Raw genomic sequence first — 112,151 nt, 5'->3', positions numbered from 1 at the left:
TCAGTACTCAGGGGTGTCAGGCGTGCAACCCAAAGTATTGGTGCGCGATTGTGCCGCTGCCGTCGATCGCTTGACTCATCGGAGTTCTACACACTTGGTGAAAGCCTTCCGTGCTGATGAGTATCCGGAACTCGCGACCAACGAATTTTTCTGTATGTGTGCTGCGCAATACTGCGGTCTCGAGGTGCCGAAGTTTGAGCTCAGTGCTCATGGCAAGTTTTTGGTAGTTGAGCGATTTGATTTGAGTGATACGGGCTATTTAGGTTTCGAGGATTTCTGTGTGCTCAACGGCTGGCCATCAAGAGCCAAGTACGACGGTTCTTACGAAGGTGCTGCTCGACAGATCAAGGCATTTGTATCACCAAAGCTGCTCGGCCAGGCGCTGGAAGCTTTTTTCAAGATTGTGGCGTTGTCAGCAGGATTGAAAAACGGCGACGCCCATCTGAAAAATTTCGGCGTGCTTTATGAAAATTGCGGCGAACAGTCCTCAATCAGGCTGGCACCGGCCTACGACATCATCACCACTTCGGTTTATATCAAGAACGACAGCATGGCGTTGCTGCTAGGCGGCTCGAAGGCTTGGCCAAAGTACAAAGTGCTGATGCGTTTCGGTCGTACAGCATGCAATTTGACGGAGGCCCGTTGTAATGAATTGCTGCAACAAGTTGCTCAAGGCATGCAGGCGGCGATGGTCGACATGTCAGAGTACATCCAACACCATCCCGAGTTTGGAGAGGTAGCTGCTGCAATGATCGAGCAGTGGTCGTCAGGAATAGAGCGCAGCTTGATAAAAGGTTGAAACTCAACGCAACTGATCCCGAAACTGCCCCGGCGTCATTCCCGTCCAGCGCTTGAACGCGCGGCTGAAGCTGCTCGTATCGGCAAACCCCAACAGATAACTGACCTCACTCAGCGAGCATTGCGGATCGCGCAGGTGCAGCAGCGCGAGGTTCTCGCGGCTTTCATTCAACAGTGTGTCGAAGCGACAACCCTCGTCGGCCAAATGCCGTTGCAGGCTGCGCAGGCTCAGGTGCAGGGCCTGGGCGATGCGTTCGGCGCTGGGTTCGCCTTCGGGCAATTGCTCTTCGATGGCGTCGCGTACCTTGCGCTCCCAGGTCAGCGGCTTGAGCTGGGCGAGGGTGCGTTTGAGCACGGCTTCGTTGTGTTCGGCCAGTTCCGGGTTGGCGTCGTCGAGGTGGCTGTCGAAGTCGGTGAGGGCGAATTCGATGCGGTCTTCTTCGGCGGAAAAATGCACCGGCGAGCGGAACACCTTGTGCCATTGATGCGCATCGGCAGGTTCCGGGCGACGCAGGTACACAGCCAGCGGCGCGTAGTCGCGGCCCAGGCGATTGCGGCACGTGCGCACGTAGATTGCGGCAAAGGCGTCGATGGCCTCGAAGGCCGGGGCCGGGTTGTCGGCCGGGATTTTCAGGCGAAACCGGTAGCGATCTTCGCTGCGGGTCAGCTCCAGCTCCAGCGCGTCGCTGACCACCTGGTGATAACGCACGATCCGCTCGAACACCTCCCGCAGGCTGCCGCTGGCCACCAACGCATAGCCCAACGCGTGAAATGTCGTGGGGCTGACGAATCGCGACACCCGCAAGCCGATTGCCGGATCACCGCTGACCTGCACCGCGATTTCCCACAGGCGAGTGGTTGCGGACAACGGGTAACGGGCGTTCGGGTCGTCCATCAGTTGTGGATCGAGCCCGGCCTGCTGGCACAGGGCAGTGCTGTCCAGCCCCAGCGCGTCGAGTTGCTTGCGCAGGGCACGGGTCCAGCTGGCGAGAGAAGTCGGTTCCTTCATGCTGATTGGCGCTTCCGGTCAACAGGTTGGCGTTCTCGGCTACCGCGTCCGGACCCTGCGCGGGGCAGGATGCGAACATCAATAACCAGAGGATGGAAGCATGGACCGTACTTCTGCAAGTCCCCAGCGACACAATGCTGCCCAGCGATCAGCGCATATTCGTGAAGTGGTGCTCGCCAAAGGCGTCGAGCTGCGCGAGCGCTACCCGATTCTCAACCATCAGGACGCCCTCGGTGCTGGGATTCTGGCCTTCGCTCTGGCCGGGATGATCGGTTCGGCGGCGCTCTATATCACTGGGCACATGGCGTGGTGGGTGTGTCTGTTGCTCAATGCGTTTTTCGCTTCGCTGACCCATGAGCTCGAACACGACCTGATCCACAGCATGTATTTCCGCAAGCAGCGCGTACCGCACAACCTGATGATGGGGCTGGTGTGGCTGGCGCGGCCGAGCACGATCAACCCGTGGATCCGCCGGCATCTGCACCTCAATCATCACAAGGTCTCCGGCACTGAAACCGACATGGAAGAACGGGCGATCACCAACGGCGAACCCTGGGGTTTTGCGCGGTTGCTGATGGTCGGCGACAACGTAATGTCGGCGTTCATCCGCATGCTGCGGGCCAGGACCTGGACGCACAAGTTCAGCATCATCAAGCGTTCGCTGAAGGTCTACGCGCCGCTGGCGCTGGTGCATTGGGGCGCTTGGTACGTATTTCTCGGCTTCCATGTGGCCAACGGCATCGCTTACTTGATGGGCTCGCCGATCGAGTGGTCAGCGACCACGTTGTCGGTGATGCAAGTGATCGACATAGCCGCTGTGGTCATCATCGGGCCGAACGTGCTGCGCACCTTTTGCCTGCACTTCATCAGCTCGAACATGCATTACTACGGCGACATCGAGCCGGGCAATGTGCTTCAGCAGTGCCAGGTGTTGAATCCATGGTGGTTGTGGCCGTTGCAGGCGTTCTGTTTCAACTTCGGCAGCAGTCACGGGATTCATCATTTTGTGGTGAAGGAGCCGTTCTACATTCGCCAGCTGACGGTGCCGGTGGCGCACAAGGTGATGCGGGAGATGGGGGTTCGGTTCAACGATTTCGGGACGTTTGGGCGGGCGAACCGGTTTGTTCGCAAGGAAACGGTAGTACGGAAAGAAGTGCAGACGGCTCAGGTTTGAAGGTATTCGAAGCTATCGCCGGCCAACCGGCGATAGCGTTGTATCCGTCATCGTCAATCCGGCTGAAACGGCGACTCACTCAAAATCACCCCGGTCTCCTCCACATACCGCTGCCAATGCTCGATCAGCGCTTCAAGCTTCTGCGGCTGGCTCGACGCCAGGTCGTGAATCTCCCCCGGATCACTCCCTAGATCGTAAAGCTGCCAGGTCGCCGGCCCCACTGGCCCGGGGATCCACACCGCCTTCCACTGCCCCTGTCGAATCGCCCGACGCCCGAATAATTCCCAGCCGGTGACGGTGTGTTCGTCATGCACCTGCGCTGTCTCGCCGGACAAGAACCCCAGCCATGATTTACCGCGCAACGGCGCCACCGGTTTGCCGTGCCACTGCTTGCCCGGATGCCGCACGCCGGCCAGATCGAGAATGGTCGGCGTGATGTCCATCACCGTGCCGAAACCATGGCTGATCTGCCCTTTCAGCGGCAGCTGCGGATAGTGCAACAGTGCCGGAACGCGAATCCCGCCCTCGGTGGTGAACGCCTTGAACAGGCGTGACGGTGCGGTCGCCACCTGCGCCCAGTTCGGCCCGTACCAGACGTAGGAATTGGCGCGGCCGATATTGTCGAGGCTGTTGTCGTAATGCTGGTTCAGATAGGTCAGCAATTCCGGGCCGAACTTGGGGAAGGCCTCCAGCAGTGCGCCTTCGGCACCGTTGTCGGACATGAACAGGATGAAGGTGTTATCGAGCTGGCCCTGCTGGCGCAGGTAATCGACGACGCGACCGATGTTCCAGTCCATGCGCTCGACCATCGCCGCGTAGACCTCCATCGCCCGGGCGGAAATCCGTTTTTGTTCATCGCTCAGCGCTTCCCATTGCGCGGTCAGCTGGATCAGTGGATGCGGCTCGACATCCGGCTCGATCAATCCCAGCGACTTGAGTTTTTCCAGTCGCTCGAGGCGCAGCACTTCCGGCCCCGCGTCGTAGCGGCCACGGTATTTTTCGACGATATCGGCGGGCGCCTGCAACGGCCAGTGCGGCGCGGAAAACGGCAGGTACGCGAAGAACGGCCGGCTCTGATCGCGCTCCTTGAGGTACTGCAACAGCTTGTCGCCGAAAGCGTCGGAGGAATAGAAATCCTTGGGCAACTCGTCGATGAAAGTGTCGTCTTCGATGTACAGCGCCGGGGTGGATTTCAGCAATCCCGGCGTGTGTTCATCGTAGGTCGGTTCGAATCCGTAGTGGTTCGCGGCGCCGGGCAGCAGCGAGAACGAGCGCTCGAAGCCACGGGCGTGGGGCGCCAGTTCGGCGGTCAGGCCCAGGTGCCATTTACCGCTCATCAAGGTCTGGTAGCCGGCCTCGCGCAGCAACTCCGGCAGCGCGACGACACGGTCGTTGAGGTAACCCTCGTAACCCGGTTTGCCGATCAGCTCCGGGGTCAGCGCTTCGGCCATGGTGCCGATGCCGGCGATGTGGTGGTCGGTGCCGGTAAGCAGCATCGAGCGGGTCGGTGAGCAGGTCGGTGCGGTATGAAAGTCGGTCAGGCGCAGGCCGTTATTGGCCAGGGCATCGAGGTTCGGCGTGGCGATTTCGCCGCCGAAGGCACCGATGTCGGAGAAGCCGAGATCATCGGCCAGAATCACCAGAAAATTGGGACGTTGCGGCATCAACAGGCTCCTGTTCAGCAGGCAATGAACGACAGCGGCAGATCACGGATCTGTACCGGCACGCTCGGTTGGTAATGGTCATCACTGGTCAGTTCGTGCAGCAGTTCTTCGCGCAATTGGTGGAAGTCGAAACTGCTGCGCTGGCGCGGATGGGGCAGGGCGATGTCCACCACCTGTTTGATCCGGCCGGGACGCGGTTCCATCACCACCACGCGGTCGGCGAGGAAAATCGCTTCCTCGACATCGTGGGTGACCAGGATTGTGGTGATCTTTGCCCGCTCGCGGATCGCCAGCAGTTCGTCCTGCATCTGCTGGCGGGTCAGTGCGTCGAGGGCGCCGAAAGGTTCGTCGAGCAGCAGAATGCGTGGGCTCGCCACCAGTCCGCGAGCAATCGCCACGCGCTGGGCCATACCGCCGGAGAGTTGATGCGGGTAGGCGCGGGTGAAGTCACGCAGGCCCACCAGGTCGATGAAATCGTTGACGCGTTGCTGCTTTTCGGAGGCAGCCAGCGGCTCGTTGACCAGGCCCAGGCCGATGTTGTCGGCCACCGTCAGCCACGGGAACAAACGGTGTTCCTGAAACACGATGCCGCGCTCGCCGCCAATGCCGCTGACGGCTTTGCCATCGACTGTTATCTGCCCGCGAAACTGGGTGTCGAGGCCCACCAGCAAGCGAAGCAAGGTAGATTTGCCGCAGCCGCTGGAACCGACGATGGCGACGAACTCGCCCTCGGCGATGTCGAGGTTGAATTCGCGAATCGCTTCCAGTTCGAAACCGTCGACGTCGAAGGACTTGCCTACATGGTTGAAGCTGACAATCGGTGCGTTCATGCGTGTCTCCAGCGGGTGGCGCGGATTTCCAGGCGTTGGCCAATGAGGTTGAGCAGGGCGCCGGTGAGGCCGACCAGCAGCATCCCGGCCATGATCAGATCCATGCGCAGCAGTTGTTGGGCGCCGATCATCTGGCTGCCAATGCCGCCGTTGGACGGCATGAAATATTCGGCGCCGATGGTGCCGAGCCAGGCGTAGATCAGGCTCAGGCGCAGGCCGGCGAAAATCCCCGGTGCGGCGCCCGGCAGCACCAGTCGCCGAAGGCGTTGAGCGAGGTTCAGGCGCAGCACCTGCGCGGCTTCGTTGAGTTGCGGCGAAAGATTGGCGACGCTGCGTTGAGTCGCGACAAACAACGGAAAGAAAGCGGCCAGGGCGACGAACACCCATTTCGCCAGTTCGCCGAGACCGAACCATGCGGTGAGCAGCGGCACCCAGGCGAAAATCGCAATCTGCCGCAGGGCGGCGAGGGTCGGGCCGAGCACGCGTTCGCTGGTGCGTGAAAGACCCAGCAGCAAGCCCAGCACGAGGCCGAGGCCGCCGCCAATCAACAAGCCGCCGAGTGTGCGGCCGAGGCTCAGGGCCATGCCCGAGATCAACGTGCCGTCGAGCAATCCGTTTTTCGTTGCCTCGAGCACCACCCACGGACTGACCAGAATGTTGGCGTCGATCCATTGCTGATCGACCGCCAGTTGCCACAACGCAAACAGCGCCAGCGGCAACAGCCACGGCTGCACGCGTTGCCAGCCTTCATATCGTGGGCCGCGACGAATTTCTGCCGTGGCGGGATGCGGCCAGTGCACCAGTTTCCTGTCAAGCAGACCGATGCCGCGATCCATCGCCACACCGATCAGGCCGATCACCACGATGCACACGAAGACGATGTCGAGCATGAACAACTGACGCGCCCAGACCATCAGGTAACCGATGCCTTCGCTGGAGGCCAGCAGCTCGACGGCAAGTAATGAAGTCCAGCCAGCGGCGAGCGCCAGTCGCACGCCGGCCATGAATGCGGGGAGGGCGGCGGGCAGCACCAGTCGGCGAATCAGCAGGCGTGGCGGCAGGCGTAACACGGCGGCGGCTTCGCGCAGTTTCGGTTGCGCATCACGCACGCCGACCAGCGTGTGCAGGGTGACCGGCACCACGATGGCCTTGACCAGCACCACCAGTTTCAGCGTTTCGCCGATGCCGAAAAACACCATGAACAACGGAATCCACGCCAGCGTTGGCACTTGGGCCAGACCGGCGAAGGTCGGGAAGATGAGGCGTTCGAGGCGACGGCTGAAGCCCAACGCTGCGCCGAGTACCGCGCCGGCGGAAACGCCCGCCAGCAAGCCCCAGAACAACCGTTGCAGGCTGATCCACAGGTGGCTCCACAACTCGCCCTGGGACAGCTCGATCGCACTGTTCCACACCAGTGACGGCGCCGGCAGAATCTGTTCGCTCATCCACTGATTGCGCGCCGCCAGCCACCACAAGGCGAACAGTCCGAGCGGCAATATCCAGGGTAAGACGCGGTGGCTCAGGCTTGGCCAGGTGCGCCGGTTTTTCAACGGCGGTGCGGCCAGTGGCAGGCTGAGCAGGGATTCACGGGCCATGGGTGACCTCCGTTGTCGGGTTGGATCGTGTCAGCGGAATTAGCTGTAAACTAATCGTTATAAGTAAATTGAAAATTAAGTATTTTGGAGATAAGCAGCGCCATTTAAGGCCTCCAGCCCTGCGCGCATCCAATGCATTCGAAGAATATTTTCGATGCTCTCTCTGCATACCGCTCTGCATGTCCCGACTTTGCTGGTTTAGCTTGAATAGCTATAAAAATGTGCTTTTTAAGTATTTAAGTGCTGATACGTATTGCGCCTACTTTCGGCTCCTCAATGCCCGCCGTGATCAGGAGCCGCGCCCATGAACTTTCCTTTCAAACGTGTCATCAGTCTGTTTGCCGCGCCGGCCCTGGCGGGTCTGCTGGCGTTCTCTGCCCAGGCCGACGAGCTCAAGGAAATCAGGATTGCCGTGCCTGATCTGAGCGCGGGTACTCAACACAGTGGCGGGGGCATCGTGGACGTGCTGCGCGATCAGCAGATCTTCGAAAAGGCCTTCGCCGATCAGGGCATCAAGATTCAGTGGAGCTTCTTCAAGGGCGCCGGACCTGTGATCAACGAGGCATTCGCCAACGGTCAGGTGGACCTGGCCTATCTGGGGGATCTTGCGGCCATCATCGGCAAGTCCAACGGGCTGGATACGCGCCTGCTCAGCGCCAGCGCCCGGGGTGTGAAGCAATACCTCGGCGTGGTGCCGGGTTCGGGGATCAAGACGTTGCAGGATCTCAAGGGCAAGCGCGTAGCGATCTTCCGGGGCACCGCGACCCAGTTGTCGTTCGATGCGGCGCTGGCCAGCGTGGGCCTGAGCGAAAAGGACGTGAAAGTGATCAACCTCGATTTCAATGCAGCGGTTGCCGCGCTGGCGGCGAAACAGATCGATGCGTCGTGGGGCAGCTCCGGGCTGACTGCATTGCAGGCCAAGGGCTTGGCCGAGTTGCCTCTGAACACCAAGGATCTCGGCGGTGCCGGCAGTGTGCAGTCGGTGCTGGTGGGTACCGGCAAGTTTGTCGACGGCCATCCGGACGCCGTGGCGAAGCTGCTCAAGGCGCAGCAACAGGCAGTGGAGTGGCTGACTCAGGACAGCAACAAGGACGCTTACGTGCAGCTTGTGTCGGGGCTCGCAAGCTACCCGCCGGTGATCCTGAGCCAGGATCTGAAGGATCAGAATCTGAGCGAAGTATTCCCGTCGACACTGGACCCGCTGTTCCTCGAAAACCTGCAGGGTAAAGTGGATCTGGCGGCGCAGCAGAAGCTGATCCGCAAGCCGTTCAAGGTGAGCGAGTGGGTGGCGCCTGAGCTGGCGGCTGCGAAGCTCTGAGTCATGCGGTCATTCCCGCGCAGAGCGTGGGAATGACCCTCAAACCGCGACGCTGATTTCCTGCTTGTCCACCGCCACCAACGTCTCGATCATCGCTCGCGCTGCCGGTGAAAGCCGGAATCCCGTGCGGCTCACAATCCCGCACCGCGCATTCATGCTCTCCAGATTCTGCGGCAGGTTGCGCCAGTGCAGCAGCGCCAGCGAGCCCTGGGCGATGTCCTCGACAAACGCCTCTTCAGTGCCCACGCCAATTGCATTGGATTGCAGCACCACTTTCACCAGCGCGGGGAAGTGCTCGGTCTCGATGGTCGGGGAAAAATCGATCCGGCCGCTGAGATTCGCCAGCAGTTTGCGAATCCCCGGCGGGATCAGCGTGGTCGCCAGCGGGTAGTCGAACATGTCGTTGGTCGACAGGCTTTCCTTGGCCAGCAACGGATGCCCCGGCCGGCAGAAAAATACCCCGCGCTTGGGTGTCAGCGGCTGGGTCTGGAAGTTCGGGTCGGACTCGAAATGACGGATGTCGGCGATGAAGAATTCGATCTCTTCGCGGCTCAGGGCACGGCTGAGTTTTTCCCAGTTATCCACCTGAAAGCAGGTACGCACTTTCGGGTGCGCATTAATGAATTGCGCCACCGCGTCCGGCACCAGTTTTACCGCCGGCGCCGGGCCGCAACCGAAGTGCAGTTCACCGGCATCGAGCTTGGTCATCTGCGTCACTTCGGCGCTGAGCAATGCGGCGCCCTGCACCAGGGTCAGGGCGTGCTGCAGCACCACTTGGCCTTCGGGTGTCGGGCGCAGATCCTTGTTGCCGCGGTCCACCAGCACGCAGCCGAACTCCTGCTCCAGCCCTTGAATGCTGCGGCTGAACGCCGGTTGAGTGATGCCCATGGCGTCGGCCGCGCGGACAAAACTGCGGTGTTCATTGAGGGCGATGAAGTAGCGCAACTGGCGAAGATCCATATGCTTTTCCGGCATCCTAAAAATAGCTCGAAGGCATTTGCGACGAGGGTTGCTTGAGGTTTTAAATGCAAGCTCTTATTCCGTCAACGAAGCATGTGAATATCTATTAGATGTAAATGGAATATAGATAGAGCGTTGTTTCGCTGCCGTCCAACCGCAAGCAGTCGATGAGGGTCTACCCATGAGCAATGCCGCACTCGCTGTAAAACCCGCTGTCCACGCGCTGGACATTCATCCGGTGGCCGGCCGTATCGGCGCCGAAATCCGTGGCGTGCACCTGTCCGGTGAGCTGGATGCCGCGACGGTTGAAGCCATTCAACAGGCACTGGTGCAGTACAAGGTCGTGTTCTTCCGCGAGCAGACTCAGCTCGACGATCAGCGTCAGGAAGCCTTTGCACATCTGCTTGGCGAGCCAGTGGCGCACCCAACCGTGCCGTCCCGCGAGGGCACCCGTTACCTGCTGGAACTGGACGGCGCCGAAGGGCAGCGCGCCAACTCCTGGCACACCGACGTGACCTTCGTCGATGCCTACCCGAAAGCCTCGATCCTGCGCTCGGTGGTGGCCCCGGCATTCGGTGGCGACACGCTGTGGGCGAACACCGCGACCGCGTACAACGAACTGCCGACCGAATTGCGCGAGCTGGCGGACAAACTGGTGGCCGTGCACAGCAACGAATACGACTACGCCGGGGCGAAGCCGGATGTCTCGGCAGAGAAGCTCGAGCGCTATCGCAAGATCTTCACCTCGACCGTGTATGAAACCGAACACCCGGTGGTGCGTGTACACCCGATCAGCGGCGAAAAGAGCTTGTTGTTGGGGCATTTCGTCAAACGCATCAAGGGTTATTCCCAGGCCGATTCTGCACATCTGTTCGGGCTGTTGCAGAGCCATGTGATTCGTCAGGAAAACACCGTGCGCTGGCGCTGGAAAGCGGGTGATGTGGCGATTTGGGATAACCGTTCGACGCAGCATTATGCGATTGATGATTACGGAACCCAGGATCGGGTGGTGCGTCGGGTAACGCTCAAGGGTGAAGTGCCGGTCGGGGCTTCGGGGCAGCGTAGTCTGACTATCAAAGGCGCTGAGATCGTCGGCGTCTGATCTACCCCTTCACGGGCAAGCCGGCCATCCGGCTTGCCCGCAGTACTTTCACCAGACGCCGATCTGAACGAGCTTTTCGGTCTCCGGCTCTCCATAACGAAACCGCTGCCCCCGCAAATCAATCTCCTGATGACTGATGGTCGTGCGGCGCTTCAACCCGCGTACCCACTCGAACAGATACCCCGCATGCTCCTCGCGCACCGCCGCATACGCCGGATCCGCGCCCAGATCCTGAAGCTCCTGCGGATCATTCAACAGATCGAAAAGCTGCGGCCGGAAGCCGTCGTACGCCAGGTATTTCCAGCGTTCGCTGCGCACCATGGTCATGCGGCAACGGTCGATCGGCTGGCCCAGTCGCTCCCGCGCCGGGGCCTGGAAGGCGTAGTCGTACTCGCTGATCGCGTAGCGGCGCCAGTCCGGGTTTTCACCATGCAGCAGCGGAATCAACGAGCGACCTTCCAGTCGATGCTCGGCGCCCGTCACTCCCAGCGATTCGAGAAAGGTCGGCACGCCGTCGATGGTTTCCGCCAGTCGATCCTCCACAGTGCCCCGCGTGACATCCGCCGCAGCACGCGGGTCGCGCACGATCAATGGCACGCCCACCGCTTGCTCCAGCAAAAACTCCTTCTCGCCCAGCCAGTGATCGCCCAGGAAGTCGCCGTGATCGCTGGTGAACACGATCAGCGTGTCCTCCCAGCGTCCGTTGCTCTGCAGGAAATCGAACAGCCGCCCCAGCTGATCATCGACCTGTTTGACCAGGCCCATGTACGTCGGGATCACCTTCAGTCGTACCGGATCTTTGGAGAAATTCAGGCTTTCCTCATGCTGGCGAAAGGCCTGATAGACGGGGTGGTCGCTTGGAGAGGCATTACGTACCGGTTCGAGAATCGATTTCGTACTGTACAATGTGTGGTACGGAGCCGGTACGATGTAGGGCCAGTGGGGTTTGATATAGGACAGGTGTAAAAACCACGGTTTTTCACCTTGCTCACCGATGAAGTCGATGGCTCGATTTGTAGTGTAGACAGTCTCTGAATGTTGCTCGGGAATTCGCGCCGGCAAATGGGCGTTGCGCATTTTCCAGCCGCTGAGGATCTCGCCATTGTCGCCTTCGGCCGCGTTGGCCCAGTCGTGCCAGGGGTTACGCCCTTCGAAACCTTGCTCGCGCAGGTAATGGGTGTACGGCGCGGATTCGCGTTTGTCATCGAATAACGGGTCGTCGGGGAAGATGCCGTCGTGGCGAAAGTAGGGCTCGAAGCCGACTTCATTCAGCACTTCGGCCTGGGCGCTTTCAGGGTTGATCGCCAGCCGCTGCAAGGCATCCACGTTGGCCGTGGCGTGGGTCTTGCCGACCAGCGCAGTACGAATGCCGTGGGGGCGCAGGTAATCGCCGATGGTCAGCTCTTCCAGCGGCAGCGGCACGGCGTTCCATGCCACCTGATGGCTGCTGACATAACGCCCGGTGTAGGCCGACATCCGCGACGGCCCGCAAATCGTGCCCTGGGTGTAGGCGCGGCTGAAGCGCACGCCGGCGGCGGCCAGGCGATCGATGTTCGGGGTGTGCAGATGCGGGTGGCCGTAGCAGGACAGGTAATCGCGGCGCAGCTGATCGCACATGATGTACAGCACGTTGCGCACGGGGTTTTGCGGGTTGGACATGGGGTTCACCGGTCAGAAAGACAGGTGAGGTTTTTCGCTTTCGGCAAGGGTGTTCGGCAAGTGCATTCGGGGAATGCTTGCCATGCATGAAACGCATGGGCTCAGATGGCCAGGTTCGCCAGTGAACACACCTCTTCTTCCACCGCATCGATCGCTTTGATCTGCTCGATCATCGCCTCGGCCAACGGCGACAGCCGATACCCGGCGCGGCTGACAATTCCGTAACGGGTGTAAAGCTCCTCCAGATCATCCGGCAACCCTTCGACCTTCAAACACACCAATTCGCCACGAGCCTGATGCAGCGCATCCGAATAGGCGCCGACGATGCCGATCGCGTCGGAGCGCAGCACCACGCCGAGCAGGCTGGCGCTGTTTTCGCACTCCACGTTCGGGACAAAATCCGGCCGGCCACTGAGGTCGACGATGACTTTGCGCAGATTCGGCGGGCGAATGCTCACGGCCAGCGGATAACTCATCAATTGCTCGGCCGAGACCCGATCAAAAGCGGCCAGCGGATGGCCGGCGCGGCAGCAGAAATGCCATTTTCGCGGCCGCAATCGGTGGGTCAAGTAATCCGGATCCGCCTCAAAATGCCGGGTGTCGGCGACGAAGAATTCAAACTCTTCGCTTAGCAGCCGCTTGCTCAGGCTCTGCCAGTCATCGACCTGGTAATGCACCCGCGCTTTCGGGTAGCGGCCGATGAAGCTGCCGATCGCTCTCGGGATCAATCCTGCCGCTGGCGCCGGGCCACAACCGAAGCGCAATTCCCCCGCCTCCAGCCCGTTGAACTGACTGATCTCGTTGGCCATTTGCTGTGCACCACTGACCAGTCGCCGAGCATGTTCGAGCAGCACCTGCCCCTGTTTGGTCGGCGGTAACTCCTTGCGCCCACGATCCACCAACTGGCAACCGACGCTGTGTTCCAGCGCCTGAATGCTTCGGCTGAACGCCGACTGCGACAGGTTCACCGCCTGCGCGCCCGCAACGAAGCTGCGTTGTTCGGCGAGGGCGATGAAGTGTCTGAGCTGGCGCAAGTCGATATGCATTTTTCACATAAAAAATATCCGGGAAATGCATTGGATATGCATTAGGTCGACTCCTTATAAAGGCAATCTCTTATGCAGTAAATCTTTGTAAAAACATAAATAAATAACTCAAAAGAATATGTGGCACGGAAGATGTCTGCGTGTTTTTTGACCAGGAGCAGCCCCATGAGTCCGTTGAACCTCGCTTCACCGCCGCCGCCACGACGGCTCAAACGTCTGCCCCTGGCCCTGTTGCTGGCGGGGAGTGCCAGTTGGAATCAGGGTTACGCCGATGATGCCCAAACCCCTGTCTCGGCACCCGCAGGCAAAACCGAGACCGCGACTTCGCAACTGGAAACCGTGACCGTCACCACCCGCCGTCGCGAAGAAAGTTCTCAGGATGTGCCGACGCCGATGAGTGTGGTCAGCGGCCAGACTCTGGAAACGCAACGGGTCTATCGCATCCAGGATCTGCAGCAACTGGTGCCCAGCGTCAACGTCGCCTACATGCATGCGCGCCAGTCCAGCGTTTCGATTCGCGGCCTGGGCAACAACCCGGCCAGCGACGGCCTGGAAGGCAGTGTCGGCCTGTACATCGACAACGTTTATCTGGGCCGTCCGGGGATGGCGGTTTTCGACCTGATGGACATCGAACAGCTTGAAGTCCTGCGGGGGCCGCAGGGGACGCTGTTCGGCAAGAACACCACCGCCGGGGTGATCAACATCAGTACTCGCGCACCGAGTTTCACCCCGGAGCGCAGCATCGAAACCTCGGTCGGCGAGGACGGTTACTTCCAGACCAAGGGCACGCTGTCCGGGCCGCTCAACGATGAGCTGGCGGGACGCATTTCCGCCTATCGCACCCGTAGCGACGGCGACATCAAGAACGAATTCAACGGCCATGATCTGAACGGTGGTTCCCGCGACGGTTTCCGGGCGCAGTTGCTGTTCAAGCCCAACGAAAACTTCAATCTGCGCTGGATCGGTGATTACAACGAAGAGGATTCCAGTGCCGGCACCCGCGTGTTGTACAACACCGGGCCGACCATCAATGGCGTCAACCTCTATCAGTCCCGGGCCAATGCTGCCGGCGCGACGCTGGTCAACGGCTCGCACCGCAAGGTCAATCTGGACAACGACCAGCACGTCACGGTGCATCAGGGCGGCACGTCGGTGGAGGCCAATTGGACGTTGCCGAGCGACTTCACCCTGACCTCGATCAGCTCCTATCGCTACTGGAATTTCACCCCGGCCAACGACGATGGCCTCAACGTCGCAGCGACCTATAACGCCGGCGTGTCGGTGGAGGACAAGCAGTACTCGCAGGAATTTCGCCTCGCATCGCCCAAGGGCGAGTTCTTTGATTACGTGCTAGGCGCGTACTACTTCGGTTCGGATCTGGACAACAAATCCTTCGCTTATTACGGCCCCCAGGCCGACATCTGGAATGGCACGCCACGGGGGGCATTGGCCAACGTTGGCAGCGTCGGTCGCGGCCACATCCAGACCGACAGTTTTGCGCTGTTCGCCCAAGGCACCTGGCACCTGACTCCGCGTCTGGATTTCACTGCCGGGGTGCGAGGCACCTATGAAGAGAAGAACGCCTGGGTCAATCGTGATGCGCCGGTGGGTGGCGCAGCGGTGACCGGCGCCGCTGCCACTGCGCGACGCGGCCGGACCGGCGCCTACGATTCCGGCGATCTGAATCAGTACAGCTCCAGCCCGTCCGGCTTGCTCAACCTCAGCTATCGCATCACCGATGATCTGCTCGGCTACGCCACGTTGTCCCACGGCGAGAAATCCGGCGGGATTAACCTCGTGGTCGGCTCGGCTCCGACCGCTGGCGCCGACTCGCTGTTGATCGGCACCGAACGCGCCAACAACGCCGAACTCGGCTTCAAGAGCACCCTGTGGGACCGCCGCCTGCAGCTCAACGCCAACCTGTTCTGGACCCAGGTCAACGCTTACCAGACCAACGCCTACGACGACGTCAACCGCGTGCAATATCTGACCAACGCCGGTTCTGTGCGCTCGCGTGGTGTGGAGTTCGAAAGCACCGTGATTCCGCTGCGTGGCCTGACGCTGAACTTCAACGGCTCGTTCAACGACGTTAGTTACCTCTCGTACAAGGATGCGCCGTGCCCGCCGGAAGTCAGTCTCGCACCGCGTGCCCCGGCCTCTTGCGACCTCACTGGTCACCAAGTGGTGGGGGCCTCGAAATGGATCGGCAACGCCAACGGCAAATACGAATGGAATCTGGCCAACGGGCTGCAACCTTACGTCACCGGCAGCTACGCATTCCGCTCCAAAGCGGTGGGCACGGTCGAGGATTCCGACTACGGCCAGATCCCGAGCTACGCGGTGGTCAATCTCTCCACCGGCCTGCGCGGCGATTTCAATCAGGGTCAGTGGGACGTCTCGCTGTGGCTGAAAAACGCCTTCGACAAAACCTACTACACGACCCTGTGGACTGGCGGCAACGGCGGCTATGAAGGCTTGCTCGGTACGCCGCGCACCCTCGGCGTCACCGGTCGCTACGACTTCTGATCGATCCCTCAAGGAGCTGCATCATGTTGCGCATCAAAACCGCATTACCGGTGTTGTTGTCCGGCGCAGTGCTCAGTGCCGGGGCGCTCGCCGCGCCCAGTGTTTACCCCACCGGAGTCACCCGTTACGACCCGGCCAAGGCCTTCAATCAATATGTGATCTTCAGCGGTGCCGACAAGCAGACACACCTGATCGACATGAACGGCAACGAGGTCAAGAACTGGTCTCAAGCCGGATTCCCGTCGGCAATCATCGACCCGAAACTGGTCGGTGGCGAGCGTGGCCATGTGTTGCTGCAACTGAGCGACAAGGATCCCGGCAAGTTGGGCTCTGCCGGCAACGGCCTCGGTAATCAGAGCGTCGGCGAGCTGGACTGGAATGGCAAAGTCGTCTGGCAGTGGGGCGATCAGGCACCCGGCGGCGCCGCGCAACAGCATCACGACCTACGTCGTCTGAGCAACGGCAACACCGTGGTGCTGGCGAACAAGGTGCACAAGGTCAAAGGCTTCAAAGTACCCGAGGTGATCGACGATGCGATCTACGAAGTCAGCCCCACGGGCGAGGTGAAATGGCAGTGGCTGGCGTCGGATCACTTGAACAAGTTCGGCTTCACCGCCGAGCAATTGAAGCTGGTGCGTGCCAGTGAAAATCCGGATTACCTGCACATCAACAACCTCAGCCTGGTCGGGCCGAACAAATGGTTCGATGCTGGCGACAAACGCTTCAATCCGGACAACCTGCTGCTCGATTCTCGCAACGCCAACTTCATTGCAATCATCGACAAGCACAGCGGCAAAGTGGTGTGGCGCCTGGGGCCGAACCTGCCGCTGGCCAACCCGAAAACCGCGCAGCAGATTCCGCGTCCGGTGGACCAGTTCGTCGGTCAGCATGATGCGCACATCATCCCGGCTGGGCTGCCCGGTGCGGGCAATCTGCTGGTGTTCGACAATCAGGGTTCGGCGGGTTATCCGAACGTTACGCTGGGGCTGATTTCCGGCTCGCGGGTGCTGGAAATCGACCCGGTGAAAAACGAAATCGTCTGGCAGTACAGCGCCGCCAATTCGAAGCAGCCGGGGTGGGCGTTCTACAGCTCGTTCATCAGCAGCGCGCGGCGCTTGCCCAACGGCAACACGTTGATCGACGAGGGTATGAACGGACGGTTTTTCCAGGTAACGGCCAGCGGCGAGAACGTCTGGGAATACGTCAGTCCCTATCTGGGCAAGGCACCGGGCAGCGACGCGATCAGCAACTGGGTCTACCGGGCTCTGCCTGTGAGTTATGACTGGGTGCCGGCAGGGACGCCGCGTTCGGAGACGGCAGTGATTGCGCCGGCCATAGGTGTGCAACAGACCCATGCCAGTCGTTAGTTATTAGGGCTCTTCCGAATCGAAATAAGTTATGAGCGACATGAATAGTACATATAGCAATATCGTTGAAAAGTCGCGTGGACAATAAATGAATGTCCAACCATCCTGAGTGTCGTGAGTTTCCAGGAGGAAACTTGCTCTCATCGGAAGACACTTATCCAACGATAAAGGAAATCTCGTTATGTCGAGCATTAATGGCAACTATGTAAACGCTAACGCTGGCGCCAAACTGACGATTACCGATGGCAACGACTCCAACGGCACCTTCAGCGGAAAGTTCAGCCAGAACGGCGTGAACTACGACATCGCGTACGGTCATTACCACTTCCAGAACAGCACCGGGCAGCCTACGATCATTACTTTCGCGGCTCTGAATGACGGCACTGGCTATCAGTCCTGGACCCTGTTCTCGCCGGATCACAACTACTCGAAAGTTCGCGCGGTGGGTTCGCGCACAAACTTTGACGGTGATGTAGTCGGTCTGGCCGGAGAGTTTGTGAAGCAATAAGAAATTCTGCAAGTCGAAGGCCGATGCATTAAAAATGCATCGGCCTTTTTATTTGTCTCTTGAAAAAATTCGTCAACTATCACCTTGGAATTAGTTGTCACTGAATCCCGGGTCATCGATAACCCGATGCCTTGGATGAATACTTTTTATGCCGGGAATGCATGCCGATTCTGGCGCAACGCTGGAAGCCTTGCGGGCCGTGGCTTTGGTGGAAATGACCGTTTTATATATTCCATAAACGTCTATTCATAACATGAAAGATTACTTTCGGAGATAAGCCTTAAGACCCAATGATTGACCCATCGATCACGCCGTGGGGGATTCAACAAGCGGCGAATCGGCTACGCGAAAAAACGCAAAGAGACCGCAGGGAGTAAATCAATGGGCAATGTCCAGACCGCCGCCAGTGCACAGGAGGTGCTGTGGCGCCAGGCGCCGAGCGGCGAGTTGGTCGATCTCGGCCGGCCCCATCGTGTGCCGTTGGGGCAGCTGCGCTTGCAGCGTGCACCCAAGGGCATTCTGAGCCGCCGCGAAACGATTCTGCTCGGCGTTCTGGCGCTGGTGGTGCATGGCGCGGTGATCTACTGGATCAACCAGCATCCGACGCCGGCACTGCCGATCGTGCCGCCGGAAATTCCACCGATGACCATCGAATTTTCGCGCCCGGCACCCCCGGCGCCGCCTGTGGTTGTACCGCCGCCACCGGCACCTGTGGTCGAGCCACCACCGCCGGTGGAAGACGAACTGGCAACCAAGCCGCCACCAAAACCGAAGCCGGTTCCCAAGCCGAAACCGGTCGCCAAACCGGTACCGAAGCCGGCGCCCAAAGCCATTGAGCAGCCACCGGCTCCGCCACAACCGGCCGCTCCGGTCGCCGCGCCTGCGCCACCTGCACCGCCGGCGCCTGCTCCGGTGACACCGGCCTCGGCCAATGCCGCGTACCTGAAGAACCCGGCGCCGGAATATCCGTCACTGGCCCAGCGTCGCGGTTGGGAAGGCACGGTGTTGCTGCGGGTGCACGTGCTGGCCAGCGGCAAACCGGGCGAGATCCAGATTCAGAAAAGCAGTGGCCGGCAACAGCTCGACGACGCGGCGCTGGACGCCGTGAAGCGCTGGAGCTTCGTGCCGGCCAAGCAGGGTGATGTCGCCCAGGACGGCTGGGTCAGCGTGCCCATCGATTTCAAGATTCACTAAACCGAAACCAAATTCGCGCGAAATGTTTACACGAGGGAACACATCATGACGTTACTGGCATCTCCACTGGAATCCATCGAAAGCGCGGTGATCTGGCTGCTGGTGGTCTTCTCTGTCGTCACCTGGGGCCTGGCATTGCTCAAGGCTGTGCAGTTCGGCCGGTTGAAGGCGCAGGATCGCAAATTTCACAAGCGCTTCTGGGCGGCGTCGAGTCTGGACTCCGCCGCCGAGTTGAGCGAAACCCAACCCGGCGCGGCAGCGCGGGTGGCACAGGCCGGTTATGCGGCGATTCAAGTGGGCGAAGCGCCGCAGGCCAATGACCTGAGCCAGGCGATCAACCATCAGGACCGCCTCGAACGCGCCTTGCGCCAGCAGATCGTCCGCGAGCGTCGTTCGCTGGAGACCGGTCTGGCGGTGGTCGCGAGTATTGGCAGCACCTCGCCGTTCATTGGCCTGTTCGGCACGGTGTGGGGAATCATGGAAGCGTTGAAAGGCATCAGCGCGGCGGGCTCGGCGAGCCTGGAAACGGTTGCCGGCCCGATCGGTGCGGCACTGGTCGCCACCGGCGTGGGGATCGCGGTCGCCGTGCCGGCGGTGCTGGTTTACAACTACTTTTTGCGTCGTCTGAAACTGACGGCGGCGGACCTGGACGACTTTGCCCACGACTTCTACAGCCTGGCGCAAAAGAGTTCGTTCCGCGTGTTGATCCACCCGACCGCGCACAAGGCTGCGGCCCAGGGCAACGCAACAAAAGTGAAGGAGGCGTCCTGATATGGCCTTCTCCACGCAAGACAGCGACGAGGTGTTGAGCGAGATCAATGTGACACCGCTGGTTGATGTGATGCTGGTGTTGCTGGTGGTGTTCATTGTTACTGCGCCGCTGCTGACCAACGCGATACCGATCAACCTGCCGAAGACCGAGGCGGTGGCGCCGGTCGAGCAGAAGGACCCGTTGGTGGTGAGCATCGACGGTGCAGGAAAACTGTTTATCAACAAGGACGAAATCCAGCCGGATCTGCTGGAGTTCAACCTCAAGTCGGCCAAGGCCAAGGACCCGGAAGTGCGCGTGCAGTTGCAGGCGGACGACGGGGTGAATTACGGCGAAGTGGCGCGAGCCATGGCTTCGATTGAGCGGGCGGGCATCACGAAACTGTCGGTGATCACTGCACGATAAGGGTTTCACGTTTTTCCGGGGCCGTCTCCTTGGCAGGGTGCGGCCCCTTTTTTGTCTGAAACTAGATATTCTTTTCAGGTCTTAATAAATAGCTTCTTATTCCTTAACGAATATAAATCCCGTCCCTATACTCGATCAGGAACAGACACGACGCAGGAGAGCTCCCCCATGCGCAACGAATCAATCCGCTATCTGATTGTGCCGGGCTGGCAAGGATCGCCAGAAGATCATTGGCAAAGCCATTGGCAGAATAGCCTGCCCAACAGCGCGCGGGTGGAGCAGGCCGACTGGCTGACGCCGCGTCGTGAAGACTGGGTCGCGGCGCTGGCCGAGGCGATTGCCGCCGACAGCTCGCCGGTGATTCTCATCGCTCACAGCCTGGGCTGCATCACCGTGGCGCACTGGGCGGCCACCGCACCGTTGCAGCACCTGCGTCAGGTACGCGGTGCGCTGCTGGTCGCGCCGGCGGATGTGGAGCGTCCGGCCTGTGTGCCGGCGCTGCGCAACTTTGCACCGATTCCGACCGACCTGCTGCCGTTCCCGAGCCAGGTCGTCAGTTCCGACAATGACGCTGCCGTCAGCGCGCCGCGCGCGCTGGAACTGGCGCGCAACTGGGGCGCCGAGGCAGGGATTCTCGCGGGCGCCGGCCACATCAATGTGAAGTCCGGGCATCAACGCTGGGAGCAGGGATTCGCGTATCTGTATCGCCTGCAAAACCGCATGGAACACCACGCCCGGCGTCGTGCCTGACCAATTTTGTTTTTTCAACGCCCCCGTCTCCCGGCGATTTGGGGCGGGAGTCTGCCATGAGTTTCGAAACCTTCGGCCAGCCGTTGCTGACCTTTCCCGATGCGGAAAAAAGTCCCCTGAGCATTCGCGCCAAGGCGCTGGTGTTCGTTGATCCACGCTCGCGCCAGTTGCGTGAAGAAATGGCCCAGCTCGCACCGCGCTCGACGTCGGTGCTGATTCGCGGCGAGACCGGCACCGGCAAGGAACTGCTTGCCCGCCATATCCACCGCGCCAGTGATCGCAGCGGATTGTTCGTCTCGGTCAACTGCGGGGCGATCAGCCCGACTTACGCCGATGCCGAATTGTTTGGCTACGCCGCCGGCAGCTACAGCGGCTCGGCCAGCAGCCGCGCCGGCTGGTTCGGTTCGGCCAACGGCGGCACCTTGTACCTGGACGAGATCGGTGACCTGCCGCTGCCGATCCAGATCAAGTTGCTCGCCGCGCTGGAAAACCACGAAGTCACCCGCGTCGGTGCCCATCAACCGAGCCCTGTGGATGTGCGGCTGGTGGCGGCGACCAGTATCGATCTGGGGCAGGCGGTGGCGGCGGGGAAATTTCACGAACGGCTCTATCACTATCTCGGCGAGGGACACCTGGAGCTGCCAGCATTGCGCGAGCGGGTGGGCGACATTCTGTCGTTGGCCGAGTACTTCCTCGGCATTTACAGCCAGCGCCTGGATCTTCCTGTGCCGCTGATCAGCGAAGCGGCGCAGCAGGTTCTGGAACAACACAGCTGGCCGGGCAATACCCGGGAGCTGGAAAACGTCATTCATTTTGCGCTGCTGGTGAGCACCGGCGACGAAATCCTGCCGGAGCACCTGAACCTGCACGAGGTGTCTGGACCGCTGGTTCAGATCGAACGTCAGGTGGCGAGCCTCAGCCTCAACGGCACTGCCGATGAACGTAAGGCATTGAAAGAATTGCTGTTGAACCTGAGCGAAGCGTTGTAACCATTTTGTTCAATATGAACAAAATGGAATATGAAGCTGAATAAACGTTATTGTCCGGGAATAAAAAATCCCGGTATTGTCCGCTTCACGTCAGCAGTAGCACATCGCTGGCACTCGTATTAACGCCGTCGTCGATGACGACCGATTTTCGATAAGGACACTGCATGAAAAAGGTTCTGTTGTTTTCCGCATTGGCGGCTGCTCTGACTGCTTCCCTGGCCCAGGCCGGCGAGAAACTGGTAGTCGCGGCCACCCCTGTACCGCACGCCGAGATCCTCGAACTGATCAAGCCGACCCTCGCCAAAGAAGGCGTGGATCTGGAAGTCAAAGTCTTCACCGATTACGTGCAGCCGAACGTGCAGGTTGGCGAGAAGCGGCTGGACGCCAACTACTTCCAGACCAAGCCTTACCTGGACAGCTTCAACGCCGGTAAATACAAGGATGACAAGGCCAAGTACCTGGTGACCGTGCAGGGTGTTCACGTTGAACCGTTCGGTGGCTACTCCAGCAAGTACAAGACCCTGGCCGAACTGCCTGATGGCGCAACCATCGCTATCCCTAACGAAGGCAGCAACAGCGGCCGCGCACTGATCCTGCTGCAGAAGGCTGGTCTGATCGAACTGAAAGATCCGAAAAACGCTCTGGCCACGCCGAAAGACATCGCCAAGAACCCGCACAACTTCAAGTTCAAGGAACTGGAGTCGGCCTTGCTGCCGCGTGTTCTGAAAGAAGTCGACCTGGACATGATCAACACCAACTACGCGCTGGAAGCCAAGCTGAATCCGACCAAGGACGCTCTGGTGATCGAAGGCGCGGATTCGCCTTATGTGAACTTCCTGGTGGCCCGTGAGGACAACAAGAACAGCGACGCCATCAAGAAACTGGCCGCTGCCTTGACCAGCCCGGAAGTCAAAGCGTTCATCGAGAAGAAGTACAACGGCGCGGTACTCCCGGCGTTCTGACCTGACGCGACAACAACTCCCTTCAAGGTTGAAAAAAACGCCGATGACCAGCGATGGTCATCGGCGTTTTTGTGTATGCGGGTGAGGGGGTCTAAAGCTCAGGCTATCCCGGCTTTCAACGCCCGGCGCAACGCCACCAACAATTTCACGATTTCCTGCGGATCCAGTCGCTGCGGCACTTTTACGTCCATGTTCTCTTCCTTGTTATGGGGTCGGCCGGGGGAGTCTGGCCAAAAGCTGTTCGTCCTTGGAGGGCTTTTATGCAAAAAAGATCCGTCCTACAGCGCTGGGGACAATAGCCTTCCTCCTTCTTCCCGGCAAACCCGTCGATTAGTTTTTTGCGTGATATCAATATGCTTTAACGGTATTTAAATTCTTCTTTTTATGCCTTTAAAGTCGGTGCCTGCAGGACAGCTACCCGCTGTCCATGGACTGCACCACCGTCGCTTACCGAGCGACGTCAGGATGTTTCATGACCTTCGATTACGCATTTATCCTCAGCACCCTGCCGGCGTTTTTAAAAGCCGTGGGCGTGACGCTGCAGGTCGGTTTGATCGCCATCGGCACCTCGCTGCTGGTAGCGCTGCTGAACGCGACGATTCTGGTGTTTCGCACGCCTTACCTGCAAAAACTGGTCGGACTGTATGTCGAGTTGGCGCGCAACACGCCACTGCTGATCCAGCTGTTCTTCGTCTACTTCGCGTTGCCAGCCCTGGGGATCAAGGTTTCCGGATTCACCGCCGCGATCATCACCATGACGTTCCTCGGCGGCGCCTACCTCACCGAAGTGCTGCGCGCCGGCGTCGATGCGGTGCCTCAGGCGCAGCTTGAGTCTGGCCGTTCCATCGGCCTGTCCCATGGGCAGTTGCTGCGTTACGTGATCCTGCCGCAAGCGGGAATACTCAGCCTGCCGTCGCTGTTCGCCAATTTCATTTTCCTGCTCAAGGAGACCACCGTGGTCTCGGCCGTGGCGGTGCCGGAGATTCTCTACACCACCAAAAGCTACATCGCGCTTTACTACAAAACCTACGAAATGCTCGCCGTGCTGACGCTGATCTGCGTGCTGTTGTTCCTGCCACTGTCGCTGCTGTTGAGCCGTCTGGAAAGGAGGCTCCAGCATGGCCAGTTCGGGTCTTGAACTGCTCTGGGTGTCGTTGCCGCAATTGGCCAAAGGCGCCGGGCAAACCCTGTCGATCTCGTTCCTGAGCATTGCCATCAGCACCGTCGGCGGCGTGCTCTACGGCGTACTTCGCACGCTCAACGTGAAGTGGCTGAACGCGCTGCTGCGAATTTATCTGGAGCTGTTCCGGGCGATCCCGGTGCTGGTCTGGTTGTACCTGCTGTTTTTCGGCCTGCCGATTTTCTTCGGCCTGAGCCTGCCGAGCTTCTGGTGCGCGGTGCTGGTGCTGTCGCTGTGGGGCGCAAGCGAGGTCGGCGAAGTGGCGCGCGGTGCACTGCATTCGTTGCCGCGCGGGCAGCGTGAAGCGGGGCTGTCGATCGGTCTGAATGCGACGCAGCTCTACGGCTACGTGCTGTTGCCTCAGGCGCTGAAACGCATGACGCCACCGACCATCAACGTCTACACGCGGATCATCAAGACCAGTTCGCTGGCGGTGCTGATCGGCGTGGTGGATGTGATCAAGGTCGGTCAGCAGATCATCGAGCGCACCTACGAATCGGTGCTGATCTACGGCGCGCTGTTTCTGTTTTTCTTTTTCATCTGCTATCCGCTGTCGGCCGCTTCGCGCGTGCTGGAGCGGCGCTGGACGCAAGCATGAATGCATTGATCGAGTTTCAGGGTTTCAACAAATTCTTTGGCGAACAGCAGGTGCTCAAGGGCATCGACCTGCAAGTGAAGTCCGGCGAAGTCATCGTCATCCTCGGCCCCAGCGGCTGCGGAAAAAGCACCCTGCTGCGTTGCCTCAACGGTCTGGAAGTTGCCCACGGCGGCAGTCTGAAATTCGCCGGCCGCGAGCTGCTGGACAAGGCCACCGACTGGCGTGAAGTGCGTCAGCAGATCGGCATGGTGTTCCAGAGTTATCACTTGTTCCCGCACATGAGCGTGCTCGATAACTTGCTGCTCGGCCCACTCAAGGTGCAGAAACGCGAACGCCGCGAAGCCCGGCAGCAAGCCGAAGCATTGCTCGAACGCGTCGGCCTGGCGGACAAGCGCGATGCCTTCCCGCGCCAGCTCTCCGGTGGCCAGCAGCAACGCATCGCCATCGTCCGCTCGTTGTGCATGAACCCGCGAGTCATGCTCTTCGACGAAGTCACCGCCGCCCTTGATCCGGAGATGGTCAAGGAAGTGCTGGAGGTGATTCAGGGCCTGGCCCGCGAAGGCATGACCCTGTTGATCGTCACTCACGAAATGGCCTTCGCCCGCGCGGTGGCCGATCGTATCGTGTTCATGGATGGCGGGCGCATCCTTGAACAGAACCCGCCCGAGCTTTTCTTTACGAACCCGCAAACCGCACGCGCGCAGCAGTTCCTGGAGAAGTTCTCCTACGTCGAAGCACTGACTTCAACGACTTCGCCCACAACGTCTCAAACCAAGGAACTGGAACTGCCATGAAAACTGCCAAAGCCCTATTCGCACTCCCGCTGATCAGCCTTGCGCTGCTGGCCGGCTGCAACAAGACCGAAGAACCGGCCAAGCCGAAAGTCGCCAGCGAAAGCACCGCGCCGGCCGGTTATCTGGACAAGATCAAGGCCCGCGACAAACTGATCGTCGGCGTGTTCACCGATAAACCGCCGTTCGGTTTCGTCAATGAAGCAGGACGCTATGTCGGCTTCGATACCGACATCGGCCGCCAGTTTGCCAAGGATCTGCTGGGCGATGAAAACAAGGTCGAGTTCGTGGCCGTGGAACCGGCGAGTCGCATTCCGTTCCTGCAAAGCGACAAGGTCGACCTGATCCTCGCCAACATGACCGTGACCCCGGAGCGCAAGGAAGCGGTGGAATTCACCAATCCGAATCTCAAGGTCGCGGTACAGGCGCTGGTGCCGCAGGGCAGCGACGTGAAGAAGCTGGATGACCTGGCGACCCGCACCACCATCGTCACCACCGGCACCACCGCCGATATCTGGCTGACCAAGAACCACCCGGACTGGAAACTGCTGAAGTTCGAGAAGAACTCCGAGTCCCTGCAAGCCTTGGCCAACGGCCGTGGCGATGCCTACGCCCAGGACAACCTGGTGTTGTTCAGCTGGGCCAAGCAGAACCCGGGCTACCGCGTGCTGGATGAAAAACTTGGCGCCGAAGCCCCGATTGCTCCGGCGGTGAAGAAGGGCAACATTGAATTGCGCGACTGGGTGAATGCGGAGCTGGCCAAGCTTGGGGAAGAGAAATATCTGCTCAAGCTGTATGACCAATATGTGCGTAAAGAGCTGAGCGATGACACCAAGCCTGAGAGCGTGATTGTCGAAGGCGGGAAATGGCAGGGCTGAACCGATGCTCGTTCCCGCGCATGCGTGGGAACGATCGATCAACAAGCTAATCCGGCCAGTTCCACGCCGGCTCATCCAGAACCCTCTGCCCGACGATCCCGGTCTGGCCGAGGGTTTTTTCCAGCACGATGCAATTGCATTCCTCATCTTCCTGTAACGCCGAAATCAATCGCCGTGCGTGTGAAACCACCCACACCTGACATTCCTGCGATGCGCGAATGATCAACCGCGCCAGCGCCGGCAACAGATCCGGATGCAGACTGGTTTCCGGTTCGTTCAATACCATCAGCGACGGCGGACGTGGCGTCAGTAGCGCTGCGACCAGCAGCAGATAACGCAGCGTGCCGTCCGACAACTCAGCCGCCGACAATGGCCGCAACAATCCTTCCTGAAAAAACTCGATGGCAAAGCGTCCGCCGGCCAGCGGTGCGATGTTCAACCGTGCGCCAGGAAACGCGTCGCTGATCGCAGTCTGCAGCGCCTCGGGATCGCCGATTTCGCGGATGGTCTGCAAGGCTGCCGCCAGATCGCGGCCGTCGTGATGCAGCACCGGCGTGCGTGTGCCGAGTTGTGGCTGGCGCACCGGGGCGTCGGCGTCGCTGCGAAAGTGATCGTAGAAGCGCCAACGGCGGATGAACTCGCGCATCTGAAACACTTCCGGCGAGGTGCGCAGGCTGCCGACTTGATCGAACAGGCTGTCGAAGTTCGGCGTGTGCTGCGCCAACACGTCCCAGCCGCGACCGTCACGGGTGCGGATCATTGGCCCGTCGCGATCCACCAGCAGACTGGCCGGGCGATAGAGTGGCCCCGCCCAGATGCATTCCTTTTTGATTTCCGGGTCGAGGGAAAAGAACGAAAGGGTCGGCTCGGGCAATCCCAGGGCAATCGAATAACTGAAATCCTCTCCGGCAAACCCCAGCCGCAGACGTTTCACACCCTGGCGGACTGTCGATTGAATCGGCACTTCGCCATTGCGCATGCGCCGGCTGATGGTTTCCGGCCCGGCCCAGAACGTCGAGTCCAGCCCGCCCTCACGGGCCAGCGCATTGACCACGCCGCCCTGAGCGGTTTCCGCCAGCAGTCGCAGCGCCCGGTAAAGGTTGGACTTGCCACTGCCGTTGGGGCCGGTGATCAGGTTTAGCCTTCCCAGCGGGATCACCAATTTATTGATCGAGCGGTAATTGGCTACCGCGAGGGTCTTGAGCATGAAAGTCCTTCCTGGATGCCCTGAAATCCGGGTCAGGATACCCGTTGCACAGAATTGCATAGATCGCCCGGACGAAGGTTGAACCCTGTTCTAAGCTCACAGTCGTATCGTCACTTGCACGTTCGTACACAGGAAGGAGTCTGCATGGCGAGTCCCGGATTGAAAACAGCGGTCATGCTGAGCCTGCTTGCTTTGCTCGCGGCCTGCAGCGAAAAGAAGCCGCCCCAGGAATACCTGCCACGGGTCTTTGTGCAAGAGGTCAAACCCGCGGACTTCGCGGCATCCGTGACCCTCACCGGCGATGTTCAGGCCAGGGTGCAGACCGAATTGTCGTTCCGGGTCGGCGGCAAGATTATCCAGCGCATGGTCGATGTCGGTGACCGTGTCTCGGCCAAGCAAGTGCTGGCCAAACTTGATCCCAAAGATTTGCAGACCAACGTCGACTCCGCTCAGGCCCAGGTGTTGGCCGAGCAGGCGCGGGTCAAACAGAGCGCCGCCGCGTTCGTCCGCCAGCAGAAACTGTTGCCCAAGGGTTACACCAGCCAGAGCGAATACGATTCCGCGCAGGCCGCATTGCGCAGCAGCCAGAGTGCCTTGAGCGCGGCCCAGGCACAGTTGGCCAACGCCAAGGATCAACTCAGTTACACCGCGCTGATCGCCGATGCGCCAGGCATCATCACTGAGCGTCAGGCCGAAGTCGGCCAGGTGGTTCAGGCCACCGCGCCGATTTTCACGCTGGCCCGGGACGGCGACCGCGACGCGGTGTTCAATGTTTACGAATCGCTGCTGGCCGAGCGCCCGGCCGAACGTTCGATTGTCGTCAGTCTGCTCGATAACCCACAGATCAAAACCACCGGCACCGTGCGTGAAATCACCCCGGCGGTGTCGGCGCAGTCCGGTACGGTGCAGGTCAAAGTCACCCTCGACAGCCTGCCGCAAGGTATGCAGCTCGGTTCGGTAGTCAGCGCTACCGCCAAGGGCAGCGGTAAATCGGCGGTGGAATTGCCGTGGTCGGCCCTGACCAAAAACATCAGTGAACCCGCTGTGTGGATGGTGGACGACAAGGGCGAGGCGCAACTGCACAACGTCACTGTCGGCCGTTACCTGACCGGTCACGTGATCATCAGCGCCGGGCTTATGGGCGGAGAGAAAGTGATCATTGCCGGCGGGCAACTGCTGCATCCGGGCATGAAAGTCGAGATCGCCGAGAACACCTACAAGGAACTGCAACCGGGAGCACAGCCATGAAGCCTTTGTGGGTGATGTCCATCGGGCTGCTGCTGGTTGCCTGTTCCAAGAGCGAGCCACCGCCCGAACCGGTGCGGCCGGTGTTGTCGATCAAGGTCGAAGCACTGAACGAAGAAAACCTCGGTCGTTTCGCCGGCAGCATTCAGGCGCGCTATGAGAGCAACACCGGTTTCCGTGTTGGCGGGCGTATTGCCAGTCGTAACGTCGATGTCGGCGCCGAGGTGGAGAAGGGTACTTTGCTCGCCACCCTCGACCCGTCTGACCAGCAGAACCAGTTACGTTCGGCTCAGGGCGATCTGGCGAAAGTCGAGGCGCAACTGATCAACGCCCAGGCCAACGCCCGGCGTCAGCAGGCGCTATTTGATCGCGGGGTCGGCGCTCAGGCGCAACTGGACATCGCCACCACCGATTTGAAAACCACCCAGGCATCCCTCGACCAGGCGCGGGCGGCGGTCAACCAGAGCAAGGATCAGCTCGGCTACACCGAACTGCGCTCCGACCACAAAGCCGTGGTCACCGCGTGGAACGCCGAGGCCGGACAAGTAGTGACGGCCGGTCAACAAGTGGTGACGCTGGCGCAACCGGACATCAAGGAAGCGGTGATCGATCTGCCGGACACGCTGGTCGACCAGATCCCCAGCGATGTGGTGTTTCTGGTGGCCGCGCAACTCGATCCGAGCATCAACACCACCGCCGTCATCCGTGAAATCGAACCGCAGGCGCAAAGCGCCACCCGCACCCGTCGTGCTCGGTTAACCCTGGCCAGCACACCACCTGGATTCCGCCTCGGTACGGCAATCAGCGTGACCCTCAGTTCAGCTATCAAGCCGCGAATCGAATTGCCCGCGACAGCCCTGCAAGAAGCCGACGGCAAAACCCGGATCTGGGTGATCGACCCGCAAAGCAAAACCGTCGCCCCCCGTGACGTCAGCGTGACCAGCCGTACCGACAGCACCGTGATACTGGCCGGCGGGGTCAAGTCCGGCGAGCGTGTGGTAAGCGCCGGCGTCAACAGTCTCAAGCCAGGGCAAGCCGTGAAACTCGACGAGGACAGTCAATGAAAGGGTCTTTCAATCTCTCCGAATGGGCCCTCAAGCATCAGTCGTTCGTCTGGTACCTGATGTTCGTTGCATTGCTGATGGGCGTGTTTTCCTACTTCAATCTGGGACGTGAAGAAGACCCGTCGTTCACCATCAAGACTATGGTGATCCAGACCAAATGGCCGGGCGCAACCCAGGAAGAAACCCTCAAGCAGGTCACCGACCGTATCGAGAAAAAACTCGAAGAACTCGACTCCCTCGATTACGTGAAAAGCTATACGCGCCCCGGCGAGTCAACGGTCTACGTGTACCTGCGCGACACCACCAGCGCCAAGGACATCCCGGAAATCTGGTATCAGGTGCGCAAGAAGATCAACGATATTCGCGGCCAGTTTCCCCAGGGAATTCAGGGGCCGGGATTCAACGATGAGTTCGGTGACGTGTTCGGCTCGGTCTACGCGTTCACCGCCGACGGCCTGACGATGCGGCAACTGCGCGATTATGTGGAGCAGGCGCGGGCCGAGATTCGCAACGTGCCGGGGCTGGGCAAGATCGAGATGGTCGGCCAGCAGGATGAAGTGATCTATCTGAACTTCTCGACCCGCAAACTCGCGGCGCTGGGCATCGATCAGCGTCAGGTGGTGCAGAGCCTGCAATCGCAGAACGCGGTGACTCCGGCCGGGGTGATCGAGGCCGGACCGGAGCGGATTTCGGTGAGGACCTCCGGGCAGTTTGCCTCGGAAAAGGACCTCGCTGAGGTCAATCTCAAACTCAATGACCGTTTCTATCGTCTGGCCGATATCGCTGAAATCAGCCGTGGGTATGTCGACCCGGCGTCACCGGAGTTCCGCTTCGACGGCAAACCCGCCATCGGCCTGGCGATTGCCATGCAGAAGGGCGGCAACGTCCAGGCATTCGGTAAAGCCCTGCACGCACGTATCGACCAACTCACCGCCGACCTGCCGGTAGGCGTCGGCGTACATACCGTCTCCGATCAGGCAGTGGTGGTGGAAGAGGCCGTCGGCGGTTTCACCAGTGCGCTGTTCGAAGCCGTAGTCATCGTGCTGGTGGTGAGTTTCATCAGCCTCGGCGTGCGCGCCGGGCTGGTGGTGGCATGTTCGATTCCGCTGGTGCTGGCGATGGTGTTCGTGTTCATGGAATACAGCGGCATCACCATGCAGCGGATTTCTCTCGGTGCCTTGATCATCGCCCTGGGTCTGTTGGTGGACGACGCGATGATCACCGTGGAGATGATGGTCACGCGCCTGGAGATGGGCGAGACCAAGGAGCAGGCGGCGACGTTTGCCTACACCTCCACGGCGTTTCCGATGCTCACCGGTACGCTGGTGACCGTGGCCGGTTTCGTGCCGATCGGTCTGAACGCCAGTTCGGCGGGTGAGTACACCTTCACCCTGTTTGCGGTGATCGCGGTGGCGATGCTGGTGTCATGGATCGTCGCGGTGCTGTTCGCCCCGGTGATCGGCGTGCACATTCTCAGCACCGATGTGAAGCCCCACGAAGCCGAGCCGGGGCGCATCGGGCGAGCCTTCAATCACGGTTTGTTGTGGTCGATGCGCAACCGCTGGTGGTGCATCGGCATCACCGTGCTGTGCTTCGTGCTGGCGGTGTTCTGCATGCGCTTTGTGCAGAATCAGTTCTTCCCGTCTTCAGATCGCCCGGAAATCCTGGTCGACCTCAACCTGCCGCAAAACGCCTCGATCGATGAAACCCGCAAGGCGGTCGACAAGCTTGAAGCCACGCTCAAGGGCGACCCGGACATCGTGCGCTGGAGCACTTACATCGGTCAGGGTGCGATCCGTTTCTACCTGCCACTCGACCAGCAATTGCAGAACCCGTACTACGCGCAACTGGTGATCGTCAGCAAAGACTTCAAGGCCCGCGAAGCCTTGAGCCAGCGCCTGCGTGATCGCCTGCGCAAGGATTTTGTCGGTATCGGCAGTTATGTGCAGGCGCTGGAAATGGGCCCGCCGGTCGGTCGGCCGATCCAGTATCGAGTCAGTGGCAAAGACATTGACCAGGTGCGCAAGCACGCCATCGGTCTGGCCACCGAACTGGACAAGAGTCCGCACATCGGCGAGATCATTTACGACTGGAACGAACCCGGAAAAGTCCTGCGTATCGATATCGCCCAGGACAAGGCGCGCCAGCTCGGACTGTCTTCGGAGGATGTGGCCAACCTGATGAACAGCATTGTCAGTGGCTCGCCGCTGACCCAGGTCGATGACGATATCTACCTGGTCAATGTGGTCGGGCGGGCGGTGGATTCCGAACGTGGTACACCGGAAACCCTGCAGAACCTGCAGATCGTTACGCCCAACGGCACTTCGATTCCGCTACTGGCCTTCGCAACCGTGCGTTATGAACTGGAGCAGCCGCTGGTGTGGCGTCGCGACCGTTTGCCGACCATCACCATCAAGGCTTCGGTGCGCGATGAAATTCAGCCGACCGATCTGGTGAAAGTCCTCAAGCCGACCATCGATGACTTCGCCGCCAAACTGCCGGTGGGCTACAAGGTCGCCACCGGCGGTACGGTCGAGGAAAGCGGCAAGGCCCAGGGGCCGATTGCCAAGGTGTTGCCGCTGATGCTGTTCCTGATGGCGACTTTCCTGATGATCCAGCTGCACAGCGTACAGAAGCTGTTCCTGGTGGCCAGCGTCGCGCCGCTGGGGCTGATCGGCGTGGTGCTGGCGTTGGTGCCGACCGGTACGCCGATGGGCTTCGTGGCGATCCTCGGGATTCTGGCGCTGATCGGCATCATCATCCGCAACTCGGTGATCCTCGTGACGCAGATCGAGGAGTTCGAGCACAAGGGCTACTCGCCCTGGGATGCGGTGGTGGAGGCGACCGAGCACCGACGTCGGCCGATCCTGCTCACCGCAGCGGCGGCGAGCATGGGCATGATCCCGATTGCCCGGGAAGTGTTCTGGGGGCCGATGGCCTACGCGATGATCGGCGGGATTGTGGTGGCGACACTGCTGACGCTGCTGTTCCTGCCAGCGCTGTATGTGGCCTGGTACAAGATTCGCGAGCCGAAGAAAAACTAGATCAAAAGCTCCCTCACTCTTGGGTGAGGGGAGTCAGATCTTGCGCCAGACACTCGCCAGCCACGGCTGCTGCTCCCGCGGCAGCCCCGCAGGCCGGTAGTAATGCTCAAGTTCCACGAATCCAGCAGCAGTCAGTAACCCGCGCCAGGCTTCCAGATCGTGGTACGAGCCATAACGCGGCCCGTTCCAGCCTTCACGGTTGTCCCCGCGTGGATTGGAACTGAACAGCACGCCACCCGGCTTGAGTGTCCCGCGTAACTGCTGCAGAACCCGTGGCAATTCCTGCAACGGCACATGAAACAGCACCGCGTTGGCGAAGATCCCGTCGAAGCGTTCTGCCGGCAGATCCAGCTTCAGGAAGTCCTGGCACCACACCTCACAGCCACTGTCCTCCCGAGCCATCTGCGCGAATTTTTCTGCACCGTCGAGGCCGACGGCGATGTGACCCAGCCGTGTGAAGGTCTGCAAGTCCCGGCCCGGCCCGCAGCCGAAGTCGAGAATGGAAAACGGCGCTTCAGCCTGAATATGCCGCAGCAGGGCGTCGATGTTCTGACTGACATCATGGTCGCGGGTGCCTTCACGAAAATCCTCAGCCACCGCGTTGTAGTGGCCGAGGGTAGTGGAGGTGATCTGTTCCAGATCGGTTGGGGTCTGTTTCATGGTCGCACTGCGCTGGCAAAGGATGTTGCCGACTATACGCCATGCAATTCAGCGCTTGTTCAACCCTCGCGCCAGACGGTCGCCGCCCAGTTGAATCACCGCCACCAGCGCCACCAGGAGCACGATCACGGTCAGCATGATCTGGCTGTCGAAGCGCTGATAGCCGTAGCGATAGGCAATGTCGCCCAGACCGCCGGCGCCAATCGCTCCGGCCATCGCCGATGAGTTGATCATCGTCACCAGCGTAATGGTGAACCCGCCAACGATGCCCGGCAGCGCTTCGGGCAACAACACGTGCCAGACGATATGCCAGCGCCGGCAGCCCATGGCTTGCGCGGCTTCGATCAAGCCGTGGTCGACTTCGCGCAGGCTCACTTCGGCGATCCGCGCAAAGAACGGTGTGGCTGCGATGGTCAGCGGCACCACCGCTGCCCAGACACCGTAGGTGGTGCCGACGATCAGCCGGGTGAACGGAATCAGCGCGACCATCAGGATCAGAAACGGAATCGAGCGAAACAGGTTCACGAACGCACCCAGCGCGCGATTCAGCACCGGGGCTTCGTAGATACCACCCTTGTCGCTGGTGACCAGAATCACCGCCATCGGAATCCCCGTCAGCAGCGCTATCAGCGATGACACGCCGACCATCAGAAACGTGTCGATGAAACCCTGCAGCAAGCGATCAAACCACATATCCCAACACCTCCGTGCGTTGTGCCCACTGGCCGGCACGCTGACGCAATTCCTCGGCGTTCAGTTTCGAGCCTGCCACCGCCAGCAACAGTTGCCCGAGCGCGTGGCCCTGAATCCGTTCCACGCCGCCCTGGAGCAATTTCACCCGGCCACCGAGGTCAGCGAACAGTGCGGCAAGATCCGGCTCGTCCTGCTGGCTGCCGGTGAACTGCAAACGCAGCACCACGGACGCGTCGGATGACGACGGTTGCGCCTGCAAACGGCTTTGCAACTCTTCGGGCAAGGCGTGTTGCAGCGGTGCGAGCAAGGTCTGGCTGACCTCGTGTTGCGGGTTGCCGAACACTTCCCAGACCGGGCCCTGCTCGACGATGCGACCATGTTCCAGCACGACGACGCGGTCGCAGATCTCGCGGATCACGACCATCTCATGAGTGATCAGCACGATGGTCAGGCCCAGGCGTTTGTTGATCTCGCGCAGCAGACCGAGGATCGACTGGGTGGTTTCCGGATCCAGCGCCGAAGTGGCTTCGTCACACAGCAGAATGTCCGGGTCGTGCACCAGCGCGCGGGCAATGCCGACACGCTGTTTCTGCCCGCCGGACAATTGCGCCGGATAGGCCTTGTGCTTGGCCTGCAGGCCCACCAGTTCCAGCAGTTCGCGAACCTTTTTCTCCCGCTGTTCCTTCGGAACACCGGCGACTTTCAGCGGCAGTTCGACGTTCTGCCACACCGTTTTTGCCGACATCAGATTGAAGTGCTGGAAGATCATGCCGATCCGCCGGCGCAGGGCGACGAGGCGATCCTCGTCGTACTCGCCGATGTCCACCTGATCGATCAGCACCCGGCCCGAGGTCGGTTGTTCGAGGCGATTGATGGTGCGGATCAGCGACGACTTGCCGGCGCCGCTGCGGCCGATGATGCCGAACACTTCACCGCGCTGGATCGCCAGGTCGATGCCCTGCAGGGCTGCGACCGGGCCTTGTTTGCCGTCGTAGGTTTTACCGAGCCCGATGAAGCGCACGTGGGCGCGGTTCAGTTCGGGATGCAGTTCAGTGCGTTCCGCAAGCGCGGGTGGCTCTGGAAGATCCAGTCGCCGTTGAATGGCCGCGGTCATCCTCAGCTTTCCCAACCGGCCTGGTACAGCTTGCCGTGGGCTTTATCCAGCGCGGCGCGTACGGCCGGCGAATGCTGGTAGATGTCGACGAACTTGATCAGGCGCGGGTCGGTTTTGCTCTTCGGCTGGATCACGAACTGGATCACGTATTCCTTGTGATCGAGGCCGTCGAACAGCAGCGCAGAGCCGGCATCGAACGTCTTCGCCAGACGGATGTAGGCCGGGTAGCCCTGGACCAGATCGGCATCGTCATAAGCGCGTACCAGTTGCACGGCCTCGACTTGCAGGATCTTGATCTTTTTCGGGTTGGCGACGATGTCGTCCTCGGTGGCCTTGTAGCCGACGCCCGGTTTGAGGGTGATCAGACCGGCCTTGGCGAGCAGTTGCAGACCGCGTCCGCTGTTGATCGGGTCATTGGCGATGGCGACGCTGGCGCCTTCCGGCAGCTCGTCGAAGCTTTTGTATTTCTTCGAGTACAGGCCGACGTTGTTGATGATCCCCGGGGCGAACGGCACCAGGTCGAAACCGGAGGCGGCCTTGGCATTTTCCAGGAACGGGATGTGCTGGAAGTAGTTCACGTCGATGTCACCGGCAGCGAGGCTGACGTTAGGGGCGATCCAGTCAGTGAACTCCACCAGTTCGACTTTCAGGCCTTGCTTGGAGGCCTCTTCGACGGCGGCTTCCAGCGGAATCGCGAAGGCTGCGGTGGTGCCGATTTTCAACGGCGCGTCGGCGGCGAAAACCGCCGAGCTGAACAGGCCGAAGGCCAGGGCCAGTGCTTTGACTGGGTGGGACAGGAGCTTCTTGGTCATGGTGGTTTTCCAGTCAGTGCGAGGAGGTGTGTCGGTAGTGGGCGCCGGTGTGTTGCTGCGGCAGATGCGCTTCGCCATGAAACAGTTTTTCCCGCAGGCTGCCGGTGTCGTACGCGGTCTTGTACGAGCCGCGTCGTTGCAGTTCCGGAATCACCAGATCGATGAAATCCACATAGCTTTCCGGGGTGACGATGCGGGTCAGGTTGAAGCCGTCGAGGCCGGTTTCGGCGATCCACGATTCCAGTTCATCTGCCACTTGCTGCGGCGAGCCGACCACGGTGATGTAGCGCCCGCCAAGGGCGTGCTGGTCGAGCAATTTGCGCCGGGTCCAGTCGTTGTTCTGCAGGTTTTTGGTGGCGGACTGGATCGCGTTGCTCTTCACGTACTGGATCGGTTCGTCGATTTCGTACTGAGAAAAGTCGATGCCGGTGGAGGCTGAAAAATGCGCCACACCTGCTTCGGCACTGGCGTAGCTGAGGTATTCGGCATGCTTGGCCCAGGCCGCTTCTTCGGTCTCGCCGACGATCACGTTGAGGCCCATGAACACTTTGATGTCCTCAGGGTTGCGACCCGCTTCGACGGCGCTGGCGCGGACCTTGTCCACCTGCACTTTGGTTGATGGCTTGTTCTGACCGCTGATAAACACGCACTCGGCATGGCGCCCGGCAAACAGCAGACCACGATCCGAACTGCCGGCCTGGAACAGTACCGGCGTGCGCTGCGGCGAAGGTTCGCACAGGTGATAACCCTCGACCTGATAGAACTCGCCCTTGTGCTCGACCTTGTGCACCTTGTCCGGCTGCGCGTAGATCCGCTGCTTTGGGTCGTTGAGCACCGCACCGTTCTCCCAGCTGCCTTCCCAGAGTTTGTAGAGCACTTCGAGGTACTCGTCGGCCTGGTCGTAACGCCGGTCATGTTCGACCTGCTCGCTCAGGCCCATGGCTTTGGCGGCGCTGTCCAGATAACCGGTGACGATGTTCCAGCCCACCCGCCCACGGCTCAGGTGATCGAGGGTCGACATGCGCCGGGCGAACAGATACGGCGGCTCGTAGGTGAGGTTGGCGGTCAGGCCGAAACCCAGGTTTTTGGTCACGGCGGACATGGCCGATACCAGCAGCAGCGGATCGTTGACCGGCAGCTGGATCGACTCTTTCAGGGTGACGTCCACCGAGTTCTGATAGACGTCGTACACGCCGACGATGTCGGCGATGAACAGTCCGTCGAACAGCCCGCGCTCCAGCAACTGCGCCAGTTCGGTCCAGTATTCAATGGTCTTGTATTGGGTCGAGGTGTCGCGTGGATGGGTCCACAATCCGTGGTTTATATGGCCGATGCAGTTCATGTTGAACGCATTGAGCAGGATCTTCTTTTTCGCAGCGCTCATCAGATGGTCCCTCGCAGCGGAGGGTTTTCATCGTTGAGGTAGTAATTGCCCACCGCGTGATATTTCCAGCGTACCGGGTCGTGCAGGGTGTGCACCCGGGCGTTGCGCCAGTGGCGGTCGAGGCCGTGTTCGATCAGGGTGGCCTGGCTGCCGGCCAGTTCGAACAGGGTGCTGCCGGCGGCCAGAGAAATTTCGGTGCTGATCGCCCGTGCTTCGGCGACGGCAATCGAGGCTGCTGCAACCGTCTCGGCGTTGGTCTCGGTCTGCGCTGCATCGAGGTATTCGCCGGCGCGTTCGAGCAAGGCCTCGGTGGCGTGCAGACGAATGCTCAGATGGCCGAAACTCTTGAGGGTCAGTGGGTCTTCGGTGGCTTTGTCGTTACCCGAGTCGATCCATGGCCGGGTCTTGCTGCGCACGAAGTGCAGCGCATCTTCGTAGGCGGCGCGGGCGATGCCGGTATCGATGGCGGCGTGAAGGATCTGCGCCAGCGGGCCGACCGGAGTCGGGCGCTCGAAAGCGCTCTGGAAAGGAATGACATCTTCGGCCGCCACATACACGTCTTCGAACACCACCGAACCGCTGCCGGTGGTGCGCTGGCCGAAGCCGCTCCAGTCGTCGATCACGGTCAGGCCTTTGCTGTCGCGCGGGACGAAGGCCAGTTGCTGCACACCGTTTTCATCGACCACCGAGGTCGGGATGCGCTGGGCGTAAATGGCGCCGGTCGCATAGAACTTGCGACCATTGATGCGATAACCGCTGCCGTCGCGTTTCAGGCTGGTAACCCGGTCGTGGGCAGTCTTGGTGCCCAGTTCCGCCAGGGCATTGCCGAAGCGCTGACCAGCGAGGACTTCGGCGTACAGGCGTTGTTTCTGCTCGTGGCTTCCGTTCACCCGCAGTACTTCGAGGGCATAGAAATGGTTCTGCGGAATCTGCCCCAGCGAGCCATCGGCCTGGGCAATCAGGGCGATGACTTTGGCCAGGGTCACGTTGGACACGCCGGCGCCACCGTACTCCTTGGGCACGCTGATGCCCCACAGGCCGGAGCGGGAAAACACGTCGAGTTCCGGCAGCGGCAGGCGGCGTTCGCGGTCGCGCAGGTTGCTGTCGCGCTGGAAGTCTTCAGCCAGGTCGCTGGCGACGATCAGGGCTTGCTCGTCGCTGGTGATGACCGCGACGGGATGGGAAAGAGTCATGTGTTTCTCCAGAGATCTGGTCAAAAGTGTTCTGGTCGTCAGATCCAGGAATGGCGAGCCGGAAGTTTTCCGTTCAGGCGCCAGGCGCCGACCGCGTGGTACTTCCAGCGCACCGGGTCGTGCAGGGTGTGTACCCGGGCGTTGCGCCAGTGACGGTCGAGGTTGAATTCGGCGAGGGTGGCGCGGCTGCCGGCCAGCTCGAAGAGCTTTTCGCTGGCCAGCAGTGAGATCTCGGTGGTCAGCACCTTGGCTTCGGCCACGGCAATCGAGGCACGGGCGGCGGACTCGGCGGTCAGCGGCGCGGCATGCACCTGATCCAGCACTTGCCCGGCCTTGCGCAGCAGCGCCTCGGCGGCGTGCAGTTCGATTTTCAGTTTGCCGATGTCGGCGATCACGTAGAGATCGTCGCTGGCGCGCTCGACCTTGGCGTCAATCCATGGCCGGGCGCGGGTCTTGACGAATTCGATGGCGTCATCAATGGCGCCACGGGCGATGCCGGCGTCGATGGCCGCTTGAATCAGCTGCGAAACCGCACCCTGGGTGTTGGGCTTTTCGTTGATCTTCCAGTTATCCACCACGAGGCCTGCATCGACCCGCACGTTGTGCAAAAGAATCGTGCCGCTGGCGGTGGTGCGCTGGCCGAATCCCGACCAGTCATCGACGATGCGCAGGCCCGGCGTGCCGCGACGGACGAAGGCCAGTACTTGCTTGCCGTCGTCGTTGAGCGCCTTGACCGCTACCCAGTGGGCGAAGAGGGCGCCAGTGGAGTAGAACTTCTGGCCATTGATCACGTAGTCATCGCCGTCGGCGGTGATGCGCGCTTTCAGTTCCAGCGTGTCCTTGGTGCCGCGCTCAGGCCCGGCGTTACCGATGCGCCAGCCTTCCAGCACGTTCTTCAGCAGCTGCTGTTTCTGCACTTCGGTGGCGCTGCCGAGGATCAGGTTGATGATCCCGAACTGATTCTGCGGGATTTGTCCCAGCGCCGGGTCGGCCGCGGAAATGATCGCGAACACCTCGGCCAACGTGACGAAGGAAACCTGCGGACCGCCGAACTCGCGCGGGATGGCGATGCTGCCCAGGCCGCTGCGGGTGAACTGTTCGATTTCCGCCCACGGCAGCTTGCGCTGGCGGTCGCGTTTGGCTGCCTGCACGCGGGCGACTTGCGCCAGTTCATGTGCTGCCTTGATGGCTTGGGCGTCGTTGCGCAGCACTTGCGCGGGCAACAACAACGGGGCGACGTCCAGGTCACTCTGGACGTTTGCGTCTGCCAGACTGGACATCAGTGCCACTCCTTGGGTGCACGCAATGCCCTGGCGAATTGCACTGGGGTGATTGTGTTCCGGACCATGTTACCTACCTCACATCTCATGAAAAACGCCGCAAAAGTGCGGCGAACGAAAGAATGTCCGGTGGTCCGGTTCATATACCCTAAGCGTGTATAAATATTAAATAAACTAACTTTTAGGAATATGTATAGAAGATCAAAAGCTCACTCGGCCTTGCGCTCCGCGGCCATGGGAATCTGTTTCAAGGGCACTTTCAGATAAGGATTCACGCAACCGATTTTCAGCGTCTGTGACGTCGCCCAACGCAAGTTGTTGCCGACCCGGTCGATGATGCAATAGCTCACGTCCAGCCGCAGGTCTTCGCCAGCTTCGACGATGATCGCCGGGGGTACCCAGACCTGAATGCCGTGACCGACGTCGGATTGGGCAATACGTGGCAGATCCATGCGCACGTCGCCCCAGCGCAGGGTGATTTCGTCACCCTCGGCCATGTTCAGGTAAGGCTCGATGGTCAGCGGGACGCCGCGTTTGATCTGGTTCGGGTTGACCCCGCGTCGGCGAATGACCTCGGGAAGACTGACCGGCAGCAGGTAGTGGTTTTCCTCCGAACAGTCTGCCGCGAATTGCCCGCCCGGGCAGTCGAGTTTGACCTGAAACCGGGCGCTGGCCGACAGCGCCGGGTTTCTTCCGACCTGCATCACCCGGTAATGCACACGCGGCGAACCGCTGATGATGAAGCTTTCCGGTACCCGCAGGCTGACCGTATTTCCGACATCCCCGGCATTCAGCACGCGGGAAGCGACGTAGCAGCCATCCCAGAACAGCTCGATCAGGTCGCCGCCGTCCATGTCGTGCCAAGGCGCGATGTCGACCGACAGGTTGGCGGCCGCCATGAGGTTGATACCGGCCCCGTGGGATTTTTCCAGGGTCGGTGGTGCCAGCAGCGGGGTGTTTGAAATGCAGGTCATCGGTTTCTCTCCTTGAAGCCTTGCAGCGAAGTCCGTTTTCGAAAGAACGAATGGCGTGAATTAACAGGCAATAAAACTTTGGCGTTTCGTACAAGTTTTAAAGTGTCTTGTTGGACTAGCGTGCGCCGGTCGTTGACTAGATAAGAGTTAGCCGGGAGAGGTGTCAAGCGAGTGAAATTAGTTAACTCGTGAATTACGGATTAATCAGAAGGTTCCTACATTGTCGCGGCCGTCAGCCTAGGCATTGTGAAGAAGAAAGCTACAGGTTGCTGCGGTCTTTAGCCTGTTTTGCTGTGTGTTATGCCTAAGCGGAAAATCAAGGCACGGCGAATTTTACGCGCAGCGAACGTGTTGCAGGACATATATATGTACTGCATTTTGAGGAGCTTGATTGTTAGTGTCTGGAAGGGAAGTTGTACTTTTGGAAAGACACTACTTCCATCCGTGGAAGTGAGTGGTAGCACTTGCGAAGTTGTCAGCCGTTGTTGCGAAACTTGCTGAGAAACTGTCGTGTACGCTCTTCTTTCGGATTGGCAAACAGCGCTTTGGCTTCGCCTTGTTCGACGATCACGCCCTTGTCGAAAAACACTACGCGGTTGGCCACGTCACGGGCGAACGCCATTTCGTGAGTCACGATAACCATGGTGCGTTTTTCTTCGGCCAGGCCGCGGATGGTCGCCAGTACTTCGCCGACCAGTTCCGGATCGAGGGCCGATGTCGGCTCGTCGAACAGGATCACTTCGGGCTCCATCGCCAGCGCCCGGGCAATCGCCACGCGCTGTTGCTGACCACCGGACAGGCGCCGTGGATAGGCGTCTTCCTTGCCCGCCAGGCCGACCTTGGTCAGCAGTTTCTTGCCCAGGGCAATAGCTGCGTCGCGCGGCATCTTCTTGACCACGATCGGGCCTTCGATGACGTTTTCCAGGGCGGTACGGTGGGGGAACAGGTTGAAGTTCTGGAACACGAAGCCCACGTGCTGGCGCAGATTGCGCACCAGGCTTTGCTGCTGGTTCAGCGGGCGACTGGTATCGATCTCGATATCGCCGACCTTGATCCGGCCGCTGGTGGGTTGTTCGAGGAAGTTCAGGCAGCGCAGGAACGTCGTTTTTCCCGAGCCGCTGGGGCCGATGATTGCCACGACCTCGCCTTCTTTTACTTCAAGATCGATGCCGTTGAGCACGACTTGACCCTTGAACTGCTTTGTCAGTTTTTCCACGACAATCATGGGGTCAGGACTCCTGGTCGTGCCGATTGACCCGCTCTTCCAACTTGTTCTGGAAGTGCGAAAGCACCGTGGCCAGAATCCAGTAGATCAGCGCGGCGGCAAGATACATGGTGAAGACTTCGAAAGTCCGGGCAGTAATCAGCTGCGCCTGACGGAACAGCTCCGGGACCTGAATGGTGGCGGCCAGTGCGGTGTCCTTGACCAGTGAAATGAAGCTGTTGCCCAGCGGCGGCAAGGCTGTGCGCATCGCTTGCGGCAGGATGGCCCGGCGCAGGGTCTGCGCGCGGGTCATGCCGATACTCGCAGCTGCTTCCCACTGGCCGCGCTCGATCGAACCGATCGCGGAGCGCAGGATTTCACAGGCGTAGGCAGCCATGTTCAGCGAGAAGCCGATCAGGGCCGCCGGCAGCGGATCGAGTTCCAGACCCATTTGCGGCAAGCCGTAATAGATCACGAACAGTTGCACCAGCAACGGCGTGCCGCGAAAGAACGACACGTAGATGCGGGCCAGCCAGCTGACCGATTTGAAACGCGACAGGCGCATCAACGCCAGGCCAAAGCCCAGCAGCAGGCCAAAGAACATGCCGCCGAGGCTGAGGACTACCGTGTAGTACGCGCCCTTGAGCAGAAAGGGCGCGGAGTCCAGTGCGAGTTGGAAAGCTGCTTCCATTATTTAGTGACGTCAGCTTGGAAGTACTTTTCCGAGATCTTGGCCAGGGTCCCGTCGGCACGCAGCTCGTCGAGGGCCTTGTTCACGGCTGCCAGCAGCTCAGGCTCGCCTTTGCGCAGGGCGATACCGGACTCCTGACGGGAGAATGCCTGACCGGCCGCTACGGTTTTCGGAGCTTTCTTGGCGTATTCAAGTGCGGCCAGACGGTCGATCAGAATCGCGTCGGTACGGCCGTTGTTCAGGTCGGCGAACTTGGTCGGATCATCGTCATAAGTACGCACGTCGGCACCCGGTACGTTGGCGCGGACCCACTGCTCGTAGTTGGTGCCCAGGCCCACGCCGACTTTCTTGCCGGACAGGTCGGCGGCGGTCTTGATGTTCAGCGCAGCTTCCTTGTCCTTCAGCACCAGCGCCTGAATCCCGGAGATGGTGTACGGCTCGGAGAAGTCATACTTCTTCTTGCGCTCGTCGGAGATGGTCACCTGGTTGACTACAACGTCCAGACGCTTGGATTCCAGCGCGGCGAGGATGCCGTCCCACTTGGTCGGCTGGATCTTGGCCTTGACGCCCAGCTTCTTGGCCAGGGCTTCGGACAGCTCGACTTCGAATCCGGACAGTTTGCCGTTCTCGTCAACGAAGCTGAACGGTGGGTAAGTGCCTTCCAGGCCGACGTTGATAACGCCTTTGTCCTTGATCTGTTGCAGTTGCTCACCGGCAACGGCGCTGCTGATCAGACCGGCGCTCAGTGCCAGGCCCAGCGAACCTACCAGCAGATTTCGACGTAGTGCGGAAAGAATCATGACAAGCCCCTGTGTTTTCTTATGGAAGACGCTTAAGGAAAGTTGGCGAATCCGGGAGTTGAACGACAGCGCTATCCTGCCTTAAAGCAGCTTATGCGTCTCTCGCGAAATTCGCCTGCGGCGAGACTATATGACGGCTCTTTTAGAATGGAAAATAATGAATTTTACGTTTGTTATTCTTTTGAGGAATATTTGTTGTTGTTTTCCTAGTACTCCCTGGCTCCGCGTTCCCCTTTCAAAGGGGACGCGGAGCGTCCCGGGCTGCATTCCCACGCAGAGCGTGGGAATGAGCGCTTCGGTACGCGCTTCGAACTACAGAAAGTCCTTGTATGCGAACAACGCCGGAGCGCCGCCGGTGTGCAGGAAGATGATCGGACCGTCATCGAAACGCCCGCGACCGATGCCGTCGAGCAACCCGGCCATGGCCTTGCCGGTGTAGACCGGATCGAGCAGCACGGCATCCTGGCTGGCCAACAGTTTCACTGCGGCCAGCGTTCCGGCATTCGGCTCGCCGTAGCGCGGGCCGAAGTACTCGTCCCACAGCTCGACTTTGAAAGTCTCCGGTAATGCCACGCCCAACAGATCGGCAGTACGCTCGGCCAGGCCTTGCACTTTCGGGCGCTGATCTTCTTCGCTGCGCGAGACGGTCACGCCGATCACCGGCAATTGCGGCAGCACTTCGCTCAAGGCCAGTGCCAGGCCGCTGTGCGTGCCGGCGCTGCCCGAAGCCAGGACCACGGCAGAAAATTGCAGGCCGGTATCCTCGATCTGCTGCGCCAGTTCCAGGCCGGCCCGTACATAACCCAGTGCGCCAATGGCGTTGGAGCCACCAATCGGCACCAGATAAGGCTTCTTGCCGTTGCTGCGCAAGCGCACGGCGAGGGCGGCCAGTTGTTCGTCGGCGTTGTCGAGGTTGTCGACCAGTTCGACCTTGGTGTCGAACAGATCCAGCAGCAGGCGGTTGCCGTTGCCGGTGTAGTTGCTGTCGTCGGTGCCCAGCGGATTTTCCAGCAGCGCCACGCAACCCAGGCCGAGTTTCGCGGCCAGCGCGGCGGTCTGGCGCACATGGTTCGATTGCAGTGCGCCGGCGGTAATCAGGGTATCGGCGCCTTGTGCCAGGGCATCGGCGGCGAGGTATTCGAGCTTGCGCAGCTTGTTGCCGCCCATGGCCAGCGGCGTCAGGTCATCGCGCTTGATGTAAATGTCGCGGCCAAGCCAGGTGGACAGGCGTTCGAGTTTTTCCAGTGGAGTCGGTTGGCCGAGCAGGTCGAGGCGGTTAAAGCGGTCCAGCTGTTGTTTGATCATGAGTCCGTACTGATGCAAGGAGATGTCAGGACTATAGGCACGCCGATTTACCGGGGCAACCGCCAATCGCTTATAGCCAAATGTGCTTAGGCCAGCACTATTGGTTCTTAATTCGCCTTCGGGGCGTTGCCGTAAAGTAGTGGCCGTTGACGCGGCCAGACAGTCCGGCCGCCCGTGAGGAGTCTTTACCGTGAGCGAGCGTTCCAGCCATTGGCAATTGCAGACCATCGTCAGCCAGCTGCGTACCGCGCGGGATCAGTGGCGTGCGCAAAATGGCCGCGCCAGCGGCGAGCAGGGCGGGCGCGAACTGCCGTCCCGTGACGCGATGGCGCAGATTCTCGAAGCCCTGTGCGGCGCGTTGTTCCCGATGCGTCTGGGGCCGGTGGATCTGCGTGAAGAGAGCGAAGATTTTTACGTCGGCCACACCCTCGATGTTGCGTTGAATGCATTGCTGGCCCAGGCACGACTCGAACTGCGTTATGTCGCCCGCCACAGCGCCCGGGATGACAGCGAAGTCGAGGCGCAAGCCATCAGGATCATTCAGGATTTCGCGTTGGCGCTGCCAGGCCTGCGCAGTCTGCTCGACACCGACGTGCTGGCCGCGTATCACGGCGACCCGGCGGCGCGCAGCGTCGATGAAGTGCTGCTGTGCTATCCGGGGATTCTGGCGGTGATCCACCATCGTCTCGCGCACCATTTGTATCGCGCAGGCCTGCCGCTGCTGGCGCGGATCAGTTCGGAAATCGCCCACTCGGCGACCGGTATCGATATCCATCCGGGCGCGCAGATCGGCCGCAGTTTCTTCATCGACCACGGCACTGGCGTGGTGATCGGCGAGACCGCCATCATCGGTGAGCGCGTCAGGATCTATCAGGCGGTGACCTTGGGCGCCAAACGCTTCCCGGCGGACGAGGACGGCCAGTTGCAGAAGGGCCATCCACGCCATCCGATCGTCGAGGACGACGTGGTGATTTACGCCGGGGCGACGATTCTCGGGCGGATCACCATCGGCAAGGGTTCGACCATCGGCGGCAACGTGTGGCTGACCCGCAGCGTGCCGGCCGGGTGCAACCTGACCCAGGCCAATCTGCAACATGATGACGGGACGCAGAAGTAATTTTCCTGTCCGTTCGTTCCCGCGCAAGGCGGGAACGAACGCCCTCGCCACAGCGTCATACCCCTCCCTGAGCCAGCGTACGAAACTTACCGCTGAGCCCTGCGATTAGTCCTGAGCGTGCTATCCATGTTTAACTTGAACGTTCATTCAAGTTAAACCGGCGGTTCGCTGCCCGCTCACAACAGGAGGCTTGCCTTTGCTGAGTCCGATCATTTCAGCCATTTTCCAACCCCTTGAGGTGCACCGTTCATGAGTGCATCGTCCACCCCCGCCAGCGGCCTGGTACGCATGAATCCGCCGGTGTTCTGGTTCGCCGCAACGGTGATCCTGCTGTTTGGCCTGACCGTTATCGCCATGCCGGAACAGGCTGGTGCCTGGCTTCTCGAAGCGCAAAACTGGGCGGCCAATACGGTCGGCTGGTATTACATGCTCGCGATGACCCTGTATCTGGTCTTCGTGGTGGTCACCGCGTTATCGGGCTACGGCAAGATCAAACTCGGTGCCGACCACGACGAACCCGAATTCAGTTACCTGTCCTGGGCCGGCATGCTGTTCGCTGCCGGGATCAGCATCACGCTGTTTTTCTTCTGTGTGTCCGAACCGCTGACCCACATGCTCCAGCCACCACAAGGCGAGGCTGGTACGGCAGATGCGGCGCGTCAGGCGATGCAGATTCTGTTTCTGCACTGGGGTTTGCACGGCTGGGGCGTGTTCGCCTTCGTCGGCATGGCGCTGGCGTATTTCGCCTACCGGCACAACCTGCCGCTGGCCCTGCGTTCGGCGCTGTACCCGCTGATCGGCAAACGCATCAACGGGCCCATCGGCTACGCGGTGGATGGCTTCGGCATCATCGCCACGGTGTTCGGCCTCGGCGCGGACATGGGCTTCGGCGTCCTCCATCTCAACTCCGGTCTGGACTACCTGTTCGGCATCGCCCATACCCAGTGGATTCAGGTCGGCCTGATCACGTTGATGATGGGCGCGGCGATCATCGTGGCCGTCTCCGGCGTGGATAAAGGCGTGCGGGTCATGTCCGACATCAACATGCTGCTGGCCTGTGCGCTGCTGCTGTTCGTGTTGTTCGCCGGCCCCACACAGCATCTGCTCAACACGCTGATCCAGAACCTCGGCGACTACCTCGGCGCGTTGCCGATGAAGAGTTTCGACCTCTACGCCTACGACAAACCGAGCGACTGGCTCGGCGGCTGGACGGTGTTCTACTGGGCCTGGTGGATTGCATGGTCGCCGTTCGTGGGCCTGTTCATCGCACGGATTTCCCGTGGCCGGACCATCCGCGAATTCGTCTTCGGCGTGCTGCTGATTCCGCTCGGTTTCACCCTGGCGTGGATGTCGATCTTCGGCAACAGCGCCATCGATCAGGTGCTCAACCACGGCATGTCGGCACTGGGCATGTCGGCTCTCGACAACCCGTCGATGACCCTTTACCTGCTGCTGGAAACCTATCCGTGGAGCAAGACCGTCATCGCGGTGACGGTGTTCATCAGCTTCGTGTTCTTCGTCACCTCTGCCGACTCCGGCACCGTGGTGCTCTCGACCCTGTCGGCCAAGGGCGGCAACCCGGATGAAGACGGGCCGAAATGGCTGCGGGTGTTCTGGGGCGCGATGACCGCGCTGATCACCAGTGCGCTGCTGTTCTCCGGCAGCATCGATGCATTGAAATCAGCGGTGGTGCTGACCTCGCTGCCGTTCTCGCTGATTTTGCTGCTGATGATGTGGGGCCTGCACAAAGCCTTCTATCTGGAGTCGCAGAAGCAGATCGCGCAACTGCATTCGCTTGCGCCGGTCTCCGGCTCACGACGCGGCAAGGGCGGCTGGCGTCAGCGCCTGAGCCAGGCCGTGCACTTCCCGTCGCGGGACGAGGTGTACCGCTTCATGGACACCACGGTGAAACCGGCCATCGAAGAAGTGACGGCGGTGTTCGTCGAGAAGGGGCTGAATGTCGTTACGCAACCCGATCCGGCTCATGACAGCGTCAGCCTGGAAATCGGTCATGGCGAGCTGCACCCGTTCATCTATCAGGTGCAGATGCGCGGTTACTTCACGCCATCGTTCGCCCGTGGCGGCATGGGCTCCAAGCAGCTCAACAACCGCCGCTACTATCGCGCCGAAGTGCATCTGAGCGAGGGCAGTCAGGACTACGATCTGGTCGGTTACACCAAAGAGCAGATCATCAACGACATCCTCGATCAGTACGAACGGCACATGCAGTTCCTGCATCTGGTGCGTTGATCGAAGCAGGGCGCCGGGACGGATTCAGGTCTCGGCGCTCAGCACCATGAACAGCACCATCGCCGCAATCGGCACGCCGAACACGGCACTGCCGATGGCAATCTCCGACCCCAGCGGCTGTCCGGTGTGCACCACGCCGACCGCACCATTGATCACCGTCAACGCCAGCCACAACGCCGCGAAGCCATAGGCCAGCGTCTGCCGGCTGAAGCCGATGCGCTCGCCGATATAGAACATCAGCGCCAGCAGGATCAGGCCGAAGAAGATGATGATTGCGGTGTGCATGGTCGGGATCTACCTGTGGATGGGAGTCGTCCTGGCTTTGCTCATGTTGAGCATAGGTCAGCTGTCGGGCTCATGCTGATCGACACATTTCGCCTCGTTTACATCTGTTTATGAGAGCTGTGTGCCAGGGCACGTCCTCCGCCGATCTGGCGATTAATCACGCGCCTGTCCACTAGGCTAATATATCTCCAAGTGTGTATGGTGTGTATTGATGAAGAAGGACAGCTCTTAAAGTACGCAGCTCTTGCTGTCGAACAGGGCGAAGGAAATGCGTAGTCGGGAAATGATCAGGATGATCGAGGAGGATGGATGGTATCTGGTCGCCGTCAAAGGCAGTCACCACCAATACAAACATCCGGGCAAGCCAGGGAGGGTGACGATCAAGCATCCGGATTCAGATCTTCCCAAGGGAACGATCAACAGCATCTTGAAACAGGCGGGTTTGAAATGAAGCCCGTCATTGGAAACGAAATTCCCTTAATGGACATGTCAGAGGAAGGATTCACTTACATGAAATTCCCGGTCGTTCTGCACAAGGATGCCGACTCAGACTACGGAGTCATTATCCCGGATGTACCCGGATGCTTCTCCGCAGGCACTACGGTAGCCGAAGCATTTGACAACACTCAGGAGGCACTGGCCTTGCACTATGAGGGACTGGTCGCTGATGGCGCACCGTTGCCTCGGGTTCAGGACATTGATGCCCATCTCGAGAATCCGGATTACGCCGGCGGTATCTGGGGTGTAGTCGAGTTTGATATCACTCCCTACTTCGGCAAGTCGGTGCGCTTCAACGCTACGCTCCCGGAGCAGTTGCTGGAGCGTATTGACCAGACTGTACGACGTGATCACCGTTACAGCTCTCGCTCCGGATTTCTGGCTGCTGCTGCCTTGCGTGAATTGTCAGCTTAAGGCCGATTTACAGAATTCTGGGTCAGGTACTTTCTCGCTCGATGACTTGGCATTGCAGCAAATTAAGTCGCTGCACCTCATCGCTCGGCAGCACGCCCAGACTTTCCAGTACTCGCGTCGCCGCCAGTACACCGATCTCCATTGCCGGCGGTTTGATCGTGCTCAGGCTCGGTAGCAGCATCTCGGCGAACGGGTAGTCGCCGAAGCCGAGGACGGCGCAGTCTTCGGGGATCTTGAGGCCGGTGCGTTGCCCGGCGAGCAGGCCGCCGGCGGCGAGGTTGTCGTTGGCGAAGATGATGGCGTCCGGGCGTTGTGAGGCGTTCATCAGCGCTTCCATTGCTTGCTTGCCGGCCTCGAACGGGGCGCGATCGGCGTCCGGTGCGAACACCCACGGCTCCAGGCCGAGCTCACGAACGGTCGTCGCATAACCGTCGCGGCGTTCCAGTGCGCTGAAGTCACCTGGTGCGCTGTTCTGCACGAATGCGATTCGCCGATAGCCCTTGCCGTACAAATAACGAGCGGCGTTGACCCCCACTTCGAAGTGCGAGAAACCGATCTGAATCGGCTCGCGATCCGGTTGGTAATCCCAGGTTTCGATCACCGGGATATCCGCTTCGGCGAGCATCTTTTCCGTGCCCGGACTGTGGAAGTGACTGGTCACCACCAGCGCCGCCGGTGACCAGCCGAGGAATGCCCGTACCGCGTTTTCTTCTTGCTCCGCGCTGAAGTAACTCGAGGCCAGCAGCAGTTGGTAGCCATGACGGCTGAGGGTGTCGCTGAAGCCCTGAATGGTGTTGGCGAAGATCGGCCCGGAGATGTTCGGGATCACCATGCCGATGATTTTCCCCCGCGCCGAGGCGAGCCCGCCGGCCACCAGATTCGGCACATAACCCAGCTCTGCGACCACCGCCGCAATCCGTTCGCGGCGTTCGGGCGAGACCTGTTCCGGCTGGTTGAAGTAGCGCGACACGGTGATCGCCGAAACACCGGCCTGGCGCGCCACCGCATTGAGGGTCACGCGACCGGCGCCACGGCGTTTGCGGGGCTTTTCTTCGCTCAAGGCTCGATCCTTCTTAAAAACCAAAACGCATATAAAAGTAATTTTTCAGTATTGGACGCTCTATGTCGGGCTTGCCAATACTGACGATGTTAGCGCTAACAAAGCGCATTGTCTGCTACTCGCTCGAGCGAATGCCCAAGACACCGAAACAGGCGCTGTCGTCGCAGAACGACAGCGGTTCAGGGCAATTTTTCGAGCGGGCACAGCATGCACAACATTCCTGGGGCGACACACAAACTGGCGCAATCGATCCGCGCTGCGGGCTGGCTACTCACCGGGCTGGCCGCGCTGCCGCTGCCCACCGCGTTTGCCGCCGACAGCACCGATCAGGAGCCGACACTCAAGTCCGTCACGGTCACCGCCACCCGCCGCGAAGAGTCGCTGCAAAAGGTCCCGGTGGCGGTGTCGGTGATCGACGGCGAACAACTGGAGCGCGATAACCGCAACAGCGTGGCGAGCATCGTCCAGCAAGTGCCGTCGCTGAATTTCCGCACTGGCGCATCGAACAAGGACACCTCGTTGTTCGTGCGTGGCGTGGGGACCATTTCCACTTCGCCGGGCGTCGAGCCGACGGTGGCCACGGTGATTGATGGCGTGGTCTATGCGCGCCCCGGCCAATCCACTCTGGATCTGCTGGACCTGGAACGACTCGAAGTGCTGCGCGGCCCGCAAGGCACGCTGTTCGGCAAGAACGCTTCGGCCGGTGTGCTGAACATCACCAGCAAGGCGCCGACCGCCGAGACCCATGGTTATATCGATCAGTCGTACTACAGCGGCAACGAAAGTCGCACCCGTTTCGGCATCGGCGGCAGTCTGATTCCGGACACGCTGAAAGGCTCGATCAGCACCTTGTTCGGCAGCTATGACGGCAACGTCGACAACAAGCACAACGGTCAGGAGGTCAACGGCTACAACCATCGCGGGGTGCGCGGCAAACTCGAATTCACCCCGAACGACGACATCACCTTCACCCTGATCGCCGACTACATGCAGTCCCACGATGACGGCCCCAACGGCGTCGTGACCAAGGCACTGACTCCGGCCTTCGCCAATGCGCTGAGCCCGGTCAGCGCCACCAGTCACAACCGCGATATCAACACCGACACCCGCACCCACGTCGAGGACACCAACAAGGGCCTGTCCGGCCAGCTCGACTGGCAACTCGGCGATTACACTCTGACGTCCATCACCGCATGGCGCGGCTGGGACAACACCCAGTATCAGGATGGTGACCGCCTCGGCACGGTGACGGCAGCGTTTCCCGGCACGGCGGACAAGGGCGATCTGGCCTTTGACCAGTATTCGCAGGAACTGCGTCTGGCGTCGCCAAAAGGCGAGTTCCTTGAATACGTCGGCGGCCTGTTCTACATGCACGGCAAGGATGACGAGACCTATCAGCGCACGCTGACCACTACCACGCGCACAGATCGCGGCGTTGCCGATTACAGCACCACCAGCGACAGCTACGCGGTGTTCGGCGAGAGCACGCTGAATTTCACTTCGGACTTGCGTGGCATCGCCGGCCTGCGCTACACCCACGACGATCTCGAATACGATCACCGTCGAGTTTCCACTTCCGCCACCACCGTCAGCGGCATTCAACCGGCCACCAGTAGTTCCGGTTCGGTGGACGAGGACGGCTGGTCCGGCCGGCTCGGTTTGCAATACGACCTGAGCGATACCGTCACCACTTATCTGACTTACTCGCGCGGCTACAAAGGCCCGGCCTACAACGTGTTCTTCAACATGCAGCCGCGCGATACCGAAGCCTTGAAACCGGAAACCTCCAACACCTGGGAGGCGGGGATCAAAGCCTCAAGCTGGAACAATCGCCTGACCACCAACCTCGCGGTTTTCCACAGCGACTACGACAACTATCAGGCGAACTTTTTCGACACCGTCGCAGGGCAAGTCGTAACGCGCCTGATCAACGCCGGCAGCGTCAGCACCGAGGGCGTGGAACTTGATTTCGCTCTGCAGGCGACCCAGCAACTGAAGTTCTCCGGCGCGCTGGCTTACACCCGCGCTCGTATCGACGAGTTCGCCTGCCCGGCGGGCGCGGCGGCGTCGTGCAACGTCAATGGCAAGCCGCTGCCGTTCAGTCCGGACTGGAAAAGCTACGTGCGGGCCGACTACACGATCCCGCTGGATAACGGCCTGGATATCGAACTCGGCACCGACTACAGCTGGCAGAGCGAAGTGCAGTACGACATCAGCCAGAACGCCGACACCAAACAGGGCGCCTACGGCCTCTGGAATGCCAGTGTGGCACTGGCCGATTACTCCAATGGCTGGCGCGTGGCGTTGCTGGGCAAGAACCTCACCGACAAGACGTATTCGCCATTGCTCGCCAGCGGTGGCAACTACATCTACCGCGCCGTGCCCCGCGACGACGAGCGCTACTTCGGCGTGCAACTGCGCAAGGATTTCTGAGATGAGCAGTCAGCTGAAACTCGGCGCGTTCCTCATGGCTACCGGGCACCACGTTGCTGCGTGGCGGCATCCGGACGTACCCGCCAACGCCGGGCTGGATTTCGCCCATTACAAACGCCTGGCGCAGATTGCCGAGGCAGCGAAGTTCGACACCTTGTTCGTCGCCGACAGCGTTGCCGCCCCGACCCAGGACATCGCCAGCCGCATGGCCCGTTCGGATCACTTCGAACCGCTGACGTTGCTCTCGGCTTTGAGCGCAGTGACCGAACACATCGGACTGATCGCCACCGCCACCACCAGCTACAACGAGCCGTACCACGTGGCGCGTAAATTCGCCTCGCTCGATCACCTGTCGGGCGGGCGAGCGGGGTGGAATCTGGTGACCTCGGACAACGCCGCCGAAGCACAGAATTTCGGCCGCGATGAACACATCGGCCATGCCGAACGCTACAGCCGCGCCCGGGAATTTCATCAGGTGGTCACCGGGCTCTGGGACAGTTGGCAGGACGATGCCTTCATTCGCGACAAGGCCAGCGGCGCGTATTACGACCCGGAAAAACTGCATGTGCTGGATCACGTCGGCGAACACTTTCGGGTCAAGGGCCCGTTGAACGTTGCGCGTTCGCCACAGGGGCAGCCGGTGATTGTGCAGGCCGGCTCGTCGGAAACCGGGCGTGAGCTGGCGGCGCAGACGGCCGAAGTGGTGTTCACCGCGCAGACCTCGCTGGCCAGCGCCCAGGCGTTCTACGCTGACCTCAAGGGCCGCTTGCCGAAGTACGGACGCAGCGCCGATTCGCTGAAAATCATGCCCGGCGTGTTTGTCGTGGTCGGACAAACGGAAGCCGAAGCGCAGGAAAAATGTGAAACGTTTCAGCAATTGGTCGAACCCGAGGTTGGCGTCGCCTTGCTTGGGCGTATGCTGGGCAACTTCGACCTGTCGAAGTACCCTCTGGACGGGCCGCTACCGGAACTGCCGCTGACTGAAAGCGGCCAGCAAAGTCGACAGAAACTGCTGACCGAACTGGCCGGCCGGGAGCATCTGACCTTGGCCGAGATGGGTCGCAGAATTGCCGGCGGCCGTGGGCATTACAGCGTCGTCGGGACGCCGTCGCAGATTGCCGACCGCTTGCAGGAATGGTTCGAGCAGGGCGCGGCGGACGGTTTCAACGTGCTGGTGCCGCACCTGCCGGGCGGGCTCGAAGACTTCGCCATTGGCGTGGTTCCGGAACTGCAACGGCGCGGGCTGTTCAGAACCGAATACGAGGGCCGGACCTTGCGCCAGAACCTTGGCCTCGCCCGGCCCGGCAACAGATTTGCGTAGCAATCGACACCCGATTCAAGACCGACAAGAGAGGATTCGATGACTTACACCGCTGCCGAAAACCGCTATGACTCCATCCCTTACCGCCGCGTCGGACGCAGCGGTCTGGTGCTGCCGGCGCTGTCCCTGGGCCTGTGGCACAACTTCGGCGACAGCACGCCGATCGACACCCAGCGCGCGTTGCTGCGCACTGCGTTCGACCTAGGGATCAACCACTTCGACCTGGCCAACAACTACGGCCCGCCCTACGGCAGCGCCGAGACCAATTTCGGTCGCCTGCTGCGCGAAGATTTCAAGCAGTATCGCGATGAGCTGATCATCTCCAGCAAGGCCGGTTGGGACATGTGGCCCGGCCCTTACGGCCAGGGCGGCGGTTCGCGTAAATACGTGCTGGCGAGCCTCGACCAGAGCCTGAAACGCCTCGGTCTGGACTATGTGGATATCTTCTATTCGCACCGCTTCGACCCGGACACCCCGCTGGAAGAAACCGCCAGCGCCCTCGCCACTGCGGTACAGCAGGGCAAGGCTTTGTACATCGGTATTTCGTCGTACTCCGGGGTGAAAACCCGCGAAATCGCCGCGCTGCTCAAAGAGTGGAAGGTGCCGTTGTTGATTCATCAGCCGGCCTACAACCTGCTCAATCGCTGGGTGGAAAAGGACCTGCTCGACACCACCGACGAGCTCGGCACCGGCGTGATTGCATTCACCCCGCTGGCGCAGGGTCTGCTGACCGACAAATACCTCAACGGCGTGCCGGCGGATGCGCGGGTCAATCGTCCGGGCGGTGGTTCGTTGCAGGCTTCGCACTTGTCCGAGGCCAACATCGCTCACGTGCGGGCATTGAATGAAATCGCCAAGCGTCGTGGCCAGAGCCTGGCGCAACTGGCATTGGCGTGGACGCTGCGGGATCCGCGAGTGACCTCGGCGCTGATCGGCGCGAGCCGGCCGGAGCAGATTGTCGAGAACGTCGGGGCGTTGAAAAATCTGAGTTTCAGTGCGCAGGAGTTGGCGGAGATTGACCGGTTTGCCCAGGAAGGTGGGATCAATCTTTGGGAAAAGCCTTCGACGGCGGAATAACAGAACGCTGATCGTTCCCACGCGGAGCGTGGGAACGATCAAAAAGGCTCAACGAAAAAACGGCACATCCCCCAACACCGTCGCCCGCTGCATCACCCGCCGCGCCGGGCGGTAATCATCCACCGCGTAATGCTGCGTCACGCGGTTGTCCCAGAACGCGATGTCATCCTTCTGCCAACGCCAGCGAATGGTGAATTCCGGCCGCGTCGCGTGGGCGAACAGAAACTTCAGCACCGCTTCACTCTCGGTTTCCGACAACTCATTGATCTTCGATGTGAAGCCTTCGTTGACGAACAGCGAACGGCGTCCGCTCACCGGGTGCGTACGAATCACCGGATGCGACAGCGGTGGATTCTTGCGCCGCGCCTCTTCCCACTGCGCCAATGCCTCAGGCGTGTTGCCATAGCGTTCCAGCGGAAACGAGCGGGTGAAATCGTGAGTCGCAGTCAGCCCTTCGAGCATCGCCTTCATCGGCGTCGACAGCGCTTCATAGGCTGCAATCCCGCTGGCCCACAACGTGTCGCCACCAAACTCCGGCAACAGCTTGGCGCTGAGCACCGCGCCCATGGCCGGGGTCGGCAGGAAGGTCACGTCGGTGTGCCAGATTGCGTTGTCGCGCACGTCGGTGACGGCGGTGTCGAGGATCAGCACTTCCGGTTGTTCAGGCACATTCGGGTAAATCGGGTGAATGTGCAGATCGCCGAAATAGTGCGCGAAGCGCGCCTGTTGCGAAGGCTCGATCGGCTGATTGCGGAAGAACAGCACCTGGTATTTGAGCAGTGCCTGCTCAATGGCGTCGCGCTGTTCCAGGTTCAGCGGCTGGCTGATGTCGACGCCGCTGATCTGTGCGCCGAGGGCCGAGCTTAACGGGGTGATGTTCAGGCTGCTCATGGTGGTTCTCTTCAATTCCGGGGCCCCGAAACTGTCGGGGTAGTCAGTGCTGAAAAATCAGTGGGCCTGGCCGTGCCACGGCACCAGTTTGCGTTGCAGGGCGCGCAGGCCCATCTCCATCGCGAAGGCGATCAGGGCGATGACCAGAATCCCCAGCACCACCACATCGGTGACCAGGAACTGCGCAGCCGACTGCACCATGAAGCCCAGGCCGCTGGTGGCCGCGATCAGTTCGGCGGCGACCAGCGTCGACCAGCCGACACCGAGGCCAATGCGCACACCCGTCAGAATGTCCGGCAGGGCACTTGGCAAAATCACGTGGCGGATCAGTTGTGCGCGGGTGGCGCCAAGCGATTGCGCGGCGCGCAGTTTGGCCGGGTCGACGGTGCGCACGCCGGTGGCGGTGGCAATCGCGATCGGGGCAAAAATCGCCAGGTAGATCAGCAGCACTTTCGACAACTCGCCGATGCCGCACCAGATCACGATCAGCGGCAGATAGGCGAGTGGCGGAATCGGCCGGTAGAACTCGATCAGCGGATCGAGCACGCCACGGGCGATGCGGTTGGCGCCGATGGCAATGCCCACCGGCACGGCGGTCAGAATCGCAAAGCCGAGGCCCAGACCGATGCGGCTCAGGCTCGCGCCCAAGTGCTGCCACAACGTCGAATCCATGTAGCCCGACGTCGCCAGCAACCAGCCTTTTTGCAACACGGCCGAAGGTGGCGGCAGGAACAGCGGTTCGATGACGCCGGTGGCGGTTACGGCCCACCAGATCACCAGCAACGCAAACAGGGTCAGCAGGCTGATCCAGCGGGTACTGAGGCTGCGGCGCACGGGAATCACCACCGAGGTGGCGGCAGGTTTTACTGCGGTGGCGGAAACGTCGTAACTGCTCATGCGCGCTCCTGCCGTTGAACGGCGCTGCGTTGCGAGAACACTTTGGCGAGCACGTGTTCGCGGGTTTCGATGAAGCGCGGATCGGACTTGATCGCCCGCGCCGATTCGCCGGCGGCGTAGCGCTTGCCGAAATCCAGGTGCAGGCGCTCGACGATCTGCCCAGGATTCGGCGCGAGCAGAATCAGGTCAGTGGCGAGGAACACCGCTTCTTCAATGTCGTGGGTAATCAGGAACACCGGTTTGGCGGTGCGTTGCCAGACTTGCAGCAACAGCTCCTGCATCTGTTCGCGGGTGAAGGCGTCGAGGGCGCCGAAGGGTTCGTCCATCAGCAGCACACGCGGGTCAGCCGCGAGGGCGCGAGCGAGGCCGACACGTTGCTTCTGGCCACCGGAAAGCTGCCAGATACGACGCTTTTCAAACCCGGAAAGATCGACCAGCGCGAGCATTTCCCGGGCGATCTGTTCGCGTTTGTCCTTGGCCACACCGGCCAGTTCGAGACCGAAGGCAACGTTGGCCAGCACGTCCTGCCAGGGCAGCAGGGCGTCGTCCTGGAACACCACGCCGCGCTCGGCGCTCGGGCCTTTGACCGGCACGTTGTCGAGGGTGATGCGACCGGCGCTCGGTTCGACGAAACCGGCAATCAGGTTCAACAGCGAAGTCTTGCCACTGCCGGACGGGCCGAGGGCCACCAGCAATTGCTGAGGGCCGAGGGTCAGGGAAATGTCGGACAGTACCGGTTCAGGGCTGCCGGGATACTGTGCGCTGATGCGCTCCAGCTGTAGCAAGGCCATCGCAATTAACTCCCGATCAGTTGGTGATGTACTTGGGGGTGACGTACGGCGCGTAGTCCGGCAGTACCGCTTCGACCTTGCCTTGCTCCTTGAGGAACGCAGCGGTGTCGGTGATGGCTTTGGTGGTCGGCGCGCCGAGGTCACTGACCTGATCCGCCGCCAGCGGGTAGACGTTGCCTTGCAGCAGCAATGGAATGTCGCTGGCCTTGGCGCCGGACAGTTTCACCAGTTTGTCGACGTTGCTCTTATTGGCGATCCAGGCTTTCGGATCCTTGCGGTAGTCGGCGTAGGCGTCGAGGGTGACCTTGGCGAATGCAGTGACGATTTCCGGATGCTTCTCGGCGAAGTCCTTGCGCACGATCCACGCATCGAAAGTCGGCGCGCCGAACTTGGCCAGTTCGCCGGAGGTGATCAGCACTTTGCCGTTTTCCTTGGCCACGCCCAGCGCCGGATCCCAAACGTAAGTGGCATCGATGTCACCGCGTTTCCACGCGGCAATGATCGCTGGCGGGGCGAGGTTGAGGACGGTGACTTTCGAAGGATCGATGTTCCAGTGCTTGAGCGCGGCCAGCAGGCTGTAGTGCCCGGTGGACACGAACGGCACGGCGATTTTCTTGCCGACCAGATCCTGCGGCGTCTTGATGCCGGAGCCGTCGCGGGCGACCAGCGCTTCGGCGGCGCCGATCTGGGTGGCGATGAGGAAGGTTTCCACCGGGACTTTGCGGGTGACGGCAGCGGTCAGCGGGCTGGAACCGAGGTAGCCGATCTGCACGTCGCCGGACGCGATGGCCGAGATGACGTCCGCGCCGTTGTCGAACTTGCGCCAGCTGATGTCGGCCTTGGTGGCTTTCTCGTAGGCGCCGTCGGCCTGGGCGACTTTTGCCGGGTCGACGGTGGTCTGGTAGGCGACGGTGAGGTCGGCGGCCTGGGCCAGGAAACTCGCAGCGGCCAGAGAGGCCACGGCCAGCAGGCGAAGCGGGACATTCAGTTTCATTGAAGAGCTCCATATCAGGCGACCGAGGATCGGCGTGAAAGGAGACTAAATGATCTAAGAAACTAAAAATAAATAACTTTTTAGACTTAGCTTATGAGCGGAAAAATCTAAGGGAGAGAACGTGATCGTTCCCACGTGGACGGTTCGACGTGGGAACGATCAGAGGAGGAGGTGTCAGTTGCTGATCGCCAGAATACTTGCCTGATACGACCCGACAAACACGTCGAAATCCCCCACCTCGTTCTGCTCCAGTTCAGCCTGTTGCGCCAGCGATGACCGCGCCAGCTCTTCGAACTTCGCCTGTTCGTCAGCCGCCAATGGCTCGCTGCGGAAGAACTCGGCGTGGGCCTGGCTCTGGCGCAGGGAGAATTGCGCGAAGCTTTCCTTGTGCTCGGCCATCGCTGCCAACACCTGGGCCGACGGGGTCAGGGACGAATCCTTGACCTTGGCCAGTTGTGCGTCGAGTGCCTTGCTGTGAGCATCGCCGCCATGGCTTTGATCCAGCAGCGCCGCCAGCGGAGCGATTTTTTCCAGCAGCTCTGCCGCCCATTCCTTCATGTCGACCGGTTGGCCGTCGCGCTGCAATTGCAGGCCTGGGCGACGACCTTCCTTGACCACGCTGAGGAAGTTGGAGGTGGCGTTGCCGCAGCTGATGTTGGTCAGCAGCGGGCTGTCGTTCAGCGCGCAGTACAGCAGGAACGCGTCGAGGAAGCGCGACTCGGTGAGGTCGATGCCCATCGGCAGGAACGGGTTGATGTCCAGGCAGCGCACTTCGACGTACTGGATGCCACGGGCCATCAAGGCCTGGATCGGCCGCTCGCCGGTGTAGGTCACGCGTTTCGGGCGGATGTTCGAGTAGTACTCGTTTTCGATTTGCAGGATGTTGGTGTTCAGTTGCACCCACTCGCCATCCTGGTGCGTCCCGACTTCGACGTACGGCGCGTACGGCGTGGCCACAGCCTTGCGCAGGCTGTCGGTGTAGCTTGCCAGGTCGTTGTAACACGGCGTCAGGCCAGCCTGGGCGTTGCTCTGGTAACCGAGGTCGCTCATGCGCAGGCTGGTGGCGTAGGGCAGGTACAGGGTGTCCGGATCCAGCTGTTCCAGCTGATGCGAACGGCCGCGCAGGAACCCCGCGTCCAGCGCTGGCGAAGCACCGAACAGATACATCAGCAGCCAGCTGTAGCGGCGGAAGTTGCGGATCAGCGCGATATAGGACGATGACTGGAAATCCCGGTCGGTGCCGACGAAGCCTTCGGCTTCTTTCAGCAGCGGCCAGAGTTTTTCCGGCAGGGAGAAGTTGTAGTGAATCCCGGCGATGCACTGCATGGTCTTGCCGTAACGCAGGGCCAGGCCCTTGCGGTAGACGTACTTGAGCTGACCGATGTTGGAGGTGCCGTAATAGGCGATCGGGATGTCTTCCTCGGCCGGCAACGGGCACGGCATCGATGGACTCCACAGGTACTCGTTGCCGAGTTTGCTGTAGGCAAAGCGATGAATCTTGTCCAGGCTCGCCAGCGTGTCGGCCGGGTCTGGCAGGGCAGGCGTGATGAACTCCAGCAGCGACTCGGAATAGTCGGTCGTGATCTGTTCGTTGGTCAGCGCGGAACCCAGGCTTTCGGGGTGCGGCGTTTGCGCCAGTCGACCCTCGCCGGTCACGCGCAGGCATTCACGTTCGATGCCGTGCAGGCACTGTTCGAGCAGAGAGAGGTTGGCGCGCTCACCGAGCAGAGCCAGGCGGCGGTTGAGAAGTTCGCTCAATTTGGATTCCTTCACGCGTCAGTCGCCCCAATATGGGGGTGGGCAGGACGGTCTACAAGGGTGAAGTTGAAACTGGCGTTTTCGCCTGGTTTTTCGGGCCATGAAAGCCCCATTGGAAACGCCAACTTCAGTCCCTGAATCTGGCAGACGCGGGCGAGGAAAACTCCGACGCTGCGATCACAGCGCCGAAATTAACTCAAAATGATGAACAACATCTACAGGACAGCGAACGTGCCTTGTGCTTTTGCGACCAGTTTGTCGCCCTGCATCACGTCGGCTTCGACCACCAGCGTGCGCCGGCCCGGGTGGATCACCCGCGCCGTGCACATCACCTCGCCTTCGGAGACGGCGCGGATGTAGTTGATCTTGCACTCGATCGTCGCGCTCTGCTGGTCAAAGCCGTGGGTGCTGGAACAGGCCAGCCCCATGGCGATATCGACCAGACTGAACAGCGCGCCGCCGTGCAGCTTGCCACCACGGTTGCGCAGTTCCGGTTCCAGCGCCAGGGCGACTTGTGCCACCCCGGTTTCCAGGCTGTGCAGGCGGCAGCCCAACAGCTTGAAAAACGCGCTCTCGACGAGCCCGGCCGGAATCTCCATCAGCGTTTCTTCAACTGCTTGGCGTTGGCGAACAGCGACGCCATCGCGTTATTGGCTGGAGCCGCCGGGGTGCTTTCCTTGCGCGGAGCCGAACCCTGCGACTGGCGTGGCGCCGAGCCCGGGCGCGAGCCACGGGCGCCGTCGATTTTCTCGCCCGGAGTGTCGCTCATGCGCATCGACAGGCCGACGCGTTTACGCGGGATGTCGACTTCCATGACCTTCACTTTCACCACGTCACCGGCTTTCACGGCTTCGCGCGGATCCTTGATGAATTTCTCCGACAGCGCCGAGATGTGTACCAGACCATCCTGATGCACGCCGATGTCGACGAACGCGCCGAACGCGGTCACGTTGGTCACCACGCCTTCGAGGATCATCCCCAGTTGCAGGTCTTTCAGGTCCTCGACGCCTTCCTGGAATTCGGCGGTCTTGAACTCCGGACGCGGGTCGCGACCCGGTTTTTCCAGTTCCTGCAGGATGTCGGTGACGGTGGGCAGACCGAAGGTCTCGTCGGTGAACTTCTTCGGATCCAGGCGCTTGAGGAACGCGGCGTCGCCGATCAGCGAGCGGATGTCGCGGTCGGTTTCAGCGGCGATGCGTTGCACCAGCGGATAGGCTTCCGGGTGAACGGCCGAGGAGTCCAGCGGGTTGTCGCCGTTCATCACGCGCAGGAAGCCGGCGGCCTGTTCAAAGGTTTTCTCGCCCAGACGAGCAACTTTCTTCAGCGCTGCACGGGTCTTGAACGCGCCGTGCTCGTCACGGTGAGTCACGATGTTCTGCGCCAGGGTCGCGTTGAGGCCGGAGATCCGCGCGAGCAGCGCCACGGACGCGGTGTTCACGTCCACACCCACGGCGTTCACGCAGTCCTCGACCACGGCGTCCAGGCCGCGCGCCAGTTTCAGCTGCGACACGTCGTGCTGGTACTGGCCGACACCGATGGATTTCGGATCGATCTTCACCAGTTCGGCCAGTGGATCCTGCAAGCGACGGGCGATGGACACGGCGCCACGGATCGATACGTCCAGATCCGGGAATTCCTTGGCTGCCAGTTCCGATGCCGAGTACACCGATGCGCCGGCTTCGGAGACCATGACCTTGGTCATTTTCATTGCTGGATATTTTTTTATCAGTTCGATGGCCAGTTTGTCGGTTTCACGGCTGGCGGTGCCGTTGCCGATGGCGATCAGGTCGACTGAGTGCTTGGCGCACAGGGCGGCCAGGATGGCGATGGTCTGATCCCACTTGTTGTGCGGCACGTGCGGATAAACCGTGGCGTGATCCAGCAGCTTGCCGGTGGAGTCGACCACCGCGACCTTGCAGCCGGTACGCAAGCCCGGGTCGAGGCCCAGAGTGGCGCGCGGGCCGGCCGGGGCGGCCAGCAACAGGTCGTGCAGATTGTGGGCAAATACGTTGATCGCCTCGGTCTCGGCACCGTCGCGCAGCTCGCCCAGCAGGTCGGTTTCCAGGTGCGTGTAGAGCTTGACCTTCCAGGTCCAGCGCACCACTTCACCCAGCCATTTGTCGGCCGGACGGTTCTGGTTCTGGATGCCGACGTGCTGGCCGATCATGCCTTCGCACGGGTGCAGGGTGCCCGGCAGTTCCTCACCGACTTTGAGTGCGGAGCTGAGAATGCCTTCGTTGCGGCCACGGAAAATCGCCAGCGCGCGGTGCGACGGCATGCTTTTCAGTGGTTCGTCGTGTTCGAAGTAGTCGCGGAACTTGGCGCCTTCCTCTTCCTTGCCGGCGATAACGCGGGCGCTGAGGGTGGCTTCCTGCTTCAAATAGTTGCGCAGTTTGTCCAGCAGGTTGGCGTCTTCGGCGAAACGCTCCATGAGGATGTACTTGGCGCCTTCCAGCGCTGCCTTGGCGTCGGCCACGCCTTTTTCGGCGTTGATGAAGCGTGCGGCTTCGGTTTCCGGGGCCAGGCTCGGGTCGTTGAACAGACCGTCGGCCAGCTCGCCGAGGCCAGCTTCCAGGGCGATCTGGCCCTTGGTACGGCGTTTCTGCTTGTACGGCAGGTACAAGTCTTCGAGGCGGGTCTTGGTGTCGGCGAGTTTGATTTCGCGCTCCAGCTCAGGGGTGAGTTTGCCCTGCTCCTGGATGCTGGAAAGAATGCTGATGCGCCGTTCGTCGAGTTCTCGCAGGTAGCGCAGACGCTCTTCCAGGTGACGTAGCTGAGTGTCATCGAGGCTGCCGGTCACTTCTTTCCGGTAACGGGCGATGAAGGGAACGGTAGAGCCTTCATCGAGTAGCGCGACGGCCGCTTCGACCTGTTGCGGGCGTACGCCGAGTTCCTCGGCGATGCGGCTGTTGATGCTGTCCATAAAACCACCTGACAAATTGTGAAAGCAGGCTCGCAGGCGCATAAATAAGGGCCCGGAGTCTGGTGGGGCGGCCTGACGCTTGCCGCTGCCTGGGTCAAAAGGCATCCCATTGACCCGTGAAATCGAACAATTACTGCGAGGGCCGGGAAAATAAGAGACGGCCACCTGCGGTAACGATTCAGACGTTGCCTGGCACAAAAGGCCGCGCATTATAACCGGCGTTCTGTCATTCGGGGGCGACGCGGTCTGTAGGCTCAAGCCCCGGTTTTCTGGCAGTGAAGGAAAAATCTGCTAACAATGCACACGGTGCGTATAACGGCAGCTACGCCATAATGCGCGCCGAGCTAAAAGGAGTATCCAATGAGCAGCACTGCACAAACTGCTGAAGGCGAAAAAATTCTTATTGTTGACGACGATCCGGGGCTGAGCAGCCTGCTGGAACGCTTCTTCGTCAGCAAGGGCTACCGTGCCCGCGCCGTACCGAACACCGAGCAGATGGATCGTCTGCTGTCCCGTGAAGTGTTCAACCTGGTCGTTCTCGACCTGATGCTGCCGGGCGAAGACGGCCTGACCGCTTGCCGTCGTCTGCGTGGCGCGAACAATCAGATCCCGATCATCATGCTCACCGCCAAGGGCGACGAACTGAGCCGGATCAAGGGGCTGGAACTGGGCGCCGACGATTACCTGGCCAAGCCGTTCAACCCGGACGAGCTGATGGCCCGCGTCAAAGCCGTGCTGCGCCGTCAGGCCGCACCGGTACCGGGCGCGCCAGGCAGTGAAGAAGAAAACGTCACGTTCGGCGACTACGTACTGTCCCTGGCCACCCGCGAACTCAAGCGCGGCGATGAAGTGCACATGCTCACCACCGGTGAGTTTGCGGTACTCAAGGCCCTGGTGATGAACGCCCGTCAGCCGCTGACCCGCGACAAGCTGATGAACCTGGCCCGTGGCCGGGAGTGGGATGCCCTGGAGCGTTCCATCGACGTGCAGATTTCCCGTCTGCGCCGGATGATCGAACCCGATCCGTCCAAACCGCGCTATATCCAGACTGTCTGGGGCGTGGGTTATGTGTTCGTGCCGGATGGCAACTCCACCAAGTGACGGGTGATTTGTAGGAGCGGGTCTGCAGGCAACGGTCGAAAGTGCCGGCTCCGCAGACTCGCTATCCGCAATATGCGAGCATTGCTCGTTCCTGCAAGTGCGTAGCGGTTATCCATGAAAACCCCTGTCTGGTTCCCCCAAAGCTTCTTCTCCCGCACCCTCTGGCTGGTGCTCATCGTCGTATTGTTCTCCAAGGCACTGACCCTGGTTTATCTGTTGATGAACGAGGATGTGCTGGTGGATCGCCAATACAGCCACGGCGTCGCCCTGACGCTGCGTGCCTATTGGGCCGCCGATGAAGAGAACCGCGCGAAGATCGCCGATGCCGCGACCCTGATACGGGTGGTCGGTGCCGGTGTGCCGGAAGGCGAACAGCACTGGCCGTACAGCGAAATCTACCAGCGGCAGATGCAGGCGGAACTGGGTGCGGACACCGAGGTTCGACTGCGCATGCATTCGCCGCCGGCGTTGTGGGTGCGCGCTCCGAGCCTGGGTGACGGGTGGTTGAAGGTGCCGTTGTACCCGCATCCGTTGCGCGGCCAGAAAATCTGGAACGTGCTCGGCTGGTTCCTCGCCATCGGTCTGCTCTCGACTGCGTCGGCCTGGATTTTCGTCAGCCAGCTTAACCAGCCATTGAAGCGTCTGGTGTATGCCGCGCGGCAGCTCGGTCAGGGCCGTAGCGTGCGCCTGCCGATCAGCGATACACCCAGCGAAATGACCGAAGTTTATCGCGCCTTCAACCAGATGGCTGAAGACGTCGAACAGGCTGGTCGTGAACGAGAACTGATGCTCGCCGGGGTTTCCCATGACCTGCGGACGCCGCTGACCCGATTGCGATTGTCACTGGAATTGATGGGCGACCGCACCGACCTGACCGACGATATGGTGCGTGATATCGAAGACATGGACGCGATCCTCGACCAGTTCCTCGCGTTCATTCGCGATGGTCGGGACGAATCCGTGGAAGAAGTGGATCTGAGCGATCTGGTGCGTGAAGTCGCGGCGCCGTACAACCAGAGTGAAGAGAAAGTGCGTTTGCGCCTGGAGCCGATCCAGCCGTTCCCGCTGCGCCGGGTGTCGATGAAACGTCTGCTGAACAACCTGATCGGCAATGCGTTGAATCATGCCGGCGGCAGTGTGGACGTTGCGGCCTATGTGTCCGGTGACACCAGCGCGCCGTACGTGGTGCTGAGTGTGATGGACCGTGGGGCGGGGATTGATCCTTCCGAGCTTGAAGCGATCTTCAACCCGTTCACCCGCGGCGACCGGGCGCGGGGCGGGAAGGGCACCGGGCTGGGGCTGGCGATTGTGAAGCGGATTGCTTCGATGCACGGTGGCAATGTCGAGTTGCGCAACCGCTCCGGGGGCGGGCTGGAGGCGCGGGTGCGCTTGCCGCTGGGATTGATGCTGCCGCGGGACGCGGTTTAAGTTTCAGGCGGCCTTGCGGCCGCCTGATTCAAGGTTCAACCCTTGCCTTTTGTGCGGGTCATGTTCGGTCCGCCATTCTTCTCAAGGTGCTCGATGATGATCCCCGCCACGTTCTTGCCCGTGGTGGTTTCGATCCCTTCCAGACCCGGTGACGAGTTCACTTCCATCACCAGCGGCCCGTGGTTGGAACGCAGAATATCGACACCCGCCACCGCCAGCCCCATGACCTTGGCTGCGCGCAACGCGGTCATGCGTTCTTCCGGGGTGATCTTGATCAGGCTGGCGCTGCCGCCCCGGTGCAGATTGGAGCGGAATTCCCCGGGCTTGGCCTGACGCTTCATCGCCGCGATCACCTTGTCACCGACCACGAAGCAGCGAATGTCCGCGCCGCCGGCTTCCTTGATGTATTCCTGCACCATGATGTTCTGCTTCAGGCCCATGAACGCCTCGATCACCGACTCCGCCGCCGTCGCGGTTTCGCACAGCACCACACCAATGCCCTGAGTACCTTCCAGCACCTTGATCACCAGCGGCGCGCCGTTGACCATGTCGATCAGGTCGGGAATGTCGTCCGGCGAGTGGGCGAACCCGGTCACCGGCAGGCCGATACCCCGGCGTGACAGCAATTGCAGCGAACGCAGCTTGTCCCGGGAACGGGCGATGGCCACCGATTCGTTGAGCGGAAACACCCCCATCATTTCGAACTGACGCAGCACGGCGCAGCCATAGAACGTCACCGATGCGCCGATCCGCGGGATCACCGCATCGAAACCCTCCAGCGGTTTGCCGCGATAGTGGATCTGCGGCTTGTGGCTGGCGATGTTCATGTAGGCGCGCAAGGTGTCGATCACTACCATTTCATGCCCGCGTTCGGTTCCGGCTTCGACCAGACGGCGGGTGGAATACAGACGCGGATTGCGCGACAGCACAGCGATCTTCATGCAACACCTGTGGAGGAGGTAGATACCGGGAACACCGGCTTGTCTTGTACATACTTGATGCCCGGATTGACCACCAGTTGGCCGTCGATCAGGGCTTTGGAACCTAACAACAGGCGATAGCGCATGGACTTGCGGCAGGCGAGGGTGAACTCGACCGGCCAGACCCGATCACCGAGGGCCAGGGTGGTGCTGATCACGTAGCGCACCTGGGCCTGGCCGTTGGAACTCTTGATGGTCTTGCGGGTGACCAGCGGCGCTTCGCAACGCCGGTGGCGCAACTGCACCACCGTGCCCAGGTGCGCGGTGAAGCGCACCCATTTCTCGCCGTCCCGTTCGAACGGCTCGATGTCGGTGGCGTGCAGGCTGGAGGTGCTGGCACCGGTATCGATTTTCGCCCGAAGGCCCGCGACTCCCAAGTCCGGGAGCGCCACCCACTCGCGCAGACCGACAACGGTCAAATGGTCAAATGTCTTCAATGGAAAAAAACCAACAATTAATGCGCCCACGCTCCAGGGGAAACCTGAGCTAACGCTTTGAATGCAGGCTTGGCGAACCAGAATCCCTGCATCAGAAATATTCCGCAGTCCGCCAGGAAATCCCGTTCACCAGCGCTTTCTATGCCTTCGGCGATGACTGTAACGTCCAACTCCGCACAGATTGTGACAATCCCCCGAACGATAGCCTGACGAACACGGTCACGGTCGATATCGCGAATCAGCGCCATGTCGAGTTTGATCAGGTCCGGCTGGAAATCGGCCAGCAGATTGAGCCCCGAATAACCGGCGCCGAAATCGTCGATGGCCGTCTTGAAGCCGAATTCGCGGTATTCACGCAGAATATTGGTCAAATGGCGATAGTTATCTACGTGCTCGCTTTCCAGTGTTTCGAAAATCAGCCGGTCGAGCGGGAAATTGTTTTTCCTGGCGGCCTCCAGGGTGCTGCGAATGCATAACTCTGGACGATAGACGGCGTTGGGCATGAAGTTGATCGACAAGTGTGTCTGCATATTAAGCGCGGCCGCGCCTTCGATGGCGCGAGTCCGGCAGAGTTGGTCGAAACGGTAGCGGTTATCTTCTGTAATCTGGTCCAGCACGGTGAGTGCGCCTTCACCGGCCGCACCACGAACCAGTGCCTCGTAGGCGTATACCGACTCGTCACGCAGATCCACGATGGGCTGATAAGCGAAGGAAAAGTCGAAGCCCAGCGGCTCGCTTTGCTGGCAGCCCAGACAGCCCGGTTTGGGCGAGGTCAATGAAGACGGAAATTTGGTCACTCGATCACTCCATGCCGGTGAACCGGCGAAGATCACAGTTTATCTGGAGGGCCGGGTTCTTGCGCCCGACAGAATCGGTAGTACAGTTCCGACTACTGGCTGAACGAGGAATTCATATGGCGCAAAAACAGGAAGAGGACGACAAGGTCCGTCTCGATAAATGGTTGTGGGCTGCGCGTTTTTATAAAACACGGGCCTTGGCCAAAGCCGCCATTGAAAGCGGCAAGGTGCATTGTCGGGGAGAGCGCTGCAAGCCTGGCAAAGAGCCACGCATCGGCGATGAATTCGAGATTCGCACCGGCTTCGATGAAAAGACCGTTGTGGTGCAAGCCCTGTCGATCGTGCGTCGTGGCGCGCCGGAAGCGCAGACGCTGTATGCGGAAACCGAAGCCAGTGTCGCCAAGCGCGAGGCGGCTGCGGCGATGCGCAAGGCGGGCGCCTTGGGCGTAACCACAGATGGCAAACCGAGCAAGAAGCAGCGCCGGGATCTGTTTAAATTTCGTGGGAACAGTGGCGGAGAATAAAAAATCGCAGCCTGCCGGTCCTGACTCAAGACTCGTCAATGGCTGCGATTTTTTTCAGCGGTCGTCGATTATCGTGCGGACACGACAGTCATCCGCGAAACCACCGGCAACTTGCCCAGCAGCCCAAAGATTGGCGCCGTGACCTTCAGCCAGAAGTTCGCCGCGTGATAGGCAAACGGCGTGTAGTAACCCCAACCCAGCGCCCACACCGCCAGCAGCAGGCCACCGATGTAATCGTCCTGGCCCCAGTGCGCGCCGGCCACCAGCCGCGGCAGCATGAACAGCAGCGCCAGGCCCCAGACTGTCAGGAACTGGCCGGCTGAGCGACTGAAAACGCCCATGAACAGCGCCCAGATCAGCAGCACCGAAGCATGGTCACCGGGAAAACTCTGGCTCGAGCGATCCTTCAGCTCAAAGGTCTTCTCCAGATGCGGGAAATAGTCGCTCATATGGACTGCGCCTTCGAGCACCATGGAAGGGCTATTGTGCTGCCAGCCCATGTGGTCGGCAAATTTGGAAAACAGCGCGCGGATCACCACCATCAGCAGCAGGATCGAGAAAAATCCGAAGAACGCGCGACGTACGTCAATCGCCTTGAAGACCCAGTCGCCCTTGATCAGCAGCGTCAGCAGAATCAGTCCGACGACAACGTCGAACGGGCGCAGACTTGCAATTGCCCAGATGTGGAGCCATATGGGGTTGCTGGCCAGCGGAGTATTGAGTGAGCGGAACAGCCACTCGTCGAAAACCACACACAGCATCTGGCCTGTAGGCCATAACCAGAAAGCCAGTAGTGCCAATGGCACTGCATTGCACAGAACCAGCCGGCCGAGGTTCCACCTTGATTGGAACAAACCCGGATTGTTCATAAAATGCCTCCCGTGGCTGAACATAGGCATCAAAATGGATGCCAGAAGCGCGGGATTTTCATTCTTTGTAACCTTTTTGTCATTAAAATCAGATACCTAGACCTATGACCGATTTCCTCGATACCGATTACACCCAACGCTTCATCTTCGATGACAGCGACACGCGCGGCGAACTGGTGTCGCTGGAACGCAGCTACGCCGAAGTGCTCGCCAAGCACCCGTATCCGGAGCCGGTTGCGCAATTGCTGGGCGAATTCATGGCTGCCGCGTCGCTGCTGGTGGGCACCCTGAAATTCGATGGCTTGCTGATTCTTCAGGCACGCTCCGAAGGCCCGATTCCGCTGCTGATGATCGAGTGCTCCAGCGAGCGCGAAATTCGTGGCCTGGCCCGTTATGAGGCGGACCTGATCGCCCCTGACGCAACCCTCGCCGACCTGATGCCCAACGGCGTTCTGGCCCTGACGATCGACCCGACCGTAGGCCAGCGTTATCAGGGTATCGTCGACCTCGACGGCGAAACCCTGTCCGATTGCTTCACCAACTACTTCGTCATGTCCCAGCAGGTCGGCACCCGCTTCAAGCTGTGTGCCGATGGCCGTCGCGCCCGTGGCCTGCTGCTGCAGCAACTGCCGGCCGATCGCCTGAAAGATGAAGATGAACGCGCCGCCAGCTGGCAGCACATCACCGCGCTGGGCAACACCCTGACCGCTGATGAACTCTTGAGCCTGGACAACGAAACGGTTCTGCATCGCCTCTACCATGAAGAGCAGGTTCGTCTGTTCGATGTGCAGAACTTGCGTTTCCACTGCAGTTGCTCCCGCGAGCGTTCGGGCAATGCATTGGTCAGCCTGGGTCTGGAAGATGCGCAGCAATTGGTGGCCGAGCAGGGTGGCAGCGTCGAGATCGATTGCCAGTTCTGCAACCAGCGCTACCTGTTCGATGCGGCGGATATCGCTCAATTGTTCGCTGGCGCGGGCGTCGAGACGCCGTCAGATACCCGGCACTAAAACGGTTCAGCGCAGGTAAATTCACTGCTCAACGACGGAATAACGCCGTTACGACGGGAGGACCCTACTCTTTTTGGGCTTTTCTGGCATAATCCGGCCCACTTTTTTCGCGGTAGTAGTGCACGACTTTCTACTACAAAACGTTTGGAGCACACTCGGCCACTGGCCGACGGGGAATCTCATGACGCAAGCCAATAACGCCGTGTACACCGATCTGAGTGTTGATGATCTGGTAAAAGAAGCCCTGAAACGCGGTGAAGGCGAGCTTGCCGATACCGGCGCTCTGGTAGTTCGCACCGGTCACCGCACCGGCCGTTCGCCAGTCGACCGTTTCATCGTTGAAGAGCCTTCCACCCAGGACGCTATCGCTTGGGGCCCGATCAACCGCAAGTTCCCGGCCGACAAGTTCGACGCGCTGTGGGCTCGTGTCGAGGCGTTCAACAACGCGCAAGAGCATTTCGTTTCCCACGTGCATGTAGGCGCGGCCGAAGATCACTACCTGGCCGTGAAGATGACCACTCAGACTGCATGGCAGAACCTGTTCGGTCGTTGCCTGTTCATCAACCCGGCACAGTACAACCCGGCCGGTCGTGAAGAGTGGCAAGTGCTGAACGTCGCCAACTTCGAGTGCGTGCCTGAGCGTGACGGCACAAACTCCGACGGTTGCGTGATCCTCAACTTCGCCCAGAAAAAAGTGCTGATCGCCGGCATGCGTTACGCCGGTGAAATGAAGAAAGCCATGTTCTCGGTGCAGAACTTCCTGTTGCCGGCTTCCGACGTGCTGCCAATGCACTGCGCTGCCAACATCGGCGAAGCAGGCGACGTGACCCTGTTCTTCGGTCTGTCGGGCACCGGTAAAACCACCCTGTCGGCCGACGAAAGCCGTTACCTGATCGGTGACGACGAACACGGCTGGGGCGAAGGTGTTGTCTTCAACATCGAAGGCGGCTGCTACGCCAAGTGCATCGACTTGTCCGAGAAGAACGAGCCGGTCATCTGGAAAGCCATCAAGCACGGCGCAGTCCTGGAAAACGTCGTGATCGACGATGCCAAGCACGCCGACTACGCCGATGTCAGCCTGACCCAGAACAGCCGCGCAGCCTACCCGCTGGAGCACGTTGCCAAGCGTTCCGAGAAGAACCTGGGCGGCGAGCCGAACGCTGTGATCTTCCTGACTTGCGACCTGACCGGCGTACTGCCGCCCGTGTCGATCCTGAACAACGAGCAGGCGGCCTACCACTTCCTGTCCGGCTACACCGCACTGGTGGGCTCGACTGAAATGGGTTCGGGCAGCGGCATCAAGTCGACCTTCTCCACCTGCTTCGGCGCACCGTTCTTCCCGCGCCCGGCTGGTGAATACGCCGAGCTGCTGATCAAGCGCATCAAGGGCTTCGGCTCCAAGGTCTACCTGGTCAACACCGGCTGGACCGGCGGTGGCTACGGCGTCGGCAAACGCTTCAACATCCCGACCACCCGCGCCGTGATCGCAGCGATCCAGAGCGGCGCGCTGATCGGTGCTGAAACCGAACACCTGGACACCATCAACCTGGACGTGCCACTGGCCGTACCGGGCGTCGAAACCAACCTGCTCAACCCACGCAACACCTGGGCTGACAAGGCTGCGTACGACGAAGCTGCCAAAGCACTGGCCGGTCTGTTCATCGAGAACTTCAAGAAGTTCGACGTGAGCGATGCGATCAAGGCTGCCGGGCCTAAGTTGTAAGACTTAGTTCTGGTGAATGAAAAAGCCGCCTCTTGAGGGCGGCTTTTTTGTGGGTGATCGGTTGGACTTCGTTGTCAGATCAACTGCCATTATTCCCGCAGAGTCCGCGCTAAGCAGCCAGAATAATGCTACTTAAGGATCCGCAAACTCCTAAGCATTTTTTCTCCAGCCATCATGGCCATTGCCGTCTGGTATGCAGCACTCGCAGCACTTCCACAACATCAACTTTGATTGTGTAGATGATGACGTAGTTTGGGGTGACGACGATTTCGCGGGTGCCTTCCGCGATACCTTTTCGGTATATGGCAGGGTGCTTGCGAGCGCTTTCTCCTTTCAGTTCGAAAACCTCATCGAGCTCAATCGCTGCAACGGGATTTTCCTGTCCGATACGCTCCATGATGTTGTCTCGGTCATCCAGCGCCTTTTGGCGCCAGACCAACTTCATCAACGTACTCGCTGACGCAGGGCATCCCGCTTGGCGGCAAATATCCTGCGAGCGTCTTCATCGCTGACGCTGGGCCTTGGGTCATCAATGCTGATTTGTACCTGTTGTTTGACCCATTCTTCATATGCAGCGGCTTCATGAGCTTGCTTCATCGCTTCGGCGCGATCAGGGCGAGCATAGGTTTTTATTTGAAGAGGATCATAACTGGAGGCGTCCACATCGAAGTGATTGATACCCACTCCTTGCAGGTAGGTCACCAGTGTTTCGAACCGCTTGAACAGCCGCACCTGGCCACTGCGTTGTGCTGCCAGTGAATACTCTTTGCTTCCTTGCTGAACTTGAATCGACCAGCCACCAGGCCTGGCGACGATATGTGCGCTACTGATCGAACCGTTCTCAAATAGTCGCGTGAGAGTGCTGTGATCAATGGTTTCAGTGGTCATGAAAGCAAGCCCTTGGTTGAACAATGGCTCCCATCGTACGCAATCAATAATAGTTTGCAAAATTCAGGTCCTTAAGTTTTGCGCCGGAAATGCCAGCGTCAGTGTTCTAGATAGAGGCAGGCAGTTCTAGCCATGAACACGCCTGCCCGAAGTTCGTCAGGCCGGGGCTTTCCAGCTGAGCATTTTCTGCTGGGCGACTTGCAGCAGGTCACAGCCGTCTTTGGTCAACAGGTAGAGCGCGTGGGTGATGTGCGGGATGTCTTCGACGTCGGCGTGTTTGAAGCAGAGGCAGTAGAGGGTTTGCAGCAGGTCGCTGGAGGCACGCAGGCGCTGGACGGCGCATTCGAGGATGTCTTGCGGGTTGGCATCGGTGTCGATGACCAGGGGCTTGGTGTCGGTGAGGTTGGAGTCGAGTGGACGGTAGCGATCGGAGTGGAGCTCGTTCCATGATTTCATTTTTTAGATCCTCAATTGCTTCGAATGAAGCCACCAAATCGTGACCAAGCGACTGGAGGCGACTGTGTTCGGGTTGGTCAACCGGTGAGGATCATGCACATACCCGGCACGCTCGAAAGCGTCCCAAACACAGCCACCATAACGCTGCTGGCAATTGAGTGCCGGCAGCATACAGCGGACGCGAATGCATGATCCAATCGGGTGACCAAGCCCGAGCCGCTGAATTGGCAGCGACAGTCACAACTATAGGTTTCGACCTAACGGCGCCGATAGAAGACAAGGCGCCGCTGCGTGTAGGAACGGGATGCAGATTCGGGCAGGCCGTTCCTACAGATCAATCATGGTTTTCAACGAATCGCCCGATACCCCTCAACATCCAGCACACTCGTCGTCAGCCCGGTCGCCGGGGTGTAGATCGTGCCTTTCACTGTCGAGAACGGGACGCCTTTGCTGCCCAGCGACACGTAGCGTTCACCTTGATCCAGTTCGGTGAACCAGGTGTAGGAGCACTTCTCCATGGCTTTGTATTTCGCTGCCGCGTTGACGATGGCGGCGGTGTGGTTTCGAAGGTCGGCGTCAGTAAGGTTGAGGTTCTTGTCGAGCACGGTGCCCCAGCGTTTCAGGCAGGTCTCGGCAAAGTGGCGGACGATCAGGCCCGGTTCGGCCACAACCTTCGGACCACTGACGCCATCGGCCGAAGCATTGCCGACCAGCGTGGCGTGACGGCCAGGCATTGGAAAAATGCTGGTCTTGGTGCCGGTCGCGGTTTGCGGGATGACGCAGCTGAAACCCTTGGAGCGTTCGTCCCGAGCATAAAAGCCCACGTACTCTTTCACGTTGTAGTTGAGCTTTACCCGGTGTTCCTGAAAGTTACCGATACCGGGCACGGGATCAATGGCGAAGATATTCACCGGAATGTTTTTCAGCGCACTGTCGTTGAACATGGCATTGGCCAGCATATGGCAACTAATGCCGCCACGGCTCCAGCCCACCAGATTGACCTTTGTTGGAATAACACCGTCCTTGCGGAAGGTTTTAATGATTTGCTCTTGTAACTTCTGTTGCGTGACGCTGCGCTCGCCATAGTTATATTTGCGCCATAGCCAGGAACCCTCGACCTTTACATCTTCAATCGGAATGCCGGCAGCCTTGAGGCGGTTGTATTCCGCTTCGGTCAACTGCTCGCGCTGCCAGTCGCATTTGCCTTTGATGATGTTCATCGCGTGCTGGACGTTTTCCTCCCAGCCCTTGCCGAACAGGGTTCCGCTGAGGCCATAGTCCTTGGATTTGGTGAACAGGTCATCGGCTTGCAGGTTGCTGGTGCCGGGGCCATCGACCACGATCCATTCGGCAAACTCGCGACCGGCGTGGTGGGAGGCGAGTGTGGAAACGAGTTCGCCATCCCAATAATTTTCGTGGGCATTATCAAACTTTGTGGAACCTGTACCGCAAAAGAAAATAGTCAGCGTAGTCATGTTGTTGCTCTTGGTTGATGAAAGAGCAAACAGACTAGTTCTGAACTTTGCAGTCATGGAAGAGACGGGTTGTTGCGAACTTTGTAAGTTTGGCGGGTGGCGTCAATTATTTATTCGTTGCCTGGCAACTTCCAGCAGGTCACAGCCGTCCTGCGTCAATAAATAAAGCGCATTGACGATGTTGGGGATGTCTTTCACATCGGCCTGTTTGAAACACAGGCAGTAAAGAGTTTCCAGCAGGTTGTTGGCTGCACGCAGTCGCTGATCGGCGGCGTCGAGGAGATCGCGGTGACTCGCCTCGGTATCAATGACCAGCACGGGCGTTTCGTTATAGCTGGTCGTGAGTGCGCGGTATCGGGTGTTTAGCGGTTTGAACGGGTTCATGATCGGGTGAGTCCTTTACGAAGTCGCGTTAGCGGGCCGACACAGTGCTTTCAGTCGCGCCGGCCACTATAGAAGGGCGCCCTCGAGCGGAACAAGACAGCCACGATGGACAGAATTCGTAGGGGTTTTTCCGGGGTTCGGGCATTTGCCCTACGCGTTTTTCAAGCTTTTTCACAGCCAAACCCTGATCAGCGAAATTTCCCGCGTGTTTGTCGGGCGATTCCCGTTAAACCTCTGTATGGTGCGCGCCAGAATCCGTAGGGCGTTTCCAGACGTCCGACACACGCTTAAAGGGAATTAGGTATGCAGTGGCTACGAATGGCCTCGATCATTTTGCTGTGGGCCAGTGGTTGTCGTTTGGCGGTGGCTTCCGACACAGACAATGGGCTGGCGCTTGCCAATCTGGAGCGCAGTGGCTGGCCGGACGCGCTCACCACTCAGGACAACATCGATACGGCTTCCCGCGCGGAAGTGCTGATTTTCGGCAAGGCCTTGTTGGCCAGCGAAGCGCTGAACGAAACGGGACTCAAACAACGACTGGGTGTGCAGCAAATGCAGCTCAAGTCGATCCGGCAAGTGCGCGACGGTCTGTGGGATCGCTTGCTCAGCACTTACCGTAATGCCAGCCAGAATTGTGATGAACAAGCGTTTTGCCCACGGGTGCGCAGCGTCGCCGATCTGCGCCAACTGGCGGCGGCATTCACCGGTGATATCAGCCCTGCCCATGCACAATGGGCAAGCAAAAGCCTGGACGTGCATGAGCGGGTACTGGATGAGCAACTGCGGGTGGCTGTCTTGCGGCCCTGACGATGCTTTGCGGGTGTTCAGGCCGAAAGGGTTTCACCCGTTGTCGCGGCGCAAGCCCAGGGCGGGGGGAAGTTGTCGGGAGAGGGCGTACATCCACCCAGCAGCAGGAATGCAAAGATCAGGGCGAGGGGCAGTTTCAAAGGTTTCGACATGTTCACTCCTTGATAAAAATCCATGGGCATCGGCCATCCTGGCTCTATGCGTGACGGACATTACCCTCAGGTCGATTCACGCTGCGATGAACAAAGTGTTTCATTTGTTTGATCCCGTGGCGGAGCTGCCGACGCTGTATCATCCCGTATCGATTTGCCCCCCGACCTATTCTCGACTCGCTGCGATCGCCCGCTAGGCTGTTGGCATCACAGCGGTCAACGGAATGACAGCGAATGCACAACACCCTGGAACAGGTTTTCGGTTATCCACAATTTCGACCCGGTCAGGAAGCGGCAATCAGCGCCGTGCTGGCCGGGCGCTCGGCGGCGGCGATCTTTCCCACCGGGTCGGGAAAGTCCATTTGCTACCAGATGCCGGCTCTCCTGCTGCCACACCTGACGCTGGTGGTCTCGCCGTTGCTGGCGCTGATGCAGGACCAGCTTGAGTTCTTGCGGCGCCACGGCATTTCGGCGGGGAGCATCGACTCGGCACAAAGCCGCGAAGACGCCAATAATGTGATGGCCCGCGCCCGTTCGGGCGAACTGAAGATCCTGATGATTTCCGTTGAGCGTCTGAAAAACGAGCGCTTTCGAAATTTTTTGCAGCAGGTGCCGATCTCGCTGCTGGTGGTGGATGAGGCGCACTGCATCTCCGAATGGGGCCACAACTTCCGGCCCGACTATCTCAAGCTGCCGGACTACCAGCGCCAGTTCAACATCCCGCAGACCCTGCTGCTGACTGCCACCGCAACGCCGAAAGTCATCGCCGACATGCAGGCGAAGTTCGCCATCGCCGCCGAAGACGTAGTGACAACCGGTTTCTATCGACCCAACCTCAACCTGCTGGTGGAGCCGGTGCGCGGCGAGGACAAGCGTCGACGGCTGGTGCAGTGGATGGCCGAGCGAACGGGCCAGCCGAGCATCGTCTACGTCACCCTGCAGAAAACCGCCGAACACCTCGCCGAGCATCTGGGGCGCAATGGCATCCAGGCCGAGGCGTACCATGCCGGGCTGCCCCACGAACAACGGGAAGCGATCCAGAAGCGCTTCATGGGCGGGCAGTCCAATTGCATCGTCGCCACCATCGCGTTCGGCATGGGCATCGACAAAAGCGACATCCGCAACGTGGTGCATTTCGACCTGCCCAAATCCATCGAAAACTACAGTCAGGAAATCGGCCGTGCCGGGCGAGACGGGCAACCTTCCGACTGCCTGGTGCTGGCCAACCGCGACAGCCTCAATGTGCTGGAAAACTTCGTCTACGGCGACACGCCGGAGCGCGATGGCATTCGCCACGTGCTGGACGAGTTGCAGGCCGCTGCGCCTGAAGGCCAGTGGGAGTTTTTGCTCGGGCCGCTGGCGGATCAGAGCAATATCCGTGCGCTGCCGTTGAAGACGTTGCTGGTGCAACTGGAGCTGCGAGGGCTGATTGCCCCGCGCTACGCGTACTACGCCGAATATCGTTTCAAATACCTGCTGGAACCCGAGGCGTTGCTTGAGCGTTTCGAGGGCGAGCGCAGGGATTTCGTCGCAGCGATCATCCAGACTTCGAGCCGCGCACGGACCTGGGCCACGGTGAATTTCGAGGCGATGTACACGCAGTACTCGGCAGAGCGAAATCGAGTGGTGAAGGCGCTGGATTACTTCCAGGAGAAAGGCTGGGTCGAGCTGGAAAGCAAACAGATGACCGAGGTCTACAACGTTCTTCACAGTGCCTTCGACAGCCAGGTCTTGAGTAGCGAGCTGCATGATTACTTCTCCCGCCACGAACAGACTGAAGTGGCGCGGATTCACGCGATGCTCGAGTTGTTCGCCACCGAGCGCTGCCTGGGCTATCGACTGGCGGAGTACTTCGGTGATCACAACGCCCCTGAGCATTGCGGGCATTGCTCGGTGTGTCACGGGCAGATTGCCCGGTTGCCGGCGCCTCCGGAACTGCCGGCGCTTGTGGATAAAAGTTTTCCGGCGTTGTGCAGCGACTTTATCCACAGGCACGAGCAACAGACCGGCAGTGCGCCTTCGGCGGAGCGGCTGACGCGGTTTCTGTGCGGGATCAGCGTGCCGCTGTTCACCAAGCTAAAGGCACGGACCATTTCCGGGTATGCGGCGCTGGAGGAGTATTCCTACGCGGACGTGCGGGCCTGGGCTCAGGCGCATCTCTGAAGCGGTGAATCCATCTGCTGAATGTCGATCATCACGGCAATAAACTTCAAAAAAGCCCGGTGGCTGTCTATGGTGAAGGCTGTCTTTGGATCTCCAACAAGAGAACAACATGAGCCAGACATCCTTCGAAATCCGCCAGGCCGCCGTGATCGGCGCCGGCACCATGGGCCGCGGCATTGTCATGTGCCTGGCCAACGCCGGCGTGTCAGTGCAATGGGTCGATAACAATCCGCAGATGCTTGAGCAGGCGCTGAAGGCGGTGGCCGATACCTATGCGCACAACGTGCGTCAGGGGCGGATCGATCAGGTCGAGGCCGATGCGCGAATCGCCCGGGTCAGCGCGGCGGCGGATTATGTGGCGATCCGCAATGTCGATCTGGTGATCGAAGCGGTGTACGAGAATCTCGAGCTCAAGCAGAAGATCTTCCGTGAGCTCGATGGCTTGCTGAAGCCGGAGGCACTGCTGGCGAGCAATACCTCGGCGCTGGACATCGATGCAATTGCCGCCGCGACACGACGCCCGACTCAGGTGTTGGGCCTGCATTTCTTCAGTCCGGCGCACATCATGAAATTGCTGGAAATCGTCCGTGGTGCGCGAACCTCGCCAGCCGTGCTGGAAGCGGCGCTCGAACTGGGCAAGCGTATGGGCAAGGTCAGTGTGGTGTCAGGCAACTGTCACGGATTTATCGGCAACCGCATGCTTCATCCTTACGTGCTCGAGGCGCGCAAGATGCTGCTCGAAGGGGCCTGGCCACAGCAGATCGACGCGACGTTGCAGGGCTTCGGTTTTGCCATGGGGCCGTTTCGCATGTACGACGTGGTTGGCATCGACCTGGAGTGGCGTGCCCGTGAGCTCGCCGGCAAGGGCCAGGAAGCGCCAGAGGTTCAAGTGGATAACCGCTTGTGCGAGCTGGGGCGCTTCGGACAGAAGTCCGGTAACGGCTATTACCACTACGAACCGGGCAGTCGTCAGGCCGAGCCTGACCCCGAGGTGGATGCGCTGGTGTTGAGCGTCAGCGAAGGTCTGGGGTTTCATCGCCGTGACATCGGCTCCGAGGAGATCCTTGAGCGTTGCCTTCTGGCGTTGGTCAACGAGGGCGCGAAAATCCTGCAGGAAGGGATTGCCGAATCGGCCCATGACATCGATCAGGTCTACCTGAATGGCTACGGTTTCCCGGCGGAGAGGGGCGGGCCGATGGCCTGGGCGGACGACCAGGGGCTGGCAGACATTCACAAGCGGTTGCTGGCGCTGGAGACCCGGCAGGGTGATCAGTGGCGGCCAGCGCAATTGATTGGTGAGCTGGCAGCGCGAGGAAAAGGTTTTTACCTTTAGACTGGCCCGATCACTCAAGGAATCGACACTGATGTCCAACCCGATGCCGCAACGCACCGATTACCCGCATTTCCAGCCGATCACTACGCGCTGGCATGACAACGATGCCTACGGTCACGTCAACAACGTCACCTACTACAGCTTTTTCGACACGGCCGTGAACACCTACCTGATTCAGGTCGGTGGCCTGGATATTCACGACGGCGAGGTGGTGGGGTTTGTGGTGAGTTCGTCCTGCGATTACTTCGCCTCGATTGCGTTTCCGGACCGGATCGAGATCGGTCTGCGGGTTGGCAAACTGGGTAACAGTTCGGTGCAGTACGAGCTGGCGGTGTTCAAGGCTGATGAAAGTGAAGCCTGTGCGGCCGGGCGTTTCGTGCATGTGTTCGTTGATCGGGCGTCGAACCAGCCGGTGGCGATTCCGGCCGGTTTGCGCGGGGCGCTGGAACGGCTGGCGGTCTGACAGGCAAAAAAAAATCGCAGCTCGGGGGAGCTGCGATCTGGCTGTACCGGCAATGAGGTCAAGCCTCAGTCGCGGTAGTAGCGGTGATGCTTGCGATGGCCGTAGGCATGGCCGCGACCATGGTGGTAGTCACGATAGTAGCGACGATCATCACGGCCGCGATCATAACGACGGTCTTCGCGATTGCTTTCGTTGCCCATGTAGTTACCCAGCGCGCCACCGGCACCGCCACCTGCTGCGGCGCCGATCAGGCTGCCAGTGGTGCCGCCCATGCTGCGGCCAACCACGTTACCGCCGGCTGCGCCCAACGCACCGCCAATGGCCGCTTCGCCACGGCTGTGTTTGTTGGCGCCCACCGCACTACCACCCGCGCCGCCCAGGGCCGCGCCAATGGTTGAACCTGTGCTGCCGCCTAAAGACTGACCGACGACCGAGCCAAGAACCCCGCCCAATGCGCCGCCCACACCTGCTTCGGTGGTGCCTCCGGCAGAAGCGAAGCCACTGACCAGGCCAAGGGACAACAAGAGAATCTGGGAGAACTTCATAGAGGAGCCTCAAAGGGATGACGGCGCGATCCTGAGGCTGTGTAACAAGGCTGACAATCGAAATCCGACGAATAACACGACCTGTATACAATTATGCAAGTTACTGATTTTTGGATGGAACTTAACCGATTTTGGCCGGTCTTTAGCTACTTCACAAAGGCCGCTTTTATGCAAAAGCGGCCTTTTTTTGTGGGCGCAGAAAAGTTTTGTATCAGGCCGACTTGGCCATGATCAACCCTGACTCACTCGCCGCTTCCAATCGGATCGCGATGAATTTCGACGTCGGCGTATGGCTGCCGTCCCCGGTGCTTTCCAGCGGCACCAGCGGATTCACCTCTGGATAGTAGGCAGCTGCCTGACCCGCCGGAATATCGAACGCCAGCAGCGTGAAGCCCTTCACCCGACGCTCACGGCCATCGTCCCACAGCGACACGATGTCAGCCTTCTGCCCCGGTTTGAAGCCCAGACGAATGATGTCCGCTTCGTTGGCAAACAGCACGTCACGCTGTCCCTTCACCCCGCGATAACGGTCGTCGAGACCATAGATCGTGGTGTTGTACTGATCGTGAGAGCGCATCGATTGCAGGATCAGGTCCGGCAGTTTGCCGGTGGCGCGGGTGCGTTCGTGGATCAGGTCTTTTGGCAGCATGTTCGGTTTGAAGTTGGCCCGCCCCGATGTGGTGTTCCACTTGCGCGCGCCGGCGCTGTTGCCGAGGTAGAAGCCGCCCGGGTTCTTGACCTTCTCGTTGAAATCCTTGAAGCCCGGGATGGTGTCGGCGATCAGTTCGCGGATGCGCCGGTAGTCGGCCACCAGCCAGTTCCAGTCCACCGGTTTGCTGCCCAGTGTGGCGGCGGCGATGCCGGCGATGATCGACGGCTCCGAGCGCATCTGGTTCGACAGCGGCTGCAACTGACCGTTGGAGGCGTGCACCATGCTGAACGAGTCTTCCACGGTGACGGCCTGCGGGCCTTCGGTCTGGATGTCGATGTCGGTACGGCCCAGGCACGGCAGGATCAATGCGTCCTTGCCGTGGGCGAGGTGGCTGCGGTTGAGCTTGGTGCTGATCTGCACGGTCAGGTCGCAGTTGCGCAGGGCCTGGAAGGTGCGCGGGCTGTCCGGCGTGGCCTGGGCGAAGTTGCCGCCCAGACCGATGAACACTTTGGCGCGGCCTTCGGCCATCGCGTGAATCGCTTCGACCACGTTGTGCCCGTTGTGGCGCGGCACCTTGAACTGGAAGCGACGCTCCAGAGAATCGAGGAACGCCACCGGCGGACGCTCGTTGATGCCCATGGTGCGGTCGCCCTGCACGTTACTGTGACCGCGCACCGGACACAGACCGGCGCCGGGCTTGCCGATGTTGCCGCGCAGCAGCATCAGGTTGGCGATTTCCTGGATGGTCGGCACCGAGTGGCGGTGCTGGGTGATGCCCATCGCCCAGCACATGATCACGTTCTTGCCTTTGGCGTACATGCGCGCCGCTTGCTCGATCTCGACCAGGGGCAGGCCGGACTGCGCGACGATCTGCTCCCACGGCGTGTCATCGACGACACCGAGGTATTCCAGCACGTTGACGCTGTGTTCATTGAGGAAGTCGTGATCGAACACCGCCGGCGCACCGGCCTTTTGCGCATCGCGTTCCCATTGCAGCAGGAACTTGGCCATGCCGCGCAGCACCGCCATGTCGCCGCCCAATGCCGGGCGGAAGTACGCGGTGTTGGTTGGCTTGTCGCCGTTGGTGAGCATTTCGATCGGGTGCTGCGGGTGCTGGAAACGTTCCAGGCCGCGCTCTTTCAGCGGGTTGATGCAGACCACCTGAGCACCGCGTTTTACCGCTTCGCGCAGCGGTTCAAGCATGCGTGGATGGTTGGTGCCGGGGTTCTGGCCCCAGACGAAAATCGCATCGGCGTGTTCGAAGTCGTCGAAGGTCACGGTGCCTTTGCCGACACCGACGCTTTGCGCGAGCGCTACGCCGCTGGCCTCGTGGCACATGTTCGAGCAGTCGGGGAAGTTGTTGGTGCCGAAAGCGCGAACGAACAGCTGATACAGATACGCCGCTTCGTTGCTGGCGCGCCCCGAGGTGTAGAACTCGGCCTGGTCCGGGCTCGACAACGCTTGCAGGTGTTTGCCGATCAGCGCGTACGCATCGTCCCAGCTGATGGGCTTGTAGCGGTCGGTTTCGGCGTCATACACCACCGGCTCGGTCAGACGGCCCTGATATTCGAGCCAGTAGTCGCTCTGCTCCAGCAACGAGGTGACGCTGTGTTTGGCGAAGAACTTGCCATCGACTCGACGTTTGGTTGCTTCCCAGTTGACCGCTTTGGCGCCGTTCTCGCAGAACTTGACCATGCCGCTTTCCGGCGAATCGCCCCAGGCGCAGCCCGGGCAATCGAAGCCGCCGTTCTGGTTGGTCTTGAGCATCATGCGCAGGTTTTTCAGCGCGTTGTCGCTGGTCAACCAGGCCTGGGCCACGCTGATCAGTGCGCCCCAGCCGCCGGCTGGGCCCTTGTAGGGTTTGTAGCGCGGGACGGGTTTCTGGTCGGCTTGATGGTGTTGGCTCACGGGTGTTTCTCCATTTCTGGGCTATACACCCGCGGCGCATTTTTCTGCGGCAGGTGGATGAGATTGAGGTTGTGGCGACGGGCCCATTGAACGGCGAGGCCGGTGGGCGCGGACAGACTGACGAGGGTCTGGATCCCGGCGCGCAGGACTTTCTGGATCAATTCGAGACTGCAGCGGCTGGTGACAATCGCCAGGCCTCCGGTTGTGGATATCTTTTGCCGGATCAGGCCGCCGATCAGTTTGTCGAGAGCGTTGTGCCGGCCGATGTCTTCACGACCCAGCAGCAATTCACCGCTGGCATTCATGAACACCGCCGCGTGCACCGCGCCGCAATGCTGGCCGAGCGGCTGGAACGCGCCGATGCGCTGGCGCAGACCGTCGAGCCATTCGACCGGCGGCAAAGGCGCGCCGGGCAGGACCTTGAGATCGGGTAACGCCTGTTCCACCGCCTCCACACCGCACAAACCGCAACCGCTGGTGCCGGCCAGTTGCCGACGTTGCTGCTTGAGGTTCCAGAAGGCGCGATTGGCGATAGTCACCTGGGCGTATTGCGCCGAGCCCGAACCGGTCAGTTGCAGGTCATAGATGTCTGAGGCGTCTTCGATGATGCCGCTGCCCAGGCTGAAGCCGACGATGAAGTCTTCGAGGTCGGTTGGCGTCACCAGCATCACGGCCTGGCTGATGCCGTTGTAGGCGATCGCCAAGGCGACTTCCTCGGCCAGCGCGGTGCTGGCCGACTCCGCCAGGGGCAAGTCGCTGTAGCTGTAGGTCTGACTGGCGGCGGGCGCGGGCGTTTCGAGTGCAGGCGCCGCGCAGGCCGGGCGCTTGGCGTTCATGGCATCACCGACGGATTGATCAACGTTAAGACTAGGCGCGGCAACTTGTCGCGTCTAATCGCTAGTGTCGATCTATCGATAGATGCTGTCGATCAAGCGGCCACTGGCGATTTCTGATACAGCGCGAAACAGGCCTCGGCCAGCGCCGAGCGCGGGGCACCGCGGCGCATGATCAGGCCCAGTCGGGCGAGGGTCTGAGCGTTTTCGATAGGTTGCAGCCGCAGGTGATCGGTGAGTCTTTCGAGACCGCCGTCCAGCGGCATGATCGCGCAGCAGAATCCGCCGTGCACAGCTTGTAACAATTGATGCACGGCGTCGGTCTGCAACAGTGGCTTTGGTGTCAGGCCCCGGCTGTGGAAGTTGTGGTCGATGGACTGGCGAAAGTGCATGCCGCTGGTGAGCATGCCCAGCGGCAGTTCGATCAGCGCCTGCCAGCTCAGCGGTGCCTCGCCGAAACTGAAGGAGCGCTGATCGTAGAGCAGGCCCATGCGGGTTTCGTCGAAGGCCAGGGATTCGAAACGTTCGTTATCGAGGCGGTCCAGATACGAGACGCCGATGTCTATCCGGTTGTCCGCCAGTTGTTCGAGGATCTGCTCGGAACTCAGTGCCGACAATTCGAAGCGCAGTTCCGGGTGTGCAGCGTGCAGGCGTTGCATCAACGGCAGCGGATCAAAACTCGACAGCGGCACCACCCCCAGGCGCAAGGTGCCGATCAGGTTGCCGCGACAGGCTGCCGCTTCCGCTTGCAAGCCGTCGTAAGCCGCCAGCACCGTACGGGCCCAGGCCAGCACTCGCTCGCCTGGCGCGGTGAAACCTTCGAAGCGCTGGCCGCGATTGACCAGCGGCAGATCGAGCTCTTCTTCGAGGCTGCGCAGGCGCATCGACAGGGTCGGCTGAGTGATGTGGCAGCGGGCGGCGGCCTGTCCGAAATGGCGGGTTTCGTCGAGGGCGATGAGGAATTTCAGCTGCTTGATGTCCATCTTCGCTCCGGGGCGCTGGCAAGGGTGGACGATTCTACCGCTTGCGCGGCGACAGGGTCATTGGTCGGTCTGGAACCGGGTTGGTTTGTGGTGGTCTAGGCTTGGGCGTCTGGAACTTAAATCAAGGAGTGTGCGCTATGAGTCTTTTGAGCTTTGTAAAAGAGGCCGGTGAGAAGCTGATCGACCTGCTGACCCCCGGCAACGCCAATGCCAGCGAGCAGTTGAAGGAACACATCAGCAAGGTCGGGTTGGGTAACCCGAATGTCCAGGCCACCGTGGACGGCGACAAGGTGACGGTCACCGGTGAAGTAGCGAGCCAGGAAGAGAAAGAGAAGATTCTGCTGGCCGTCGGCAATATCGAAGGCGTGGGCAGTGTCGATGACCAGATCACCGTCACCGGGCCGGTGGTGGCCGCCGCACGTTTTGTGGTGGTGAAAAAGGGCGACACCCTCAGTGCGATTTCCCTGGCGGTGTATGGCAACGCCAACCAGTACAACAAGATTTTCGAGGCCAACAAACCACTGCTCAAGGACGTGAACAAGATCTATCCGGGGCAGACGCTGCGTATTCCTGATTAACAACACACCTGCAGGAGCTGCTTCGGCAGCTCCTGCAACGTTCAGAGTCCGCTGATCAAATCCCGATAATCCTCGACCGCCGCAAATTCCGCCGTGTCCTTCGGCCCCTTGCGACTGTCCGGTTCCTTCACTGCCAACAGATGCGCCACCCCGAAATCCTGTGCACTGCGCAGGATCGGCAAGGTGTCGTCGATGAACAGGCTGCGCGCCGGGTCGAATCCGATATCGGCCTGCAAGGCGTCCCAGAACTGCGGATTTTCCTTGGGGAATCCGTAATCGTGAGAGCTGATCAGTCGCTCGAAGTACGGCGCCAGTTCAACCCGTTCCAGTTTCAGCGACAGTGAATCGCGGTGCGCGTTGGTGATCATCACCACGCGTTTGCCGGCCCGTTTGATTGCTGCCAGAAAAGTGTCGGCGTCGGGGCGCAGGGCTATCAGGTGGGCGGTTTCCAGCTTCAGCTCGCGCACCGACAGCTTCAATTCCGCGCTCCAGAAGTCCAGGCAATACCACTGCAATTGACCGGCATGGCGTTCGAACAACGGCTGCAATTCCATTTCCGCCATGGCCCGGCTCACACCATGCAGTTCGGCGTAGCGCTGCGGCAAGTGTTCCAGCCAGAAATGGTTGTCGAAGTGAAGATCCAGCAACGTGCCGTCCATGTCCAGCAGAACGGTATCGATGTCGGACCACGGTAATGAAGGCATGGCAACGTCTCGAACGGTAGAAAGATATCCGACGCAAACAATCGGAAAAGCCGCGTTATAGTAGCGCGTTCACGCCAAGGAGCTTTGCATGCGCCAGAAACCAACCGTACTCGCCCGGGAAATCGTCGCCACCAGCCGTCTGTTCTGCGTCGAAGAGCTGAAGCTGCGCTTTTCCAACGGCGTGGAGCGCACCTACGAGCGGCTGGTGGGCAAGGGCGCCGGTTATGGCGCGGTGATGATCGTGGCAATGCTCGATGCCGAGCACGCGGTGCTGGTCGAGGAATACTGCGGCGGTACCGACGAATATGAACTGTCCCTGCCCAAAGGGTTGATCGAACCGGGCGAAGACGTGCTGGCGGCGGCCGAGCGTGAACTCAAGGAAGAGGCCGGCTTTGGCGCACGACAGCTGGAGCACCTGACCGAGTTGTCGTTGTCCCCCGGTTACATGAGCCAGAAAATCCAGGTGGTGCTCGCCAGCGATCTGTATGAAGAGCGACTGGAAGGCGACGAGCCGGAGCCGATGCGAGTGGACAAGGTCAACCTGCGGGATCTCTCGGCGCTGGCGCAAAATCCGCAATTTTCCGAAGGTCGTGCCTTGGCGGCGTTGTACCTGGCCCGCGATCTGCTGACCCAGCGCGGCTTTTTCCAGTCATGAGTGAGATGTCGATGAATTTTCCCCATCCGATGATGGCGCCCGTGGTTGAACTGGCGTTGCGGGCCGGCGAGGCGATCCTGCCGTTCTGGCGCGCCGATGTGGCGGTGACCGCCAAGTCCGATGATTCGCCGGTAACCGCCGCGGATATCGCTGCACACCATGTGATCGTTGCCGGCCTGACCGCCCTGGATCCGAGCATCCCGGTGTTGTCCGAAGAAGACGCCAACATCCCGCAAAGCGTACGTGCCGAGTGGCAGCGCTGGTGGCTGGTGGATCCGCTCGATGGCACCAAGGAGTTCATCAGCGGCAGCGAAGAGTTCACCGTCAACATTGCCCTGATCGAAAATGGTCGGGTGGTCTTCGGCGTGGTATCGATGCCGACCAACGGGCGCTTCTACGTCGGCGGTGCCGGGATCGGTGCCTGGCGTGGTGATACAGGCGGCACGCCGGTGGCGATTCAGGTTCGTGACGTGCCAGGTCCTGGCGAAGCGTTCACTGTGGTTGCCAGCCGCCGTCATTCGAGCCCGGAGCAGGAACGCTTGCTGGCCGGTTTGAGCGCAAGCCTGGGCGAGTTGCAGCTGGCCAATATCGGCAGCTCCCTGAAGTTCTGTCTGCTGGCCGAAGGCGCGGCGGACTGCTATCCGCGACTGGCGCCGACGTCCCAGTGGGACACGGCGGCGGCGCAGGGCGTTCTGGAAGGCGCGGGCGGTGAGGTGCTGGACTTGAGCGGCGAAGCGTTCTGCTATCCGCCGAGAGAATCACTACTGAATGAGTTCTTCCTCGCGCTGCCGGCAAAAGCGGCGTGGCGCTCGAAGCTGTTGGAGCTGGCCCGTTCGTAAGAACACCTCCACATCTCAGCGGTGCAGGACGTACTGCCCGCTGAACGTCACCGCATCCTCATCGCTCCCCGCATTGACGACTCGCGTGTGCAGCGTCAATCGCGCCCGCCCGTAGCGCTGATACATCGCTATAAATTTTTTCCAAACGGCCGTACTTGGCGCCGGGCAGATGGCAGTGGCATCGCCAGTCACCGGCAGTGGATAACTGATCTGCCCTTCCTGAATCACGATGTGGCCGTCGGTGATGCCTTCTTCCTTCAAACGCAAATGCAGCCAGCCCCAACCGGCCAGCACCGCGCCGCAATACAGACTGCCGCCGAACATGGTGCTCTTGTGATTGACGTTGGCCTCCAGCGGCAAGTGCAGGCGCAGCTGCTGTTCGTGCCAGTCGAGCACCTTGAGGCCCATGTCCCGGGTCAGCGGGATGTCGTGATGGAGGACGGATTCCAGATAATGGCTGTCGTGCTTCATTCGGATTCGTCTCCATGGTTGCTGCTGTCGGCGAAATTCAGTCCGTGCTTGCGCAGTTTGTCGTGCAGGGTCTTGCGTGGGATGCCCAGGGCTTCGGCGAGGCTGCGCACCGAGCTGTGCGAGCGGGCCAGCTCGGCGGCGATCAATGACTTCTCGAAATGCTCCACCTGTTCACTGAGGCCACCGCTGGTGACCTCGATGGTCGCGCTGCCGCCGTCGGGCTGAGTGTTATCCAGCGCCAGTTCCAGGCCGAGGGCAAAACGCTCTGCCGCGTTCTGTAACTCCCGCACATTGCCCGGCCATGCGTGACGCAGCAGCAACGCCCGTTGTGCCGGTTGCAGTTCATGAGGTGGCAGACCGTGGCGAGCGCTGGCTTCATCGGCATAGTGCTGGAACAGCACGAGCGCGTCTTCGCCTCGTTCGCGCAGCGGCGGAATGCGCAGCGGCGCGACGTTGAGGCGGTAATACAAGTCCGCCCGGAACCGCCCCTGATCGGCGGCCTGGCGCAGGTCTTCCTTGGTCGCGGCGATGACGCGGATGTCCAGCGGGATCAACTGATTGCCGCCGAGGCGTTCGACGACTCGCTCCTGCAACATGCGCAGCAGTTTGACTTGCACATCCATGCTCATGCTTTCGATTTCATCGAGGAACAACGTGCCGCCATTGGCGAATTCGAACTTGCCGATCCGCCGTTTTTGCGCCCCGGTGAAGGCGCCGGGCTCATGACCGAACAACTCGCTCTCCACTACCGACTCAGCCAGTGCCCCGGCGTTGATCGCCACGAACGGGCCGTTACGCCGGCTCGACAGGTCGTGCAGGGCGCGGGCGACGACTTCCTTGCCGGCACCGGTTTCGCCGAGGATCAGGACGTCGGCCTTGGTCGCGGCCAGTGCGCCGATCTGCTCGCGCAGACGTGCCATAGGGGCCGAGTGGCCGACCAGTCGGGCGCTCAGTTCGTTGCGGTCGCTCAGGGCCATGCGCAGGCTGCGGTTGTCCAGCACCAGACGGCGCAGGGCCAGTGCGCGGCGTACGCTGTCGAGGAGTGCGTCGCTGGCGAACGGTTTTTCGAGGAAGTCGTAGGCGCCGGCGCGCATGGCCTGCACGGCCAGCGGTACGTCGCCATGGCCGGTGATCAGCAGCACGGGCAGCTCGGGATCCTGAGCGTGAAGTTCATGGAGCAACTCAAGACCATCCATGCCAGGCATACGAATGTCGCTGACTACCACGCCGGGCCAGTCACGCTCCAGTTGGGTGGCCAGACCCTTGGCTTCGGACAGCGGAAGGATTTTCAGGCCGGCCAGATCCAGCGTCTGGCCGAGGGCCTGACGCAGGTGCGGATCGTCGTCGATCAGCACCACCTGAATGCGGTTGTCGATGGTCATGCACTTCGATCCTCGGACGGTTGCAGGCTGACCCCGGGCGCGCCGGCGCGCAGCCGCAGGGTGATTAAGGCGCCACCTTGCTTGTGGTTGGCGAACGACAGCTCACCGCCGAAGGCGCGCATCAGGGTTTCGCAAATGGCCAACCCCAGACCAAGCCCCTGTGTGCGGGTCTTGGTGGTGTAAAACGGTTCGCTGGCGCGACCCAGCGCTTCCATGCAGAAACCCGGGCCGTTGTCGCGAATGTACAGATTGACGCCTTCGCCCGTGGATTCGGCACTCAGCCACAATTTGCGCGGCGGGCCTTTCTCGGTCAGGGCATCGAGGGCGTTGGCCAGCAGATTGCCGAGGACCTGGCGCAGACGGGTTTCCCCGGCCTCGACCCACAAGGTTGCGGCGGGCAGGTCGCGGATCAGCTCGACGTCCATGCTCCGGCGACGTTTGGCCAGCAGCGCCAACGCATCGTCCAGCGCCGGTTGCAGGGCTACGCTTTCCGGGGCGTGGCGATCGCGGCGGGCGAAAGCGCGCAGGTGGGCGATGATCGACGCCATGCGCCCGGTCAGTTCGCTGATCAGTTTGAGGTTGCCGCGGGCGTCGTCGGTGCGCTGATGGTCCAGCAGCACTTCGGCGTTTTCCGCGTAACTGCGGATCGCTGCCAGCGGTTGATTGAGTTCGTGGCTGATGCTCGCTGACATCGTCCCGAGCGCTGACAGTTTGCCAGCCTGCACCAGATCGTCCTGGGCCCGGACCAGTTCCTGCTGAGCCTGCTCGCGCTCCAGCACTTCCTGTTTCAGGCGTCGGTTGAGTCCTTCCAGATCGCTGGTCCGTTCGGCGACCCGACCTTCGAGTTCCCGCCGCGCCTTGGCTTCGAAAGCGATCCGTTCCAGGTAATGGCGACGGCGCTGCATCATCAGCCCGAGCAACAGCATGACCACCAGCAACGTGGCGCCGCCGACGGCCACCACGGTGCGCACCGGGCGGTCGATCAGGGTGCGCGGAGCAAGAATGCTGACGCTCCAGCCGGTTTCTTCGATGTCCCGGGTCTGGGTCAGCCAGGCGGTCGGGCTGAGGTTCAATGGGCGCGGTACGCGGGTCGGGTATGGCTGGATCGCGGTGATTGCCGAGCGTTCGTCGCCACTCAATGGACGGGTCGAGCGGAAGCGCCATTCCGGACGCGACGTAAGGATGACCACGCCGTTGTGGTCGGTCACCAACAGTTGCTCCGGGGTTTTGCCCCACAGGCTTTCGGTGTGGTCGAGGTCGACCTTGATCACCAGCACGCCGATGATTTTTTCGCCATTGCGCACGGCCGCGGCGAAGAAGTAGCCGCGTTTGGCAGAGGTGGTGCCAAGGCCGAAGAAGCGGCCCAGGCGCCCGGCCATGGCTTCACTGAAATAAGGCCGGAACGAGAAATTGCGCCCGACGAAACTGTCGTGCTTGTCCCAGTTCGACGCCGCCAGCGTTCGGCCAGTGGTGTCCATCAGGTACATGACTTCGGCGCCGGTCTGGGAAGCGATGTTCTTCAGCAGGCGGTTGGCATTGCCTTGGGTGACACCATCGTCCGGTGCGCCGACGACCGCGCGCAGTGCCGGCAGGTCGCCGAGGATCTGTGGCAGCACTTCGTAACGATGCAGAGTGCCCAGCAGGTTGGCGACGTAGAGGTCGAGGGTCTGGCGGTTCTGGCCAGCCAGCTCACTGCGGTAGTAACGCTCGGCGAGATGCTCCAGCGGCCACAGCAGCGGGGCCAGGCACAGGGCCAGCAGGGCGAGGCTGCGCCAGCGGGGGCGGCGGGGAAGGGTCGGAGTCATGAGCATCGAGCGCCTGTGGATACAGGCGCATTATGCCTAGGCTTGCCGTCGCAGTCTGCGCACCCGTTGTCGGATGCGCAGTGGCGCTGAAGTTTCACACAGGCATTCAGGAAAAGACGTCAGCGTCCTTGAAGAGTGTTCCAGCCTGGTCCTTGATCGACAGTTTTGGTTCTTCGTCCAACTGCCAGTCGATGCCCAGATCCGGGTCGTCCCAGCAAATGCAGCGTTCGGCCGAAGGGGTGTAATAGTCAGTGGTCTTGTAGAGAAATTCAGCGAATTCGCTCAGTACCACAAAGCCATGGGCAAAGCCTTCAGGTACCCACATTTGACGATGGTTGTCGGCCGACAAGCGCACGGAGACCCACTGGCCGAAGTGCGGCGAGCTGCGCCGGATATCGACGGCTACGTCGAGCACTTCACCGGCAGTGACGCGAACCAGTTTGCCCTGGGTGTTATCCAGTTGGTAATGCAAACCGCGCAAGACGCCTTTCTGCGAGCGGGAATGGTTGTCCTGGACAAATTGAGGGCTAAGGCCGGTCGCTTCCTGAAAAACCCTGGCGTTGAAGCTTTCGTAAAAGAAGCCGCGCTCGTCACCAAATACCTTGGGTTCGATGATCAGAACGCCGGGCAGGTCGGTGGTGATTACATTCATGAATTTTTCCATTGGCTGGTACGGATGGCCGACATTCTTGCGCAAAGTGCCGGAGGGTACGAGAGCAGACTTGCAAAAAAACCTTGCCTCCCAAGACTTGGGGGACGGATGGTCGGGGGTTGCTTATCGCCTTAAGCAGTGGCGATATAGGCGCCTAATAAAATTTCAGGGGTCGTTCCATGTCGTTCGCCACGTTGATTCATCGCGCCAGTCTGCCAGGTCCACAGGTCACCGCGGAGCAGGCGTTGCAGGTTCTGGCGCAGCATTACGGGCTGAACGGCACGTTGCAGGCACTGGGCAGCCAGCAGGACCTCAACTATCGCGTGGACAGCGAGCGCGGGCGATTCGTGCTGAAGATCTGCCGCGGTGATTATTCGCTGGTGGAGTTGCAGGCCCAGCACGCGGGTCTGAAATATCTTGCCGAACATTGCGATGTCACCGTTCCCCGGGTCATCTCGGCCAATGACGGCCAGGACCTGTTGTCGCTGGAGATCGGCGGTGAAGCTGTGCATGTGCGGCTGCTCGACTACATCGAAGGTCAGCCACTGACCGCGCTCGATCATCTTGGTCACGAAGTCGTCGCCGGATTCGGCAGGCTCTGCGGTGAGATGGACCTGGCCCTGGCCGGGTTCGACCATCCGGGACTCGAGCGCACGTTGCAGTGGGACGCGCGCCACGCCAGCGCACTGATCGAGCATCTGCTCCCGGTGATCGCGGATCAGCACCAGCGCGCATTGATCGCCAACGCTGCGGAGCAGGCTGGGCGCCGTCTGCAACCGTTGCTGGAAAAGCTACCAGTGCAGGCGATCCACATGGACATCACCGACGACAACGCGGTCTGGCAGCGTGATACCCGCCGGCACTGGCAGTTGCAGGGTGTGATCGATTTCGGTGATCTGGTCCGTACCTGGCGCATCACTGATCTGTCGGTCACCTGTGCCGCGTTGCTGCATCACGCCGGGGGCGATCCGTTCGTGATCCTGCCGGCAGTGCAGGCCTATCACGCGGTCAATCCGTTGCAACACGAAGAATTGCAGGCGCTGTGGCCGCTGATCGTGGCGCGGGCGGCGGTGCTGGTGCTCAGTGGCGAGCAACAGGTCAGCATCGATCCGGGTAACACTTACAGCCGTGACAACCTCACCCATGAATGGGAAATCTTCCGGGTCGCCACCTCGGTGCCGCTGGCGCTGATGGAGGCGGCGATCCTCTCGGCGGTCGGGCAGACGTTGCCGGCTATCGATAGTGAAGGCTTCGCGCCGTTGTTGCCCGGCCTGGTCGGGCGCGAATTCGCGTTGATCGATCTGGGTGTGTTGAGCGCGCACTTCGAGGCAGGCAACTGGGAACAGCCGGGCATTGATCAACGTTTGTTGAACGAGGCAGCCGCGATTCACGGTCTGGCCGCCAGTCGATACGGGCAATACCGTCTGTCCCGCACCCGGCCGGACAGCGCCGAGGAACCGGAGACGTTCCCGCTGCACGTTGAGTTGCGCGTACCTCAGGGTACGGTGGTAGAAGCGCCGTTTGCTGGCGTTCTGCACCTGTCGGCTGACGGTGCGCTGCGACTCGACGGCCCTCAACTGAGCGTGCGCCTGTGGGGCGTGACGCCGTCGCTGCACAGCGGCGCGGCGCTGGTCAAAGGCCAGGTGTTGGGTTCGGTGGACGGTCCGTTGATTGTGCAACTGATTCGCGATGCGCACCTGGAGGCACCGCTGTTCTGCACGCCGACCCGCGCACCGGCGTGGCAGGTGCTGTCACCATCGCCGGCAGCACTGCTGGGCCTGGCCTGCGACGCCGAGCCGGAACTGGATGCGCAAACCCTGCTGGCGCGTCGTGACGCCAGTTTCGCCCGCACTCAAAAACACTATTACGTCAACCCGCCGCGGATCGAACGCGGCTGGCGCAATCACCTGATCGACATGCAGGGCCGCTCCTACCTCGACATGCTCAACAACGTCGCGGTACTCGGGCATGGCCATCCGCGCATGGCGGCGGTCGCGAGCCGGCAATGGTCACTACTCAATACCAACTCGCGGTTCAACTATGCGGCGGTTGCCGAGTTTTCCGAACGCTTGCTGAAACTGGCCCCGGAAGGCATGGACCGGGTGTTCCTGGTCAACAGCGGCAGCGAGGCCAATGATCTGGCGATCCGTCTGGCCTGGGCCTACAGCGGCGGGCGCGACGTGCTCAGTGTGCTGGAGGCCTATCACGGCTGGACGGTCGGCGCGGACGCGGTATCGACGTCGATTGCCGACAACCCGCGAGCCCTGAGCAGCCGTCCGGACTGGGTGCACCCGGTGACTGCGCCGAATATCTATCGTGGCGAATTCCGAGGCCTCGATTCGGCACCGGACTATGTGCGCAGCGTTGAACACAACCTGGCCAAAATCGACGAACAGAAACGGCAACTGGCCGGGTTCATTTGCGAGCCGGTCTACGGCAATGCGGGCGGGATCTCGCTGCCGCCGGGCTACCTGAAGAAAGTCTATGAACTGGTGCGTGCCCGGGGCGGCGTGTGCATCGCCGACGAGGTGCAGGTCGGTTACGGGCGCATGGGCCACTTCTTCTGGGGCTTCGAAGAGCAAGGCGTGGTGCCGGACATCATCACCATGGCCAAAGGCATGGGCAACGGTCAGCCCTTGGGCGCCGTGATCACCCGCCGGGAAATCGCCGAAGCGCTGGAAGCCGAAGGTTACTTCTTCTCGTCTGCCGGCGGCAGTCCGGTGAGCTGCCAGATCGGCATGGCGGTGCTCGATGTCATGGAAGAGGAAAAGCTCTGGGAAAATGCCCAGGTGGTTGGCGGGCACTTCAAGCAGCGGCTGGAAGCATTGATCGATAAACATCCGCTGGTCGGTGCGGTGCATGGCTCGGGGTTCTATCTGGGGGTCGAACTGATCCGCAATCGCCAGACCCTGGAGCCGGCGACCGAAGAAACCACGCTGTTGTGTGATCGCCTGCGAGAGTTGGGGATCTTCATGCAGCCAACCGGCGATGACCTGAACATCCTCAAGATCAAACCGCCGATGATCACCTCGCGCCAGAGCGTGGATTTCTTTGTCGACATGCTGTCGAAGGTGCTCGAAGAAGGTCTCTGAGCCTGTGATGGTCCGATTAATACCGATTTCTATCGGTATTAATCGGTAAAAACAAAATCATGGATTTGTTTTTTGCTTTTAAAGTCGATATTTATCGTTTATAAAGTCGCCATCGTCCGTCGTCCAAACCTGTTCGGCGCGTTGAACAACCTCGACCGTTCCCTGGAGTCCTGATCGACATGACCACCTTGAAAAGTACCCCACGCGCCGATGGCTTCTACATGCCGGCCGAATGGGCGCCGCAAACCCAGACCTGGATGATCTGGCCCGAGCGTCCGGACAACTGGCGTCTGGGCGGCAAGCCGGCGCAGGCTGCTCACGCCGCCGTGGCCAAGGCCATCGCGCGTTTCGAACCGGTGACCGTTGCAGTGTCCGCCGGCCAGTACGAAAACGCTCGCGCTCGCCTCGACGTGCCGAATATCCGCGTGGTCGAGATGTCCAGCGATGACGCCTGGGTCCGCGACAGCGGCCCGACTTTCGTCATCAACAACAGTGGCGAAGTGCGCGGTGTGAACTGGGACTTCAATGCCTGGGGCGGTTTTGATGGCGGTCTGTATTCGCCGTGGAACCGCGATTCCCAGGTCGGCGGCAAGATCCTCGAGATCGAGCGCAGCCCGCGCTACCGCACCGAAGGCTTCGTGCTCGAAGGCGGTTCGATTCACGTCGACGGCGAAGGCACCCTGATCACCACGGAAGAATGCCTGCTCAACCGCAATCGCAACCCGCACCTGAACCGCGAAGAAATCGAAGCGGTACTGCGCGACAACCTGTCCGTGGACAAGATCATCTGGCTGCCGGATGGCCTGTTCAACGACGAAACCGACGGCCATGTGGATAACTTCTGCTGCTACGTGCGTCCGGGCGAAGTGCTGCTGGCGTGGACCGACGATCCGCAGGATCCGAACTACCCGCGCTGCCAGGCTGCGATGAAAGTGCTGCAAAGCAGCACCGACGCCAAGGGGCGCCCGTTCACGGTGCACAAGATGCCGATCCCGGGGCCGCTGTTTGCCACTGAAGAAGAATGCGCGGGCGTGGACCCGGTGGACGGCACCCAGGAGCGCAACCCAAGCGTGCGTCTGGCCGGTTCCTACGTGAACTTCCTTATCGTCAACGGCGGCATCATCGCACCGAGCTTCGACGATCCGATGGACGCCCCGGCCCGGGAGATCCTGCAGAACCTGTTCCCGCAACATGAAGTGGTGATGGTGCCGGGTCGTGAACTGTTACTGGGAGGCGGCAACATTCACTGCCTTACCCAACAGCAACCCGCGCCGCACAAAGAGTGAGTGCGGATGTAACAGCTTGAGTTGATTGAAAAATCGACCGGTCAGTCATTTGTTGCCCACGCTTGAAGAGAAACCCGCAGCCCGTCAGGACTGCGGGTTTCTTTATGTCCGCTGGTCGACAAATTCATTACGTTGGCATAGCTCTTGTATCGCTCATGACGCACTAGGGAGGGGGAAGAACTTCAACGGTTCTGTCATAAACCTTGGATAACTTAGCCGCTCATGAACGGGGAGAGAGCGCTGAAATGAACGCCGAAGTGAACGTAATCAGCGAGCGGACGTTGCATCCCATGGCTGTAAATAGTGAGTCGCTCCAGATTGTCGCGCACTGGTTGAAGTCCAATGGAACGCGTCAGATCAGAGAGCCTGATCCGCGCCGGATGATGATCGAGCGTTACCCCGCTGGCCTGTTCAGCGAGGCCGAACTGGATGCACTTTGGGATGTGATGGAAGGATAAGAAGAACAAACAAGGATTGTAAAAAGCGCTGCCGGGATGGCAGCGCTTTTTTTATGGGCGCGAATCAGAAGCTGTAGGTGCCTGTCATGACCAGGCTGCGCGGCGCGCCCGGCTGGATCTGGAAGGCACTGGTGGCCGAGGCGTAATACTCGCGGTCGGTAATGTTGTTCAGTGCTGCACGCAGATCCCAGTCCTTGTGCCGGTAGCCGACCAGTGCGTCCCAGCGACCATAACCCGGTAACACGGTGGTGTTGGCGTTGTCGGCGTAACGCTGGCCGACCAGGGTCAGGCCGGTTTCACCGTACCATCCCATCTCCGGTTTCCAGGTCAGGAACAGACTGCCGTTGTGCTTGGCCACGTTGTTGACGCGCTTGCCTTCCAGGCCGTTGTTGTCCTTCTCGATGGTTGCGTCCTGCACGCCGACGCCACCGCGCACGTACCAGTTGCCGACGATCTTGCCGGTGCCGGTCAGTTCGATCCCGCGTGACCGTTGCAAGCCGCTGAGTACGGTCAGGGTCGGGTCGTTCGGATCAGTGGTGCGACGGTTGTAGAGTTCCAGCTCATAGACGGCGAGGGTGGTGCTCAGGCGATCGTCGAGCCAGTCGCTCTTGACCCCGATTTCCTTCTGCTTGGTCAGCTCCGGGCTCAGGTCGTTGGTGTTGCCGGTCGCACCCGGGGTGATGCCGATCAGACCGCCGCCGACCGGCGAGAAGGTCTTGGTCCACGAAGCGTAGAACGAGTGGTTCTGCAACGGCGTCCAGACCACGCCGAAACGTGGGCTGGTGCTGTGGCTGTCACGGTCTTCGGAAATGTTGCGCAGCTTGTTGGTCGACTCGATGTCGAAGGTGTCGTAGCGCAGGCCGGCCAGCAGTTGCCATTGATCGTTCAGGCGCAGTTGATCCTGAACGTAGATCGCGCGGCTTTCGACTTCGGTGTGGCTGCTGCTCGACACCTGCATGCGCCCGGTGTGGCGCTGGCTGCGATCCGGGTTGTATAGATCCAGCGACGGCACTGGCTGAGTGCCCCGGCCGGTGGCCGCGTTGTACAGCGTCGGGTCGCGGCGCTGGCTGCCGGTTTCGATCCCGGTCAGCAAGCGATGCTCGAGGCCGAAGGTGTCGAATCCACCTTCCAGCTCGACGTTGTTGTAGACGTTGCGGGTGGTCAGATCCTGTTGCCAGTGCTGGCGGGTGACCTTGTTGGTTTTCGCGTCGAAGCCGGTGAGGTAGGTGTTGTCGAAATCGCTGTCGAGCTTGAACACACCGAGGGTGTGGCGCAGTTGCCAGTTGTCGTTGAGTTCATAGCTGAGTCGCGAGCGCAGGGATTGCGTCTTGTCGTCGATGAAGTCGTGATCGTTGCCGTAGGTCGTGTCCCGGCCGACATCCGCCGGACGTCCACCGACCCCAGGAATGCCGCGATCCGGCGTGCGGTTGTAGCGGCTGTATTCGTATTGCACCAGCCAGTTCAGGTCAGGCGTGAGCTGCCAGCTCATCGACGGTGCGAACAGTTTGCGGTTGCCGCTGACGCCGTCGCGGAAGCTGTTCTCGTCCATGTTGCCCATGTTCAGGCGCAGGCTGATGTTCTCGCCTGGGTCGGCGCTGAGGTCAGCGTACAGGCTGCGCAGATCTTCACTGCCACCCTGGGCCTCGATGGTCGAGCGGCGACCGGCCTCGGGTGCCTTGCTGACGCGATTGACGATCCCGCCCTGGCTGCCACGGCCGTACAGCACGGCGGCCGGGCCCTTGAGCACTTCGACACGTTCGATGTTGTGCAGGTCGCGCTTGTACTGGCTGTCGTCGCGGATGCCGTCCAGATAGAAATCGTTGCTGGCATCGAAACCCCGGATGCGCAGGCTGTCGAAGCGCGTGTCGCCTCCACCGCTGACGTTGGGAATCCCGCTCAGGGCATCTTCGATGTCGTTGATGCCGTAATCCGCGACATTGGCGGTCTTGATCGAATCGATCGCCTGCGGCACGTAGCGCACGGGGGTGGACGTGCGGGTCGCGGTGTTGCTGACTTTTACGCGTGGGTCGTCGGCTTGCGTTTCGGCACTGATCGAAGTAGCGGGAAGCTCGGTCGCGGAGTAAGCGAAACCGGAGGACAAAAAGGCGGAAAGCCCAAGCGTGACGGGCGTGAGACGGAACGGGGCAGGCATTGAAAAACGCATCCGAAAGGGTGGAAGAATTCGAGTGCGCGAATAGTAATGCTTTGCATTTGCTTCCGTTAATTATTCTGGAAAAGTTCCGCGAGTTGATTGTGTCAGTTTGTTTCCAGCTGTTTCAAGATTGTCACGAGATTCGCAACAAGGGCATTCGACCGATTGCCGAAACAGACTGAAAGCCATTCCGGCGTTTTTCTGCAACGGCCGAGGGACTACCGTGGCTGCCATCGATTTCCCGGAGTTTTCAGATGACCCTTCACTACATTTACGACCCTCTGTGCGGCTGGTGCTATGGCGCAAAACCGCTGGTACAAGCCGCACAGCAAGTGCTGCCGGTGATCGCCCACGCGGGCGGCATGATGACCGGTGCCAACCGTCAGAGCGTTTCACCGCAACTGCGCAATTACGTGATGCCCCACGACCGGCGCATTGCCGAATACACCGGACAGCCGTTCGGCGAAGCCTATTTCGAAGGCCTGTTGCGTGATCACACGGCAGTTTTTGATTCCGCTCCGCCGATTGCCGCTGTCATGGCGGCAGAAAGCATTGATGGGCGTGGTCTGGAACTGCTGGGTCGTTTGCAAACCGCACACTATGTAGAAGGCCGACAAATTGCCGATGACGCCGTGCTCGTGGAGTGCGCGGTAGAGATGGGCTACGAGGCGGACACGTTCCTTAAAACCCTCAAAGCGACTGACACCGGTCAACACATAAAGAACAGCCGCGCATTGTTGGCGAAACTCGGTGGCCAAGGCTTTCCAACTTTCGCACTGGAACAGGACGGGCAGTTCACCCTGATCGATATCGGCCCGTGGCTCGGCAAACCGCAGGCCTTTGCACAATGGTTGAGCGAGTCGATTCCGTCGGCTCCAGCGACACAAGTCTTGCCGGTCTGTGGCCTCGATGGTTGTGCGTGACCGGGCATCAAATCCCTGATTACAGGCATTTCCCCGCACGTAGCTTTCGAAAAATTTACTTTTATTAGACGATTTTTGCCTATTTAAAGACGATTCTTGAAATTGACACATTGTTCAGGGCGCGGCTACGATTCGGCCACAACGCCTGTGGCTAACCGCCATGACTCAAAATCAGGAGCAGGCCCGCCATGACAGTGTCTTGAGCGGGCCTTTTTGTTTCGGGGTGAATAAAAGAGTGCATCAAGCGCCGTTTCAGCCGTTCGACACAGCGCGTTTCAACCCGTAATAAGGAAAACAAAATGTTGAACAAGCGGATCAGTCTGATCGCATTGGGGATGTTGAGCGCCACTCAGGCCATGGCTAACGACCAGGCCGAGTCCAAGGGTTTTGTGGAAGACAGCAGCCTGAAAGTGCTGCTGCGCAATGCCTACATCAATCGTGACTACAAAGACGGCAACAAGGACAAATCCGAGTGGGGCCAGGCGGCCATCGGTACGTTCTCGTCCGGTTTCACCCAGGGTACTGTCGGTGTCGGCGTTGACGCATTCGGCCTGTACGCCCTGAACCTGGAGCGCAGCGAAGATCGCAGCGGTGCCGGCGGCATCGACTTCTTCAAGAAGGGCGACAGCGGCAAACCGGCCAACGACCTGTCCAAGGGTGGCGCGGCGGTGAAATTCCGCCTGTCCAACACCACCCTGACTTATGGTGACCAGATGCCGGCCCTGCCGGTGCTGAACTACGACAACTCGCGTCTGCTGCCGGAAAGCTACACCGGTACCTTGATCACTTCCAAAGAGATCAAAGGCCTGCAACTGGATGCCGGTCGTTTCACCGCCGAATCGCGCAAGAGCGCTGAAGGCCGTGACAGCGGTGGTCTGAAGTCGATCAACGTGTTGGGCGGTAGCTACCAGTTCACCGAACAGTTCAAGGCTGCGCTGTACGCTTCCGACGTCGAAGACGTGCTGAAGAAGCAATACGTGAACGCCAACTACGTGTTCCCGATCGACAAGGATCAGTCCCTGACCCTGGACTTCAACGGTTACCGCACCAAGCTGGACAACTCCTATGTCCGCGAAAACGGTGTGACCGGCGACGACAACAAGATCTGGAGCCTGGCAGCGACCTTCGCTACCGGCCCGCACTCGTTCACCGTGGCGCACCAGCGCTCCACTGGCGACAGCAACCTGGGTTACGCCTATGGTGGCTACCAGAAAGGTCAGGGGCGCGTGGGTGACGGTGGCAACACCATCTACCTGGCCAACTCCTACTGGTCGGACTTCAACGCTGAAGACGAGCGTAGCTGGCAGCTGGGCTATGGCCTGGACTTCGGCGCATTCGGCGTACCGGGTCTGAGCTACAACTTCGCGTACGTGCGTGGCGACAACATCACCACGTCCACCAGCGAAGGCGGCACCGAGCGTGAAATCTTCAACCAGTTCAAGTACGTCGTGCAAAGTGGCCCGGCCAAAGACCTGAGCGTAAAAGTGCGTAGCTCGATCCTGCGTGTTTCGCAGAAATCCAGCGAGTACAACGTCAGCGGCAACGAGCTGCGTGTGTTCGTGGATTACCCGATCAACATCTTCTGATGATCGGTTGAACCCGCGAAAAGCGATAAAAAACCCCGACTGGTTCGGGGTTTTTTTTTGACGGTTTTTCTGAAAAAAGCATAAAAACCCGTGTTTTTGTCATTTGAAATGCACTTTGAGGCCGTTTCAAATCGCGTTTCAAACAGGGCTTTAAATGCCTGAAATTCTTTCTCATGGACGCAAATTCTCCACCTAATAGATTAGGCCGCTCAATGCAGCGGAGAATTTGGTAATGATCGTTTTAACCAGAGAAGTGGGCGAATCGCTACGGCGCGACAAGTACGCCAACGTGCAGGGTGCTGACTTCAATCTCTACGGTCATTTCGCCGACTTCGTCAGACTGACCAAAAGTTGGGAAAACATGGAGCCTGACAGTTACTACGGTCAGGCCGAAGCCGGCATGCGTTACCGTCGTTACAGCGACTTCGAATACAACCCCAAGACGCGCGAGCTGAAGCAGCTGGAACACCGCGCGTACGTGCAGTCCAAAGAGAACAACGCCTATGTGGGCGGTGTGGTCCGGCACTTCCAGGACTTCTCGGACGAAGTCATCGACTCACCGGTGATGCGCAGCCTGATCGACACCGATTTCGAAGTGTACAAAAGCGTGTTGCCGGAAGAGTTGCACGATGAAATCTGGCAATGCCAGATCCATCAGATCCGCATCGAGATCAAACCCGGCAAACAACTTGAAATCACGCCGGAAGGCATTCACTGCGACGGTTATCCGTTCAGCGGTGTGCACTTCTGGGGCCGCAATAATGTCGAGGGCGCCGAAAGCCGTCTGTACGACATTCACGAGCAGCAACTGGCGTCGACCACCTACCAGGAGATCCTCGACACCACTTACTTCCTCGACCGCGACATGCGCCACTACGTGACACCGGCGCGCAACACCCACTCCCATGCCATGGCGTATCGGCAGATCCTGGCGATTTCCTTCTCGCGGCCCGGGACCGCTTTCGACATTGTTCGCTAATCAGATCACCCAAATCGACGGCGTCGAATGCTCGACGCCGGTGGTGCTGCGGCGCGCGACGGCCAAGGACGCGCAGCGCATGGAGCGTTTCTTCCGCCAGTTCGACGAAGTGTCGTTCTGCGAATGGCAGGACGCCAAGTGCCTGCGCGGCGTGCTGATCCAGAAAACCACCACGGCGTATCTGGCCTTCGACGTCGAAGGCGAGATTGTCGGGGCGGTGCTGGGCGGCATGCTCGGCAGTCGCGGCACCATCAACCATCTGGCGGTCAGCCTGCGCTATCGCAGTCAGGGCGTCGGCCAGCGACTGGTGGAAGCGGCGTCGGCCGACATGAAACGGGTCGGTGTGCTGCGGATGTTCCTGTTCGTCGATGATGCTAACCTCGCGGGCAAGCGTTTCTGGACTGCCCAGGGTTTCTGCGAACCTCACGGCGAACGGACATTTGAGAGGGATCTATGAATGAAACATCCGGCAGTGCGCCGCTGATGGTCGACCGTCAGCCGTCGCGCACGTTTGCCGAAGCCAGCCCGGTGGTGGCCGGTTATTTCACCGTGTCGTTCGTGTTCGGGCTGATGGCGGTCAACGCCGGGCTGCCGCTGTGGCTGCCGGTGGCAATGTGTCTGTTCGTGTATGCCGGGGCTTCGCAATTCGCGGCGCTGGCGCTGATCAGCAGCGGTGCGTCGCTGACCACCATCGTGCTGACCACGTTTCTGATCAACGCACGGCACATGCTGATGTCGGTCTACATGGCGAAGGCCCTGCGGGCGCTGGGCCTGAGCCGAATGGAGCGTTGGTGCTACGCCGGCGGCCTGACCGATGAATCGTTCGCCTTCCACAGCGTCAAACTGGGCACCGGTGTGCCGGTGAATATCCGTTATCTGATCGGCTTCAACCTGTTCTGCCACACCTCCTGGGTGATCGGCGGATTGCTCGGCGCCTTGTGCGCACAGTACGCGTCGCACTTGATCAAATATCAGCTCGACTATGCGCTGACCGCAATGATGCTTTATGTGCTGGTCTCGCTGTGCAACACCCGCAACAAGCTCATTGCCGCCCTGGCCGCAGTGGTCTGCATGGGCGCTCTGAACCTGGTGGGAAGCTCGCCGTTCAACGTTTTCATCGCCACGTTTGTGGGCTGCGGAGTGGGTATATGCCTGACCAAACGTTCCTGATTCTGGTGGTCGCGCTGATGATGGCCGTGACCTTTCTGCCTCGGGCGCTACCGTTGCAGGTCAACACCGAGCACTGGCCCCCCTTCGTCGCCCGGGCGCTGGAATACCTGCCGGTGGCGATCGTCGCTGCGATCAGCCTGACACCCTTGTTGATCAAGGATCAGCACATACAGCTCGATCGCCCGGAATTTTATGCAGCGATTCCGACGCTGTTATGTGCGTATTTCAGCAAAAACCTCTTTCTCAGTGTGGCGGTTGGGACGGCTGCGTACATTGCGCTCGGCTCGTTCATGTAGCGGCAGATCGACCACGTCGTTCAACGCCTGGCCGGACAGATCCGGGTTGTTCACCGCCAGGCGTACTTCGAGGAAATCCTCGAACCCGGGGAAGATCGTCAGGCCGTTCTTCTGCGCGGCCTCGCGGGAGACCATGCCGACCGCGTCCATCTGCGTGATGAGCGACAGGGTCAGCGTTTCGCTGCAGGAATAAATCGTCCGCTGACTGTTCTCATGATTACCCAGCCCGGCGTCGAGAAAACGCAAAAAGCTGTGGGAATACGGGCAATCTTCTGCAGGACGCACCTGAAACTTGTTGCCCAGCAACGTCAGCGGATCGTTCTCCTGACCACAATGAGCGCCGACTACCTGCACCTGCACTTCCGGCAGGACAATGCTCGGCAACCCCGGCCGCTGCGGGCCGATCAGCACCGCAAGGTCGAAGTCTTCGTTCTTCAGCTTGCTGAGATTTTCCATCGACTCGGCGTAGCTGAATTCCATCTGATAGTCGGGGAACACATCGATCAGGCGTCCGATCAGTCGCCGGTTGAAATCCGGGTCCAGCGTGGTGTTCAACGCCACTTTCAACGTGCGCTGTCCCGGTACCTTCAACGCCTCGACTTTCTCTTCCATCTGCCGCGTGGCTATCAGCACTCTGTCCATATAGGGCGTCAGCTCGGTGCCTTGCGGCGTCAGCGTCAGGCCCTTGTTGGATCGTCTAAACAAGCGGAAACCGAACTGTTCTTCGACCTTGTTCAACTGCGCGGCCAGGGCCTGCACAGTCAGGCACGAATGCTCGGCTGCGGCCGACAACGAGCCGGTCTGCACGATGCGCATGAGGTTGCGTAAGGTTCTGCTATCCATGGGTAATGCCCTCTGAAGTGGGCTGGGTATTGTTGTGTACGTGACGGCCTGAACGGCTCCATTTGCCGGCTATATTCCTGTACCTGAGCATAGTTGTCGCGCAATTAGTAGCGAATTGATGTCCCCGCCGATGGCTGGAGGCTGACACAGAATCGAGGTTTTTGGTGACGCGGGGGTGATTGGGGTCAAAAAAAGTGCACGGTTTGGGTGCGTTTGGGGGGATTTTCCAAGGGAAACGACTGACGTGAAGGATGCCTTTTGCCCGCAATTTTTACGGACAGGTCTCAGAGATCACTGCGAATGAGCTGATATCGGCTGCCAGAGTGAGCGTCTCTAATAAGTCGCACTGTCTGGAAATAGGTAATTGCGATGGTGGTTCAACGAAAACCCGAACATGTGCGGATACCCTCACTGAAGACCGCCCGCGCCATGAGGGAAGCACTCCTGCTTCGACAGTATTTTGGTTCGATTGATGAGCTGTTGAAGGCTCAAGACGATGCAGAAAAAGGCATTCAATCACGCTGAGCTGACGCGTTCCTTTGCTCAAATTCTGGTGGGGTTGTTACAGGCTATTCATTACACCACCTCACAAATGAAGTACCCAACCCCTACTTTTTCCCCTCCCGGCACACGCCTACATTGAGCTCCAACACCTGACCATCATCCCGAGGGCAGGTCACTGGAGTAGTCGTCATGCCATTTGTCAGCGTACGCATCACCCGCGATGGTGTTACCCGTGAGCAGAAAGCTCAGGTGATCGCCGAAATCACTGAAACCCTGGAACGCGTCCTCAACAAGCGCCCGGACCTGACCCACATCGTGATCGAAGAAGTCGACACCGATAACTGGGGCTACGCCGGCATCACCACCACCGAATACCGCCGGCAACTGGCGGAACGGGGCCAGTCATGACCCCGACCGTAACCATCGATTTCGTCTCCGACGTGGTGTGCCCCTGGTGCGCACTCGGGGCGACAGCGCTGGAGCAGGCGATCGGCAATCTGGCCGGCGAGGTTTCGGTGGAGCTGACCTACAAGCCCTTCGAACTCAACCCGGACATGCCCGCCGAAGGCGAACCGGCGGTGCAGCACTTGATGCGCAAATACGGCCGCACCGCCGAAGACGTCGCCGCCGGTAAGAGGATGCAAATCGAACGCGGCAATGCCATCGGTTTCGAGTTCGATCTGGAGAAGCGCACGCATTTTCACAACACCTTCGACGCCCATCGATTGCTGATGTGTGCAGCACAGGAAGGGCGGCAGATCGCGCTGAAAAAGATCCTGCTGCGCGCTTACTTCCGCGACGGCGACAACCCGAACGATCACCCGACGCTGATGCGTCTGGCGACCGAAGCAGGACTGGATGCGGTGAAGGCTCGCAAGGTGCTGGCCAACGACGAATTCGCCAGCGAAGTACGGCAACTGCAAGCGTTTTACCGGCAGCACGGAATCAACTCGGTGCCCGCGCTGATCCTGAACGGCAAGCACCTGGTGTCCGGTTCGCAATCGGTCGAGTACTACGAACAAATGCTGAAACAACTGGCTGCCGCCTGATTCAACACCCACTTATTGATTGAGGATTTCATCATGAGCAACTCGAAAAAAACCGTCGTTATCACCGGTGCTTCCCAAGGTCTGGGCGAAGGCATGGTCAAGGCCTTCCGTGAACTGGGCTACAACATCGTCGCTACCTCGCGCTCGATCAAACCGTCGAACGACCCGCAGATCCTGACCATCGCCGGCGACATCGGCGACCCGGTTACGGCACAGCGCGTGATCAGCGAAGGCGTGGCTCGCTTCGGCCGCATCGACACTCTGGTCAACAACGCTGGCATCTTTGTCGCCAAACCGTTCACCGCCTACACCCCGGAAGATTACGCGGCGGTGCTGTCGGTCAACCTCAACGGTTTCTTCTACATCACCCAACTGGCCATCGCCGAGATGGAAAAACAGGGCAAGGGTCACGTAGTCAACATCACCACCAGCCTGACCGACCACGCGGTCGACGGCGTGCCCTCGGTCCTCGCTTCACTGACCAAGGGCGGCCTCAACGCCGCCACCAAATCCTTGGCCATCGAATACGCCAAACGCGGGATTCGGGTGAACGCGGTATCGCCGGGCATCATCAAGACGCCGATGCATGGCGAGGAAACCCATACGGCACTGGGTGCGCTGCACCCGGTCGGGCACATGGGCGAGGTCGACGATATTGCGCAGGCGGTGGTATATCTCGACAACGCGAACTTTGTGACTGGCGAGATTCTGCATGTGGATGGCGGGCAGAGCGCTGGGCACTGATTGACGCGGAAACACAAAGCCCTTGCAGTGATGCGAGGGCTTTTTTGTGGGCGACGGTTTATGGATCTGGACTCAGCACTTTGACCGCATCATCGACCAGCGCCTTGCTCAACTCCTGCAAATATTGCGAGGCGCAGGCGTGGAGTTCCGGGTCGTTGGCGGCAGAAGTATCCGAGGTCAGCAGTTTGGAAATGTGTAGCAGATGGGACGCGTGGGAGAGAGCGGTGGCGACCGGTACGCCGGGGGTGGTGCGAAAGAGTGCGTGGTTGGACTGGAAGGAAAAATGGGTGAGGCCGAGGGTTTTTAGATCGTTGGGGGTGGTCATGGCTTCACCTACCTTTGGCTGGTTGGTGGAAGGGGCAGACTCTGGACGGATCGATGCTAATCATTTGTGAAACTCCCTGTATCAAATGAGCGCTGCCACTTCGTTCTCAGGCGAAAGGGTGGCAGCTATGCGCAGGCTGAGAAACCGGAGATACAGGAACCCGGCAGACCCGAAGGTCTCCCACGCACAGCCGCCATTGCACGGAAATGCAGGCACAAAAAAACGCCGGCAAACGTGGGTTGGGGCGCTGGTGCGCCTGCATCTTACGCGGGTTCTCAGGCCCGGTCGCTGAATTGGCAGCGACGGGATTGACGGTAGCGTGGGGAGGGTTGGAGCGCAATCGTGGCCAGGTGGTGGCGAGGAGGCCGACATACTCACATGCAACACTTATGTTGCATGGGTAACAAATATGTTGCACGGTCGCTCTGCCGAAATAGCGCGTGATGCGCATAAGCGAAATCGAGTTTCGGCGATGCAGCTAGGCCACAAGGGTGAGGCTGAGTTGTACCCCATGAGAGGAAACGTGATGTTCGAATATGCGTTGGAAGTCCACGAGGGGCCGAGCAGTGTCTGGTTGTCCTGCGCAGAAATTCCAGAGATGCACGCCGCTGGCGACACTCTTGAGGAAGCACTCGACGGCGCCATTGATGCGATGGAAACGGCATTGTCGATTTACGTCGATGATCGCCGGTTGATTCCGACAGGTGATGCGGGAGAGCAGGAAAGTGACGCGGTATTGCGTCTGCCTGCACTGACTGCGGCAAAGGTTGGGCTCTGGAATACGCTTCTGGAGTCTGGGGTCAGCAAAGCTGAACTGGCACGACGCTTGGGTGTACAACGACCCCAGGTAGATCGGTTAGTCGATTTCCTGCATCACTCCAAGATCGAGAATGTCGAGCGTGCATTGCAGCAGCTTGGGCGGCGGATTTTGCTTTCGGTTGAGGCTGCTTAAGATTGGAGAAAAGCCCCCGACAGCGATTGCTGTCGGGGGCTTTTCATTTGGGTTGGAATAAACGCACCCTAGAAACAACAAAGCCCCTGCATTTCTGCAGGGGCTTCGTTTTGTATGGTGCCGGCACCAGGAATCGAACCCGGGACCTACTGATTACAAGTCAGTTGCTCTACCATCTGAGCTATACCGGCGTGTGGGCGACGATTATAGCGACTCGGGTGCTTCTGTAAACCCCTGAATTCAGACTATTTTTGCGCCCTCTGCGAATCACGCCCGGCGCAGGACGTTGCGCAGTTTTTGTACAGCGCGCCAGGCGCGGCTGTTTTGCATGGCTCGCAGTTCGGCTTCGGCTTGTTCGGCGCGTTGCAGGGCGGTTTCCAGTGCCGGGTTTACCGGGTGGGCGAGGTTGTGGCCTTTGCACAGCTGGAAGTTGTCGAGGTTGCACGGTGGCAGGTCGAACGCGGGTTTGAGATTGATGTGTTCATTGGCCAGGAAGAAGCTGTTGAGGCCGTCGAACAGGACGTTGGTGTAGCCAGCGTCGGTCACCAGGTGTTCCCAGGTGTGGTCGCGCTCCCATGGGGTTTCGATGAGGATGATCCAGGGGCGGAAGCGGCTGAAGTCCATGCCGCGCAGGACGGTTTCTTCGTGGCCTTCGACGTCGATTTTCAGGAAGTGGATCGGCCGCTCAGCGGCGTGTTCTTCGCAGATCGAAGTCAGTGTGCGTGCGTTGACGGTGAGGCTTTGCACGTCCATGCCGAGGTTTTTGCGTTCTTGCGCAACGACTGGGTCAGCGGTGGACAGGCCGGTGTCGGGAATGCCGTAGAAGGTCAGCTCGCCCGGCTGGTCGCTGGCCACACATTGCAGCGTCGTGTCGCGGGGGCGATGCTGGCGAAGTGCGTCGTGGTAGTTCTGCATCGGTTCGACATTGATGCCCTGCCAGCCACGATCGTAAAAGGCCTTGGTGACCGAGTCGTGGATCGGGTCATTGGCGCCGACGTCGATATAAAAACCGTTTTCAAAATACTGCAGGGCGCGCCAAAGGCGAACGTCCTCGAAATTCTGTGCGTAAGAAATGAACGTCACGGTCGCTTCCTGTCGGTCAGATTTTTTCTTGTTCGGGCGTGCGCTACCTGCACGGCGTAGGTCTGTATAACAAGGGCGGTGGGCGGGCGCAATTGCCGGTTGCCGGCGTCCGCGATTCGGCGGTTATGTCCTTTTATTCGAAGGCTTATGCACAACAGGCTTTGTAGAGAACGCGCTTAGGCAGGTTTTTGTGAACGGGTTCTCATTTGATGCGCAAATCCCTGTTTTACCGGTTTTTTATTTGTGTGAACAAAAAATGACCAGTGCTGTTACTGGCTTGAAACAGGCGTGGATATTGGATCCACGAGAATTCCATCAACAGAGTTATCCACAGGCTGTGAAGGATTAATCGCGTTCTGCCAGCAACAGGAAATTGCGCGGCGTGAGCGGCGCTTCGCAGAAGGTGCCGAGACGTACGATGTATCCCTGCTCGGTGAGGAAAAGTGCCCGATCAAGATTCAGCCAAAGCTCCAGCGGCCGTCGGAACAGTCCGCGCAGCAATTCCAGGTTGCGAACTTCGGCCAACCGCTGCCAGCCGGCGATTTCCAGTGCTGGCCAATCTGGCGAGCCGATTGTGGATAACTCTTTCAGCGCTGCCAGGTCGCGGCAGAAATCGGCAAACGGTTTTTCCAACCACGCGCTCGGCAGGGACGGCGTCGGCAGGTATTCGTCGACGCCGCGTACTTGCCGTTGCAGCAAATCGAAAGCCAGCCGGCGGGCCATGGAAGTGTCGCGTTGACGTCGGACGCGGGCACCGGCGGTGACGGTTTCGCTCATTGGCAGGGACAGATCTTCGAGCGATAGCTGTAGGGCTGATCGCGAACCAGCGGAGGACAATGCCTGATATTCAGTGCGACTGATCCGGTTGTAGCAGCACGGTGCGATCGCCATTTGTTTGCAACCGACGGCGCTGGCCAGTTGCATAAGCCGCACATGCAAGTCGCCGCAAGCGTGCAGGGCGACAGGTGTGTGCTCGGCGTTCAGCAATAAAGCGGTGTTCGCCGCGAGCACATCCTGCTCGACATGCAGCGCAGGCAGGTGATGACGCTGACTCAACGCCTGACCGCTCGCAACCAGCGTCGGGTCATATTCCAGACAGGTGAGTTGCTGATCAGCGCCGAGCAGACGCCGACCCAAATGCCCTTTGCCCGAACACCAATCCAGCCAGTGCTTCGGTTGTGCGGCAAACGACAAGCGGCTGGCGAAGGCCTCGATCTGCTGCCATTTGCGCCCCGGCACATCGACATTCAAGCGATGCCCGGCGGCTTCCAGCGAATGCGCAGGTAATTCACCGACCGAACTCAACTCAAGCGACAACGCCGCCAATGCAGCGAATGGCTCCGGCGCATCCAAGAGTTCTGCAGGTTGGTTGTGGGCGTTTTCCGCATCTTCCAGCGACCGCTCGCGTAGCCACGAGGCCAGTTCCGGGTGGGACGCTTCCCATGGCAGTTGCAGATGAGTAAACGGGCGAGGCTTCCACAGCGCCTGATGTGCTGTGAGAAATGTATCCAGTGCCGTGAAGCGGGCGAGTAGGGCCTCGCCCGTCAGCACGTAAGAAGAATCAGCGTCCCTGGCACGCATCGACGCGCAGCCAGCGTTCCAGCAATTTGAAACCGCGAACCAGCACGTATGCCATCACCAGATAGAACAAGCCGGCAGCGAAGAAGATCTCCACCGGCAGGTAAGTGCGGGCAATGATCGTCCGGGCCATGCCGGTCAGTTCCAGCAGCGTCACGGTGCTGGCCAGGGCGCTGGCCTTGAGCATCAGGATCACTTCGTTGCTGTAGGCCGGCAGGCCGATGCGCGCAGCGCGCGGCAGGATGATGTAGAACAGTGCTTTCGGCCGGGACATGCCCAGTGCCCGCGCCGCTTCGATTTCACCCGGCGGAATCGCCTGGATCGCGCCGCGCAGGATCTCGGCGATGTAGGCGGCGGTGTGCAGGGTCATGGTCGCGGTCGCGCACCAGAAAGGATCGCGCAGGTATGGCCACAGCGCGCTGCTGCGCACTGCGTCGAACTGCGCCAGGCCGTAATAGACCAGAAACAGTTGAACCAGCAACGGCGTGCCACGGAAAAAGAAGATGTAGGCGTAGGGCAACGAGCGTACGTACCACAACTTCGAAGAGCGGGCGATGCCCAGCGGGATTGCCAGCAGCAGACCGGCGATGACGGCGATGGCCACCAGTTCCAGAGTCAGGGTCGCGCCCTGCGCCAGTTTCGGCAGCCACTTGATGATGACTTCCCAGTTCATTGAGCGCTCCTCG

General features: G+C 60.3%; 107 protein-coding genes and 1 tRNA gene (2 of these 108 only partly in view). 52 read left to right on the top strand and 56 right to left on the bottom strand.

Features of this window, described 5'->3' with window-relative positions; translation table 11 throughout:
* On the top strand, positions 1-799 hold the 3' portion of the coding sequence (locus CAF87_RS24040) for a type II toxin-antitoxin system HipA family toxin (RefSeq protein ID WP_085733380.1). It extends 425 nt beyond the left edge of the window; the window shows 799 of its 1,224 coding nt (coding positions 426-1,224); its start codon lies off the left edge, out of view; it ends in the stop codon at positions 797-799.
* 3 nt (positions 800-802) lie between these two features.
* Here CAF87_RS24040 and CAF87_RS24035 read toward each other — a convergent pair whose 3' ends face one another.
* Positions 803-1,807, bottom strand: coding sequence for an AraC family transcriptional regulator (locus tag CAF87_RS24035; protein ID WP_085733379.1), 1,005 nt, complete (start codon positions 1,805-1,807; stop codon positions 803-805).
* A 100-nt stretch (positions 1,808-1,907) separates the two neighbouring features.
* On the opposite strand from CAF87_RS24035, the gene CAF87_RS24030 reads away from it, so the two are divergent.
* Positions 1,908-2,981, top strand: a complete 1,074-nt coding sequence (locus tag CAF87_RS24030; protein ID WP_085733378.1) for a fatty acid desaturase — start codon at positions 1,908-1,910, stop codon at positions 2,979-2,981.
* Positions 2,982-3,034: 53 nt separating this feature from the next.
* On the opposite strand, the gene CAF87_RS24025 is transcribed toward CAF87_RS24030, so the two are convergent.
* Genes CAF87_RS24025 through CAF87_RS24015 form a run of 3 tightly spaced genes read right to left on the bottom strand, consistent with a single transcriptional unit; the run spans position 3,035 to position 7,070 of the window.
* On the bottom strand, positions 3,035-4,645 hold the full coding sequence (locus CAF87_RS24025) for an arylsulfatase (RefSeq protein WP_085733377.1): 1,611 nt from the start codon (positions 4,643-4,645) through the stop codon (positions 3,035-3,037).
* Between the two features lie 14 nt (positions 4,646-4,659).
* Positions 4,660-5,475 (bottom strand): ABC transporter ATP-binding protein, encoded by an 816-nt coding sequence (locus CAF87_RS24020; protein WP_085733376.1) that lies wholly within the window; start codon positions 5,473-5,475, stop codon positions 4,660-4,662.
* Positions 5,472-7,070, bottom strand: coding sequence for an ABC transporter permease (locus CAF87_RS24015; protein WP_085733375.1), 1,599 nt, complete (start codon positions 7,068-7,070; stop codon positions 5,472-5,474). The genes CAF87_RS24020 and CAF87_RS24015 overlap by 4 nt, the downstream gene beginning before the upstream one ends.
* A 304-nt stretch (positions 7,071-7,374) precedes the next feature.
* Between CAF87_RS24015 and CAF87_RS24010 the strand changes: the two genes are divergently transcribed.
* A complete protein-coding gene (locus tag CAF87_RS24010) occupies positions 7,375-8,388 on the top strand; it encodes an ABC transporter substrate-binding protein (RefSeq protein ID WP_085733374.1) in 1,014 nt (337 codons plus the stop codon).
* A gap of 39 nt (positions 8,389-8,427) precedes the next feature.
* On the opposite strand, the gene CAF87_RS24005 is transcribed toward CAF87_RS24010, so the two are convergent.
* Positions 8,428-9,348: a LysR family transcriptional regulator gene (locus CAF87_RS24005; protein WP_039764497.1), complete on the bottom strand. Its 921-nt coding sequence runs from the start codon at positions 9,346-9,348 to the stop codon at positions 8,428-8,430.
* Positions 9,349-9,529: 181 nt separating this feature from the next.
* On the opposite strand from CAF87_RS24005, the gene CAF87_RS24000 reads away from it, so the two are divergent.
* A complete protein-coding gene (locus tag CAF87_RS24000; RefSeq protein ID WP_085733373.1) occupies positions 9,530-10,450 on the top strand; it encodes a TauD/TfdA family dioxygenase in 921 nt (306 codons plus the stop codon).
* Between the two features lie 48 nt (positions 10,451-10,498).
* Here CAF87_RS24000 and CAF87_RS23995 read toward each other — a convergent pair whose 3' ends face one another.
* Both CAF87_RS23995 and CAF87_RS23990 read right to left on the bottom strand, forming a co-directional pair.
* Positions 10,499-12,109, bottom strand: a complete 1,611-nt coding sequence (locus CAF87_RS23995; protein ID WP_085733372.1) for an alkaline phosphatase family protein — start codon at positions 12,107-12,109, stop codon at positions 10,499-10,501.
* 101 nt (positions 12,110-12,210) lie between these two features.
* Entirely contained in the window at positions 12,211-13,155 is a 945-nt protein-coding gene (locus CAF87_RS23990) for a LysR family transcriptional regulator (RefSeq protein ID WP_085733371.1), read from the bottom strand.
* 165 nt (positions 13,156-13,320) lie between these two features.
* Here CAF87_RS23990 and CAF87_RS23985 point away from each other — a divergent pair, with 165 nt between their 5' ends.
* From CAF87_RS23985 to CAF87_RS23925, 13 genes are all read left to right on the top strand, one after another.
* Positions 13,321-15,681, top strand: coding sequence for a TonB-dependent receptor (locus CAF87_RS23985; protein WP_085733370.1), 2,361 nt, complete (start codon positions 13,321-13,323; stop codon positions 15,679-15,681).
* A gap of 23 nt (positions 15,682-15,704) precedes the next feature.
* Positions 15,705-17,048: an aryl-sulfate sulfotransferase gene (locus tag CAF87_RS23980; protein WP_085733369.1), complete on the top strand. Its 1,344-nt coding sequence runs from the start codon at positions 15,705-15,707 to the stop codon at positions 17,046-17,048.
* Between the two features lie 181 nt (positions 17,049-17,229).
* On the top strand, positions 17,230-17,556 hold the full coding sequence (locus CAF87_RS23975) for a hypothetical protein (RefSeq protein ID WP_007952780.1): 327 nt from the start codon (positions 17,230-17,232) through the stop codon (positions 17,554-17,556).
* 381 nt (positions 17,557-17,937) lie between these two features.
* Positions 17,938-18,750 (top strand): energy transducer TonB, encoded by an 813-nt coding sequence (locus CAF87_RS23970; protein ID WP_085733368.1) that lies wholly within the window; start codon positions 17,938-17,940, stop codon positions 18,748-18,750.
* 45 nt (positions 18,751-18,795) lie between these two features.
* Positions 18,796-19,521, top strand: a complete 726-nt coding sequence (locus CAF87_RS23965) for a MotA/TolQ/ExbB proton channel family protein (RefSeq protein ID WP_085733367.1) — start codon at positions 18,796-18,798, stop codon at positions 19,519-19,521.
* 1 nt (position 19,522) lies between these two features.
* Entirely contained in the window at positions 19,523-19,924 is a 402-nt protein-coding gene (locus CAF87_RS23960; protein ID WP_003220570.1) for a biopolymer transporter ExbD, read from the top strand.
* A gap of 168 nt (positions 19,925-20,092) precedes the next feature.
* Entirely contained in the window at positions 20,093-20,674 is a 582-nt protein-coding gene (locus tag CAF87_RS23955) for an alpha/beta hydrolase (RefSeq protein WP_085733366.1), read from the top strand.
* A gap of 56 nt (positions 20,675-20,730) precedes the next feature.
* Positions 20,731-21,663 carry a sigma 54-interacting transcriptional regulator gene (locus CAF87_RS23950; RefSeq protein ID WP_085733365.1) on the top strand — a complete coding sequence of 311 codons (933 nt, stop codon included), beginning with the start codon at positions 20,731-20,733 and terminating at the stop codon, positions 21,661-21,663.
* Positions 21,664-21,827: 164 nt separating this feature from the next.
* Positions 21,828-22,625 carry a MetQ/NlpA family ABC transporter substrate-binding protein gene (locus CAF87_RS23945; RefSeq protein WP_085733364.1) on the top strand — a complete coding sequence of 266 codons (798 nt, stop codon included), beginning with the start codon at positions 21,828-21,830 and terminating at the stop codon, positions 22,623-22,625.
* Positions 22,626-23,097: 472 nt separating this feature from the next.
* Positions 23,098-23,763: an amino acid ABC transporter permease gene (locus CAF87_RS23940; protein WP_007918712.1), complete on the top strand. Its 666-nt coding sequence runs from the start codon at positions 23,098-23,100 to the stop codon at positions 23,761-23,763.
* Entirely contained in the window at positions 23,744-24,403 is a 660-nt protein-coding gene (locus CAF87_RS23935; RefSeq protein ID WP_085733363.1) for an amino acid ABC transporter permease, read from the top strand. The genes CAF87_RS23940 and CAF87_RS23935 overlap by 20 nt, the downstream gene beginning before the upstream one ends.
* Positions 24,400-25,197 carry an amino acid ABC transporter ATP-binding protein gene (locus CAF87_RS23930; RefSeq protein WP_085733362.1) on the top strand — a complete coding sequence of 266 codons (798 nt, stop codon included), beginning with the start codon at positions 24,400-24,402 and terminating at the stop codon, positions 25,195-25,197. Before CAF87_RS23935 ends, CAF87_RS23930 begins: the two co-directional genes overlap by 4 nt.
* Complete coding sequence (locus CAF87_RS23925) at positions 25,194-26,072, top strand: transporter substrate-binding domain-containing protein (protein ID WP_085733361.1); 879 nt, start codon at positions 25,194-25,196, stop codon at positions 26,070-26,072. Before CAF87_RS23930 ends, CAF87_RS23925 begins: the two co-directional genes overlap by 4 nt.
* Positions 26,073-26,118: 46 nt before the next feature.
* Here CAF87_RS23925 and CAF87_RS23920 read toward each other — a convergent pair whose 3' ends face one another.
* Positions 26,119-27,279 carry an AAA family ATPase gene (locus CAF87_RS23920; RefSeq protein ID WP_085733360.1) on the bottom strand — a complete coding sequence of 387 codons (1,161 nt, stop codon included), beginning with the start codon at positions 27,277-27,279 and terminating at the stop codon, positions 26,119-26,121.
* Positions 27,280-27,423: 144 nt separating this feature from the next.
* Here CAF87_RS23920 and CAF87_RS23915 point away from each other — a divergent pair, with 144 nt between their 5' ends.
* From CAF87_RS23915 to CAF87_RS23905, 3 genes are read left to right on the top strand one after another with little or no spacing between them, the layout of a single operon-like run.
* Positions 27,424-28,527 (top strand): efflux RND transporter periplasmic adaptor subunit, encoded by a 1,104-nt coding sequence (locus CAF87_RS23915; protein ID WP_085733359.1) that lies wholly within the window; start codon positions 27,424-27,426, stop codon positions 28,525-28,527.
* Complete coding sequence (locus CAF87_RS23910; RefSeq protein WP_085733358.1) at positions 28,524-29,588, top strand: efflux RND transporter periplasmic adaptor subunit; 1,065 nt, start codon at positions 28,524-28,526, stop codon at positions 29,586-29,588. Before CAF87_RS23915 ends, CAF87_RS23910 begins: the two co-directional genes overlap by 4 nt.
* Positions 29,585-32,632 carry an efflux RND transporter permease subunit gene (locus CAF87_RS23905; RefSeq protein WP_085733357.1) on the top strand — a complete coding sequence of 1,016 codons (3,048 nt, stop codon included), beginning with the start codon at positions 29,585-29,587 and terminating at the stop codon, positions 32,630-32,632. The genes CAF87_RS23910 and CAF87_RS23905 overlap by 4 nt, the downstream gene beginning before the upstream one ends.
* Positions 32,633-32,665: 33 nt before the next feature.
* Here CAF87_RS23905 and CAF87_RS23900 read toward each other — a convergent pair whose 3' ends face one another.
* From CAF87_RS23900 to CAF87_RS23845, 12 genes are all read right to left on the bottom strand, one after another.
* The gene (locus tag CAF87_RS23900) at positions 32,666-33,292 is read right to left on the bottom strand and encodes a bifunctional 2-polyprenyl-6-hydroxyphenol methylase/3-demethylubiquinol 3-O-methyltransferase UbiG (protein ID WP_085733356.1); all 627 of its coding nucleotides are present in this window, start codon (positions 33,290-33,292) and stop codon (positions 32,666-32,668) included.
* Positions 33,293-33,340: 48 nt separating this feature from the next.
* The gene (locus CAF87_RS23895) at positions 33,341-33,985 is read right to left on the bottom strand and encodes a methionine ABC transporter permease (protein ID WP_085733355.1); all 645 of its coding nucleotides are present in this window, start codon (positions 33,983-33,985) and stop codon (positions 33,341-33,343) included.
* Complete coding sequence (locus CAF87_RS23890) at positions 33,975-35,099, bottom strand: methionine ABC transporter ATP-binding protein (protein WP_085733354.1); 1,125 nt, start codon at positions 35,097-35,099, stop codon at positions 33,975-33,977. The genes CAF87_RS23895 and CAF87_RS23890 overlap by 11 nt, the downstream gene beginning before the upstream one ends.
* Before the next feature lie 2 nt (positions 35,100-35,101).
* On the bottom strand, positions 35,102-35,911 hold the full coding sequence (locus tag CAF87_RS23885) for a MetQ/NlpA family ABC transporter substrate-binding protein (protein WP_007952748.1): 810 nt from the start codon (positions 35,909-35,911) through the stop codon (positions 35,102-35,104).
* A 13-nt stretch (positions 35,912-35,924) separates the two neighbouring features.
* Positions 35,925-37,295: an LLM class flavin-dependent oxidoreductase gene (locus CAF87_RS23880; protein WP_085733353.1), complete on the bottom strand. Its 1,371-nt coding sequence runs from the start codon at positions 37,293-37,295 to the stop codon at positions 35,925-35,927.
* The gene (locus CAF87_RS23875) at positions 37,295-38,488 is read right to left on the bottom strand and encodes an SfnB family sulfur acquisition oxidoreductase (protein WP_085733352.1); all 1,194 of its coding nucleotides are present in this window, start codon (positions 38,486-38,488) and stop codon (positions 37,295-37,297) included. Before CAF87_RS23875 ends, CAF87_RS23880 begins: the two co-directional genes overlap by 1 nt.
* Positions 38,489-38,526: 38 nt before the next feature.
* Complete coding sequence (locus tag CAF87_RS23870) at positions 38,527-39,768, bottom strand: SfnB family sulfur acquisition oxidoreductase (RefSeq protein ID WP_085733351.1); 1,242 nt, start codon at positions 39,766-39,768, stop codon at positions 38,527-38,529.
* Positions 39,769-39,977: 209 nt separating this feature from the next.
* On the bottom strand, positions 39,978-40,742 hold the full coding sequence (locus CAF87_RS23865; RefSeq protein ID WP_085733350.1) for a hypothetical protein: 765 nt from the start codon (positions 40,740-40,742) through the stop codon (positions 39,978-39,980).
* A gap of 475 nt (positions 40,743-41,217) precedes the next feature.
* Positions 41,218-41,967: an L-cystine ABC transporter ATP-binding protein TcyN gene (gene tcyN / locus CAF87_RS23860; protein WP_085733349.1), complete on the bottom strand. Its 750-nt coding sequence runs from the start codon at positions 41,965-41,967 to the stop codon at positions 41,218-41,220.
* Between the two features lie 4 nt (positions 41,968-41,971).
* Complete coding sequence (tcyL, locus tag CAF87_RS23855; RefSeq protein WP_085733348.1) at positions 41,972-42,637, bottom strand: cystine ABC transporter permease; 666 nt, start codon at positions 42,635-42,637, stop codon at positions 41,972-41,974.
* Positions 42,637-43,437, bottom strand: coding sequence for a cystine ABC transporter substrate-binding protein (gene tcyJ / locus CAF87_RS23850; RefSeq protein WP_085733347.1), 801 nt, complete (start codon positions 43,435-43,437; stop codon positions 42,637-42,639). Before tcyJ ends, tcyL begins: the two co-directional genes overlap by 1 nt.
* Positions 43,438-43,749: 312 nt before the next feature.
* Positions 43,750-44,742, bottom strand: a complete 993-nt coding sequence (locus CAF87_RS23845; protein WP_085733346.1) for a D-cysteine desulfhydrase — start codon at positions 44,740-44,742, stop codon at positions 43,750-43,752.
* A 190-nt stretch (positions 44,743-44,932) separates the two neighbouring features.
* On the opposite strand from CAF87_RS23845, the gene epsC reads away from it, so the two are divergent.
* A complete protein-coding gene (gene epsC, locus CAF87_RS23840) occupies positions 44,933-45,859 on the top strand; it encodes a serine O-acetyltransferase EpsC (RefSeq protein ID WP_085733345.1) in 927 nt (308 codons plus the stop codon).
* Positions 45,860-46,147: 288 nt separating this feature from the next.
* Positions 46,148-48,109 (top strand): choline transporter BetT, encoded by a 1,962-nt coding sequence (gene betT, locus CAF87_RS23835; RefSeq protein ID WP_170929595.1) that lies wholly within the window; start codon positions 46,148-46,150, stop codon positions 48,107-48,109.
* Between the two features lie 24 nt (positions 48,110-48,133).
* Here the strand turns inward: betT and CAF87_RS23830 are convergent, their stop codons facing one another.
* Positions 48,134-48,394 carry a hypothetical protein gene (locus tag CAF87_RS23830; RefSeq protein WP_085733343.1) on the bottom strand — a complete coding sequence of 87 codons (261 nt, stop codon included), beginning with the start codon at positions 48,392-48,394 and terminating at the stop codon, positions 48,134-48,136.
* Positions 48,395-48,662: 268 nt separating this feature from the next.
* Between CAF87_RS23830 and CAF87_RS23825 the strand changes: the two genes are divergently transcribed.
* Both CAF87_RS23825 and CAF87_RS23820 read left to right on the top strand, forming a co-directional pair.
* Entirely contained in the window at positions 48,663-48,845 is a 183-nt protein-coding gene (locus CAF87_RS23825) for a type II toxin-antitoxin system HicA family toxin (RefSeq protein ID WP_065261145.1), read from the top strand.
* Positions 48,842-49,306, top strand: a complete 465-nt coding sequence (locus CAF87_RS23820; RefSeq protein ID WP_371850990.1) for a type II toxin-antitoxin system HicB family antitoxin — start codon at positions 48,842-48,844, stop codon at positions 49,304-49,306. The genes CAF87_RS23825 and CAF87_RS23820 overlap by 4 nt, the downstream gene beginning before the upstream one ends.
* Positions 49,307-49,328: 22 nt before the next feature.
* On the opposite strand, the gene CAF87_RS23815 is transcribed toward CAF87_RS23820, so the two are convergent.
* Entirely contained in the window at positions 49,329-50,366 is a 1,038-nt protein-coding gene (locus tag CAF87_RS23815; protein WP_085733342.1) for a LacI family DNA-binding transcriptional regulator, read from the bottom strand.
* Between the two features lie 207 nt (positions 50,367-50,573).
* Here CAF87_RS23815 and CAF87_RS23810 point away from each other — a divergent pair, with 207 nt between their 5' ends.
* The 3 genes from CAF87_RS23810 to mgrA are packed head-to-tail and all read left to right on the top strand — an operon-like array spanning position 50,574 to position 55,197.
* Complete coding sequence (locus CAF87_RS23810; protein WP_085733341.1) at positions 50,574-52,799, top strand: TonB-dependent receptor; 2,226 nt, start codon at positions 50,574-50,576, stop codon at positions 52,797-52,799.
* Position 52,800: 1 nt separating this feature from the next.
* Complete coding sequence (locus CAF87_RS23805; protein ID WP_085733340.1) at positions 52,801-54,120, top strand: LLM class flavin-dependent oxidoreductase; 1,320 nt, start codon at positions 52,801-52,803, stop codon at positions 54,118-54,120.
* A 39-nt stretch (positions 54,121-54,159) separates the two neighbouring features.
* Positions 54,160-55,197, top strand: a complete 1,038-nt coding sequence (gene mgrA / locus CAF87_RS23800) for an L-glyceraldehyde 3-phosphate reductase (protein ID WP_085733339.1) — start codon at positions 54,160-54,162, stop codon at positions 55,195-55,197.
* A gap of 48 nt (positions 55,198-55,245) precedes the next feature.
* Here mgrA and tauD read toward each other — a convergent pair whose 3' ends face one another.
* The 7 genes from tauD to CAF87_RS23765 all read right to left on the bottom strand — a co-directional run bounded on the left by tauD (position 55,246) and on the right by CAF87_RS23765 (position 63,451).
* Positions 55,246-56,088, bottom strand: a complete 843-nt coding sequence (tauD, locus tag CAF87_RS23795) for a taurine dioxygenase (RefSeq protein ID WP_085733338.1) — start codon at positions 56,086-56,088, stop codon at positions 55,246-55,248.
* Between the two features lie 57 nt (positions 56,089-56,145).
* Positions 56,146-56,985 carry a taurine ABC transporter permease TauC gene (tauC, locus tag CAF87_RS23790; protein WP_085733337.1) on the bottom strand — a complete coding sequence of 280 codons (840 nt, stop codon included), beginning with the start codon at positions 56,983-56,985 and terminating at the stop codon, positions 56,146-56,148.
* Positions 56,982-57,776, bottom strand: a complete 795-nt coding sequence (gene tauB / locus CAF87_RS23785; protein ID WP_085733336.1) for a taurine ABC transporter ATP-binding subunit — start codon at positions 57,774-57,776, stop codon at positions 56,982-56,984. The genes tauC and tauB overlap by 4 nt, the downstream gene beginning before the upstream one ends.
* Positions 57,777-57,792: 16 nt before the next feature.
* Positions 57,793-58,770, bottom strand: a complete 978-nt coding sequence (gene tauA, locus CAF87_RS23780) for a taurine ABC transporter substrate-binding protein (RefSeq protein WP_085733335.1) — start codon at positions 58,768-58,770, stop codon at positions 57,793-57,795.
* A gap of 174 nt (positions 58,771-58,944) precedes the next feature.
* Positions 58,945-60,528, bottom strand: a complete 1,584-nt coding sequence (gene gshA, locus CAF87_RS23775) for a glutamate--cysteine ligase (RefSeq protein WP_085712708.1) — start codon at positions 60,526-60,528, stop codon at positions 58,945-58,947.
* Between the two features lie 215 nt (positions 60,529-60,743).
* Positions 60,744-61,127, bottom strand: a complete 384-nt coding sequence (locus CAF87_RS23770) for a PaaI family thioesterase (RefSeq protein ID WP_085733334.1) — start codon at positions 61,125-61,127, stop codon at positions 60,744-60,746.
* Positions 61,127-63,451, bottom strand: a complete 2,325-nt coding sequence (locus CAF87_RS23765; protein WP_085733333.1) for a Tex family protein — start codon at positions 63,449-63,451, stop codon at positions 61,127-61,129. The genes CAF87_RS23770 and CAF87_RS23765 overlap by 1 nt, the downstream gene beginning before the upstream one ends.
* A gap of 360 nt (positions 63,452-63,811) precedes the next feature.
* Here CAF87_RS23765 and ompR point away from each other — a divergent pair, with 360 nt between their 5' ends.
* Together ompR and CAF87_RS23755 are read left to right on the top strand one after the other, a co-directional pair.
* Positions 63,812-64,552: a two-component system response regulator OmpR gene (gene ompR, locus CAF87_RS23760; RefSeq protein WP_007952694.1), complete on the top strand. Its 741-nt coding sequence runs from the start codon at positions 63,812-63,814 to the stop codon at positions 64,550-64,552.
* A 114-nt stretch (positions 64,553-64,666) separates the two neighbouring features.
* Entirely contained in the window at positions 64,667-65,980 is a 1,314-nt protein-coding gene (locus tag CAF87_RS23755; protein ID WP_085712711.1) for an ATP-binding protein, read from the top strand.
* 35 nt (positions 65,981-66,015) lie between these two features.
* Here the strand turns inward: CAF87_RS23755 and rimK are convergent, their stop codons facing one another.
* Genes rimK through CAF87_RS23740 form a run of 3 tightly spaced genes read right to left on the bottom strand, consistent with a single transcriptional unit; the run spans position 66,016 to position 68,194 of the window.
* Positions 66,016-66,921 carry a 30S ribosomal protein S6--L-glutamate ligase gene (gene rimK, locus CAF87_RS23750; protein WP_007949201.1) on the bottom strand — a complete coding sequence of 302 codons (906 nt, stop codon included), beginning with the start codon at positions 66,919-66,921 and terminating at the stop codon, positions 66,016-66,018.
* Positions 66,918-67,364, bottom strand: coding sequence for an ATP-dependent zinc protease (locus CAF87_RS23745; protein WP_169432582.1), 447 nt, complete (start codon positions 67,362-67,364; stop codon positions 66,918-66,920). The genes rimK and CAF87_RS23745 overlap by 4 nt, the downstream gene beginning before the upstream one ends.
* 50 nt (positions 67,365-67,414) lie before the next feature.
* Entirely contained in the window at positions 67,415-68,194 is a 780-nt protein-coding gene (locus tag CAF87_RS23740) for an EAL domain-containing protein (protein WP_085733332.1), read from the bottom strand.
* Positions 68,195-68,310: 116 nt separating this feature from the next.
* Between CAF87_RS23740 and CAF87_RS23735 the strand changes: the two genes are divergently transcribed.
* The gene (locus tag CAF87_RS23735; protein ID WP_085733331.1) at positions 68,311-68,718 is read left to right on the top strand and encodes an RNA-binding S4 domain-containing protein; all 408 of its coding nucleotides are present in this window, start codon (positions 68,311-68,313) and stop codon (positions 68,716-68,718) included.
* Positions 68,719-68,786: 68 nt separating this feature from the next.
* On the opposite strand, the gene CAF87_RS23730 is transcribed toward CAF87_RS23735, so the two are convergent.
* Positions 68,787-69,587 (bottom strand): phosphatase PAP2 family protein, encoded by an 801-nt coding sequence (locus CAF87_RS23730; RefSeq protein WP_085733330.1) that lies wholly within the window; start codon positions 69,585-69,587, stop codon positions 68,787-68,789.
* A gap of 104 nt (positions 69,588-69,691) precedes the next feature.
* On the opposite strand from CAF87_RS23730, the gene hslO reads away from it, so the two are divergent.
* Positions 69,692-70,594, top strand: coding sequence for an Hsp33 family molecular chaperone HslO (hslO, locus tag CAF87_RS23725; protein ID WP_085733329.1), 903 nt, complete (start codon positions 69,692-69,694; stop codon positions 70,592-70,594).
* A gap of 181 nt (positions 70,595-70,775) precedes the next feature.
* A complete protein-coding gene (locus tag CAF87_RS23720; protein ID WP_085733328.1) occupies positions 70,776-72,317 on the top strand; it encodes a phosphoenolpyruvate carboxykinase in 1,542 nt (513 codons plus the stop codon).
* 172 nt (positions 72,318-72,489) lie between these two features.
* Here CAF87_RS23720 and CAF87_RS23715 read toward each other — a convergent pair whose 3' ends face one another.
* From CAF87_RS23715 to CAF87_RS23695, 5 genes are all read right to left on the bottom strand, one after another.
* Complete coding sequence (locus CAF87_RS23715; RefSeq protein ID WP_085733327.1) at positions 72,490-72,762, bottom strand: type II toxin-antitoxin system RelE/ParE family toxin; 273 nt, start codon at positions 72,760-72,762, stop codon at positions 72,490-72,492.
* Positions 72,762-73,205, bottom strand: a complete 444-nt coding sequence (locus CAF87_RS23710; RefSeq protein WP_085733447.1) for a hypothetical protein — start codon at positions 73,203-73,205, stop codon at positions 72,762-72,764. Before CAF87_RS23710 ends, CAF87_RS23715 begins: the two co-directional genes overlap by 1 nt.
* Before the next feature lie 156 nt (positions 73,206-73,361).
* Positions 73,362-73,661 carry a hypothetical protein gene (locus tag CAF87_RS23705; RefSeq protein ID WP_085712718.1) on the bottom strand — a complete coding sequence of 100 codons (300 nt, stop codon included), beginning with the start codon at positions 73,659-73,661 and terminating at the stop codon, positions 73,362-73,364.
* Between the two features lie 347 nt (positions 73,662-74,008).
* The gene (locus tag CAF87_RS23700) at positions 74,009-75,136 is read right to left on the bottom strand and encodes a hypothetical protein (protein WP_085733326.1); all 1,128 of its coding nucleotides are present in this window, start codon (positions 75,134-75,136) and stop codon (positions 74,009-74,011) included.
* 102 nt (positions 75,137-75,238) lie between these two features.
* Positions 75,239-75,520, bottom strand: coding sequence for a hypothetical protein (locus CAF87_RS23695; protein ID WP_085733325.1), 282 nt, complete (start codon positions 75,518-75,520; stop codon positions 75,239-75,241).
* A 303-nt stretch (positions 75,521-75,823) separates the two neighbouring features.
* Between CAF87_RS23695 and CAF87_RS23690 the strand changes: the two genes are divergently transcribed.
* Complete coding sequence (locus CAF87_RS23690; RefSeq protein ID WP_085733324.1) at positions 75,824-76,327, top strand: polysaccharide deacetylase; 504 nt, start codon at positions 75,824-75,826, stop codon at positions 76,325-76,327.
* Positions 76,328-76,344: 17 nt separating this feature from the next.
* Here the strand turns inward: CAF87_RS23690 and CAF87_RS29565 are convergent, their stop codons facing one another.
* Entirely contained in the window at positions 76,345-76,479 is a 135-nt protein-coding gene (locus CAF87_RS29565; protein ID WP_256576048.1) for a hypothetical protein, read from the bottom strand.
* Between the two features lie 234 nt (positions 76,480-76,713).
* Between CAF87_RS29565 and CAF87_RS23685 the strand changes: the two genes are divergently transcribed.
* The 3 genes from CAF87_RS23685 to CAF87_RS23675 all read left to right on the top strand — a co-directional run bounded on the left by CAF87_RS23685 (position 76,714) and on the right by CAF87_RS23675 (position 80,438).
* The gene (locus tag CAF87_RS23685; RefSeq protein ID WP_085733323.1) at positions 76,714-78,642 is read left to right on the top strand and encodes an ATP-dependent DNA helicase RecQ; all 1,929 of its coding nucleotides are present in this window, start codon (positions 76,714-76,716) and stop codon (positions 78,640-78,642) included.
* A 109-nt stretch (positions 78,643-78,751) separates the two neighbouring features.
* On the top strand, positions 78,752-79,975 hold the full coding sequence (locus CAF87_RS23680) for a 3-hydroxyacyl-CoA dehydrogenase (RefSeq protein ID WP_085733322.1): 1,224 nt from the start codon (positions 78,752-78,754) through the stop codon (positions 79,973-79,975).
* A 31-nt stretch (positions 79,976-80,006) separates the two neighbouring features.
* Complete coding sequence (locus CAF87_RS23675; protein WP_085733321.1) at positions 80,007-80,438, top strand: thioesterase family protein; 432 nt, start codon at positions 80,007-80,009, stop codon at positions 80,436-80,438.
* A 65-nt stretch (positions 80,439-80,503) separates the two neighbouring features.
* Here CAF87_RS23675 and CAF87_RS23670 read toward each other — a convergent pair whose 3' ends face one another.
* The 4 genes from CAF87_RS23670 to CAF87_RS23655 form a co-directional block, all read right to left on the bottom strand.
* Positions 80,504-80,983: a glycine zipper domain-containing protein gene (locus CAF87_RS23670; protein ID WP_085712724.1), complete on the bottom strand. Its 480-nt coding sequence runs from the start codon at positions 80,981-80,983 to the stop codon at positions 80,504-80,506.
* A gap of 211 nt (positions 80,984-81,194) precedes the next feature.
* Positions 81,195-83,543 carry an FdhF/YdeP family oxidoreductase gene (locus tag CAF87_RS23665; RefSeq protein ID WP_085733320.1) on the bottom strand — a complete coding sequence of 783 codons (2,349 nt, stop codon included), beginning with the start codon at positions 83,541-83,543 and terminating at the stop codon, positions 81,195-81,197.
* On the bottom strand, positions 83,540-84,379 hold the full coding sequence (gene fdhD, locus CAF87_RS23660; protein WP_085733319.1) for a formate dehydrogenase accessory sulfurtransferase FdhD: 840 nt from the start codon (positions 84,377-84,379) through the stop codon (positions 83,540-83,542). Before fdhD ends, CAF87_RS23665 begins: the two co-directional genes overlap by 4 nt.
* Positions 84,380-84,471: 92 nt before the next feature.
* Positions 84,472-85,359: a LysR family transcriptional regulator gene (locus tag CAF87_RS23655; protein WP_085733318.1), complete on the bottom strand. Its 888-nt coding sequence runs from the start codon at positions 85,357-85,359 to the stop codon at positions 84,472-84,474.
* Between the two features lie 137 nt (positions 85,360-85,496).
* On the opposite strand from CAF87_RS23655, the gene lysM reads away from it, so the two are divergent.
* Positions 85,497-85,937 (top strand): peptidoglycan-binding protein LysM, encoded by a 441-nt coding sequence (gene lysM, locus CAF87_RS23650; protein ID WP_085733317.1) that lies wholly within the window; start codon positions 85,497-85,499, stop codon positions 85,935-85,937.
* A 41-nt stretch (positions 85,938-85,978) separates the two neighbouring features.
* On the opposite strand, the gene yrfG is transcribed toward lysM, so the two are convergent.
* Positions 85,979-86,641 carry a GMP/IMP nucleotidase gene (gene yrfG, locus CAF87_RS23645; protein WP_085733316.1) on the bottom strand — a complete coding sequence of 221 codons (663 nt, stop codon included), beginning with the start codon at positions 86,639-86,641 and terminating at the stop codon, positions 85,979-85,981.
* Between the two features lie 88 nt (positions 86,642-86,729).
* On the opposite strand from yrfG, the gene nudE reads away from it, so the two are divergent.
* Complete coding sequence (gene nudE, locus CAF87_RS23640; RefSeq protein WP_085733315.1) at positions 86,730-87,296, top strand: ADP compounds hydrolase NudE; 567 nt, start codon at positions 86,730-86,732, stop codon at positions 87,294-87,296.
* Between the two features lie 5 nt (positions 87,297-87,301).
* Positions 87,302-88,135, top strand: a complete 834-nt coding sequence (gene cysQ / locus CAF87_RS23635; protein ID WP_085733314.1) for a 3'(2'),5'-bisphosphate nucleotidase CysQ — start codon at positions 87,302-87,304, stop codon at positions 88,133-88,135.
* A 15-nt stretch (positions 88,136-88,150) separates the two neighbouring features.
* On the opposite strand, the gene CAF87_RS23630 is transcribed toward cysQ, so the two are convergent.
* The 4 genes from CAF87_RS23630 to rfbC all read right to left on the bottom strand — a co-directional run bounded on the left by CAF87_RS23630 (position 88,151) and on the right by rfbC (position 92,445).
* A complete protein-coding gene (locus CAF87_RS23630) occupies positions 88,151-88,606 on the bottom strand; it encodes a YiiD C-terminal domain-containing protein (protein WP_085733313.1) in 456 nt (151 codons plus the stop codon).
* A complete protein-coding gene (locus tag CAF87_RS23625) occupies positions 88,603-89,988 on the bottom strand; it encodes a sigma-54 dependent transcriptional regulator (RefSeq protein WP_085733312.1) in 1,386 nt (461 codons plus the stop codon). Before CAF87_RS23625 ends, CAF87_RS23630 begins: the two co-directional genes overlap by 4 nt.
* The gene (locus CAF87_RS23620; RefSeq protein WP_085733311.1) at positions 89,985-91,793 is read right to left on the bottom strand and encodes an ATP-binding protein; all 1,809 of its coding nucleotides are present in this window, start codon (positions 91,791-91,793) and stop codon (positions 89,985-89,987) included. The genes CAF87_RS23625 and CAF87_RS23620 overlap by 4 nt, the downstream gene beginning before the upstream one ends.
* Positions 91,794-91,899: 106 nt before the next feature.
* Positions 91,900-92,445 carry a dTDP-4-dehydrorhamnose 3,5-epimerase gene (gene rfbC / locus CAF87_RS23615; RefSeq protein WP_085733310.1) on the bottom strand — a complete coding sequence of 182 codons (546 nt, stop codon included), beginning with the start codon at positions 92,443-92,445 and terminating at the stop codon, positions 91,900-91,902.
* Positions 92,446-92,624: 179 nt separating this feature from the next.
* Between rfbC and CAF87_RS23610 the strand changes: the two genes are divergently transcribed.
* From CAF87_RS23610 to CAF87_RS23600, 3 genes are all read left to right on the top strand, one after another.
* The gene (locus CAF87_RS23610) at positions 92,625-95,537 is read left to right on the top strand and encodes an aminotransferase (RefSeq protein WP_085733309.1); all 2,913 of its coding nucleotides are present in this window, start codon (positions 92,625-92,627) and stop codon (positions 95,535-95,537) included.
* Positions 95,538-95,716: 179 nt separating this feature from the next.
* Positions 95,717-96,823, top strand: coding sequence for an agmatine deiminase (aguA, locus tag CAF87_RS23605; protein ID WP_085733308.1), 1,107 nt, complete (start codon positions 95,717-95,719; stop codon positions 96,821-96,823).
* A 245-nt stretch (positions 96,824-97,068) separates the two neighbouring features.
* The gene (locus CAF87_RS23600; protein ID WP_065257771.1) at positions 97,069-97,281 is read left to right on the top strand and encodes a hypothetical protein; all 213 of its coding nucleotides are present in this window, start codon (positions 97,069-97,071) and stop codon (positions 97,279-97,281) included.
* Positions 97,282-97,345: 64 nt separating this feature from the next.
* On the opposite strand, the gene CAF87_RS23595 is transcribed toward CAF87_RS23600, so the two are convergent.
* Complete coding sequence (locus tag CAF87_RS23595; protein WP_085733307.1) at positions 97,346-99,433, bottom strand: TonB-dependent siderophore receptor; 2,088 nt, start codon at positions 99,431-99,433, stop codon at positions 97,346-97,348.
* 254 nt (positions 99,434-99,687) lie between these two features.
* Here CAF87_RS23595 and CAF87_RS23590 point away from each other — a divergent pair, with 254 nt between their 5' ends.
* From CAF87_RS23590 to CAF87_RS23565, 6 genes are all read left to right on the top strand, one after another.
* On the top strand, positions 99,688-100,356 hold the full coding sequence (locus CAF87_RS23590) for a DsbA family protein (protein ID WP_085733305.1): 669 nt from the start codon (positions 99,688-99,690) through the stop codon (positions 100,354-100,356).
* A 299-nt stretch (positions 100,357-100,655) separates the two neighbouring features.
* Positions 100,656-101,942, top strand: a complete 1,287-nt coding sequence (locus CAF87_RS23585) for an OprD family porin (RefSeq protein WP_085733304.1) — start codon at positions 100,656-100,658, stop codon at positions 101,940-101,942.
* Positions 101,943-102,174: 232 nt separating this feature from the next.
* The gene (locus CAF87_RS23580; RefSeq protein ID WP_085712739.1) at positions 102,175-102,921 is read left to right on the top strand and encodes a 2OG-Fe dioxygenase family protein; all 747 of its coding nucleotides are present in this window, start codon (positions 102,175-102,177) and stop codon (positions 102,919-102,921) included.
* Positions 102,922-103,000: 79 nt separating this feature from the next.
* Positions 103,001-103,378: a GNAT family N-acetyltransferase gene (locus CAF87_RS23575; RefSeq protein ID WP_007952618.1), complete on the top strand. Its 378-nt coding sequence runs from the start codon at positions 103,001-103,003 to the stop codon at positions 103,376-103,378.
* The gene (locus CAF87_RS23570; RefSeq protein ID WP_085733303.1) at positions 103,375-104,091 is read left to right on the top strand and encodes an AzlC family ABC transporter permease; all 717 of its coding nucleotides are present in this window, start codon (positions 103,375-103,377) and stop codon (positions 104,089-104,091) included. The genes CAF87_RS23575 and CAF87_RS23570 overlap by 4 nt, the downstream gene beginning before the upstream one ends.
* On the top strand, positions 104,070-104,387 hold the full coding sequence (locus CAF87_RS23565) for an AzlD domain-containing protein (protein WP_007952614.1): 318 nt from the start codon (positions 104,070-104,072) through the stop codon (positions 104,385-104,387). The genes CAF87_RS23570 and CAF87_RS23565 overlap by 22 nt, the downstream gene beginning before the upstream one ends.
* Here CAF87_RS23565 and CAF87_RS23560 read toward each other — a convergent pair.
* Positions 104,304-105,230: a LysR family transcriptional regulator gene (locus tag CAF87_RS23560; RefSeq protein ID WP_085712740.1), complete on the bottom strand. Its 927-nt coding sequence runs from the start codon at positions 105,228-105,230 to the stop codon at positions 104,304-104,306. The genes CAF87_RS23565 and CAF87_RS23560 overlap by 84 nt on opposite strands.
* 693 nt (positions 105,231-105,923) lie before the next feature.
* Here CAF87_RS23560 and CAF87_RS23555 point away from each other — a divergent pair.
* The 3 genes from CAF87_RS23555 to CAF87_RS23545 are packed head-to-tail and all read left to right on the top strand — an operon-like array spanning position 105,924 to position 107,527.
* A complete protein-coding gene (locus tag CAF87_RS23555) occupies positions 105,924-106,142 on the top strand; it encodes a 4-oxalocrotonate tautomerase family protein (protein WP_007952610.1) in 219 nt (72 codons plus the stop codon).
* Positions 106,139-106,783 carry a DsbA family oxidoreductase gene (locus CAF87_RS23550; RefSeq protein WP_085733302.1) on the top strand — a complete coding sequence of 215 codons (645 nt, stop codon included), beginning with the start codon at positions 106,139-106,141 and terminating at the stop codon, positions 106,781-106,783. The genes CAF87_RS23555 and CAF87_RS23550 overlap by 4 nt, the downstream gene beginning before the upstream one ends.
* Positions 106,784-106,816: 33 nt before the next feature.
* On the top strand, positions 106,817-107,527 hold the full coding sequence (locus tag CAF87_RS23545) for an SDR family NAD(P)-dependent oxidoreductase (protein ID WP_085733301.1): 711 nt from the start codon (positions 106,817-106,819) through the stop codon (positions 107,525-107,527).
* A 58-nt stretch (positions 107,528-107,585) separates the two neighbouring features.
* Here CAF87_RS23545 and CAF87_RS23540 read toward each other — a convergent pair whose 3' ends face one another.
* Positions 107,586-107,852 carry a DUF3077 domain-containing protein gene (locus tag CAF87_RS23540; protein ID WP_085733300.1) on the bottom strand — a complete coding sequence of 89 codons (267 nt, stop codon included), beginning with the start codon at positions 107,850-107,852 and terminating at the stop codon, positions 107,586-107,588.
* A 526-nt stretch (positions 107,853-108,378) separates the two neighbouring features.
* On the opposite strand from CAF87_RS23540, the gene CAF87_RS23535 reads away from it, so the two are divergent.
* A complete protein-coding gene (locus tag CAF87_RS23535) occupies positions 108,379-108,804 on the top strand; it encodes a type II toxin-antitoxin system HicB family antitoxin (RefSeq protein ID WP_085733446.1) in 426 nt (141 codons plus the stop codon).
* Between the two features lie 115 nt (positions 108,805-108,919).
* On the opposite strand, the gene CAF87_RS23530 is transcribed toward CAF87_RS23535, so the two are convergent.
* The 5 genes from CAF87_RS23530 to CAF87_RS23510 form a co-directional block, all read right to left on the bottom strand.
* A tRNA-Thr gene (locus tag CAF87_RS23530) sits at positions 108,920-108,995 on the bottom strand.
* A gap of 76 nt (positions 108,996-109,071) precedes the next feature.
* Positions 109,072-109,887: an FkbM family methyltransferase gene (locus CAF87_RS23525; RefSeq protein ID WP_085733299.1), complete on the bottom strand. Its 816-nt coding sequence runs from the start codon at positions 109,885-109,887 to the stop codon at positions 109,072-109,074.
* Positions 109,888-110,232: 345 nt separating this feature from the next.
* Positions 110,233-111,468: a methyltransferase gene (locus CAF87_RS23520; protein ID WP_085733298.1), complete on the bottom strand. Its 1,236-nt coding sequence runs from the start codon at positions 111,466-111,468 to the stop codon at positions 110,233-110,235.
* Positions 111,449-112,138 carry an ABC transporter permease gene (locus CAF87_RS23515; protein WP_085712748.1) on the bottom strand — a complete coding sequence of 230 codons (690 nt, stop codon included), beginning with the start codon at positions 112,136-112,138 and terminating at the stop codon, positions 111,449-111,451. Before CAF87_RS23515 ends, CAF87_RS23520 begins: the two co-directional genes overlap by 20 nt.
* Positions 112,135-112,151: the end of an ABC transporter permease gene (locus CAF87_RS23510; RefSeq protein WP_085712749.1), read on the bottom strand. The gene runs 679 nt beyond the window's last position; only the last 17 of its 696 coding nucleotides appear in the window; the start codon falls outside the window, past its right edge — the gene reads right to left on this strand; it ends in the stop codon at positions 112,135-112,137. Before CAF87_RS23510 ends, CAF87_RS23515 begins: the two co-directional genes overlap by 4 nt.

The sequence above is a fragment of the Pseudomonas sp. R38(2017) genome, from assembly GCF_002112395.1.
Classification (GTDB): Bacteria; Pseudomonadota; Gammaproteobacteria; order Pseudomonadales; family Pseudomonadaceae; genus Aquipseudomonas.
The sequence above is the reverse complement of the archived record's forward strand: the minus strand, read 5'-3'. Positions and strand labels throughout refer to the sequence as shown.

Excerpts from the sequence above, each read along its gene's own strand:
- CAF87_RS24035 (WP_085733379.1), bottom strand. The coding sequence starts at position 1,807 with ATGAAGGAACCGACTTCTCTCGCCAGCTGGACCCGTGCCCTGCGCAAG.
- CAF87_RS24030 (WP_085733378.1), top strand. The coding sequence starts at position 1,908 with ATGGACCGTACTTCTGCAAGTCCCCAGCGACACAATGCTGCCCAGCGA.
- CAF87_RS24025 (WP_085733377.1), bottom strand. The coding sequence starts at position 4,645 with ATGCCGCAACGTCCCAATTTTCTGGTGATTCTGGCCGATGATCTCGGC.
- CAF87_RS24020 (WP_085733376.1), bottom strand. The coding sequence starts at position 5,475 with ATGAACGCACCGATTGTCAGCTTCAACCATGTAGGCAAGTCCTTCGAC.
- CAF87_RS24015 (WP_085733375.1), bottom strand. The coding sequence starts at position 7,070 with ATGGCCCGTGAATCCCTGCTCAGCCTGCCACTGGCCGCACCGCCGTTG.
- CAF87_RS24010 (WP_085733374.1), top strand. The coding sequence starts at position 7,375 with ATGAACTTTCCTTTCAAACGTGTCATCAGTCTGTTTGCCGCGCCGGCC.
- CAF87_RS24005 (WP_039764497.1), bottom strand. The coding sequence starts at position 9,348 with ATGGATCTTCGCCAGTTGCGCTACTTCATCGCCCTCAATGAACACCGC.
- CAF87_RS24000 (WP_085733373.1), top strand. The coding sequence starts at position 9,530 with ATGAGCAATGCCGCACTCGCTGTAAAACCCGCTGTCCACGCGCTGGAC.
- CAF87_RS23995 (WP_085733372.1), bottom strand. The coding sequence starts at position 12,109 with ATGTCCAACCCGCAAAACCCCGTGCGCAACGTGCTGTACATCATGTGC.
- CAF87_RS23990 (WP_085733371.1), bottom strand. The coding sequence starts at position 13,155 with ATGCATATCGACTTGCGCCAGCTCAGACACTTCATCGCCCTCGCCGAA.
- CAF87_RS23985 (WP_085733370.1), top strand. The coding sequence starts at position 13,321 with ATGAGTCCGTTGAACCTCGCTTCACCGCCGCCGCCACGACGGCTCAAA.
- CAF87_RS23980 (WP_085733369.1), top strand. The coding sequence starts at position 15,705 with ATGTTGCGCATCAAAACCGCATTACCGGTGTTGTTGTCCGGCGCAGTG.
- CAF87_RS23975 (WP_007952780.1), top strand. The coding sequence starts at position 17,230 with ATGTCGAGCATTAATGGCAACTATGTAAACGCTAACGCTGGCGCCAAA.
- CAF87_RS23970 (WP_085733368.1), top strand. The coding sequence starts at position 17,938 with ATGGGCAATGTCCAGACCGCCGCCAGTGCACAGGAGGTGCTGTGGCGC.
- CAF87_RS23965 (WP_085733367.1), top strand. The coding sequence starts at position 18,796 with ATGACGTTACTGGCATCTCCACTGGAATCCATCGAAAGCGCGGTGATC.
- CAF87_RS23960 (WP_003220570.1), top strand. The coding sequence starts at position 19,523 with ATGGCCTTCTCCACGCAAGACAGCGACGAGGTGTTGAGCGAGATCAAT.
- CAF87_RS23955 (WP_085733366.1), top strand. The coding sequence starts at position 20,093 with ATGCGCAACGAATCAATCCGCTATCTGATTGTGCCGGGCTGGCAAGGA.
- CAF87_RS23950 (WP_085733365.1), top strand. The coding sequence starts at position 20,731 with ATGAGTTTCGAAACCTTCGGCCAGCCGTTGCTGACCTTTCCCGATGCG.
- CAF87_RS23945 (WP_085733364.1), top strand. The coding sequence starts at position 21,828 with ATGAAAAAGGTTCTGTTGTTTTCCGCATTGGCGGCTGCTCTGACTGCT.
- CAF87_RS23940 (WP_007918712.1), top strand. The coding sequence starts at position 23,098 with ATGACCTTCGATTACGCATTTATCCTCAGCACCCTGCCGGCGTTTTTA.
- CAF87_RS23935 (WP_085733363.1), top strand. The coding sequence starts at position 23,744 with ATGGCCAGTTCGGGTCTTGAACTGCTCTGGGTGTCGTTGCCGCAATTG.
- CAF87_RS23930 (WP_085733362.1), top strand. The coding sequence starts at position 24,400 with ATGAATGCATTGATCGAGTTTCAGGGTTTCAACAAATTCTTTGGCGAA.
- CAF87_RS23925 (WP_085733361.1), top strand. The coding sequence starts at position 25,194 with ATGAAAACTGCCAAAGCCCTATTCGCACTCCCGCTGATCAGCCTTGCG.
- CAF87_RS23920 (WP_085733360.1), bottom strand. The coding sequence starts at position 27,279 with ATGCTCAAGACCCTCGCGGTAGCCAATTACCGCTCGATCAATAAATTG.
- CAF87_RS23915 (WP_085733359.1), top strand. The coding sequence starts at position 27,424 with ATGGCGAGTCCCGGATTGAAAACAGCGGTCATGCTGAGCCTGCTTGCT.
- CAF87_RS23910 (WP_085733358.1), top strand. The coding sequence starts at position 28,524 with ATGAAGCCTTTGTGGGTGATGTCCATCGGGCTGCTGCTGGTTGCCTGT.
- CAF87_RS23905 (WP_085733357.1), top strand. The coding sequence starts at position 29,585 with ATGAAAGGGTCTTTCAATCTCTCCGAATGGGCCCTCAAGCATCAGTCG.
- CAF87_RS23900 (WP_085733356.1), bottom strand. The coding sequence starts at position 33,292 with ATGAAACAGACCCCAACCGATCTGGAACAGATCACCTCCACTACCCTC.
- CAF87_RS23895 (WP_085733355.1), bottom strand. The coding sequence starts at position 33,985 with ATGTGGTTTGATCGCTTGCTGCAGGGTTTCATCGACACGTTTCTGATG.
- CAF87_RS23890 (WP_085733354.1), bottom strand. The coding sequence starts at position 35,099 with ATGACCGCGGCCATTCAACGGCGACTGGATCTTCCAGAGCCACCCGCG.
- CAF87_RS23885 (WP_007952748.1), bottom strand. The coding sequence starts at position 35,911 with ATGACCAAGAAGCTCCTGTCCCACCCAGTCAAAGCACTGGCCCTGGCC.
- CAF87_RS23880 (WP_085733353.1), bottom strand. The coding sequence starts at position 37,295 with ATGAGCGCTGCGAAAAAGAAGATCCTGCTCAATGCGTTCAACATGAAC.
- CAF87_RS23875 (WP_085733352.1), bottom strand. The coding sequence starts at position 38,488 with ATGACTCTTTCCCATCCCGTCGCGGTCATCACCAGCGACGAGCAAGCC.
- CAF87_RS23870 (WP_085733351.1), bottom strand. The coding sequence starts at position 39,768 with ATGTCCAGTCTGGCAGACGCAAACGTCCAGAGTGACCTGGACGTCGCC.
- CAF87_RS23865 (WP_085733350.1), bottom strand. The coding sequence starts at position 40,742 with ATGACCTGCATTTCAAACACCCCGCTGCTGGCACCACCGACCCTGGAA.
- tcyN (WP_085733349.1), bottom strand. The coding sequence starts at position 41,967 with ATGATTGTCGTGGAAAAACTGACAAAGCAGTTCAAGGGTCAAGTCGTG.
- tcyL (WP_085733348.1), bottom strand. The coding sequence starts at position 42,637 with ATGGAAGCAGCTTTCCAACTCGCACTGGACTCCGCGCCCTTTCTGCTC.
- tcyJ (WP_085733347.1), bottom strand. The coding sequence starts at position 43,437 with ATGATTCTTTCCGCACTACGTCGAAATCTGCTGGTAGGTTCGCTGGGC.
- CAF87_RS23845 (WP_085733346.1), bottom strand. The coding sequence starts at position 44,742 with ATGATCAAACAACAGCTGGACCGCTTTAACCGCCTCGACCTGCTCGGC.
- betT (WP_170929595.1), top strand. The coding sequence starts at position 46,148 with ATGAATCCGCCGGTGTTCTGGTTCGCCGCAACGGTGATCCTGCTGTTT.
- CAF87_RS23830 (WP_085733343.1), bottom strand. The coding sequence starts at position 48,394 with ATGCACACCGCAATCATCATCTTCTTCGGCCTGATCCTGCTGGCGCTG.
- CAF87_RS23825 (WP_065261145.1), top strand. The coding sequence starts at position 48,663 with ATGCGTAGTCGGGAAATGATCAGGATGATCGAGGAGGATGGATGGTAT.
- CAF87_RS23820 (WP_371850990.1), top strand. The coding sequence starts at position 48,842 with ATGAAGCCCGTCATTGGAAACGAAATTCCCTTAATGGACATGTCAGAG.
- CAF87_RS23810 (WP_085733341.1), top strand. The coding sequence starts at position 50,574 with ATGCACAACATTCCTGGGGCGACACACAAACTGGCGCAATCGATCCGC.
- CAF87_RS23805 (WP_085733340.1), top strand. The coding sequence starts at position 52,801 with ATGAGCAGTCAGCTGAAACTCGGCGCGTTCCTCATGGCTACCGGGCAC.
- mgrA (WP_085733339.1), top strand. The coding sequence starts at position 54,160 with ATGACTTACACCGCTGCCGAAAACCGCTATGACTCCATCCCTTACCGC.
- tauD (WP_085733338.1), bottom strand. The coding sequence starts at position 56,088 with ATGAGCAGCCTGAACATCACCCCGTTAAGCTCGGCCCTCGGCGCACAG.
- tauC (WP_085733337.1), bottom strand. The coding sequence starts at position 56,985 with ATGAGCAGTTACGACGTTTCCGCCACCGCAGTAAAACCTGCCGCCACC.
- tauB (WP_085733336.1), bottom strand. The coding sequence starts at position 57,776 with ATGGCCTTGCTACAGCTGGAGCGCATCAGCGCACAGTATCCCGGCAGC.
- tauA (WP_085733335.1), bottom strand. The coding sequence starts at position 58,770 with ATGAAACTGAATGTCCCGCTTCGCCTGCTGGCCGTGGCCTCTCTGGCC.
- CAF87_RS23770 (WP_085733334.1), bottom strand. The coding sequence starts at position 61,127 with ATGGAGATTCCGGCCGGGCTCGTCGAGAGCGCGTTTTTCAAGCTGTTG.
- CAF87_RS23765 (WP_085733333.1), bottom strand. The coding sequence starts at position 63,451 with ATGGACAGCATCAACAGCCGCATCGCCGAGGAACTCGGCGTACGCCCG.
- ompR (WP_007952694.1), top strand. The coding sequence starts at position 63,812 with ATGAGCAGCACTGCACAAACTGCTGAAGGCGAAAAAATTCTTATTGTT.
- CAF87_RS23755 (WP_085712711.1), top strand. The coding sequence starts at position 64,667 with ATGAAAACCCCTGTCTGGTTCCCCCAAAGCTTCTTCTCCCGCACCCTC.
- rimK (WP_007949201.1), bottom strand. The coding sequence starts at position 66,921 with ATGAAGATCGCTGTGCTGTCGCGCAATCCGCGTCTGTATTCCACCCGC.
- CAF87_RS23735 (WP_085733331.1), top strand. The coding sequence starts at position 68,311 with ATGGCGCAAAAACAGGAAGAGGACGACAAGGTCCGTCTCGATAAATGG.
- CAF87_RS23730 (WP_085733330.1), bottom strand. The coding sequence starts at position 69,587 with ATGAACAATCCGGGTTTGTTCCAATCAAGGTGGAACCTCGGCCGGCTG.
- hslO (WP_085733329.1), top strand. The coding sequence starts at position 69,692 with ATGACCGATTTCCTCGATACCGATTACACCCAACGCTTCATCTTCGAT.
- CAF87_RS23720 (WP_085733328.1), top strand. The coding sequence starts at position 70,776 with ATGACGCAAGCCAATAACGCCGTGTACACCGATCTGAGTGTTGATGAT.
- CAF87_RS23715 (WP_085733327.1), bottom strand. The coding sequence starts at position 72,762 with ATGAAGTTGGTCTGGCGCCAAAAGGCGCTGGATGACCGAGACAACATC.
- CAF87_RS23710 (WP_085733447.1), bottom strand. The coding sequence starts at position 73,205 with ATGACCACTGAAACCATTGATCACAGCACTCTCACGCGACTATTTGAG.
- CAF87_RS23705 (WP_085712718.1), bottom strand. The coding sequence starts at position 73,661 with ATGAAATCATGGAACGAGCTCCACTCCGATCGCTACCGTCCACTCGAC.
- CAF87_RS23700 (WP_085733326.1), bottom strand. The coding sequence starts at position 75,136 with ATGACTACGCTGACTATTTTCTTTTGCGGTACAGGTTCCACAAAGTTT.
- CAF87_RS23695 (WP_085733325.1), bottom strand. The coding sequence starts at position 75,520 with ATGAACCCGTTCAAACCGCTAAACACCCGATACCGCGCACTCACGACC.
- CAF87_RS23690 (WP_085733324.1), top strand. The coding sequence starts at position 75,824 with ATGCAGTGGCTACGAATGGCCTCGATCATTTTGCTGTGGGCCAGTGGT.
- CAF87_RS29565 (WP_256576048.1), bottom strand. The coding sequence starts at position 76,479 with ATGTCGAAACCTTTGAAACTGCCCCTCGCCCTGATCTTTGCATTCCTG.
- CAF87_RS23685 (WP_085733323.1), top strand. The coding sequence starts at position 76,714 with ATGCACAACACCCTGGAACAGGTTTTCGGTTATCCACAATTTCGACCC.
- CAF87_RS23680 (WP_085733322.1), top strand. The coding sequence starts at position 78,752 with ATGAGCCAGACATCCTTCGAAATCCGCCAGGCCGCCGTGATCGGCGCC.
- CAF87_RS23675 (WP_085733321.1), top strand. The coding sequence starts at position 80,007 with ATGTCCAACCCGATGCCGCAACGCACCGATTACCCGCATTTCCAGCCG.
- CAF87_RS23670 (WP_085712724.1), bottom strand. The coding sequence starts at position 80,983 with ATGAAGTTCTCCCAGATTCTCTTGTTGTCCCTTGGCCTGGTCAGTGGC.
- fdhD (WP_085733319.1), bottom strand. The coding sequence starts at position 84,379 with ATGAACGCCAAGCGCCCGGCCTGCGCGGCGCCTGCACTCGAAACGCCC.
- CAF87_RS23655 (WP_085733318.1), bottom strand. The coding sequence starts at position 85,359 with ATGGACATCAAGCAGCTGAAATTCCTCATCGCCCTCGACGAAACCCGC.
- lysM (WP_085733317.1), top strand. The coding sequence starts at position 85,497 with ATGAGTCTTTTGAGCTTTGTAAAAGAGGCCGGTGAGAAGCTGATCGAC.
- yrfG (WP_085733316.1), bottom strand. The coding sequence starts at position 86,641 with ATGCCTTCATTACCGTGGTCCGACATCGATACCGTTCTGCTGGACATG.
- nudE (WP_085733315.1), top strand. The coding sequence starts at position 86,730 with ATGCGCCAGAAACCAACCGTACTCGCCCGGGAAATCGTCGCCACCAGC.
- cysQ (WP_085733314.1), top strand. The coding sequence starts at position 87,302 with ATGTCGATGAATTTTCCCCATCCGATGATGGCGCCCGTGGTTGAACTG.
- CAF87_RS23630 (WP_085733313.1), bottom strand. The coding sequence starts at position 88,606 with ATGAAGCACGACAGCCATTATCTGGAATCCGTCCTCCATCACGACATC.
- CAF87_RS23625 (WP_085733312.1), bottom strand. The coding sequence starts at position 89,988 with ATGACCATCGACAACCGCATTCAGGTGGTGCTGATCGACGACGATCCG.
- CAF87_RS23620 (WP_085733311.1), bottom strand. The coding sequence starts at position 91,793 with ATGACTCCGACCCTTCCCCGCCGCCCCCGCTGGCGCAGCCTCGCCCTG.
- rfbC (WP_085733310.1), bottom strand. The coding sequence starts at position 92,445 with ATGAATGTAATCACCACCGACCTGCCCGGCGTTCTGATCATCGAACCC.
- CAF87_RS23610 (WP_085733309.1), top strand. The coding sequence starts at position 92,625 with ATGTCGTTCGCCACGTTGATTCATCGCGCCAGTCTGCCAGGTCCACAG.
- aguA (WP_085733308.1), top strand. The coding sequence starts at position 95,717 with ATGACCACCTTGAAAAGTACCCCACGCGCCGATGGCTTCTACATGCCG.
- CAF87_RS23600 (WP_065257771.1), top strand. The coding sequence starts at position 97,069 with ATGAACGCCGAAGTGAACGTAATCAGCGAGCGGACGTTGCATCCCATG.
- CAF87_RS23595 (WP_085733307.1), bottom strand. The coding sequence starts at position 99,433 with ATGCCTGCCCCGTTCCGTCTCACGCCCGTCACGCTTGGGCTTTCCGCC.
- CAF87_RS23590 (WP_085733305.1), top strand. The coding sequence starts at position 99,688 with ATGACCCTTCACTACATTTACGACCCTCTGTGCGGCTGGTGCTATGGC.
- CAF87_RS23585 (WP_085733304.1), top strand. The coding sequence starts at position 100,656 with ATGTTGAACAAGCGGATCAGTCTGATCGCATTGGGGATGTTGAGCGCC.
- CAF87_RS23580 (WP_085712739.1), top strand. The coding sequence starts at position 102,175 with ATGATCGTTTTAACCAGAGAAGTGGGCGAATCGCTACGGCGCGACAAG.
- CAF87_RS23575 (WP_007952618.1), top strand. The coding sequence starts at position 103,001 with ATGGAGCGTTTCTTCCGCCAGTTCGACGAAGTGTCGTTCTGCGAATGG.
- CAF87_RS23570 (WP_085733303.1), top strand. The coding sequence starts at position 103,375 with ATGAATGAAACATCCGGCAGTGCGCCGCTGATGGTCGACCGTCAGCCG.
- CAF87_RS23565 (WP_007952614.1), top strand. The coding sequence starts at position 104,070 with ATGCCTGACCAAACGTTCCTGATTCTGGTGGTCGCGCTGATGATGGCC.
- CAF87_RS23560 (WP_085712740.1), bottom strand. The coding sequence starts at position 105,230 with ATGGATAGCAGAACCTTACGCAACCTCATGCGCATCGTGCAGACCGGC.
- CAF87_RS23555 (WP_007952610.1), top strand. The coding sequence starts at position 105,924 with ATGCCATTTGTCAGCGTACGCATCACCCGCGATGGTGTTACCCGTGAG.
- CAF87_RS23550 (WP_085733302.1), top strand. The coding sequence starts at position 106,139 with ATGACCCCGACCGTAACCATCGATTTCGTCTCCGACGTGGTGTGCCCC.
- CAF87_RS23545 (WP_085733301.1), top strand. The coding sequence starts at position 106,817 with ATGAGCAACTCGAAAAAAACCGTCGTTATCACCGGTGCTTCCCAAGGT.
- CAF87_RS23540 (WP_085733300.1), bottom strand. The coding sequence starts at position 107,852 with ATGACCACCCCCAACGATCTAAAAACCCTCGGCCTCACCCATTTTTCC.
- CAF87_RS23535 (WP_085733446.1), top strand. The coding sequence starts at position 108,379 with ATGTTCGAATATGCGTTGGAAGTCCACGAGGGGCCGAGCAGTGTCTGG.
- CAF87_RS23520 (WP_085733298.1), bottom strand. The coding sequence starts at position 111,468 with ATGCGTGCCAGGGACGCTGATTCTTCTTACGTGCTGACGGGCGAGGCC.
- CAF87_RS23515 (WP_085712748.1), bottom strand. The coding sequence starts at position 112,138 with ATGAACTGGGAAGTCATCATCAAGTGGCTGCCGAAACTGGCGCAGGGC.